76 protein-coding genes, 2 tRNA genes and 1 pseudogene (1 of these 79 running past the window's edge) are annotated in these 115343 nt (G+C 68.2%); 28 read left to right on the top strand and 51 right to left on the bottom strand.

Translation table 11 applies throughout. The features are described 5' to 3' along the window. Nucleotides 1-1051, bottom strand: partial view of a bacterial Ig-like domain-containing protein gene (locus AC1AYX_RS05755; protein WP_476502602.1) — the start only. Its footprint begins 3038 nt before the window's first position; 1051 of the gene's 4089 nt are visible here — the first part of the coding sequence; it begins with the start codon at nt 1049-1051; the stop codon falls past the left edge of the window. Nucleotides 1052-1428: 377 nt separating this feature from the next. Between AC1AYX_RS05755 and AC1AYX_RS05750 the strand changes: the two genes are divergently transcribed. The 5 genes from AC1AYX_RS05750 (at nt 1429) to AC1AYX_RS05730 (ending at nt 7372) form a co-directional block, all read left to right on the top strand. Continuing rightward, nucleotides 1429-2268, top strand: coding sequence for an ABC transporter permease (locus AC1AYX_RS05750; protein ID WP_476502601.1), 840 nt, complete (start codon nt 1429-1431; stop codon nt 2266-2268). 84 nt (nt 2269-2352) lie between these two features. Then, on the top strand, nt 2353-3954 hold the full coding sequence (locus tag AC1AYX_RS05745; RefSeq protein WP_476502600.1) for an Eco57I restriction-modification methylase domain-containing protein: 1602 nt from the start codon (nt 2353-2355) through the stop codon (nt 3952-3954). Further along, entirely contained in the window at nt 3951-4661 is a 711-nt protein-coding gene (locus AC1AYX_RS05740; RefSeq protein WP_476502599.1) for a PaeR7I family type II restriction endonuclease, read from the top strand. Before AC1AYX_RS05745 ends, AC1AYX_RS05740 begins: the two co-directional genes overlap by 4 nt. Before the next feature lie 277 nt (nt 4662-4938). Next, nucleotides 4939-5997 (top strand): ABC transporter substrate-binding protein, encoded by a 1059-nt coding sequence (locus AC1AYX_RS05735; protein ID WP_476502598.1) that lies wholly within the window; start codon nt 4939-4941, stop codon nt 5995-5997. A 187-nt stretch (nt 5998-6184) separates the two neighbouring features. Beyond that, on the top strand, nt 6185-7372 hold the full coding sequence (locus AC1AYX_RS05730) for a nucleoside hydrolase (protein ID WP_476502597.1): 1188 nt from the start codon (nt 6185-6187) through the stop codon (nt 7370-7372). 10 nt (nt 7373-7382) lie between these two features. Here AC1AYX_RS05730 and AC1AYX_RS05725 read toward each other — a convergent pair whose 3' ends face one another. The 6 genes from AC1AYX_RS05725 to AC1AYX_RS05700 form a co-directional block, all read right to left on the bottom strand. After that, nucleotides 7383-8174, bottom strand: coding sequence for an isoprenyl transferase (locus tag AC1AYX_RS05725; RefSeq protein WP_476502596.1), 792 nt, complete (start codon nt 8172-8174; stop codon nt 7383-7385). A gap of 5 nt (nt 8175-8179) precedes the next feature. Next, nucleotides 8180-8995, bottom strand: a complete 816-nt coding sequence (recO, locus tag AC1AYX_RS05720) for a DNA repair protein RecO (protein ID WP_476502595.1) — start codon at nt 8993-8995, stop codon at nt 8180-8182. A gap of 113 nt (nt 8996-9108) precedes the next feature. Next, the gene (locus tag AC1AYX_RS05715; protein ID WP_476502629.1) at nt 9109-10857 is read right to left on the bottom strand and encodes an alpha/beta hydrolase family protein; all 1749 of its coding nucleotides are present in this window, start codon (nt 10855-10857) and stop codon (nt 9109-9111) included. Nucleotides 10858-10925: 68 nt separating this feature from the next. After that, a complete protein-coding gene (gene ispG, locus AC1AYX_RS05710; protein WP_476502594.1) occupies nt 10926-12146 on the bottom strand; it encodes a flavodoxin-dependent (E)-4-hydroxy-3-methylbut-2-enyl-diphosphate synthase in 1221 nt (406 codons plus the stop codon). Next, nucleotides 12146-13327: a 1-deoxy-D-xylulose-5-phosphate reductoisomerase gene (gene dxr, locus AC1AYX_RS05705; RefSeq protein WP_476502628.1), complete on the bottom strand. Its 1182-nt coding sequence runs from the start codon at nt 13325-13327 to the stop codon at nt 12146-12148. Before dxr ends, ispG begins: the two co-directional genes overlap by 1 nt. Next, nucleotides 13327-15174, bottom strand: coding sequence for a DivIVA domain-containing protein (locus tag AC1AYX_RS05700; RefSeq protein ID WP_476502593.1), 1848 nt, complete (start codon nt 15172-15174; stop codon nt 13327-13329). Before AC1AYX_RS05700 ends, dxr begins: the two co-directional genes overlap by 1 nt. A 139-nt stretch (nt 15175-15313) precedes the next feature. On the opposite strand from AC1AYX_RS05700, the gene AC1AYX_RS05695 reads away from it, so the two are divergent. After that, nucleotides 15314-15387, top strand: a tRNA-Val gene (locus AC1AYX_RS05695). A 60-nt stretch (nt 15388-15447) separates the two neighbouring features. Here the strand turns inward: AC1AYX_RS05695 and AC1AYX_RS05690 are convergent. Both AC1AYX_RS05690 and AC1AYX_RS05685 read right to left on the bottom strand, forming a co-directional pair. Then, a complete protein-coding gene (locus AC1AYX_RS05690; protein WP_476502592.1) occupies nt 15448-15864 on the bottom strand; it encodes a DUF3052 domain-containing protein in 417 nt (138 codons plus the stop codon). A 124-nt stretch (nt 15865-15988) separates the two neighbouring features. Further along, the gene (locus tag AC1AYX_RS05685; RefSeq protein WP_476502627.1) at nt 15989-16876 is read right to left on the bottom strand and encodes a YlbL family protein; all 888 of its coding nucleotides are present in this window, start codon (nt 16874-16876) and stop codon (nt 15989-15991) included. A gap of 110 nt (nt 16877-16986) precedes the next feature. Between AC1AYX_RS05685 and AC1AYX_RS05680 the strand changes: the two genes are divergently transcribed. After that, nucleotides 16987-18657 (top strand): zinc-dependent metalloprotease, encoded by a 1671-nt coding sequence (locus AC1AYX_RS05680; RefSeq protein ID WP_476502591.1) that lies wholly within the window; start codon nt 16987-16989, stop codon nt 18655-18657. Here AC1AYX_RS05680 and AC1AYX_RS05675 read toward each other — a convergent pair whose 3' ends face one another. Next, nucleotides 18658-20181: an ATP-dependent helicase gene (locus AC1AYX_RS05675; protein ID WP_476502590.1), complete on the bottom strand. Its 1524-nt coding sequence runs from the start codon at nt 20179-20181 to the stop codon at nt 18658-18660. It lies immediately after the preceding gene. 87 nt (nt 20182-20268) lie between these two features. Here AC1AYX_RS05675 and AC1AYX_RS05670 point away from each other — a divergent pair, with 87 nt between their 5' ends. Both AC1AYX_RS05670 and AC1AYX_RS05665 read left to right on the top strand, forming a co-directional pair. Beyond that, entirely contained in the window at nt 20269-22278 is a 2010-nt protein-coding gene (locus tag AC1AYX_RS05670; RefSeq protein WP_476502626.1) for a phosphotransferase, read from the top strand. 101 nt (nt 22279-22379) lie between these two features. After that, nucleotides 22380-22604: a DUF3107 domain-containing protein gene (locus tag AC1AYX_RS05665; protein ID WP_034530082.1), complete on the top strand. Its 225-nt coding sequence runs from the start codon at nt 22380-22382 to the stop codon at nt 22602-22604. A gap of 26 nt (nt 22605-22630) precedes the next feature. On the opposite strand, the gene AC1AYX_RS05660 is transcribed toward AC1AYX_RS05665, so the two are convergent. Then, the gene (locus AC1AYX_RS05660; protein ID WP_476502589.1) at nt 22631-23515 is read right to left on the bottom strand and encodes a PHP domain-containing protein; all 885 of its coding nucleotides are present in this window, start codon (nt 23513-23515) and stop codon (nt 22631-22633) included. 128 nt (nt 23516-23643) lie between these two features. On the opposite strand from AC1AYX_RS05660, the gene AC1AYX_RS05655 reads away from it, so the two are divergent. Together AC1AYX_RS05655 and AC1AYX_RS05650 are read left to right on the top strand one after the other, a co-directional pair. Beyond that, the gene (locus AC1AYX_RS05655; RefSeq protein WP_476502588.1) at nt 23644-24555 is read left to right on the top strand and encodes an SPFH domain-containing protein; all 912 of its coding nucleotides are present in this window, start codon (nt 23644-23646) and stop codon (nt 24553-24555) included. Between the two features lie 36 nt (nt 24556-24591). Then, the gene (locus AC1AYX_RS05650) at nt 24592-25578 is read left to right on the top strand and encodes a D-2-hydroxyacid dehydrogenase (protein ID WP_476502587.1); all 987 of its coding nucleotides are present in this window, start codon (nt 24592-24594) and stop codon (nt 25576-25578) included. A gap of 55 nt (nt 25579-25633) precedes the next feature. Here AC1AYX_RS05650 and AC1AYX_RS05645 read toward each other — a convergent pair whose 3' ends face one another. Further along, nucleotides 25634-26485, bottom strand: coding sequence for a patatin-like phospholipase family protein (locus tag AC1AYX_RS05645; protein ID WP_476502586.1), 852 nt, complete (start codon nt 26483-26485; stop codon nt 25634-25636). Between the two features lie 140 nt (nt 26486-26625). Then, the gene (gene murI / locus AC1AYX_RS05640) at nt 26626-27420 is read right to left on the bottom strand and encodes a glutamate racemase (protein WP_476502585.1); all 795 of its coding nucleotides are present in this window, start codon (nt 27418-27420) and stop codon (nt 26626-26628) included. A 165-nt stretch (nt 27421-27585) separates the two neighbouring features. Here murI and dapF point away from each other — a divergent pair, with 165 nt between their 5' ends. Both dapF and AC1AYX_RS05630 read left to right on the top strand, forming a co-directional pair. Then, nucleotides 27586-28482, top strand: a complete 897-nt coding sequence (gene dapF, locus AC1AYX_RS05635) for a diaminopimelate epimerase (RefSeq protein ID WP_476502584.1) — start codon at nt 27586-27588, stop codon at nt 28480-28482. Nucleotides 28483-28612: 130 nt separating this feature from the next. Continuing rightward, complete coding sequence (locus AC1AYX_RS05630; RefSeq protein ID WP_476502625.1) at nt 28613-29329, top strand: vitamin K epoxide reductase family protein; 717 nt, start codon at nt 28613-28615, stop codon at nt 29327-29329. A gap of 302 nt (nt 29330-29631) precedes the next feature. Here the strand turns inward: AC1AYX_RS05630 and AC1AYX_RS05625 are convergent, their stop codons facing one another. From AC1AYX_RS05625 to AC1AYX_RS05610, 4 genes are all read right to left on the bottom strand, one after another. Beyond that, nucleotides 29632-31647: an ABC transporter ATP-binding protein gene (locus AC1AYX_RS05625; protein ID WP_476502583.1), complete on the bottom strand. Its 2016-nt coding sequence runs from the start codon at nt 31645-31647 to the stop codon at nt 29632-29634. Beyond that, nucleotides 31644-33509, bottom strand: a complete 1866-nt coding sequence (locus AC1AYX_RS05620; RefSeq protein ID WP_476502624.1) for an ABC transporter ATP-binding protein — start codon at nt 33507-33509, stop codon at nt 31644-31646. Before AC1AYX_RS05620 ends, AC1AYX_RS05625 begins: the two co-directional genes overlap by 4 nt. Before the next feature lie 59 nt (nt 33510-33568). Beyond that, nucleotides 33569-34153 (bottom strand): MarR family winged helix-turn-helix transcriptional regulator, encoded by a 585-nt coding sequence (locus AC1AYX_RS05615; RefSeq protein ID WP_476502582.1) that lies wholly within the window; start codon nt 34151-34153, stop codon nt 33569-33571. A gap of 367 nt (nt 34154-34520) precedes the next feature. Next, nucleotides 34521-36767: an exo-alpha-(1->6)-L-arabinopyranosidase gene (locus tag AC1AYX_RS05610; RefSeq protein WP_476502581.1), complete on the bottom strand. Its 2247-nt coding sequence runs from the start codon at nt 36765-36767 to the stop codon at nt 34521-34523. Nucleotides 36768-36972: 205 nt separating this feature from the next. Here AC1AYX_RS05610 and AC1AYX_RS05605 point away from each other — a divergent pair, with 205 nt between their 5' ends. Continuing rightward, a complete protein-coding gene (locus AC1AYX_RS05605; protein WP_476502580.1) occupies nt 36973-37563 on the top strand; it encodes a TetR/AcrR family transcriptional regulator in 591 nt (196 codons plus the stop codon). Between the two features lie 53 nt (nt 37564-37616). Here AC1AYX_RS05605 and AC1AYX_RS05600 read toward each other — a convergent pair whose 3' ends face one another. The 8 genes from AC1AYX_RS05600 to AC1AYX_RS05565 form a co-directional block, all read right to left on the bottom strand. Then, nucleotides 37617-38852, bottom strand: coding sequence for a glycoside hydrolase family 5 protein (locus AC1AYX_RS05600; protein WP_476502579.1), 1236 nt, complete (start codon nt 38850-38852; stop codon nt 37617-37619). A 103-nt stretch (nt 38853-38955) separates the two neighbouring features. Then, entirely contained in the window at nt 38956-40233 is a 1278-nt protein-coding gene (locus AC1AYX_RS05595) for a glutamate-cysteine ligase family protein (RefSeq protein ID WP_476502578.1), read from the bottom strand. A 129-nt stretch (nt 40234-40362) separates the two neighbouring features. Continuing rightward, a complete protein-coding gene (locus AC1AYX_RS05590; RefSeq protein ID WP_476502577.1) occupies nt 40363-45360 on the bottom strand; it encodes an acyl-CoA dehydratase activase-related protein in 4998 nt (1665 codons plus the stop codon). A gap of 348 nt (nt 45361-45708) precedes the next feature. Then, nucleotides 45709-46440 carry an anaerobic ribonucleoside-triphosphate reductase activating protein gene (gene nrdG / locus AC1AYX_RS05585; RefSeq protein WP_476502576.1) on the bottom strand — a complete coding sequence of 244 codons (732 nt, stop codon included), beginning with the start codon at nt 46438-46440 and terminating at the stop codon, nt 45709-45711. Further along, the gene (nrdD, locus tag AC1AYX_RS05580) at nt 46440-48839 is read right to left on the bottom strand and encodes an anaerobic ribonucleoside-triphosphate reductase (protein WP_476502575.1); all 2400 of its coding nucleotides are present in this window, start codon (nt 48837-48839) and stop codon (nt 46440-46442) included. Before nrdD ends, nrdG begins: the two co-directional genes overlap by 1 nt. A 428-nt stretch (nt 48840-49267) precedes the next feature. Then, nucleotides 49268-49639 (bottom strand): exodeoxyribonuclease VII small subunit, encoded by a 372-nt coding sequence (locus tag AC1AYX_RS05575; protein ID WP_476502574.1) that lies wholly within the window; start codon nt 49637-49639, stop codon nt 49268-49270. A gap of 115 nt (nt 49640-49754) precedes the next feature. Beyond that, nucleotides 49755-51113 (bottom strand): exodeoxyribonuclease VII large subunit, encoded by a 1359-nt coding sequence (gene xseA, locus AC1AYX_RS05570; protein ID WP_476502573.1) that lies wholly within the window; start codon nt 51111-51113, stop codon nt 49755-49757. A gap of 49 nt (nt 51114-51162) precedes the next feature. Beyond that, complete coding sequence (locus tag AC1AYX_RS05565; RefSeq protein WP_476502623.1) at nt 51163-52152, bottom strand: endonuclease/exonuclease/phosphatase family protein; 990 nt, start codon at nt 52150-52152, stop codon at nt 51163-51165. A gap of 579 nt (nt 52153-52731) precedes the next feature. Here AC1AYX_RS05565 and AC1AYX_RS05560 point away from each other — a divergent pair. Beyond that, a tRNA-Arg gene (locus AC1AYX_RS05560) sits at nt 52732-52804 on the top strand. Nucleotides 52805-52880: 76 nt separating this feature from the next. On the opposite strand, the gene AC1AYX_RS05555 is transcribed toward AC1AYX_RS05560, so the two are convergent. Further along, a complete protein-coding gene (locus AC1AYX_RS05555; protein WP_476502572.1) occupies nt 52881-53051 on the bottom strand; it encodes a hypothetical protein in 171 nt (56 codons plus the stop codon). Nucleotides 53052-53272: 221 nt separating this feature from the next. On the opposite strand from AC1AYX_RS05555, the gene AC1AYX_RS05550 reads away from it, so the two are divergent. Continuing rightward, nucleotides 53273-54070: a DUF4391 domain-containing protein gene (locus AC1AYX_RS05550; protein WP_476502571.1), complete on the top strand. Its 798-nt coding sequence runs from the start codon at nt 53273-53275 to the stop codon at nt 54068-54070. Nucleotides 54071-54187: 117 nt separating this feature from the next. On the opposite strand, the gene AC1AYX_RS05545 is transcribed toward AC1AYX_RS05550, so the two are convergent. The 6 genes from AC1AYX_RS05545 to AC1AYX_RS05520 form a co-directional block, all read right to left on the bottom strand. Continuing rightward, on the bottom strand, nt 54188-55156 hold the full coding sequence (locus AC1AYX_RS05545) for a Ppx/GppA phosphatase family protein (RefSeq protein WP_476502570.1): 969 nt from the start codon (nt 55154-55156) through the stop codon (nt 54188-54190). Between the two features lie 100 nt (nt 55157-55256). Further along, complete coding sequence (locus tag AC1AYX_RS05540) at nt 55257-56486, bottom strand: aminotransferase class I/II-fold pyridoxal phosphate-dependent enzyme (RefSeq protein ID WP_476502569.1); 1230 nt, start codon at nt 56484-56486, stop codon at nt 55257-55259. A gap of 70 nt (nt 56487-56556) precedes the next feature. After that, the gene (locus tag AC1AYX_RS05535; RefSeq protein ID WP_476502622.1) at nt 56557-57792 is read right to left on the bottom strand and encodes an MFS transporter; all 1236 of its coding nucleotides are present in this window, start codon (nt 57790-57792) and stop codon (nt 56557-56559) included. A 107-nt stretch (nt 57793-57899) separates the two neighbouring features. After that, the gene (locus AC1AYX_RS05530) at nt 57900-58628 is read right to left on the bottom strand and encodes a GNAT family N-acetyltransferase (RefSeq protein WP_476502568.1); all 729 of its coding nucleotides are present in this window, start codon (nt 58626-58628) and stop codon (nt 57900-57902) included. A 201-nt stretch (nt 58629-58829) separates the two neighbouring features. Next, nucleotides 58830-62972 carry an ATP-dependent DNA helicase gene (locus AC1AYX_RS05525; protein WP_476502567.1) on the bottom strand — a complete coding sequence of 1381 codons (4143 nt, stop codon included), beginning with the start codon at nt 62970-62972 and terminating at the stop codon, nt 58830-58832. Beyond that, the gene (locus AC1AYX_RS05520; RefSeq protein ID WP_476502621.1) at nt 62969-67207 is read right to left on the bottom strand and encodes a PD-(D/E)XK nuclease family protein; all 4239 of its coding nucleotides are present in this window, start codon (nt 67205-67207) and stop codon (nt 62969-62971) included. Before AC1AYX_RS05520 ends, AC1AYX_RS05525 begins: the two co-directional genes overlap by 4 nt. A gap of 233 nt (nt 67208-67440) precedes the next feature. Here AC1AYX_RS05520 and AC1AYX_RS05515 point away from each other — a divergent pair, with 233 nt between their 5' ends. The 8 genes from AC1AYX_RS05515 (at nt 67441) to AC1AYX_RS05480 (ending at nt 81822) form a co-directional block, all read left to right on the top strand. Next, nucleotides 67441-68862: a serine/threonine-protein kinase gene (locus AC1AYX_RS05515; RefSeq protein ID WP_476502566.1), complete on the top strand. Its 1422-nt coding sequence runs from the start codon at nt 67441-67443 to the stop codon at nt 68860-68862. Nucleotides 68863-68981: 119 nt separating this feature from the next. Continuing rightward, nucleotides 68982-74915 carry an Ig-like domain-containing protein gene (locus tag AC1AYX_RS05510; RefSeq protein ID WP_476502565.1) on the top strand — a complete coding sequence of 1978 codons (5934 nt, stop codon included), beginning with the start codon at nt 68982-68984 and terminating at the stop codon, nt 74913-74915. Continuing rightward, a complete protein-coding gene (locus AC1AYX_RS05505) occupies nt 74912-76054 on the top strand; it encodes an AAA family ATPase (RefSeq protein WP_476502564.1) in 1143 nt (380 codons plus the stop codon). The genes AC1AYX_RS05510 and AC1AYX_RS05505 overlap by 4 nt, the downstream gene beginning before the upstream one ends. A gap of 82 nt (nt 76055-76136) precedes the next feature. Then, entirely contained in the window at nt 76137-77348 is a 1212-nt protein-coding gene (locus AC1AYX_RS05500; protein WP_476502563.1) for a DUF58 domain-containing protein, read from the top strand. After that, a complete protein-coding gene (locus AC1AYX_RS05495) occupies nt 77345-79786 on the top strand; it encodes a transglutaminase TgpA family protein (RefSeq protein WP_476502562.1) in 2442 nt (813 codons plus the stop codon). Before AC1AYX_RS05500 ends, AC1AYX_RS05495 begins: the two co-directional genes overlap by 4 nt. Further along, nucleotides 79783-80709, top strand: coding sequence for a PP2C family protein-serine/threonine phosphatase (locus tag AC1AYX_RS05490; protein WP_476502630.1), 927 nt, complete (start codon nt 79783-79785; stop codon nt 80707-80709). The genes AC1AYX_RS05495 and AC1AYX_RS05490 overlap by 4 nt, the downstream gene beginning before the upstream one ends. Next, nucleotides 80702-81280, top strand: a complete 579-nt coding sequence (locus AC1AYX_RS05485; protein ID WP_476502620.1) for a variant leucine-rich repeat-containing protein — start codon at nt 80702-80704, stop codon at nt 81278-81280. Before AC1AYX_RS05490 ends, AC1AYX_RS05485 begins: the two co-directional genes overlap by 8 nt. 14 nt (nt 81281-81294) lie before the next feature. Then, nucleotides 81295-81822 (top strand): FHA domain-containing protein, encoded by a 528-nt coding sequence (locus tag AC1AYX_RS05480; RefSeq protein ID WP_476502561.1) that lies wholly within the window; start codon nt 81295-81297, stop codon nt 81820-81822. Nucleotides 81823-81973: 151 nt separating this feature from the next. Here AC1AYX_RS05480 and AC1AYX_RS05475 read toward each other — a convergent pair whose 3' ends face one another. The 7 genes from AC1AYX_RS05475 to AC1AYX_RS05445 all read right to left on the bottom strand — a co-directional run bounded on the left by AC1AYX_RS05475 (nt 81974) and on the right by AC1AYX_RS05445 (nt 90896). After that, the gene (locus AC1AYX_RS05475; protein ID WP_476502560.1) at nt 81974-84511 is read right to left on the bottom strand and encodes a S9 family peptidase; all 2538 of its coding nucleotides are present in this window, start codon (nt 84509-84511) and stop codon (nt 81974-81976) included. A gap of 92 nt (nt 84512-84603) precedes the next feature. Next, nucleotides 84604-85854 carry an App1 family protein gene (locus AC1AYX_RS05470; RefSeq protein ID WP_476502619.1) on the bottom strand — a complete coding sequence of 417 codons (1251 nt, stop codon included), beginning with the start codon at nt 85852-85854 and terminating at the stop codon, nt 84604-84606. A 68-nt stretch (nt 85855-85922) separates the two neighbouring features. Beyond that, nucleotides 85923-86327 carry a glycine cleavage system protein GcvH gene (gcvH, locus tag AC1AYX_RS05465; RefSeq protein WP_476502559.1) on the bottom strand — a complete coding sequence of 135 codons (405 nt, stop codon included), beginning with the start codon at nt 86325-86327 and terminating at the stop codon, nt 85923-85925. 116 nt (nt 86328-86443) lie between these two features. Further along, on the bottom strand, nt 86444-88081 hold the full coding sequence (locus AC1AYX_RS05460) for a L,D-transpeptidase (protein ID WP_476502558.1): 1638 nt from the start codon (nt 88079-88081) through the stop codon (nt 86444-86446). A 198-nt stretch (nt 88082-88279) separates the two neighbouring features. After that, a complete protein-coding gene (nudC, locus tag AC1AYX_RS05455) occupies nt 88280-89410 on the bottom strand; it encodes an NAD(+) diphosphatase (protein ID WP_476502557.1) in 1131 nt (376 codons plus the stop codon). Continuing rightward, entirely contained in the window at nt 89407-90252 is an 846-nt protein-coding gene (locus tag AC1AYX_RS05450; RefSeq protein ID WP_476502556.1) for an alpha/beta fold hydrolase, read from the bottom strand. The genes nudC and AC1AYX_RS05450 overlap by 4 nt, the downstream gene beginning before the upstream one ends. Before the next feature lie 17 nt (nt 90253-90269). Next, the gene (locus tag AC1AYX_RS05445; RefSeq protein WP_476502555.1) at nt 90270-90896 is read right to left on the bottom strand and encodes an NUDIX hydrolase family protein; all 627 of its coding nucleotides are present in this window, start codon (nt 90894-90896) and stop codon (nt 90270-90272) included. Between the two features lie 220 nt (nt 90897-91116). Here AC1AYX_RS05445 and trxA point away from each other — a divergent pair, with 220 nt between their 5' ends. After that, on the top strand, nt 91117-91479 hold the full coding sequence (trxA, locus tag AC1AYX_RS05440; protein WP_476502554.1) for a thioredoxin: 363 nt from the start codon (nt 91117-91119) through the stop codon (nt 91477-91479). Between the two features lie 135 nt (nt 91480-91614). Continuing rightward, entirely contained in the window at nt 91615-93156 is a 1542-nt protein-coding gene (locus AC1AYX_RS05435; RefSeq protein ID WP_476502553.1) for a hypothetical protein, read from the top strand. Between the two features lie 111 nt (nt 93157-93267). Here the strand turns inward: AC1AYX_RS05435 and AC1AYX_RS05430 are convergent, their stop codons facing one another. The 8 genes from AC1AYX_RS05430 to AC1AYX_RS05395 form a co-directional block, all read right to left on the bottom strand. Next, nucleotides 93268-93921 (bottom strand): peptide deformylase, encoded by a 654-nt coding sequence (locus AC1AYX_RS05430; RefSeq protein ID WP_476502552.1) that lies wholly within the window; start codon nt 93919-93921, stop codon nt 93268-93270. A 43-nt stretch (nt 93922-93964) separates the two neighbouring features. Continuing rightward, entirely contained in the window at nt 93965-95353 is a 1389-nt protein-coding gene (gene glmM, locus AC1AYX_RS05425) for a phosphoglucosamine mutase (RefSeq protein WP_476502551.1), read from the bottom strand. A 251-nt stretch (nt 95354-95604) separates the two neighbouring features. Next, a complete protein-coding gene (locus AC1AYX_RS05420) occupies nt 95605-96474 on the bottom strand; it encodes a sulfite exporter TauE/SafE family protein (RefSeq protein ID WP_476502618.1) in 870 nt (289 codons plus the stop codon). Between the two features lie 109 nt (nt 96475-96583). Beyond that, entirely contained in the window at nt 96584-99193 is a 2610-nt protein-coding gene (gene pepN, locus AC1AYX_RS05415) for an aminopeptidase N (protein WP_476502550.1), read from the bottom strand. A gap of 100 nt (nt 99194-99293) precedes the next feature. Beyond that, complete coding sequence (locus AC1AYX_RS05410) at nt 99294-101159, bottom strand: ribonuclease J (RefSeq protein ID WP_476502549.1); 1866 nt, start codon at nt 101157-101159, stop codon at nt 99294-99296. Nucleotides 101160-101352: 193 nt separating this feature from the next. Then, nucleotides 101353-102258: a 4-hydroxy-tetrahydrodipicolinate synthase gene (gene dapA, locus AC1AYX_RS05405; protein ID WP_476502548.1), complete on the bottom strand. Its 906-nt coding sequence runs from the start codon at nt 102256-102258 to the stop codon at nt 101353-101355. Nucleotides 102259-102316: 58 nt separating this feature from the next. Then, the gene (gene dapB / locus AC1AYX_RS05400) at nt 102317-103072 is read right to left on the bottom strand and encodes a 4-hydroxy-tetrahydrodipicolinate reductase (RefSeq protein WP_476502547.1); all 756 of its coding nucleotides are present in this window, start codon (nt 103070-103072) and stop codon (nt 102317-102319) included. Nucleotides 103073-103207: 135 nt separating this feature from the next. Further along, entirely contained in the window at nt 103208-107104 is a 3897-nt protein-coding gene (locus AC1AYX_RS05395; RefSeq protein WP_476502546.1) for an SNF2-related protein, read from the bottom strand. Between the two features lie 168 nt (nt 107105-107272). Here AC1AYX_RS05395 and AC1AYX_RS05390 point away from each other — a divergent pair, with 168 nt between their 5' ends. Both AC1AYX_RS05390 and AC1AYX_RS05385 read left to right on the top strand, forming a co-directional pair. Further along, a complete protein-coding gene (locus AC1AYX_RS05390) occupies nt 107273-108658 on the top strand; it encodes a bifunctional phosphopantothenoylcysteine decarboxylase/phosphopantothenate synthase (RefSeq protein ID WP_476502545.1) in 1386 nt (461 codons plus the stop codon). A 68-nt stretch (nt 108659-108726) separates the two neighbouring features. After that, nucleotides 108727-109491, top strand: a complete 765-nt coding sequence (locus AC1AYX_RS05385) for a type III pantothenate kinase (protein WP_476502544.1) — start codon at nt 108727-108729, stop codon at nt 109489-109491. 55 nt (nt 109492-109546) lie between these two features. On the opposite strand, the gene AC1AYX_RS05380 is transcribed toward AC1AYX_RS05385, so the two are convergent. The 4 genes and pseudogenes from AC1AYX_RS05380 to AC1AYX_RS05365 all read right to left on the bottom strand — a co-directional run. Continuing rightward, nucleotides 109547-110974, bottom strand: a complete 1428-nt coding sequence (locus tag AC1AYX_RS05380) for an ABC transporter substrate-binding protein (RefSeq protein WP_476502543.1) — start codon at nt 110972-110974, stop codon at nt 109547-109549. Nucleotides 110975-111105: 131 nt separating this feature from the next. Further along, nucleotides 111106-112446: an ABC transporter substrate-binding protein gene (locus tag AC1AYX_RS05375; protein ID WP_476502542.1), complete on the bottom strand. Its 1341-nt coding sequence runs from the start codon at nt 112444-112446 to the stop codon at nt 111106-111108. 276 nt (nt 112447-112722) lie between these two features. After that, nucleotides 112723-114801: a beta-galactosidase gene (locus tag AC1AYX_RS05370; RefSeq protein WP_476502541.1), complete on the bottom strand. Its 2079-nt coding sequence runs from the start codon at nt 114799-114801 to the stop codon at nt 112723-112725. Nucleotides 114802-115216: 415 nt separating this feature from the next. Beyond that, nucleotides 115217-115343 (bottom strand): annotated as a pseudogene (locus AC1AYX_RS05365) (carbohydrate ABC transporter permease); the annotation flags it as partial.

The raw sequence follows: 115343 nt of genomic DNA, 5'->3' as shown, positions 1-115343 counted from the left end.
AGATGATCGTGTCCGCGTTGCCCTTGAGCGCCTTGGACAGGGCCTTGATGGTGGCCTGCTGCTCGGCGTTGTTGACGTGCATGCCCTCCTGCGGCTTCTTCAGCGCGTTGGAGTACGGCGTGACGGTCTTGTCCTTGTCGGAGTAGTACTTGCTCCAGTAGTTGTTGATGAGGTTCTCGTTGGAGTCGCCCTTGCCGTCGTAGTCGGAGGCCTTCTGGGACGGGGTGCCCCAGTAGCTGGTCTCGGACTCGTTGAACGGCTCGACGGTGTCGACGTTCACGTTCGCGCCGAGGCTTTCCAGATGCTCGACGTTCTTGGCCATGTACTGGGCGAACTTCTCCGGGTCCTTGAGGTTGTTCGAGCCGGAGTTGTATCCGCCGGTCGCGTAGCCGCTGTTGGTGAGGAACCACGGGGCGGAGTTGGCGAACGCCTCGATGTCGGTGATGTCGGCCTTGCCGTTCGTGCCTTCGGCGCCGCGCTTGATCCACCAGTCCTGGGCCGCGGACTTGCTGAAATCGTACTGGCTGTCGTCGGTCGGGTCGAACGCGGCGGCGAGCTTGTCCTTGTCGGCCTGCTTGGTGGTGACGCCGCCGTAGACGTTCTTGGAGCCGTCGGCGTCGTCCTTCCACGTGCCGGGCACGGCGGCGCCCTGGCGCATGAACGGGTAGCCGTACGCCACGTCGGAGGCGTTGCCGCCGCCCACGTTGTAGCGGGCCATGTTGAGGTCGAGGCCGTCCGAGCCGAAGATGGACTGGTAGAACTGCTCGCGCAGCTGCTTGCCGTATGCGACGGCCTTCTGCTTGGACGCCTCGTCGCCGAGGTTGGTGGTGATGGACGATTCCTCGCCGAGGCTGCCGGTCGCGTTCGCGAACCATGCGAGCGAGGTCCCCCAGCCGTCGAACTCGTTGGCGTACCACGGGTTCGGCGTCACGGTGACGGCCGTGGCGCCGGCGTCGGCGGCGTTCGCCGTGCCGACGGCCGCGAACGCGCCGCCCGTCGTGAGCGTCGCCGCGGCTACCAGCGCCGCGAGCGACCTTCCCAGTGATTTCATTGATTCTCCTTGCCTTGTCGTTCCGCCGTCGCCATCGATGCGGCACCGCGTCTTCGCATGTGGGCCGTTCCACCGGTTCCGGCGTCCGCGTCGGCTCCTTCACCCGACGCCCGGAATGTTTGCGCAAACATCCCGATTGCGTCCCATCATACCACAAGAGCGTCGCCGAGGCGCCGTCGAGGCCGTCGCCACCCCGCGCGCGGCGGCGCGGCGGCGACGGTCCGCGGACGGCCCCGTCACGGCCTATACTGTGTGCGGCAGACGCGCGCCGGCCGGGAACGGCGGCGCGCGAACGACACGATGCGACCGGACGACGCGCAGGCTCCTCACCTTACTGTCCCACGTCCCGGCCGCGAGAAGGAAGCAAGGTGACCCTCATGACAGGAACGACGCACACGACCCCGCACGCGGGACCGACGGAACCATCCGCGTGGACGCGCGTCATCGCGGCGGTCTCGCGCCGCATCCCCACCATCATCGCCGTGGTCGCGCTGTTCGGCGTCTGGGAGGCGTGGGTGCGCATCGGCCACGTGCCCTCCACGATGATTCCCGCGCCGAGCGAGATCCTCCAGGCGACGATCGAGGTATGGCCGACGCTCGGACCGGCGGCGGCCGTGACCACGTACGAGGGCGTCGTCGGATTCCTGTTCGCCGTGCTGCTGGGCGTGCTCGTCGGCATCGGACTGTACTGCTCGCGCGTGTTCAACGCCGCGTTCTACCCGCTGCTCGCCGCCGCGCAGACCATGCCGCTCATCTCCATCGCGCCGCTGTTCCTCATCTGGTTCGGCTTCGAGACGTCCGGCAAGATCGTCATCACCGCCGTGTTCGGCCTGTTCCCGGTGGCCGTGCAGACCGTGCGCGGGCTCGAGGCGGTGCCCGAATTCTATTCGGACGTGGCCCTGACCTGCGGGGCGACCCGCTGGTGGACCCTGTGGCACGTGAAGCTCCGCGTCGCGGCCCGCCAGATCTACGGCGGCATCCGCGTGACCGCCGCGTACATCTTCGCCACCGCCTCCACCGCCGAATACCTGGGCGCACGCAAGGGCCTCGGCATCTGGCTGCAGGCCGCGTACAACTCGTTCCGCACGCCGCTCATCTTCTCCGCCACGTTCACGATCATCGCGATGACCTGCCTGCTGCTCATCGCCGTGAACCTGAGCGAGCGCCTGCTGCTCGGCCCGGTCGGCGACGACGCCGATCCCGACGCGGACCAGTGAGCGTGGTGTCATGAATGTCATTCGTGACACCACGCAGGTTCATCCGCCACCCCTCATGACGACCAAGGTAATACACTGGGGAGGATGAATCAGGAAACAGCGGGAGTCGTATATACCAAACCTTGGGTGGTGCAGCTCATGCTCGACATGGCTGGATACGTCGCAAATCGCGGAAAGGCACTATCGGAGCGTCTCGTGGTCGAACCCAGTTGCGGCGACGGCGCTTTTCTCGGAGAAATCGTACATCGGCTCCTTGCCGATTCCACCCCCACCTCCGATGAAGAATGGAAACAGCTGGGTGATGCAGTACGCGCGTACGATATCGATGAGCAGGCGGTGAATCGTTGCCGGGAATCCGCCGCGGGGATTCTGCATCAATATGGTTGCCCCGAAAGCATCGCGAAGGCTTTGACCGTCCGATGGATCACCAAAGACGATTTCCTCCTATCCGGAATTCCCGAAGCAGATTGGGTCATCGGCAATCCTCCCTACATCCGTGCCACAGATATGGATACCGTCACACGCGAACGGTACATGGCGGTCAGCAATTCGATGACAGCAGGAACCGACATTTACGTCGGATTCTTTGACCACGGCATCGACTCGCTTAAGCCAGGCGGCAAACTTTGCTTCATCTGCTCCGATCGATGGCTGCAGAATCAATACGGCACTCGCCTACGCGAAAAGATCGCTACCGAGGCGAATCTCGACACATTGGTCCGCATGCACGGCGTAGATGCGTTTGCAGAAGAGGTAGATGCTTATCCGGCAATCACCCTCATTACAAAATCCCGTCCATCTGAATCATTGAAATACATAGACTGCGCGTCGAATTTTACCGATTCGGACGCATCCTCGGTGCTCGCATGGATAAGCACCCCATCCGAGGTATCCGGATTGCGATTTTCCGCAGCAATCGCCCGAAAACCGCAATGCCCATCAGATATGTTTCCGCTGGGAACCCCCGATGATATGCGATTCGTGCTGCGGGCTCAGGAGCGGCTACCCAAATTGGAGTCAACGGGCGTGAACCTTGGTATCGGAGTAGCTACGGGCTGTGATGCGGTCTTCGTGACGGATAATCCCGATCTCGTAGAAAAGGATCGGATGCTGCCATTGTTCTATATGCGCGATCATCGACGTCATATCAACAAGCAACGCTGGCTGGTCAATCCATGGAATCCGGATGGTTCTTTGGTGAATCTCAATGATTATCCGATTATGGAGGCCTATTTCAACGACAATCGCACCAAACTCGTCAAGCGACATGTAGCCAAGAAACACACTTCGGCGTGGTACCGAACAATCGACAAACTCAACCCATCCCTCATGCACCGCGACCTGTTGCTTATGCCCGATATGGCCGCGACACCGGACCCCATTCTCAGTCGAGGAAAATACCCGCACCACAATTGCTACTGGATTGCCAGCGATGTGTGGGATCTACCAGTACTCGGCGGATTGCTGATGAGCGATCAGACCAAGACGTTCATCGATTGTCTCGGAGTGAAAATGCGCGGGAGGACACTCCGTTTTCAAGCCCAGTATCTGCGGCTACTCCACGTTCCCCAATACAGTGATATCGCTCGCCCGACGCGCGAGGCTCTGGCTCAGGCGTTTCACAACGGAGACAGGGAACTAGCCACCATTTCGACACGACAGGCGTATAAGGAGGCCTTGTCATGAGAAACGACGTCAAAGCGGCGATTCTGCAAATGTACCGCATGCTTGAGGAAGCCGCCCAACGGCAACGTACCGCCGGCGACATCGATCGTGGACGCAGAGCCGAAGCCACGTCAGGACGGCATCTCGACCCACTCGCCGATTTGATTCGCGAGGACCTCATTGCCGGAGGATTCTCCCCCGACGACATTTTTGACGGCACGGCGTATCAACTCCGTCTTCCCGGCTGGTATCGGCGCTCGAAGAACTGGGACATAGTCGCTCTTAACGGCGATGACGATTTGGTGGCGGCGATTGAACTGAAATCCATCACCAGTTCGTTCGGGAACAACGCGAACAACAGAGCCGAGGAGGCCCTGGGAAGTGCAGCCGACGCTCACGCAGCGTTCTCCGAACACCTTTATGGCGCCGACGCCATGCCTCCGGCGCTCGGCTATGTCATGATTGTCAAGAATTGTAAACAAAGCCGAGATGCCGGGCGAACCACACAGCAAACGCTTTTCGACACGGATTCCGTATTCGAGAATGCCTCGTACTTGGACAGATTCCGAATTTTGTGCGAAAGACTGAGAGCATCAAACCTGTATCAGGCAGTATGGCTGGTATATGCCGATCCAGACACAGGAATGGTTACGGAGCCCAGTCCGACGTTGACCTATGAGAAGTTCATAGCTACCATTACCGCGACCCTTTCGATTCATCGAGCGTAAACGATTCAGCCTTCCACCCACAGAGTCGATTGTAGATATCGATGGATACGAAAAAAAGAGAAATGAGATAAGCCTCCTCTACCCTCCCCTCTATAATGGCAAGCGCTTGTCCGGCGTGTGGCAAACGGCCCCCTCTCCCCTTTTTTCGCTTCGCATGGGAGGGCGGCCGGGGCGCCGGTCGGGCGGACTGTCAGGCCCTCCATGCCGTTCTCTGCCGATCGTCCGTCCGGAGCGACACCCAGAGAACGGTTGAGAGACAACGAACTAGGGATTCATCATGAAGCACAGCCTTGTGACCAAGGCCATCGCCCTCGTGGGCGCGATCGCCATGACGATCGGCGTCGCCGCGTGCGGCCAGAGCAACGACTCCTCCTCCACCGACGGCCTCAAGAAGGTCACGTTCATGCTGTCCTGGGCGCCGGACACGAACCACATCGGCGTCTACGTGGCCAAGAACAAGGGTTGGTTCAAGGACCAGGGCCTCGACGTGGACATCGTGGCCGTCGCGCAGGCCGGCGCCGAGCAGGCCGTGAACAACGGCAACGCCGACTTCGCGCTGTCCAACCTCACCAACGTGGGCATGTACAACCTCAAGGGCGCGCACCTGAAGCAGGTGCTGCAGGTCCAGCAGAAGCCGAGCGCCATCTGGTGCGCGCTCGCCTCGAACACCGCCATCAAGTCCCCGAAGGACCTGGACGGCAAGACGTTCGCCACGTTCGGCTCCAACGAGTCCGACGCGGTGGTGCGCCGCATGATCCAGACCGACGGCGGCAAGGGCGAGTTCGACAAGGTGACCGTCGGCACCTCCACGTTCAAGACGCTCGAATCCGGCAAGGCCGACTTCGGCGGCTTCTACGCCACCTGGGAGGGCGTGCAGGCCGACATGTACGGCCCGAAGCTCAACTGCTTCACCGAGCCCGACTACGGCGTGCCCGGCAACGCGGACGCGATCGGCGTGATCACCAGCGACAAGACCATCAAGGAGAACCCGGACCTCGTGAGGAAGTTCACGCAGGCCACCCAGAAGGGCTACGAGTACGCGTACTCCCACCCGGACGACGCGGCGGACATCCTCGTCAAGGAGGCGCCGGACGCGAACCTCGAGAAGAAGTTCGTGCGCAAGAGCATGCAGACCGTCGTCGACGGCCAGTACTGGGGCGATCCGGCCAAGATCAAGGACGGCTCCTTCGTGCTCGGCACCAACGACTTCGTCGAGCCGCAGAAGTACTTCGACTTCCTCGCCCAGGAGGACGCCTACACGGATTCCCACGACAAGGTGATCCACAAGGCCCCGAACACGAAGGACTTCGCCACCAACGAGTTCCTCGGCAAGTAACGCCGACTTGAAACGGCTCCCCTTGTCAGGGGAGCTGGCCCGCGAAGCGGGACTGAGGGGTAGTCGACCGCGGATATACGACGGCGTGCTCTCCCCCAGTCTACCGAACGACAAAGCCCCCTCTGACGAGGGGGCTTTGTCGTTCGGTAGACTGGTCGGCATAGCCATCATGGGAGGGGACGATCATATGGACATCGACCATACGGCCTGCAGGACCCGCGTCGTCGCGTGCGTGGATACGGGCGTCGACGACGCGATGGCGCTCGCGTACCTGCTCGCCTCGGCGGGCGAATGCGAACTGCTCGGCGTGCTCGCCGGCTACGGGAACGTGGACGCGGCCACGGCCGAACGGAACACGCGGATCGTGCTCGACCTGTTCGGCGGGCACGACGTCCCCGTGTTCCGTTCCTCGACGCATCCCTCATGGGCGGACGCGTTCATCCCCGACGCGGGATGCGCGCAGTTCCATGGGGCCGATGGGCTGGGCGGGACCGTCGGCGCGGCGGCGGCCGACCCGTCCGAACCGTCGGTACCGAAAGGCGCGATCGTGTCCGTGGGCGGCTACCGGACGGACGACCCGCATGCGAATCCGGCGGCTCCGGCCTCGCCGGCAGCCTCCCGTCCCGTCGCCAGATTATCGTACGGCCGCCCCCACCGGCCCACGTCCACGGCCTACGCCGGCCTGGACGCGGACGGGGACGGCATCGACTTCCTCATCGACGCGGTGCGCATGTTCGGCCGCCGCGTGACGGTGCTCTCCACCGGGCCGCTCACCGACGTGGACGCGGCGATCCGACGCGCGCCGGACATCGCCCCGAGGCTCAGGCTCGTGATGATGGGCGGCACGCTCACCCAGCCGGGCAACTGCTGGGACGCGGTGGCCGAAACGAACATCATCCAGGATCCGGAGGCCGCGGACCGCGTGTTCCATTCCGGCGCGGACGTGACGATGGTCGGCCTCGACGTGACGCACCAGTGCCTGCTGCCGCGGCGCGCGGTCGCCCGATGGCTCGACGCCGGAACCGACCGCGGCCGGTTCCTCGCGCGGATCGCCGGATTCTCCATCGCCGCGAACCGCAACGCCGATCCGAAGCTCTTCGCGGCCGGCATGCCGTTGCACGACCCGCTGGCCGCGGCGGTCGCCCTCGACCCGACGTTGGTCTCCACGTTCGACGTCGCCCTGCGCGCCGAGACGGCGACCGGCGACTTCACCGGCGTGCGCGGACGCACCACCGGCGACCCCGTGGGGCTCGTCACGCCGGACGTGCCGCGCGTCCACGTCGCCCTCGGCGTGGACGCGGATCGTTTCGTCGGCGAGTTCACCGACCGTCTCGCCATGATGTGCGACGCCCGGCCGTTGCTGAGGTACCTCTGACGCCCCTAGTTCACTTCTTCACGCCACCGAACCTGCGGTCGCGGTGGATGTAGTGGTCGATGGAGCGCCACAGGACCTCGCGGCCACAGTCGGGGAACAGCTCGGGCACGAAGTCGAGCTCGGCGTAGGCGGCCTGCCAGGGCAGGAAGTTCGAGGTGCGCTGCTCGCCGGAGGTGCGGATCACCAGATCGCAGTCGGGCACGTCGGGCAGGTAGAGGTGGTCGGCGATCATCTTCTCGGTGACGCGGTCGCCGCTGATCTTCCCGTCGCGCACGTCCTTCGCGATGGCGGCGCAGGCGTCGGCGATCTCGGCGCGGCCGCCGTAGTTGATGCAGAACACCACGTCGATGACCTTGTTGTGCTTCGTGCGCTCCTGCGCGACCTCGAGCTCGTCGATGACGGACTTCCACAGCTTCGGACGGCGGCCGGACCAGCGCACACGCACGCCCCACTCGTCCATCTGCGCGACGCGGCGGTGGATGATCTCACGCGAGAAGCCCATGAGGAAGCGCACCTCCTGCGGGCTGCGCTTCCAGTTCTCGGTGGAGAACGTGTACAGCGACAGGTAGCGCACGCCCGCCTCGATCGCGCCGGCGATCGTGTCGAACACGACCGGTTCGGCGGCCTGGTGGCCGTTGGTGCGGATCATGCCGCGCTCCTTGGCCCAACGCCCGTTGCCGTCCATGATGACGCCCACGTGGCGGGGCACCTTGCCCTTGGGAAAGTCGGGGATGCGGGAGGGGTCGGAGAAGGGGGCCGCCGGGATGTTCAGCGACGTGTAGTCCACGTTTTCGAAAGCCATGTCTGTCAATCTAGCAGTCGCATGGAACGTAGCGGGCGCTCGAGATAGTACTCGGCCCAATCCTCCACGAGACGCGCGGTCTCGGGCAGGAGCCCGCGGCCGTCGAGCTCCGTCCAGTCGCCGTCGGTCAGCGCCTCGAGCTGGGCGAGCGCGAGCGGCGTGATGCACTTCGCCTCGGGCGTGTGGTCCTTCGCGCACATGAGGCCGCCGGCGGGGATGGACAGGTACACGCCGGCGGAAAGGCCGCCCGTGAAACCGTCCGTGAAACGTTGCGGCTGCTGGGTTTCCGCCGTGCCGCCTTCCGTGGAACCGCCTGTGAAACCATCCGTGAAACGCCGTTGCCCGCAGACGACGCACGCGTGCAGGCGCGGCGACCAGCCGGCGAGCGCGAGCGCGCGCATCACGTAGGAGGCGGAGATCTGGTCGGAGGCGTGCGCGTGCTTGGCGAGCGCGTTCAGCGCGCCGATGAGCAGCCGGTATTGGCCGGCCACGCGCTCCTCCTCCGCGCCGACGATCTTGTCGGCGGTCTCGACGATCACGTTGGCGGCCGTGTACGCGTCGTAGTCGGCGCAGATCGGTTCGGCGTAGGCGGCGACGGATTCGGCCTGGGAGACGACGTCGAGCGAACGTCCCTGCGCGATGAGCAGGTCGGCGCGCATGAACGGTTCGAGGCGTGCGCCGAAGCGTGATTTGACGCGGCGCACGCCTTTGGCGACGGCGCGGATCTTCCCGTGGTTGCGGGTGAGCAGGGTGATGATCCGGTCGGCCTCGCCGAGTTTCGCGGTGCGCAGCACCACCCCTTCGTCTCGATACAGCGGCATGGTTCCCCATTATGGTGCGACGTGTGACCGGCGACGTGCGGCCGGTCCCGGGACACCCCCTCAGTCGGCTTCACCGACAGCTCCCCCTCAAGGGGGCGCCGGAGAACAACGAATCAGTAGACGAAGAGGCCCCAGAAGGCGAAGAAGAAGAGGACGTGGAGCATGGCAGCGGCGGTGAGCCAGAACAGGACGCGTCCGAAGCGCGTGTCGGCGAGCACCGGTTCGCGTCCGGTCACGATGCCGTGGATGGCGTCGCGCCGGGGCGGCCAGCGCAGCACGCCGCGCCGGGAGGCGACTTCGATGAGCCGGGCGAACACGCGCGACCACGCCCAGACGACGAGCGTGCACACGATCTCGATGACCGGCCAGCTCCACCAGATCATGCCCGGCTCCTCGTCGGGCGCGGCACCCCAGGCGAGTCTGACCACGGCCATGACCACCTGGCCGAGGCCGGCGGCGAACAGGAGGAGCGTCGCCATCGTGGTGACGGTGAGCGTGACGAGCGCGTTGCCGAATCCGTGCCGGAATCCGAGCCCCGGGTAACGCACGCCCCGATTGCGCCGCCGCAGCCGAAACGCGATGCGCCGGCCCAGCGCGATAAGCCAGGCGACGAGCGTCGCCAGCAGCAGCACGAGCATGCCCGCGTGCAGCACCGTGCCGTAGATGGTGAGCGAGCGTCGCGGCGTGAGGTCGTCGGGCACGGCGATCGACTGGTAGATCGTGTCGCCGGCGACGCGCTCCGATGTCTGGCGAAGTCCCGCGGCGGTGCCGGACGCCCAGGCGATCACGTCGTCCACGTAAGCATCGGCGAATTTGGTGCCGGTCTCCGCCTCGTCGCCGAGCCGCAGCACGTGGTTGGCGACCGGGTAGCTGCGTACGGTCACGTCCTTGTTGCCGGCCGCGTGGGCGAGGGCGAGCATATGCGTGACGCCGTCGACCTGCGCGGTCATCACGTCCTTCGACCCGTAGGCGATGAGCGTGGGTATCGCATAGGCGGACGTCTCGGGCAGGTCGAGGTCGAAGTTGTGCAGGCCGAACAGCGCCGTGTCCGCGTTGAACACGCGGCGCACGATCGACTGGTAGCCGTCGTTCGCGCCGACGAGCGCGAAGTCCTGGGAGACGAAGAAGCCGAGCGAGCGGCGCGGCGTGAACACCATCGGCGACAGGAGAATCTGGAACGCGACGTCCGGATCGTCGGCGAGCAGGTATTGCGAAATCCACGTCGATTCGCTGGTCGCGTAGATGCCGACCTTGGCCGCGTCCACGTCGCTCCGCGCGCGCAGCAGGCCGATCGCGGCGTCGTAGACGCGCGCGGAGGCCGGATAGTCGCGCGTGATGTCCGTGGTGGACCAGACGGGCTTGTCGATGACGGCGGTGACGAAACCGGCCGAGGCGAGCGCCGTGGCCATGTCGCCGAACGAGTTGTAGGCGGTGCCGAAGCCGGCGCCGTGCATGAACACGATGCCGGGGCGTTTGCCGGCCGCGCCGGCCGGTCGGCGGATGAGCACGGTCACGTCCTGCGTCTCGCTGTCGCCGTCGCCGTGCACGCGCCACGTCGAGTCCGCGGCGGCGTCGACCTTCACCCGGCGTGCGCCGCCGACCTGCGTGCCGTCGCGGCGCACGGTGATGGAGACCGCGGATTCCTTCACGTCGTACGCGCCTTCGCCGGCGGCCGTCGCGGTGCCGCCCGACGCGCCGTCGAACGTGACGGACGTGTCGTCGGTGAGCGTCGCGACGGTGCGTCCGGTCGGTTCGTTGTCCCACGGCACGGTGGTGAGGTTCGACACGGAGACGAGCAGGCCGATCAGGATGATGAAGATCGGCAGGCTGACGGACAGCCTGCGCCATCGCGACCACGGCATCTCCCGTGTCGCGTCAGTGCTGTCCGATGCATGCTCGTCGCGCGTCACACCGCTCCCCCGCGTCCGGCTCAGTGGCCGGGATGCTGGATCGGCACGACGACCGGGCCGGTGGAGCCGTCGGGCACCTGGCCCGCGGCCTCCATCTTCGCGGCCATGTCGTTGGCGATCTCGAGCAGCGTCTCGACGATCTGGTCCTCGGGCACGGTCTTGATGACCTTGCCCTTGATGAAGATCTGGCCCTTGCCGTTGCCGGAGGCGACGCCGAGGTCGGCCTCGCGCGCCTCGCCCGGGCCGTTGACGATGCAGCCCATGACGGCCACGCGAATCGGCGCGGTAACGTTCTTGAGGCCGTCGGTCACGGCGGAGGCGAGCTGGATGACGTCCACTTGGGCGCGGCCGCAGCTCGGGCAGGAGATGATGTCGAACTTGCGCGGGCGCAGGCCCATGTATTCGAGCAGCTTGCAGCCGACCTTCACCTCTTCGACGGGCGGGGCGGAGAGGGAGACGCGGATCGTGTCGCCGATGCCTTCGGCGAGCAGGGCGCCGAACGCGAGGCACGACTTGATGGTGCCCTGCCACTGCGGACCGGCCTCGGTGACTCCGAGGTGCAGCGGCCAGTCGCCCTTGGAGGCGAGCAGGCGGTAGGTCTGGACCATCGTGATCACGTCGTGGTGCTTGACGGAGATCTTGAAGTCGTGGAAGCCGACGTCCTCGAACATGTGGGCCTCCTTCAACGCGGAGGCGACGAGCGCTTCGGGGGTCGGCCCGCCGTACTTGGCGTACAGCTCCTTGTCGAGCGAGCCGGCGTTCACGCCGATGCGCAGGCTGATGCCCGCGTCGGTCGCGGCCTTGCAGATGTCAGGGCCGACCTGGTCGAACTTGCGGATGTTGCCCGGGTTGACACGCACGGCCGCACAGCCGGCGTCGATCGCCTGGAACACGTACTTCGATTGGAAGTGGATGTCGGCGATGACCGGGATCGGCGACTTGCGGCAGATCTCGGGCAACGCGTCAGCGTCGTCCTGGCTCGGGACGGCGACGCGCACGATGTCGCAGCCGGCGGCCGTGAGCTCGGCGATCTGCTGGAGTGTGGCGGGCACGTCCGCGGTGAGCGTGTTGGTCATCGACTGCACGGAGATGGGTGCGCCGCCACCGACCGGCACCGGGCCGACCATGATGCGGCGGGATTTGCGGCGCGGGTGGAGCGGCGACTCGCTGGTCAGCTCGACCGGGTCGCCGGTCTTGCGGAACGGTTTGTTGACGGGGTTCACGGTATTCAACGTATTCATCACTGCTTGTCTATCAGCTCGTCGGCCTTGGCGCGGGCCTCGCGTTCGAGCTGTTCCATTTCCTCCACGTCACGGAACAGCGGGTCGCCGCGCAGCTCGGCGTCCATCAGGTCGAGCACGGCCCTGACCGTGTCGACGATGCCGAGGTAGGGCAGGCGATGCTCGAGGAACGCGTGCACGGCCTGCTCGTTGGCGGCGTTGAGGACCGCCGTGTGCTTCTCGGAGGCGTTGAGGCAGTGGCGCGCGAGGGAGACGGCGGGGAACGCCTCGTCGTCGAGCGGCTCGAACGTCCACGAGGCGGCCTTCGTCCAGTCGCACGCGGCGGCCACGTTCGGCATGCGCGCCGGCGCGGACAGGCCGAGCGCGATCGGCAGGCGCATGTCCGGCGGGGAGGCCTGGCAGATGGTCGCGCCGTCGACGAATTCGACCATCGAATGGACGATGGACTGCGGGTGCACGGTCACGGCGACGCGTTCGGGCGGGATGTCGAACAGTCGGGACGCCTCGATGACCTCGAGGCCCTTGTTCATCAGCGTGGACGAGTTGATGGTGACGACCGGGCCCATGTTCCACGTCGGGTGGTTGAGCGCCTGCTCGGGCGTGATATCGGTCATCTGGTCGCGTTTCATGCCGCGGAACGGGCCGCCGGAGGCGGTGACGACGAGGCGCGCCACTTCGGCGTGCGTGCCGGAGCGCAGCGACTGCCAGATCGCGGAATGTTCGGAATCGACCGGGTTGATCTGGTCCTCGCGCGTCTGCGCGCCGAACAACAGGTGGCCGCCGGCGACGACGGACTCCTTGTTGGCGAGGGCGAGCTGCGAGCCGGCCCTCAGCGCGGCGATCGACGGTTCGAGGCCGATCGAGCCGGTGATGCCGTTGAGCACGACGTTCGCGCCGGAGCCGGCCATCGCGATGACCGCGTCCGGTCCGGCCTGCACCTGCGTGTGCTTCGCGCCGGCCTGCTCGAGTGCCTCGCGCAGCGCGGCCGCCTTCGTCTCGTCGAAGACGGCGACCTGCGGCACGTGGAACTCGGCGGCCTGCCGCGCGAGCAGGTCGATGTGCGCGCCGCCGGCGGCGAGGCCGACGACGGTGAAACGTTCGGGGTGGCGGGAGATGACGTCCAGTCCCTGGGTGCCGATGGAGCCGGTGGAGCCCAGGATGACGACGGTGTTGCTGTGGATCACTGCTGCTTCTTTTCGTCGTTGCCGAGACCCGGGAACGACAGGTTGGGGATTTCGAGGTTGCCGTCATCGGTGGACAGCAACGAGAACGGATTGGCCTGGACCGCGGGGGCCGGGGCCGGATTGGCCTGGACCGGCGCGGCGTGGGCCGCATGCGCCGCGTGCGACGCGCGGGTGGGCGCCGGCGCGGGGGCCGCGACCGGAGCCTGCGAGGACGTCACGGACGGGATGTCGAGGCGCGGCATCTGCGGCGTGAACGACGGCGCGTCGATGGCCGGGAACTCCTGCGAGACCGCGGCCATATGGGCCAGGGCGGCCAAAGAGCCGGTGGTGGGCTCAGGTTCGGAGGCCGCGGCGGGGGCAGGGACGGTCGTCTCGTGGGTCGCGGGAGCCGCGGCCACGGGAGCGGGCTGCGCGACCGGCTGCGCGGTAGCCGCGACGCTGATCGGCTGGGTCGGGTACGTCGACGGCGCCGGCTGCACCGGCTGCGCGGAGACCTCGATGGGCGCGGCTGCGGGAGCCGCGGCGGTCTGGGCGGGCGCGAAGGACGGTGCGGCCTGCACCGGAACAGTCTGCACCGGAGCGGGCGTCACGACCGGAGCCGGAGTCACCGGTTGCGCCGCATGCACCGACTGCACGGACGGCGTGAAGGAGACAGGCTGGGCGACGGGGGCCGCCGGCTCGACCGGAGCCGTCTGCACCGGCATCGTCTGTACGGGAACCGTCTGGACCGGGACCGTGGCCTGCGCGGCGGCCACCGGCTGCACCGGAACCGTCTGTACGGGAGCCGTGGCCGGAGCAGGCGTCACGACCGGCGTGACCGCGGGGGCGACCGCCGGCGTAGACGCGGCCGGGGCGACCGGCGTGGACGCGACGGACGCCGCGGCGGCGTTGCCGGCGAGCACGACGGACGGCGAGGCGACCGGCGGCTCGGGCGACGGGGTGAACAGGCTCTGCTCGGCCTGGCTCAACGCGTCGAAGCTCTCGGCGCGGGCCGCGGCGTCTCGAGCCGGCACGACGGGCGCGGACGCGGCCTGTGCCGGGGCCGCGGCGACGGGCGGGGCGGGCGCGACGGCCGGCGGCGCGTAGCTCTGCGGCGCATCGGAGACGTCGGCCTGCGGCGCGGCCGGACGCTGGTACTGGGCGTCCGGGGAGAACAGCGGGGCGACGCCGTCGACCGGCGCGGACACGGAAGCGGAGGCGTCATCGTCGCCGGTGGTGATGTAGTCGGCGATGCGGGCGAAGGATTCGAGACGGCTCAGCAGCTGCGCGCACGTGTTGAGGAAGTAGTCGACCTGGCGCTCGTCGTAGCCCTTCTTGCCCTTGCGCTGCGTGAACACGGAGTTGGAGACGAAGTCCGCGGTGATCTTGTCGAGGTCGCCCACGTCCTTCTTGGATACGCCGTCGAGCCCGAGCTCGGAGGCCGCCTTGTCGGCGATCTGGTCGGAGAGCCTGTCGACCTGCTTGCGGTCGTAGGAGGGGGTGCGCGGCTTGCCGGAGCCGAAGCGTTCGCCTTCGGCGCGGTCGAGATGCTTGACGATCTCGCGGTACAGCTCCTCCGTCTTCGCCTTCCACGCGATGCGCCCGTGCTGGGAGATCTCCCACGTGGTCTGCTTGTCGACCACGGCGCGTTCGAGGCGGGCGAGCGCCGCGTCCACCTGGGCGACCTCATAGCCGCCGCGGGTCAGATCGAAGGACACGTTCTGGATGTCCCGCTGCGTCAGCTGGGCGCCGTCGCTGTCGTACAACGCGTGCGCCCGCTCCAGAAACGCGTCCACCTGGGCGGGGTCGTAGCCCCACTTGCGCTTGCCTGCCCTGGGGATTCCGGCTTCGGATTGCTGCGCCATGGGCTATCAACCTCCTAGAGGAACGAACGGTACTGTCAGTCACCTTACGTGATTGTTGGGACGCGGCCGGGCGCCCGGACCCCCGCGTGCGGCCGTCTTCGCGTGTTTCGCCGGGGGTTACGCTATGGTGTTGCGGTGCGGGCGATTAGCTCAGTCGGCTAGAGCGCCACCTTTACACGGTGGATGTCGGGGGTTCGAGCCCCTCATCGCCCACAATCGACCGAAGAGGCTTGGAATCATGCGGATTCCAAGCCTCTTCGTCGTATCAGGCCGTCAGCGGCCCTTGCCGTAGGCGCGCAGATGGATGCCGTTCCAGTCGGGGCTCACGGTGATCGGCGTGGCCGCGTTCATGCCCGCGGTCTTCGCGGCGGACTGCACGGTGCTGGAGCTCGCGGCGCCGTCGCGTCCGGGCTTCGGGGTGAGCACCCACAGCGGACCGTCGTCGCCGAGCACGGCGTACGCGTCGACGATCGTGTCGGACAGCTCGTCCTCGTCGTCGCCGTCCCGCCACCACAGAATCACGCCGTCCACGGCGGAGTCGTAGTCCTCGTCGACGAGATCCTGCCCGGTCAGATTCTCGATCTTCTCACGGATCGTATCGTCCACGTCGTCATCCCACAGCCATTCCTGCACGATGTCGCCGGGTTTAAACCCAAATTCCTCAGCGTTCTGTGATGCGGTTTGATTCACGCAGACCACAATACCAACACACGGCGAACAGGAGCGTTAACAAACGGGGAAAAATGAGACGGACGCGCGGCGAGACGCGCATGGCGGCGGTCGGCGCGACGCCGCGCGCGCCCGCCCCGCCGCCTCACTTCGCCACGCAGTGCGGCAGGGACTCCCCCTTGCCCTCGCCGATGGCGACAAGCGCCGCGTACGCCTCGTCGAGCGTGGACACGCTCACGTCGCGCAGCCCGTCCGGCACGTGGCCGACGACCTCGTTGCAGTTGGACTTCGGCGCGAGGAACCAGGTGGCGCCGTCGCGTTTCGCGCCGATCATCTTGAGCCGGATGCCGCCGATGCGCCCGACCTTCCCCTTCGCGTCGATGGTGCCGGTGCCGGCGATCGTCCTGCCGCCGGTCTCGTTTTCCGGGGTGACCTTGTCGATGAGGCCGAGCGTGTACATCATGCCGGCGGACGGGCCGCCGATGTCGTCGACGTGCATCGCGACCTTCATGCCGGACACGTCGACGCCCTTCTTCTTCAGGAAGCGCTTCGCCGCCTTCACGGCGTCATCCTGCGAGGAGGTCATCTCCTTGCTCGTCTCCTTGCGGTACTCGTCGGTGGTCTGGCCGGCCGGCACGACCGCCTCGCGCGGCGTGACGACGCGCTGCGGGTCGAGCCACGACCAGATCACTTCGGCGTTGGTCAGCGGATAGCCGGGCACGCCGTTCGCGGAGATCGTGACGAGCAGGAGGCGGCCGGAATCCTTGTGCGTGGCGATGCCGGTCACGCCGATCACCTGGGAGGCGTCGCCCTTCCCGGACGGGACGGCGCCGAGCACGTCGCGGGTGGGTCCGGGCCATTCGGTCGCATACGCGCTCGGCAGGCACAGCGTCACCGCGCACAGGATGACGGCCGCCGCGCCGGCGAACCACCGGGGCGAGCGGGAGCGGACGTAGCGGACGAGGCGCGCGGGCGCGGCGCGCAGGGAGCCGGCACGCGGGGAACCGGCGTTCGGGGAATCGGGGAAAGGCATGGGCATACCGCGCATCATACCAGCGCACGCTTTGCGCGAAACATGCCCGGGACACCCTAATATGGACGGCAGGAAACGCAACCCGACGGCGACAGACAAGAGGATCCGATATGGACGAGAACGCAATCCACGAGTGGCTGATCAAATGCTTCGGCCCGGTGCAGGGCGAGATGGCGTGGCAGCAGATCTCCCAGCTGCCCGATTCGATCCGCGAACAGCTGATGAGCCAGGATCCGAGCACCCTGCCGAACCCGGCGGAGGTGCAGCAGATGATGGCCGCGTTCACCGCGGGCGGCCTCAACACGATGGGCGACATGAACCAGGTGGTCGAGGAGGGGCCGATCAACGTGAAGCTCGCCCGATCGCTCGCCCTCCAGCAGGCGAACGCGGACGGCTCGCGCACGAGCGTCACCGCCGCCGAGGGCGCGGCGGTGCGCCGTGCGATGAGCGAGGCGAACCTGTGGCTGGACACGGCGTGCGAGTTCGATCCGGCACCCGGCGAGCCGCAGGCGCTCACCCGCGCCGGCTGGGTGGAGGACACGCTCGACGCGTGGGCGAAGTTCGCCGCGCCGGTCGCCTCCTCGATGGGCGAGGCGCTCGCCTCGGTGATCTCCGAACGTCTCGGCGGCGCGTTCGACGGCGAGATCGCCGGCATGTTCGCCGGCCCGGTGCCGATTCCGATTCCAGACGGCATGAAGGACCCGAAGCAGCTGGTCAAGCTGCTCGGCAACACGTCGTTCGCGATGCAGCTGGGGCATGCGGCCGGCTCGCTGAGCCGCGAGGTGCACGGCGGCTTCGACCAGGGCATCGCGCTGCTGTCGAACCCGGCGGGCGCGCTGGTCGCGCAGAACGTCGAGGAGTACACGAAGCAGCTCAACGGCGGTTCCGGCGCCGCCGATGCCGGAACCGCGGACGGCAACAGCACCGGCGCGGGAGCCGCGTCCAACCCGATCGGCTTCACGTCGGCGAAGCCCGCCGACCATCCGGCCTCCGACCCCGAGACCGAGGCCCTGTTCGACGACATCGTGCGCCCCGACCCGATTCCCGCCGAGGAGGTCATGGCGTTCCTCGCCCTGCGCGAGGTGGCGCATGCGCGCCTCTATTCGGCGGTGCCGTGGCTGATGCCACGCTTCGAGGCGCTGATCGGCAAGTACGCGCGCGGCATCTCCATCGACCTGGACGCGATGGAGGAGCAGCTGCGCGACGCGGGCGCGCTCGACCCGGATTCGATCTCCGGCGCGGTGAACCTCACCAAGGTCGGCATCCCGGACACGCCGGAGCAGCGGGAGGCGCTGGCCGCGCTCGAATCCCTGCTCGCGATGGTCGAGGGCTGGGTGGACTGCGTGGTGTGGCGCGCCGGCATGGCGCACATCCCGCATATCGAGCAGCTGCGCGAGATGATGCGCCGCGAACGCGCGACCGGTGGCCCGGCCGAGCGTACGTTCGAAAGCCTGCTGGGCCTGGAGCTGCGCCCGAAGCGCATGCGCGAGGCGGCCGGCATGTGGGAGATGATCACCTCCGCGGAGGGCGTCGAGGCGCGTGACGCGAAATGGTCGCACCCGGATCTGCTGCCCGTGCTCGCCGGCGACCACGGCACGGCCGCGCAACCGGGGGCCACGGGGACCACGGGCGACGCGGATTCCGGCAAGGACGGCGACGGCAAGGGTGGTCCCGACGGCAAGGGCGAATCCGGCTCCACCGGCACCGACTGGGATGCGGAGCTCTCGAAGCTGCTCGGCGAGGAAGGCGACGGCCCCTCGGACGTTTCCTCGGCCGAATGATCAGCTGAGGAAACGGCTCAAGCGACGGTACTGGGAGCCCATGCCGTCCTTGGACCGGGCGTAGGAGACGTGGAGCGTGTCCTCGGCGCGCGTGATCGCCACGTACATGAGGCGGCGCTCCTCCTCCAGTTCATCCCCCGGCTGGGGCGAGCCGTAGGGCATGAGGCCCTCCGAACAGCCGATCACGAACACGTGTTTGAACTCGAGGCCCTTCGAGGCGTGCACGGTGGACACGGTCACGCGCCCCAGCTTCGCCGCGAGCCGGCGGGCGTCCTGGGCCTCGTCGTGCTCGCGCAGCGTCTCCGCCATCGCGAGCCGCGCGGCCATGTCCATGTCCGCCACCGGCGAGGCGGACGCCCAGCCGTTGTCGCGCTTCACCCGGTAGCCGATCCCCGCATGCCGCAGCGCCGCGCAGCATACGGCCTGCTGCGCGTTGATGCGCGTGAGGATCGCGCAGTCGGCCGGGTCCTCCCCCTGGTCGATGAGCCGGCGGATGCGCATGACCACGCCGCGCGCCTCCTCATCGTCCGTCTCGTACACGGTGCGTTCGATGCGCCGGCCGCCCTCGCGCGCCGAGATCAATTTCAGATACTCGTGCCTCACCGGCGAGGCAGCGAGCACCCGGTTCGCGTAGGAGACGATCTGCGGCGTGGAACGGTAGTCCGTGTTGAGGGAGATGTCGGCCGAAAGCGGTTTGAACTCGTCGGCGAAGGCGAGCAGGTCGTAGCTGGACGCGCCGGCGAACGAGTAGATCGTCTGCGCCGGATCGCCCACCACGCACACGTTGCGGTTGTCGCCCAGCCACAATCGCATCAGACGGTGCTGCAGCGGCGAGACGTCCTGGTACTCGTCGACGGTGAGCCATCCGACCGAGCGTCGAATCGCGGCGGCCGCCTCGTCGAAATCCTCGATCACGTGGCACGCCATCAGCAGGATGTCGTCGAAATCCATCTCGCCGCGCGACGTCTTCTCCCGCTCATACGCGTCGTACACGTCGGCGAACCGGTCCGGTTCGAGGCCGGCGGGGCGGCAGCGGCCGGTGACGGCGGCGACGCGCGTCGCCTGGTCCGGCGCGACGAGCGAGATCTTCGCCCAGTTGATCTCGTCGCGCACCGCGCGCACCGTCGTGTCGTCCTCGTCCACGCCCGCGTCGACGCGGCGCAGGGCGCGCGCCGTGATGTCGCGGGCGTCCTCGACGAGCCGCGGGAACGGCGCGTCGCACACGTCGGTCCACACGCGGCGCAGCTGGCGCAGCGCCGTCGCGTGGAACGTGGACGCCGTGACCTGCTCGCCCACGCCGAGCGACGCGAGACGCACGCGCATCTCGGCGGCCGCCTTGACCGAGAACGTGACGGCGAGCGTGCGCGACGGGTCCCACGCGCCGGTCGCGCACGCGTGCGCGATGCGGCGCGTCACCGTGCGCGTCTTGCCCGCGCCGGCGCCCGCGACGATCCGCACCGGACCGTCCAGCGCGGTCGCCGCCGCCGTCTGCGCCTCATCCAACCCGTCGAGCAGCCTGTCCATGCCCTCATTGTGGCACACCGCGCGGCGGGCGGGCGCGACGCGGTCGGCGTGTACTAATGTGGGAGTGTGACAGAACGTAATGAACTGATGCTGGCGGCCCTCACCTCCGCCGCCCTGCCGTCCGTCGTCGTGGCCGGCGTCTTCCCGGGGATGACGCATGCGGACGGCGTCGACCAGGCGCAGGTGCGTGACGTGACCGGCAAGACGTACGACGTCTACGCCTCCAACACCGAGGAGGGGCGGCGGAAGCTCGCGGCGAGGGTCAAGGCGGCGAGGACGCTGGCCGAGGCCCGCGATCCGGGCGGGCTGGGCTTCGCGCTCGACCGCGTGCTCGGCTTCGCGCCCGGCACGGACCCGCAGGGCGCCACCGGCGACACGGCCGTCATGGTGGCGATGCATCAGGACGGCGTCGAACGCGACCTCAACTTCCTCACCTTGGACGACTGCGCCGCGATGGGCACGGCGATCGGCGCGATCCACCGGCTCAACCCGTCGTTCCTCGGCCCCGCCGGGTACCCGGCGTATGCCACCGGGCAGATCCGCGCGCAGCTGACCGCGTGGATCGCACGCCTGAAGAACGCGGGCCATGTGCCGCCGGAGATCACCTCCAGCTGGTCGAAGATCATGGAGACCGAGGGCCTGTGGTCGTTCAACACGTGCATGGTGCACGGCGGCTTCGAGGACGGCGACGTGCGCTTCAGCGGGTCGACGATCACCGCGATCAACAACTGGCAGAACATGCAGGTGAACGATCCGGCGCGCGACCTGGCGTGGATCTTCTCCAAGCTCGACGAGGCCCACCGCAACGCGGTGCTCACCGCGTACGGCCGCATGATGGGCAACCGTCTCGACGGGCTCATCATGCTGCGCGCGAACCTGTGGGTGCAGATGGAGCAGGTCGGCGACTTCATCCAGGCGGTCAAACGCGCCGACTCGCAGCAGATCATCCGGTTCAAGGCGCAGGTGGACCGTCTCGCGCACCAGCTGTCGCTCGCCGCGCGCGCCGCCGAGCCGAAGCCGGCGTCGTACCGTCCGGGCGCCCGCCGCGCCGGCGCGCCGGCGGTGGACGAGGGACGGGAGAAGCCGCCGTCGACGATCACCGTGGGCACGCTGCTCGAGGCCGGCGAGCGCCGCCGAGCCGCCGCCGAGACGGCCGCGGCCGCGACGCGCGCCACGGCGGGCGAGACGGACAGCACTGGTTCGGCCGATATCGTCGCCGCCGGCGAATACGCGCCGGGCGGCGCGGACGCGGACGACACGTCGCGCACGCCGATCAGGTCGGCGGGGGCGTATGCGCCGGCCGGCGCGGACGGCTCCGACTCGTCGGCCACGATCGCGCTGCGGCAGGGGCCTCAGGGTCCCGTGAGCGGAAACGCGGACGCGAGCGCGAATGTGACGGATGCGGACTCCACGGCGACCGAGACCTCGAACGACGGACGCCGCACCGTGGGCGGCATGCAGATGCCCCCCACGATCGCGCCGATCAATCCGCTCTCCCGCACGGCGACGCCGGGGGCGGCCGCCGTGCACGTGGACGGGCCCCACGACGAGGCTCACGCTGACGGGGCGTATGAGCCGCCGGCGGACACGTCCGCGACCGTCGTGATCCCGCTGCTCGAACGTGAGGAGCGTGCGCTGCGCGACGCTCGCGCGGGACTCGAGCTCGAGGATGCGACCTCCGACGACGCGCCGCAGGCGGACGGCGAATACGTCCCGCCCGCGGCCGACGGGACGCCGCGGATCGTGGCGGAGCCGGAGGAGACGGACGACGCCGGCCTTGGTTCCGGCACCGGCGACGGCGAGGACGCCGACGAGGCGATCGACGACACGCCGTCGGTGACGCCGATGGTCGTGGCTGCGCCGTCGGTCGCGATGGTCGCCTCCACCGGCATGGTGGCCGCCGGCGAGGCGCGGGACGCCGAGCCGACGGGCGAAACGGATGAAGCCGAACCGGGCAACGGCGAAACGAATGAAGCCGAGACGTCCGAAGCCGAATCATCCGAGGCCGCCGGCGAACCGGATGACGAACCCGACGACGACACCGGCGAGGCCGTCACCGTGCCCGACGAGGCGCGGGACGCCACGCCGACGGCGTAATCACGCCCGTCCGCCGCGTCATGCCGCGGCGGACGGGCACAATGGAACATCGACGACCACAATCGCACACGAATCACACGAATCACACACAAAGGAGCAACATGGACATCGAACTGGGCATCCGCAACGTGGCGCGCACCGTCACCTTCAGCACCGAGGATTCCGCCGACCAGGTGAACGAGACCATCGCCAAGGCGCTGGACGCGCACCAGCCTGTCGTCCTCACCGACGACAAGGGCCGCCGCATCATCGTGCCGGCCGACGCGCTCGGCTATGCGATCGTCGGCTCGGAGACCAAGCACGCCGTCGGTTTCGGCGCGCTGTGACCGTGTGACCGGACGCGGCGCGGTCCTTACCGCCACAGGGGGATCGCGCCGCGTTCGACGATGCGGCGCACCGTCGCCTCGTCGGTGAGGTTCTCCCCCAGCAGGTTCGGTTTGCCGGCGCCATGCCAGTCCGAACCGCCCGTGACGAGCAGCCCGTGCGCGTTCGCGATGGCGAGCAGGCGTGCGCGCTGTTCGGGCGGGTTGCCGCGATGCCACACCTCGAGCCCGTCGAGTCCCTCTCCGATGAGCCGTTCGATCTGCTCGTCGGAGAGCAGCCGACGGTTGCGGCTCAGATCGCCCGCATGCGCGATGACGACCACGCCGCCCGCCTCGTTCACCGCACGCACCACCTCGTGCGTGGTCGGCGAAGGCGTGGGGATGTAGTACTTCGAATCGGCGCTCACCGCGTCGGCGAACGCCTCCGAACGGTTCGCGTACACGCCGGCCGCCACCAGCGCGTCGGCGATGTGCGGGCGGCCCACCGTCGTCCGGCCGCCCTCCTTGACCTGCGCCATCACCGACTCCCAGCTGATCGGATAGTCCTCGGCGAGACGCGCGACCATGCGTTCGGTGCGCTTGAGCCGGGCCTCGCGCGTCGCCGCGAACAGGCGCGTGATGTGCAGGTTGCGCGGATCGTACTGGTAGGCGAGCATGTGCACCGACACGTCCTCGTCGCACGCGGTGATCTCGCTGCCGCGCAGCAGCGGCAGCCCCTGCGCCTTCGCCGCCTTCTGGGCGCTCTCCCAGCCCGCCGTCGTGTCGTGATCGGTGATGGCGACGCCGACAAGCCCCCGCTCCCCCGCCTCGGCGAGCATCTCGGCGGGCGTGCGCGTGCCGTCGGAGAACACGGTGTGGCAGTGAAGATCCCATCCCTGCTTCGGTGGTTCGGTGGGCGCAACGTATCCAGTCATACGTTCTATCGTAACCCGGGCCCGGAGGCCTCCCGCACATCGACGTGCCCGCGCCGCGCTGGTAGAATCGACGGTACTGGGCCATGTGACTAACGAAGGTCACGGCACAACGGAAAGGAAAACAGAAAATGATAGGCGCGGTATTGGGAGGCGTGATCATCCCCATCGTGGTGGTCGTACTCGTCCTCGTGTTCTCGTCCATCTTCATCGTCCCGCAGCAGCAGGCGTACATCATCGAACGGTTCGGCAAATTCCAGTCGGTGCAGTTCGCCGGCATCCACATCCGCATCCCGTTCGTCGACCGCATCGCGATGAAGACGAACATGCGCGTCAACCAGCTCAACGTGCAGCTGGAGACCAAGACGCTCGACAACGTGTTCGTCACCGTCGTCGCATCCACGCAGTTCCGCGTCAACGCGCAGAACGTGGCCACCGCCTACTACGAGCTGCGCGACCCGGCCGGCCAGCTGCGCTCCTACATGGAGGACGCGCTGCGTTCCGCCATCCCCGCGTTGACCCTCGACGACGCGTTCGCCCGCAAGGACGACGTCGCGTTCGACGTGCAGAAGACCGTCGGCAACGAGATGAGCCGCTTCGGCTTCACCGTCGTCAAGACGCTCATCACCGCCATCGACCCCTCGCCGCAGGTGAAGAACGCGATGGATTCGATCAACGCCGCCCAGCGCGAGAAGGAGGCGACGCGCCAGCGCGCCGAGGCGCAGCGCATCCAGATCGAGACGCAGGCCGCCGCCGAAGCCGAGAAGACGCGCCTGCAGGGCGAAGGCCAGGCGAACTACCGCCGCGAGATCGCCAACGGCATCGTCGACCAGATCAAGAGCCTGCAGGCCGTGGGCATGAACATCAACGACGTGAACAACGTGGTTCTGTTCAACCAGTACCTCGACGTGATGCGCTCGCTCTCCGAATCCAGCAACGCGAAGACCGTGGTGCTGCCCGCCTCCACGCCCGGCGGCTACCAGGACCTCTACGAGCAGGTCACCAAGGCCATGCTCACCGCCTCCGAGACGCAAGGCAAGTAGGAAAGCCGACGGACCTGCGATGCCTACAATGACGGTATGAGCGAAAGCACCGAATCCGCGAAGACCATCATCAACTGCCTGCCGCTCAGCGACGCCGAACGGCAGGCTTTCATATCCGCCGCGCCCGGCGTGCGCCAGGAGTTCGTCGGCAATCCGATCGAACGCGGCACGATGACGTGGAAGGCGCGCGTCCCCGCCGGACTGCGCCACGCCGCCACCGCCGTCATCGGCAACATCCCGCCCGCCGAGGCCCGCGACTATCCGCGGCTCGAATGGCTCCAGACATGGAGCGCCGGCGTCGACAAATACGTCGCGCCCGGCGTCCTCGCCGACGGCGTCACCGTCACCAACGCGACCGGCGCCTACGGGCAGACCGTCGGCGAACACCTGTTCGCGATGATGTGGGCGCTCATGCGCAACATCCCCGCCTACGCGCGCCAGCAGGACGAGCGTCGCTGGCACGACCTCGGCCGCGCGCTCACCCCGGCCGGCGCGACCGTCCTCGTCGTCGGCACCGGCGACATCGGCTCGCATTTCGCGCGGCTCGCCAAGGCGGTCGGCGCGCGCACGGTCGGCATCCGGCGCAACCCCGCGAAACCCGCGGACGGCATCGACGAGATGCACGGCTTCGACGAACTCGACGCGCTGCTGCCCGACGCGGACGTGGTCGCGCTCGCCGTGCCCGCCTCGCCGGACACGGACCATCTCATCGATGCACGCCGGCTCCACCTGCTCAAATCCACATGCGTGCTGCTCAACGCGGGACGCGGCAACGCCGTCGACCCGCGCGCGCTCGCCGCCGCGCTCTCCGAGGACCAGTTGCACGGCGCCGGACTCGACGTGACCGAGCCCGAACCGCTGCCGGCCTCGAGTCCGCTGTGGGACGAGCCGCACTGCCTCATCACCCCGCACGTGGCCGGCGGCAACCATCTGGAGGTCACCGAGCGGCGCATCATCGCCATCGCGTTGGAGAACGTGCGGCGCTACGCGGCCGGCGAACCGCTCGCCAACGTGCGGCGGTAGGCGACGGTAGGCGACGGAGGAGCGGTAGGCGTGAAGGCGTTCCTCGCGACCGCGTTCAGCTCGCGAGGAACGCCTTCACCGACGATTCCGCCGCCGCATACCCCTTGCGGTACATCATCTCCAGGCCCTCGAAGCTCTTCCTCAGGGTGTTGAGGCCATACAGGTCCTCCGGCGCGAGGATGAGCACGCGGCCCTCCGCCTCGTAGCGCTTCGCCAGCTCGATCTCGTCGTTGTACGTCTTGTAGCGCATGCGCAGACGCTCGGCCGCCTCCGGATACGTGCGCTCGAGGATACGCGCCGGCGCGAGGTCCTTGCGCTGCTGGCGCACCTCGTCGCGCAGACGCGACAGGATGAGGATCACGCGGTCGTAGCCGTCGTCCAGCGCCTTCTGGACCGGCACCGGATCGGCGATGCCGCCGTCGTAGTACGGCACGCCGTCCACCACGTACGGCTCGCACGCCACCGGCACCGCGGACGATGCCTTCACCGCGTCGAAATCGTCGAAGCGGATGCGCGACTTGTCGAAGTACTTGGTCGAACCGTCCTGAGCGTTGCAGGCGACCACGGTGAAGCCGGTCGGATTCGCCTCGAACGCGTCGAAGTCCACCGGATACTCGCCGTCGTGGTTGCTCAGCGTGCCGTAGATGTAGTCGAGGTTCGCGAAATTATGGTTCTTGAAGAAGCTCTCCGCGCTCGCATACTCCTTGCGGAACGCGAACTTCGTATAGAACGTGTGGTTGCGGCCGTGCTGGCGCGCGATGAACGAGGTCATGTTCGCAGCGCCCGCGGAGACGCCGTAGCACATATCCACGTCGATGCCCTCCTCGAGCATGTAGTCCATCACGCCGCATCCGAAGATCGCGCGGAAGCCGCCGCCCACGTCGATCATCGCCGTCCTGTTCGCCATGTCATTTCCCCCTTGCGTTCCGTGATCCGTCAGGCCGACACTACGCCACAAGCCGGGACATCCCCGTGGTTATTGGACAGGCGGAGCGGAACCGTCGCAACGCGGGATGGTTCCGCTCCGTCTCACGTGATTCACGCGATTCACGCGTGCAGCAGCTCGCGCGACAGCGCGGCGATGCGCTCCGACGGGTCGGAGTTCGCGAGCTCCACGCCGCCCTCCGCCGATTCCGGCGCGAGATGGCCGAGCGATTCGAGCACGACGCCCAAGTGCCGCACCGTGCCCTCGTTGCCGTCGATGACGGCCGCACGCTCGGGCAGAAGCTCGCGGAAGTAGTCGCGGTAGAACACGAAATGCGTGCAGCCGAGCACCACCGAGTCGATGCGGTCGAGGTCGTACTGGTCGAAGTAGCCGTGCAGCGTGCGCATCACCAGATCATGGTCGCCGAGCCGCCCCGATTCGACGATCTCCACCAGATCGGGGCACGGCTCCTTATAGATCTCGTTGTCCGAGTCGAAACGCTCCATCAGCTTCGCGAACTTGCGCTCGCGCAGCGTCAGCGGCGTGGCCGCCACGATCACGCGCTGCGGGATGTGATGCGGGTCGGAGGGCACGTCGCCGCGGTCGCAGGCGATCTTCAACGCCGGCTCCATGCCGATGATCGGGATGTCGTACGCCTCACGCAGATCGTTCACCGCCGCGGACGTGGCCGTGTTGCACGCGATCACCACCGCCTTGATGCCTTGTTTCACGAAGCGTTCCACGATCGCGAAGCTCAACGCCTTCACCTGTTCCGGCGATTTCACGCCGTACGGCGCGTTCGCGGAGTCGCCGAAGTAGAGGACCCGCTCGCGCGGCATGTCGCGCACGAGCTGGCGCACCACCGAGATGCCGCCCAATCCGGAATCGAACACGCCGATCGGCGCCGTCGAACTCATCGCCATCCTCCTTGCCGTTCCCATGGTTCCCGTAAGGCGTTCCGCGGTCGTTCCCGCCGGTCGTTTCCCGTCGGCGTCCGCGACGCGTCCACTGCCGTCCCAGCGTACTCGCGCATGGCGAACAGCGCGGGGCCCGGGGCCGGCGCGACGGGTATGCTGGCGTGCATGAGCATTCCGCAGCATGTCACCAAAGCGCACGCCACCGGCAACGATTTCGTCGTCTACCTCGACCGCGAGGGGCGGTTCGAACCCACCGAGGAGGAGGTGCGCTTCCTCACGGACCGTCATTTCGGCATCGGCGGCGACGGTCTCATCCGTCTCGCCCATCCGCGCGACGTGTCCGATCTGAGCGGCGAGCAGATCGCCGACTGCGAGGCGCACGGCGCTGAATGGTTCATGGACTACCGCAACGCCGACGGCTCGCTGGCGGAGATGTGCGGCAACGGCACGCGCGCCATCACCCTGTTCGCGCAGCGCGAGGGCCTGTTCGACGGCGACGTGTTCCGTCTCGGCACGCGCGCCGGCGTCAAGACCCTCACCTCGCTCGGGAAGGTCGAAGGCCTCGGCGAACACGTGTTCCGCGTCGACATGGGCGCGTGGCGGCGCGGCGAGACCGACGCGTACGAGGTCACGATTCCCGGCACGCCGGGCGCGGCCCGCGGCACGTTCGTCGACATGGGCAATCCGCACGTCGTCGCCGTCATCGAAGACGCGTTCTCCACGCTGCCGACCGTCGAGGCGCTCGACCTCGTCACGAAGCCGGTCGTCGCGCCCGTGATCGAATCCGACCAGAACGTCGAATTCGTGCGTATCGACGACATCGACGACGACGCGGACGACCTCGGCGAGGCGACGATGCGCGTCAACGAGCGTGGCTGCGGCGAGACGCTGTCGTGCGGCACCGGACTGTGCGCGACGGCGATCACGCTGCGCGCGAAGACCGGCGTCGACCATTGGCTCATCACCGTGCGCGGCGGCACGTTGCGCGTCGACGTGAGCGACACGGACGTGACGCTCACCGGCGACGCGACGATCGTCGGCGACGTGACGTTGGCGCGGTGAGTCGCGCCACGCACGACGCGATACGCACGACGATACGATACGTTCGATAAGGCATTTGATAGTCGACGACGGAAGGGGACGATGACGGATGACGGATGACACGACGACGGACGAGAGCGTGGAGGACGATATGACGACCGAGGAGGTGCGGGCGCTTGGCACCCGCGACCTGAGGCCGCACGGATGGCGGCATGGCGCGACCTGGACGTATCTGGTCGTGCTGCTCGCCTCGGCGGCGGCGCTGATCGTCTCGTTCGTGCTGAGCGCGGAGACGCTCCAGCTGGCGAGGCACCCCAAGGAGCAGCTCGGCTGCGACGTGAACGCGGTGCTCTCCTGCTCGACGGTCGCGCAATCCTGGCAGTCGGAGATTGTGAAGTTCGCCGGACTGAGCTTCCCGAACGCGTTCTTCGGCATCGCCGCGGAATCCGTGTTCGTGACGATCGCAGTGATCGGACTGGTGAGGGTTCGCGTGCCGCGCTGGTTCGCCGCGTGCACGTGGCTCGGCGGGCTGGCGGCGTTGCTGTACTCGTACTGGCTGACTTCGCAGTCGCTGTTCGTGATCAACGCGCTGTGCCCGTGGTGCCTGGCGCTCATGTTCTCCACGACGATCCAGTTCATGGCGCTGAGCCATACGACCGCCGTCGTGCAGGGGCTGCCCGGTGGCGTGCGGGCCGATGACGCCGGTGCCGTCGCTGCCGACGAGTCCGACAAGTCCGGCGCGATGTCGAAGCCGCGCGGCCTCGACACGTACTACCGGCTCAACTACGATCTCATGGTCGATTTCGTGTGGATTCTCGCGATCGTCGTCCTGATCGTCGTCAAGGACGGCGCCGCCCTGTTCATGTGACGGCGCTTTCTCCCCTCGGGAGGGGTACACCTTTCAAAGCCCGGACATCCATCTGCATTCCAAGGGGTGCCTGACGAGTGTCATCCCGGATATCGTCGCCGATATGATGCCGTCCGTACCCGGTGTAACGAGGATTGAATACCCCTCGGAAGCTGGTTACAGCTGGTCAACGACGTGGAAGTACCCCTTCCAAGCGAGAAATCCCGCCGAATCTCGGTCAAACGGAGATGAATATGCCGATGCCCGGGTGCTGGGATGAGCATGCGGTCTCATCCCAGCACCCGGGCATCGGCATATATAACTTACTCGAGTTCCACGGCTCCGGTGTAGAGCTGGTAGTACTCGCCCTTTTGGGCGATGAGCTCGTCGTGGGAGCCGCGTTCGATGATGTTGCCGTGGTCGAGCACCATGATCACGTCGGAGTTGCGCACGGTGGAGAGGCGGTGGGCGATCACGAAGACCGTGCGTCCCTTCATCAGCGCGTCCATGCCGGCCTGCACGACCTCCTCGGTGCGCGTGTCGATCGACGAGGTGGCCTCGTCGAGGATCAGCGCCGGGGAGTCGGCCACGGCGGCGCGCGCGATGGAGATGAGCTGGCGCTGGCCCTGCGACAGGCCGGAGCCGTCGCCTTCGAGCACGGTCTGGTAGCCCTGCGGCAGCATGCGGATGAAGCCATCCGCGTTCACGAGCTTCGCGGCCTCGATGCACTCCTCGTCGGTGGCGTCGAGACGGCCGTAGCGGATGTTGTCCATCACGGTGCCGGTGAACAGGTTGACGTCCTGCAGCACGATGCCAAGGGAGCGGCGCAGGTCCGGCTTCCTGATGTTCTTCACATCGATGCCGTCGTAGAGGATCTGGCCTTCCTGGATGTCGTAGAAGCGGTTGATGAGGTTGGTCACCGTGGTCTTGCCGGCGCCGGTCGCGCCGACGAGCGCCATCTTCTGGCCCGGCTTGGCGAACCAGGTGATGTCGTGCAGGACCGGCTTGGCCGGATCGTAGCCGAAGGTCACGTTGGTGAAGCGCACGTCGCCTCTGAGCAGCGTGTAGCGCCCGTCGGGCGAGGTTACGGCCTGCTCCTTGGCCTTGAGCGCGACCTCGCGGGCGGCGCCGTGCAGCTTCTCCGCGGCCTTGAGCGAGCGGGTGCCGTCGTCGCCCTCCTCGCGCTTCCACGCCCAGTGGCCGGTCTCGTGGTCGACTTCGCGCATCGTGCGGCCGTCCTCGCCGAGTTCGACGTTGACGAGCGTGACAGTGCCGGAGTCGGCCTCGACCGGCTCGTCCATCAGCTGGAAGATGCGGGAGGCGCCGGCGAGCGCCATCATCACCATGTTGAGCTGCATGGACACCTGGCCGAGCGGGTTGATGAACGAGCGGGACAGGGTGAGCAGGGAGATGAGCGTGCCGAGCGTGAGCGGACCGGCGCCGGCGAGGCCGAAGTTGCCGACTCCGGCGAGCGCCATGGCGCCGCCGACGATGGCGAGGAGGATGTAGAGCATGTAGCCCATGTTGCCGACGACGGGCATGGTGACATTGCCCCACGTGTTCGCCTCGGCGGACGCTTCGAACAGCTCCTCGTTCTTCTCGTCGAAGGTCTTCTGGGTGTCGGGCTCGTGGTTGAAGACCTTGATGACCTTCTGGCCGTTGACGGATTCCTCGACGAACGCGTTGACGTCGCCGATCCAGTACTGCTGCTTGACGAAGTAGCGGCCTGCGCGGCCGACGATCTTGCGCACGACGAAGTAGAGTCCGACGGTGAACAGCAGCACGAACGCGGTGATCGGCACGCTCAGCCACAGCATGGAGACGATCGCGGCGAGCGCGGAGATGCCGGCGGCGAACATCTGCGGGAACGACTGGCTGATGGCCTGGCGCAGCGTGTCGGTATCGTTCGTGTAGTGGCTCATGATGTCGCCGTGCTCGTTGGTGTCGAAGTAGCGGATCGGCAGCCACTGCTGGTGGGCGAACATATCGTCGCGGATCTTCTTGAGCACGCCTTGCTCGACGGTGACGATGAGCCACTGCCACAGCCAGCTGGCGACGATGCCGGCCACGTACAGGCATCCCATGAGGGTGATGGCGCGGATCAGCGGTCCCCAGTCGGGGTCGGTCGCGCCGACCATCGGCAGGATGTACGTGTCGATGAGGGACTGGAGGAAGAGGGCGGAGCCGGCCTGGGCGGCGGCGCCGACGAGGATGCAGGCGACGATGGCGATGACGCGCCACCGGTAGGCCATGATGTAGCCGAAGATGCGCTTGGTGGTGCCGGGGGCGGGCTTGCGCATCGCGGGCTTGCGGTTCTGCGCGGTCTGCTTGTCGCTCATCGGTTCTCTCCTTCCTGTTCGGCCTGCTGCATGTGCTCGGCGCGTTGGGCCGCCTCGCGTTCGAGCTCGGCCTGGCCGGCGGCGGTGTTGCGGGTCTGCGATTCGTAGATGGACCGGTATTCGTCGCAGGTTTCGAGCAGTTCGTCGTGCGTGCCCTTGGCCATGATGCGACCGTTGTCCATGACGAGGATCACGTCGGATTCCTGCACGGAGGCGATGCGCTGGGCGATGATGATCTTCGTGGTGTCGGGGATCTCGTGGTGGAACGCCTCGCGGATCAGCTTGTCGGTCTTCGTGTCGACGGCGCTGGTGGAGTCGTCGAGGATGAGGATCTTCGGCTTCTTGAGCAACGCGCGGGCGATGCACAGGCGCTGCCTCTGGCCGCCGGACACGTTGGTGCCGCCCTGTTCGATGTGCGTGTCGTATTTGTCGGGGAATTCCTGGATGAAGCCGTCGGCCTGCGCGAGCTTGCAGGCGTGGCGGATCTGGTCGTCGGTGGCGTCGGGGTCGCCCCAGCGCAGGTTCTCGGCGATGGTGCCGGAGAACAGCACGTTCTTCTGAAGCACCATGGCGACCTGGTCGCGCAGGGTGACGAGGTCGTAGTCGCGCACGTCGCGGCCGCCGACCTTGAGCGAGCCCTGGCTCACGTCGTAGAGGCGGGGCACGAGCTGCACGAGGCTTGACTTGGCGGAGCCGGTGCCGCCGACGATGCCGACGGTCATGCCGGAGGCGATCTTCAGGTCGATGTCGTCGAGCACGGGCTTCTCGGAGGACGCGGAGTAGCGGAAGGTGACGTGGTCGAATTCGATGGAGCCGTCCTTGACGTCCATGACCGGATGCTCCGGGTCGGTGACGGTGCTCTCCTCCTGCAGCACCTGGCAGATGCGTTCGGCGGAGGCCTGGGAGATGATGCACATGACGAAGATCATGGAGAGCATCATCATGGCCATGAGGATCTGCATCGCGTAGGTGACGAGGGCGGTGAGGTCGCCGGTGGTGAGTCCCAGCGCCGCGTTGTTGCCGGAGGCGACGATCTGCTGCGCGCCCATCCAGGAGATCATGATCATCGAGGCGTAGATGCAGAACATCATGATCGGGCTGTTGAAGCTCATGATGCGCTCGGCCTTGGTGAAGTCCTTGAAGATGCGCTGGGAGATGCGGCCGAACTTGCCGATCTCGTAGGATTCGCGGTCGTACGACTTGACGACGCGGATGCCCTGCAGGTTCTCGTCGACGACGTTGTTGAGCGCGTCGTACGTGTGGAACACGCGCTCGAACACCGGGTGGACGAGCACCGCGAGGCCGCACAGGCCGATCGCGAGGATCGGCACGCAGGCGAGGAACACGAGCGAGATGGACGGTGAGATGCGGAACGAGAAGATCCACGCGACGACGACCATGATCGGGGCGCGCACGCCCATGCGGACCATCATGCCGTAGGCCATCTGCAGGTTGGTCACGTCGGTGGTCAGGCGCGTGATGATCGAGCCGGTGGAGAACCGGTCGATGTTGGTGAAGCTGAACGCCTGCACCTTCTCGAACTGGTCGCGGCGCAGGTTCTTCGCGAATCCGGCGGCGGCGATGGCCGCGTACTTGCCGGCGAGGAAGCCGCAGGCGAGCGACACCAGCGAGCACAGCAGCAGGATGAGGCCGAACTTGACGATGGCGTTCATGTTCCCGCCGGTGATGCCCTGGTCGATCAGGGAGGCCATGACGGTGGGGATGACGATCTCCAGGATGGCTTCGATGAACACGAATAGCGGTGCCAGCCAGCTTTCCTTCGTGTATTCGCGCATCGATCCGGCCAGCGTGTGGATGATGTGTTTCGGCCGGTCGGGTTCGACGGTCTTGCGCGATGCCATGATGGCCGCCTCGGTGGCGGTCAGGCCGTCCGCGTCGCGTGTCGCGGTCGTGTTGTCGCTCATGCGTTCTCCTCCTTCGTATCGTCCGTGTCGTTCGCGTCACCGGTCCCCTCGACCGGGACGTCATCGGGGTCGCCGGGGTCGCCGGCGAGGTCCCCGCATGGCTCACCGACCGGGGCGCCGGCGGCCGACCGTTCCTCGAACTCGCGTTGCGCCGCGTCCACGTTCGCGCGCATGCGCAGCACGTAGTCCATGAGGGCGGCCCGCTCCTCGTCGGTGAATCCCTCCACCAGTCGGTGTTCCATCCTTTCGCCGTTCGCCGAGAGGCAGGCGACGATGGAGTCGGCCTTGGCGGTGAGCACGATCTTCTTGAGTCGTGCGTCATGCGCCACCGACTCGCGGGCGATGAGGCCCTTCTTCTCCATCAGCGCGAGCACGCGCGAGGCGGTGGACCGCGTGATGCAGAACTTGCGTTCGATGGTGTGCTGGTAGATGTCCTTGTCGCGGTTGCGGGCGAGGAACATGATGATGCGGGCGTTGCCGCCCGTGGCGATGCGCGCCGATTCGGGCATCGTCTCGCCGAGATGGCGGTTGATCGCCTTGACCAGCGCCCTCAGCTCGAAGCTGAGGATGTGACTGTCCATAACTCATCCACCTTCGTTTCCGGACATGGTCGGACATGCGTTTTGTTGCATATGCAACCATCTTGCATGGTGCGATAGTAATACGTCCCGCATACAACAGTTGCAGATGCAACAATCGGCGTGTCGTATGTCACATGATGGCGAAAGCCCCCTTGGTCGTAAGGTCGTGGGGGCTTTCGGACGGCAGTCGACTCGAGGTGAGCACGGAAGGGTGGGCTTCACATATCTCCCCAGTCGGGATGACCGCGCTTCACTGGTCTCTCCCCCAGTCGGCTTCGCCGACAGCCCCCTCGTCAGAGGGGGGCCATGAACAGGCCGGCGACTCCGTGCCGGAGGGGCCACGGAGAGGCCACGGAGAGGCCGACGGCTACTTCGTGAGCTTGGCGTATTCGGCGAGCATGAAGGCGGTGATGCGCCTACCACCGTCGCTCATCAGCATCGGCATCGAGTTGATGGGCATGGACTTGAGGAAGATGCGCATCATGGCATTGTCGGGCAGCTTCGGCAGCGTACCCGATTCACCGGCGGCCTCGACCGCCGCGACGACCTTCGCGCCGACCGGGTCCGCCTCCCATTCGCCGTAGGTGGACCATTCGTCGAGCGGCAGTGACTTGCCGTCGCCCTCCAGGTCGACCGCGACAGTGGCGGCGATGTCGCGGCTGGACGTACCGACCTCGATGCCGTATGCGCCGGCTTCGATGTGCCAGTCGCCGTATTTCTCGGACCAGTAGGCGAAGGCGCGCTCGTCGAGGTCGAACGTCACGGTCTTCGACTCGCCCGCCTTGAGGAACACCTTGGCGAAGCCCTTGAGTTCGTGGGCTGGGCGGGCCACGTCGGCCTTGCCGGGGGCAACGTACACCTGCACGGTCTCGGCGCCGTCCACGTCGGAGACGTTGGCGACGGCGGCGGTGACGGACGCGGTGTTGGCGCCGGTCTTCTCCGCGTGGACGTCGGAGATCTCGAATTTGGCGTAGCTCAGGCCGTAGCCGAACGGGTAGTCGACGGCGACATCGTAGGTGTCGTAGTAGCGGTAGCCGACGAACACGCCCTCGCCGTAGTCGACGTGGCCTTCCTCGCCCGGCCAGTTGAGCATGCTCGGGTCGTCGTTGATATCCAGCGGAATGGATTGGGCGAGCTTGCCGGAGGGGCTCGTCTCGCCGAAGATCACGTCGGCGAGCGCGGGACCGCCGGCCTGGCCGAGCAGCCAGGATTCGAGGATGCCCTTGGCATGGCCGGCCCACGGGGCGACGGAGACGACGGATCCGTTGGACAACACGACGGCCACGTTCGGGTTGACGGCGGCGATTTTGGCGAGCAGTTCGGTCTGCTTGGCGGGCAGGTCGAGGGTCTCGCGGTCGAAGCCTTCGGACTCGGCGGCCTCGGGCAGACCCAGGAACAGGAGCGCCACGTCGGCGTCACGGGCGGTTTCGACGGCCTCGAGTTCGAGCGCGGAGTCGGCGGGTTCGAGGTCGAGCGTGAAGCCGGGGGCGAAGTCGGCTTCGATGCCGCGTGCGGCGAGCGTGTCGAGGAACGAGGTCATCTTCGTGGGGGTGATGTGGGAGGAGCCGCCGCCCTGATAGCGCGGGGTGCGGGCGAATTCGCCGATGACGGCGATCTTCGCGCGCCTGTCCAGCGGCAGGATCGCATCCTCGTTCCTGAGCAGGACCATCGATTCGACGGCGGCCTGGTGGGCCACCTCGTCGTGGGCGTCGACGTCGAAGCGGTAGCCGTCGGCGCTCATGGCCGCGCGGGCTTTGTCGGTCAGGTCGATCATGCCCTGGGCCATGCGGTCGAGCTGGGCGGAGTCGATGCGGCCGTCGCGGGCCGCGTAGACGATCTCGTCGTCGGTGCCGCTCGGCGGCATTTCGAGGTTGAGGCCGGCGTTGAGGGAGGCGACGCGGTCGTGGTCGGCGCCCCAGTCGGACATGACGATGCCCTTGAATCCCCATTCGTCGCGCAGCACGTCGGTGAGCAGCCAGCCATTCTGGGCGGAGTGGACGCCGTTGACGCGGTTGTAGGAGCACATGATGGTCCACGGCTGGGCGGTCTTGACGATGTGCTCGAAGGCCGGCAGGTAGATTTCGCGCAGGGCGCGCTGGGAGACGCGCGCGTCGACGCGCAACCGGTCGGTCTCCTGGTTGTTGACGGCGAAGTGCTTGAGCGATGTGCCCACGCCCTTGGATTGCACGCCTTCGACGATGCCGACGGCCTCATGGCCGGCGAGGTACGGGTCTTCGCTCCAGTATTCGAAGCAGCGGCCGCCGAGCGGGTTGCGCTTGATGTTGACGCCGGGTCCGAGGATCACGGCGACCTTCTCCTGGATGCACTCCTCGCCCATGGCCTCGCCGACCTTGCGCACAAGCGAGGGGTTCCACGAGCTGGACAGGCCGGCGGCCGGCGGGAAGCAGGTGGCGGGCACGGAGTCGTCGAGATCGGTCTCGCCGGTGCTGGTGGCGAGGGATTTGCGCAATCCGTGCGGACCGTCGGTGATCATGTAGCCGGGGATGCCCTTGGCCTCGACGCCCTGCAGATGCCAGGCGTCGCCGCCGGAGGTGAGGGAGGCCCTCTCCTCCAGCGTCAGATCCTTGACGGACGGGTGGGTGTGCTCGCTCATGACGTGTGCCTCTTTCCTTGAGTTCCTTTGCGTGTTCCGTTGAGTCATGCGGCCGGCCCGTTCCGGTGCGGTCCCCCGGCCCTCATCCATGAACCCCAGGCAAACCACTCACAACCAACCGGTTGGTAGGTAGATTATCAAAACACCGCCCACAACACGCCGGAATCATTTGAAATACCAACCAACCGACCGTATGGTACATACCATGACCACCAACGACCTCACCGACGACACCGACCGCCGTCATTCCATCCTCGAAGCGACCACGCTGTCCTTCGGGCGCTTCGGCTACTACGGCACGTCGATTCAGCGCATCGCCACCGCCGTCGGACTCACCAAGGCCGGCGTGCTGCACTACGTGGGCAGCAAGGAGGGACTGCTCCATCTCGCGCTCACCGACGAGTACGACCGTGCGGGAGACCTGATCATGGCCGACATGATCGCCATGGACCGCCCGCTCATCGCCGAGATGTGGCGGCGTATCGTCGCGCTCAACAGCACCCGCCCCGATCAGGTGCACATGTTCTCCACGCTGAGCGCCGAGGCCCTCGATCCGAAGCATCCGGCGCACGATTATTTCGCCGACCGCGAGCGCCGCACCGTGGCGAACGCGCTCAACATCCGCTGGTCGGTGCCGGACGGCGTGGACGTCGCGCATGTGCTCGAAGCCGGCTTCGCGATGATGGACGGCGTCCAGCTGCGTTGGCTGCGCTCCCCCGACCGCGACCTCAACGCGATGTGGGCCGACTGCGAGGACGCCCTGCTCCCCTCGCCCCTCTGGGACGGTTACCGCTGAGCCGGCCCACCATCACCCGCCATCACCCGCCATCACCACAGCATCATCGCGCGTCACTCCATCCATCCCGCGTGCCACACGTGCGTCAGGTCCCACGGGTCGAGACGCGAGTCGTCCGTCACCGTGCCGTCGCCGCCGACCGGCGCGAGACGATCAAGCCGGCCGGTCGCGTCGCGGCCGCCGCGCAGACGATAACTCCAGTAGACCTGACCGGCGGAGACGTTCCATGCGTCACGCTGCATCGCGGCGACCGCGCGGTAGACGTCGCGGCGCCGCGCGGCGGGCGACGAAACGCCGTCGTCCACGCGCGAAACGCCGCCACCGGACGCGCCGCACCTCCCCCGCTCCCCCACGCGCGCCGCGAGCCGGTTAGCGACGCACCATTCGCCGACCATGACCGGCGTGAACCGCGCGGCGCGGCGGATGCGGCGCTCGTGCCACGCCGTGAACAGCCGGTACCAGCGTATGAGCCACGCGGCCGGCAACCTGCGGAACAGCGCCTCGGGCCGTTCCGACATGACGAGATAGACGTGCGTGTCGAGGCAGACGCCCCGCATGCCCTCACGCGCGAACCAGCCGCGCCACCGGCCGAGCCGGAACCCGTCGTGGAACACGATGACGGGACCGTCGCCGAGTATCGGGCGCAGACGCCGGTACGCCGCACGATAGAACCGTTTGAGGAAGCGCATCGGGATGTGCCCGCTTCCCCGCGCCTCACGCGGGTCCTTCGCGCGTGAGCTCGACGGCGACGTGAGGTAGGTGAGCCAATCGACCGGCTCGTTGAGCACTTCGATGCCGTACAGCGCGGGACGGTCGCGGTAACGGCGCGCGAGACGCGCGAGCACGTCCAGCGCGAACGCGACCTGCCGCGCGCTCCTGTGCCAGCGGACGACGCCGGTCAGGCCGCCGTTGTCGAATCCGTTCTGCGAGCCGGGTACGGTGTGCAGGTCGATGAGCACCTTAAGCCCGATCGTCTCCGCCCAGTCGAACGCGCGGTCGAGATAGTCGATGCAGCCGGGATGACCGGGCACGTCGCCGAAGATGAAATACGGCACGGGGATGCGCACGAGGTTCAGGCCATGCGAGGCGATGGCGTGGAAATCGGCTTCGGTGACGTACGTGTCGCGATGACGGCGCAGCAGACGCTCCAGTTCGGACCGATCGGCCGTCCGATGCAGCCAGATCTCGTCCTCCTCGCCGCTCGAGCGGAACAGGCCGGGCGTCATCCACCGCTCCAGCACCAGCCAGCCGCCGAGGTTCACGCCGTCGATGCGCCCGATACGTGTCATCCCGTCACCGTTGCGCGTTCTCCCATCCCGTCCCGCCGAATCCGCCGAAAACGCCGCCGCCCGCCCCGGCATGGGCCGGAACGGGCGGAAAACGGCGAATGGATCAGCGCTGGAAGACATCCGGATGCTTCGGGTCGCCGGGGATGTCCTCGAGCAGGCCTTCGAGGCCGAGGAACTCGCGCCAGAAGTCGAGCGGCTGGCCGTACGGTGCGGATTCGCGGCCGTGCGCCTGGATGTTGGCCTTGGCCTCGAACACGTCCTCCTCGGTGAGCCCGTCGAAGTAGCTTTCGATGCGGATGCGGTTGGCCGGCACGTAGTACAGGGAGGCGATGATCTCCGTGAGGCGTTCGGCGCGCTCGATCGGCAGCGAATCCCAATGGCGGAACTCGATGAAGTTCTTGAGGCGCACGTCGTTGAAGTGCGTGGAGATGATGTGGTTGATCTCGTACGCGTTGAGCTCGCGGTCCGGGTACACGTCGCCCGCGTTCTCGCGGAAGGCGGCGCGGTGCAGCTCCTTGCGGCTCAGACCGGATTCGACCGCCTCGGGCGTGTGCGTCAGATCGGCGAACATGAGCGGCGTGGACAGCACGTCCACCGCGTAGTCCTCCCACGTGAACCGGCGGTCATACAGGCCGGGGATCACGTTGGTGCGCTGGAAGTCGAGGTAGTCCCACATGCGCTGGCGCAGCAGCGGGTACGGGTTGACGCGGCCCTCGAAGTACGGGGTGTTGCGGAAGAACCAAGCGAGGATCGGACCGATGGCGGTGCCGACGCGCATCTTGTCGATGGCGTCCTGCTCGTCGACGAAGTCGATGCTCACCTGCGTGGAGGCGGAGCAGCGCATCATGCACGGGCCGAACTGGCCGACGCGGCCGAGATAGTCGGTCATCGCGTCGTAGCGGTCCTTCGGGTTGACGGGGACGTCCGCATAGCTCGACTTCGGCTGGTAGCCGTAGTTGACGAGGCGGAAGCCCAGCTCGTCGAGGATCGGATCGGCCTCGCGGCGGAACTGGCCGTACAGCTGGTTGAGGTCGGCGGGCTCCTTGAGGATGCCGATCGAGGTCTCGACCTGGCCGCCCGGTTCAAGCGAGACGGAGACGCCCTTGCGGCCGAGCCCCACCAGATGCCCGTTCTCCCAGTACTCCTTGCTTTCGTCGTAGTACGGGGCGAGACGTTTGAGCAGCGCCTCGATGCCGTTCTCCTCGTAGTAGGTCACGGCGGTGTCGTCGGAATTATGCACCGGCAGGTGCTCGATCTCGACGCCGAAACCACCGGTGCCTCGCTTGGAGCATCCGGCCTCGAAGAACTTCAGGAGGCTCTCGACATGCTTCGGATTGGGCTTGGCGAGCAGATGCGCATAGCTGATTCTGGGAGTAACCATAAGGGGTATCGTAGGCGAGCCGCCCTACACGCGCCGCCGCGCGCCCGTGATTCGGCTATATGAAAAACCGATAGCGGGCGCGCTGCGTGGGCGGACGGCGGCCGAACCGACCGTCGGCCCCGGCCGCCGTCAGTCGGCGGTGACGAAGCCCTGCGGCTCGTCGTCGCCGAACTTCGCCTTGTGCGCCTTCTTGGCGGCGGCGATCATCAGCTTGATGCGGTTGAGCTGGTTCGCCTCGGAAGCGCCCGGATCGTAGTCGATGGAGACGATGTTGGCCTCCGGGTGCAGGCGGCGGATCTTGCCGAACATGCCGCGTCCGGTCACGTGGTTCGGCAGGCAGGCGAACGGCTGCGCGCAGATCACGTTCGGGCATCCCTGTTCGATGAGCTCCAGGATCTCCGCGGTGAGCAGCCAGCCTTCGCCGGCCTGCACGCCGATCGACGTGACCTCGGCGGCCTTCTCGACGAGTTCGGGCATCGGGTCGTCCTGCTTGAACTTGCCGTGCGAGGAGGCGATCGCCGCCTTGATCGGCGCGTTGTAGCGGTCGAGGCCCCAGCGCATGAGCGCGTACAGGGTCTTGTTGCCGCCGGTGCCGAGATGCTTCTCGTTCCAGTCGGTGATGTACGGACGGGTCGTCATGAACTCCATGATGCCGGGCACCACGGCCTCGCAGTCCTGCGATTCGATGACGTCGACCACGTGGTTGTTCGCGTCCGGCTGGTACTTGACGAGGATCTCGCCGACCACGCCGACGCGCACCTTGCGCGGCTCGTCCTTCAACGGCAGCGCGTCGAACGACTTGACGATCTCCTTGGCGAGGCGGCCGTACGGCAGGTAGCCCTTCCTCAGCCACGGGGTCTTCGCGGCCGTCTTCGAGTAGCCGTGGTGTTCGATCGTCTCGCGCACGATCGTGTCCCACTGCTCGTAGAGGCGGTTCGCCGAGCCCTTCTCGACCTCGTACGGGCGCACGCGGTACAGGCACTTCATGAGCAGGTCGCCGAGAATCAGGGCCTTGACGGCGCGGTGCAGCAGCGTCGGCGTCGCCTTGAAGCCCGGATTGTCCTCCAGGCCCTGCGTCGAGATCGCGATGACCGGGATCTGCGGGTAGCCGGCGTCGACCAGCGCCTTGCGGATCAGGCCGAAGTAGTTGGTCGCGCGGCACATGCCGCCGGTCTGCGTAATCGCGAGCGCCACGTGGTCCGGATCGTACTTGCCTTCGATGATCGCGTCGATGAGCTGGCCGATGACCATGATCGCCGGATAGCAGGCGTCGTTGTTCACGTATTTGAGGCCGGTCTCCACGTCGCCGCGGGAGGCGTGCTTCAGGATGTCGAACTTGTAGCCGCCGGAGCGGATGACCGCCTCGACGAGGGACATGTGGATCGGGCTCATCTGCGGGGCGACGATCGTGTAGTCCTTCTTCATGTCCTTGACGAACTTCTCGCGCTTCGCGTAGCGGGACATCGTCGCGTTGTTGTGTCCGGACTTCTTCGCGGCCTTGGCGTTCGCGCCGGTCGCGTTCGCCGTGGTGCCGTCGCCGAGCGCGGCGAGACGCGCGTTCTCGACGTCGCGCTTCGCGGCGCGCTTCGACGCCTTGCGCATCGCCTCGGTGAGCTTCGGGTTGGCGGCCATCGTCGTGTCGAGCAGGATCTGGCGGCCCGCGGTCGGCGCCTTCGTGCCGGTCCTGCGGAATCCGGTGGACTTCGGCGCGTCCGCCGGGACGTCGCCGCCCGCGCCGGTCGCCTTCACCTTCGCCTCGGCGGCGTCGACGGCGGCCTGCGCCGCGGCGAGCGCCGCCTTCGCGGCCGCGAGATCGGCTTCCGCCTGTTCCTGCGCCTTGCGGGAGGCCTCGTCGGTGACGTCCACGACCTGGTCGTGCTTGTCGACGGCGCCGGACGCGACCGACGCGCCGGCGGCGGTCGACGCGGCCGCGGCGAGACGCGCCTTGTTCGCCTCACGCTCCTCGACGGCGGCCTTGAGCGAGCGCAGACGGATCTTCGCCGCGCCCAGGTTGGAGACCTCGTCGATCTTGAGCAGCGTGTAGACGTCGGCCTTGTCGGCGAGGATCTCGGCGACCTGGTCGGTGGTGATGGCGTCGAGGCCGCAGCCGAACGAGTTGAGCTGGACGAGTTCAAGGCCCGGATAGGAGGCGACGAAGTGGGCGGCCGCGTACAGGCGGGAATGGTAGGCCCACTGGTTGGTGACGCGCAGCGGCATGCGCTTGACGGTGAGCTTGCGGTCGCCGACGTGGCGGAAGCCGTTCGCGTTCTTCTTGCGCGGGTCCTCCTCACCCTTGGCGAGGAATTCGGTGAGGTTGAGCCTCTCCCCCGGCTGCAGTTCGCAGATCGAATCCTCGGAGAGCACGACCATGCCGAGCGAGCAGATCGTCTCGGGAATACCGTGGTTGATCTCCGGATCGATGTGGTAGGGGCGGCCGGCGAGCACGATGCCACGGCAACCGTGCTCCTTCATATAGGCGAGCGCCTTGAGACCCTCCTGCTGCACGTCGTGCTTGAAGACCTTGTCCTCCGCGTAGGCGGCCTTGACGGCGGTCTCGGCCTCCTCGCGCGTCACGTTCGCCCACGCGAACTCCTCGACGATGCGGTCGACCATGAGCTCGTGGTTGGCGAGGTTGAAGTACGGGTGCATGTAGCGGATGCCGGGCCCACGCAGTTCGGGCATGTTCGCGCCGACGACGAGCGGGTAGTTGGCGACGACCGGGCAGTTGTAGTGGTTGTCCGTGTTGGGCACGAGATTGTCCTCGTAGCTCACGCACGGGTAGAAAATCGTCTTGACGCCTTTGTTGAGCAGCCACTTGATGTGGCCGTGCACGAGCTTGGCCGGGTAGCAGATGTTCTCGGAGGCGATCGATTCGATGCCGGTCTCGAACAGTTCGTGGGAGCTGCGGCCGGAGATCATCACCTTGAAGCCGAGCGAGGTAAGCAGCGTGAACCAGAACGGGTAGTTCTCGTACATGTTGAGCGCGCGCGGGATGCCGATCTCGCCGCGCGTGGCCTTCTTGTCGGTCAGGCGGCGGTAGGCGAAGCAGCGCTTGTACTTGTAGTCGTACAGGTTCGGACGGTCGGAGCGCTTCTTCTTCGCATCGCCGCCGCGCTCGCAGCGGTTGCCGGTCACGAAGCGGGAGCCGTCGGAGAACGTGGTGATGGTGAGCTTGCAGTGGTTCTGGCACAGCTTGCACACGTCGCGTTCGGTGGTCATCGACATGTCGTCGAGCGCGTCGCCGGTGAGGATCGACGAGCGCGTGTGCTCGACCGTGCCGGTGTCGTCGCCGTCCGCGGCGTCCTCGTAGTGCATGCGGGCGGTGAGGGCGGCGCCGAACGCGCCCATGAGGCCGGCGATGTTCGGGCGCGTCACCTCGCGCTCGGTGAGCAGTTCGAACGCGCGCAGCACGGCGTCGTTGAGGAACGTGCCGCCCTGCACGACGACCGTGTCGCCGAGTTCGCCGGAGTCGCGCAGCTTGATGACCTTGTACAGGGCGTTGCGCACGACCGAATAGCACAGGCCGGCGGCGATGTCCTCGATGGACGCGCCCTCCTTCTGCGCCTGCTTGACGGACGAGTTCATGAACACGGTGCAGCGCGAGCCGAGGTCCACCGGGTGCGTGGAGGCGAGCGCCTTCTGCGTGAACTCCTGGATCGTCAGTCCCATCGACATGGCGAAGGTCTGGAGGAACGAGCCGCAGCCGGACGAGCAGGCCTCGTTGACGGCGATCGAGTCGATGACGCCGTCGGTGATGGCCAGGTACTTCATATCCTGGCCGCCGATGTCGATGACGGCGGTGACGCCGGGGCTGACCATCTCGGCGCCGCGGTAGTGGGCCATCGTCTCGACGACGCCCTCGTCGAGGTGCAGGCCGGTGGTGATGAGGCCCTCGCCGTAGCCGGTGGCGCAGGAGCGGGCGATCCACGCTTCGGGCGGCAGTTCGGACTGGATTTTCTTGACGATGTTGATGGCGGCGGTCAGCGGGCTGCCTTCGTTGTTCGCGTAGCTCGACCACACGATCTCGCGGTCGTCGTTGACGAGCGTCGCCTTGATGGTGGTGGAGCCCGCGTCGATGCCGAGGAAGTGCGGGCCGTGCGCGCCCTCCAGCGTGCCGATGTGCACGTGCTCGCGGTGGTGGCGCTTGTTGAATGCCTCGCGGTCCGCCTCGGTGGGGAACAGCGGCGGCATGGTGGGCGTGTTGCTGGGCAGGTTCTTGAGCTCGTCGAGACGCTTGAGGATCTCGTCGCAGGTGTGCGCCTCGAAATGGTGGCCTTCGTCGTCGACGTCCATGTCCGCCTGGAGCGCGGAACCGTAGGCGACGTACAGGTGGGCGTCGGTGGGGACGATGAACTCGTCGACCTTGCCGTCGAGCGCGCGCTGGAACGCGGCGCGAAGCTCGCTCATGAAGAACAGCGGGCCGCCGAGGAAGATGACGGTGCCGTGAATCGGGCGGCCGGAGGCGAGTCCGGCGATGGTCTGCGTGGCCACGGCGGTGAAGATGGAGGCGGCGAGGTCCGGCTTGGCGGCGCCGTCGTTGATGAGCGGCTGGAGATCGGTCTTGGCGAACACGCCGCATCGGGACGCGATCGGGTACAGGTTCTCGTAGCTTTTCGCCATCTCGTTGAGGCCGGCCGCGTCGGTGTCGAGCAGGGTGGCCATCTGGTCGATGAACGCGCCGGTGCCGCCCGCGCACGAGCCGTTCATGCGCTGTTCCGGCGTGGGCTTCAGGTACGTGATCTTGGCGTCCTCGCCGCCGAGCTCGATGATGACGTCCGCCTGCGGGTATTCCTTGTCGATCGCCTCGGTCTCGGCGATGACCTCCTGGACGAACGGCACGTGCAGGTTGTCGGCGAGCGCGAGGCCGCCGGAACCGGTGATGGCGAGTCGGATCGGCTCGTCGCCGCGGCCGAGCTTCTCGAGCTCCGCGTGGATGTCGACGAGCAGGCCGGCGACGGTGGCGCGCACGTTGGCGTGATGGCGGCGGTAGTCGGAGAACAGCGTGTCTTTCAGGGAGTCGGACTGGTCGAGCACCACCGCCTTGACGGTGGTGGAGCCGATGTCCAAACCCACGCGCAACGGCTTCGTATCGTGGTTCGACGCCACGGTATGTGCTTCGTTCACCATGTAAACCTCTTCAACCGATTTCCGGGACGCGTCTTGCGAGTCGCAAGCAAATCGCGTATGGCCCGGCCACTCAAATCCCATACTCTAGTCCGAAGCCCTGCCCAAGGAAGGCAGGTCACGCGGGGCGCGGGCGTGATTCATCTAACAGGAAAAGCCGTAAACGCAACGCCTTCGCGTGTCCTGTCGGAATACCGCGGGAATCCCCTCCCTATTACCCCGCCAACTCCCATGGTGCGGCAACACACTTCCTCCACAACCCCGGAATCAAGCCGTTTTGGCCGACCGCACCATGGGAGATTCACCGCACCATGGGAGAGAAAGGAGGGGGGGAAGGAGGGGAGTGGCGTGTCACGAGGCCTGCTGGGCTTCGCCGGCGACGCGGTCCTTGAGATAGATCTCGGGGATGTCGCGTTCCTGGTCGTGGAGCTTGCCCCAGATGACGGGGCGGCCTTGCGCGAGGGAGGCGGGCACGTCGAGGATGCGCTGGTTCTTGGAGCCGCGGAACTGCAGGAGCGAGTCCTTCTGGGTCTTCAAGTACCGCCCGTCGACGAGCACGTCGATGAGTCCGAGGAGTTCGCGCTTGTCCGGGGTCTCGCCGGGGCGTGCGAGCTCCTCCCACGTGTAGCCGGTCCAACACCAGATGTCCTTGGAATCGCCGAATTCGGCGCGGATGCGGTGCGCGAGCGGCAACAGGACGGGGGTGTTGAGCAGCGGTTCGCCGCCGAGGAACGTGATGCCCTGCACCCACGGGGCGTTCAGGTCCTCGATGATTTTGTCTTCGAGCCGCTGCGTGTACTCGTGGCCGGCCTGGAAATCCCAGATGGACGAGTTGAAGCAGTCGACGCAGTGGAACGGGCAGCCGGAGACGTACAGGGAGTTGCGCACGCCCTCGCCGTCGGTGACGACGAAGGTCTTGTAGTCGGCGATCATGCGATGGGACATGCGCCGGCCGTCCCATTGCCCGGCCCGCGGATCGTTGGCGAGTCCGCCGGATGGTACGGAAGGGCCGCGCCCGGTCTCCCCCGCCGCGAAGTCGCGGCGCTTGGGCTCCCGGAGCGCGGCCTGCTGGAATCCGCTCACTACTTGGCCTCTTCGAACCATTCGCGGGTGGAGCCGTCGCCGAGGGTGACGTGGCCGGTCTCGCCGCTCATGTGCTTGACGCGGTGGGAGATCTCCTCGTGGCGGCCGTGCACCATCGGGCGCTGCACCGGGTTGCCGAGGTAGCCGCAGGTACGCTTGGTCACGTTGCACTTGTCAGGATCGGAGTTGCCGCACTCGGGGCACTTGAAGCCCTCGTCGGTGGGCTCGAAGTCGCCCTGGAAACCGCACACGAAGCAGTGGTCGATCGGCGTGTTGGTGCCGAGGTAGCCGATGCCCACGTTGTACGCGTAGTCCCACACGGCCTCGAGCGCCTTCGGGTTGTCCTGCAGGCACGGGTACTCGCAGTAGTTGATGAAGCCGCCGGACGCGTAGTACGGGAAGTCCTTCTCGTAATTGAGCTTCTCCATCGGGGTGGGCTGGAGCCACACCGGGTAGTGGAAGGAGTTGGTGTAGAAGTCGTGGTCGGTCACGCCGTCGACGCGGCCGAACTTCTCGCGGTCCATGCGGTTGAAGCGGTCGGTGAGGGATTCGGCCGGCGTGGAGTACACGGAATAGTGGTAGCCCTCCGCCTTGCTCCACTGCTTGCACAGCTCGCTCATGCGCTTGACGATGGACAGCGCGAACTCCTTGCCTTCCGGATCCCAGCCGTGGTCGCGGATCCAGTTCTTGCCGTAGAACACGGCGGTGGTCTCCGCGAGGCCGATGTAGCCGAGGGAGACGGTGGCGCGCTCGTTCTTGAACAGGGCGTCGACGCTGTCGTTCGCGCCGAGGCGGCCGAAAGCGCCGAAGCGGAACAGGGTGGGCGCGTTCACCGGGGTGGCCTGCTTGCAGCGCATGATGCGGAACTGCAGGGCCTGGTGGGCGATCTCCATGCGCTCCTCGAACAGCTTCCAGAAGCGTTCCTTGTCGCCGTGGGATTCGAGGGCGATGCGCGGCACGTTCACGGAGACGACGCCGAGGTTCATGCGGCCGTCCTCCTCGTCCTTGCCGGTGGCGGGGTTGATCCAGCCCTGCAGGAAGGAGCGGCAGCCCATCGGCGCCTTGAAGGAGCCGGTGATCTTGACGATGTTGTCGTAGAAGACGACGTCCGGGTACATGCGCTTGGTGGCGGATTCGAGGGCCAGCTGCTTGAGGTCGTAGTTCGGGTCGCCCGGGTCGGCGTTCACGCCGTGCTTGACGGTGAACACGAGCTTCGGGAAGATCGCGGTGTGGTGCTCGCGGCCGAGGCCACGGATGCGGTTGAGCAGGATGGCGCGCTGGATCTCGCGGGCGAACCAGTCGACGCCGAGACCGAAGCCGACGGTGACGAACGGGGTCTGGCCGTTGGACACGCGGTTGGAGTTGATCTGGTACTCCATGGTCTGCATGGCGTCGTAGATGGCCTTGCGGGTGCGGATCTTCGCGAGGATCTCGCGCTCCTGCTCGAGCTCGTCGACGTCCGTGTGGAACGGGGTGTCCATCGGCAGCGGCTCGCGGCCCTTCTCGAAGTGGAGCTTGGCCGGCTCGTTGGCCTTCGCGTTGGCGACCTGGCGTCGCGCGAACTCGATCGGCATGTCGTCCGGGATCATCTCGCGCGCCTCTTCGAGGAACTTGTCGTAGTCGAGCTTCGCGTAGCGGGCGAGATGCTCGTCGGCGCGGTTGGCGGTCTGGCCGCCGTACTGGCTGGAGGCCACGTCCTTCATGATCTGGGTGATCTGCGTGGCGGCGATGGCGATGGACTTCGGGGAGGCCATCGGCGCGTTGCCGAGGGTGAAGCCGTTGGCGAGCATGTCCCAGAAGTTGGGCAGCGAGCAGTTGGACTGCGCGGTGAACGGCGAGTAGTCGGCGTCGTGGAAGTGGATGTCGCCCTTCATGTGTGCGTTGGACACGGCCGGCGGCAGCATGTTGAACGCGGCGGCCTTGGAGACGGCGCCGGCCAGCAGGTCGCGCTGGGTGGCGTAGACGTTGGCGTCCTTGTTGGCGTTCTCGTGGATGAGGGTCGGGTCCTGGTTGATGAAGCGGGACACGGCCTCGTTCACGTCGGTGGCCTTCGCGCGCTCGATGTCCTTGTCGAGGCGGTAGGTGGTGTAGGCGCGGGCCACGTCGTACAGGTGCGCATCGATGAGCGCGTGCTCGACGAGGTTCTGGATGTCCTCGATCTTGGCGGGACCGGCGTAGCGTTCCTTGATCTCGCCCTCGACCTGGTCGGCGAAACCGCGGATGAGCTTCTCCTCCTCCGGGCCGACCTGCTTGTCGAGGTCGCCGAACGCGGCCTTGACGGCGGAGATGATGTTGATCGGATCGAAGTCGACGACGCGGCCGTCACGCTTCTCGACCTGCACCGGACGGCCGGCGGCCCTGACGGTGGTGGTCGTCGGACTGATGACTGCTGTCTCCATCTCACATCTCCATCCCGGCCCTTCCGGGCCTAGTCGTACATCTTCTTTCCGGGGTTCCGCGGGCGGTCCAGCACCCTGCGTTTTCCGGAGCCTCAGATACTGTACGGCATCCCCACCCCTATATCTAGTTGCGGCACGCCGCCAAAACACTAGCGGTAGTGGTTTTCGGCGGAATCTCGCGGAATCACATCTGTGTGATTAACGTAACAATCCCCCGGCTCCGCGTGTCGTGCACCGGCCATGGCAGGCACGCGCGGGCCATGTCCGAGGGCGGGCCGGAAAGCATGTTGCCAACCCGCCCGGACAATGGCACGGAGGGCGTTTCCACCCCGGCGGCGCGATCGGATCGGATCGGATCGGGCTTCGCGCCCCCGGTCCGCCGAGGCGGACGGCCCCTCGTCCGGGGCCGGAATGCGCCGCGGGGTGGCTTAGTCCAGATTGGATTGCGTGCCGGCGGTATCGGCCGTGGCGGCCTGGGCGTTCTGCGCGGCGTCGAGACGGGCGCGCACGTCGTTCAGCAGGCTCTGCGCCCGCTGGGCGAGCGCCTCGCCGATCTCCCACTGGCGCATCGACTGGTCGAGGTCGAGCCCGCCGGCCTCCAGCGCCTGCACGGCCTGGATGAGCTTGTCGCGCGCCTCCTCGTAGGGCATCCGCGCGATGGCGGCGCGTTCCTTGTCGGTGAGCGTCGAGGCGGGCGCGGCGCCTTCCGCCCCGGCCTGCGCGGTTCCGGCATGCGTGGCACCGGCCTCCACGGTCTCGTCCGCGGCCTGTTCCGTCGTGTTCGTGTTCTTGTCGGTCATGTTCATTCCTTTTCGTTTGTTCGTCGGATCGTTCGTATCGGTTCGTTCGCGCCGGCGCCGTCCATGCCGGCACCCAGCAGGCGCCGCAGCCGGCGCCGTCACGCCCGCGCGCCGATCAGTCCGCCTTGGCGGTGACGACGCCCCTGCGCAGCGTCAGGGTGAGCTCGTCGCCGGAGGAGACCTTCGCGGCGTCGTCGAGCACATGCCCGTCGGCGGTCTGCACGACGGCGTATCCGCGGTTCAGCGTGGATTGTGGGCTCAGCGCGGTGAGCGAGGCGTGCGCCTTCTCGATGGTGAGCGAGGCGTCGTCGACGAGACGCCGCAGGCCGATGTCGAGCCGGCCGCGCGCGTCGTCGAGGAACCGCTGGTGCGGTTCGAGCATCGTGAGCGGCCGAGTGAGGCTCGGCCGGTTCGCATAGCCTTCGACGAGCCGGATCTCGTTGTCCACGCGCGAGGAGATGCGCATGCGCATCCGTCCCACCGCGTTGTCGATCAACTGCCATTGCTCGCGCACGTCCGGCACGACCTTCTTCGCCGCGTCGGTGGGCGTGGAGGCGCGCAGGTCGGCGGCCAGGTCGATGAGCGTCCAGTCGTCCTCATGGCCGATGGCGGAGACGATCGGCGTCCTGCACGCGGCGGTCGCGCGCACCACGCCCTCGTCGGAGAATCCGATGAGATCCTCGAACGCGCCGCCGCCGCGCGCCACGATGATCACGTCCACCTCCGGATCGGCGTCGAGCCGCCGGATCGCCTCGATGATGTCGGGCGGGCACTGCGCGCCCTGCACGTGCGCGTGCACGATCTTGAACCGCACGACCGGCCACCTCAGGTTCACGTTGGTGACCACGTCGCCTTCGGCGCGCGCCTGCGGGGCGCAGATCAGGCCGATGCACTTGGGGAACTCGGGCAGCGGCACCTTGTTCTCCGCGTCGAACAGCCCCTCGCCCTTGAGTTTCTTGCGCAGCTCGTCAATCTGTTCCTTGAGGCCGCCGGCGCCGATCTTGCGGATCTCGTCGCCGATGAAGCTCAATCGGGTCTGCTTGACCCAGATGTCGGCACGGCCGTGGATGACGACCCGGTCGCCCTGGCGGAACTGCGCGGCGGCGGCCGCGAACGCGCGCCAGCCGGAGACGGAGATCGCGATGTCCTCGAAATCGTCGCGCACCGTGAGATAGGCGGATCCGGCGCGCCGCGTGTTGATCTCGGTGATCTGCCCGCAGATCCACGCGGCCGGCCATTTCGCGACGGCGTTGTGGAACTTCTGGCTCAGCACGCTCACCGGCCAGGGGTTCTCGGCGGTGGTGTCGGCGGCCATACGCGGCAGCTGGTCGAGCGGGCGCGGCCGGCTCAGGTCCGGCGCCGCCGACGCGCCGGTGCCCGCGGCGGCACCCGCGCGCGCGCCGAAGCCCGCACCGGCGCCGTACCCGGTTCCGGGGGCCGTTCCCCGCATGTTGGCGTTCATGTCGTAACTCATGCCCTCACTATAACGCCGGGTTCCACGGCCGGTGCATATGCACCGTCGTTCATCCGACCGCCAGCGTGGCGAGCAGCGCGGCATGGTCCGAACCGTCGATCGGCACCACCTTCATCCGCCCGGCCACGATCCCCCTGTCGACGACCACATGGTCGATGCCGGCGAACCGCGGCGGCAGCAGCCCCCGGTCCGCCGGCCACGTGAACGTGAACCCGCGTCCCGCCATCCGCGCCCCGTCGCGGAACCGGTCGCCCAGGAAGTCACGGAACGGCGCATGATCGTAGGTCGCGTTGAAATCCCCCATGAACACGTATCGCGTGTCCGTATGCGCCTTCATCGCGCCCAGCTCGTCGAGCGCCCGCCTCCACTGCCCCCAATAGCCGGGCACGGGGGCGGTCGTGTGCACGGACACGAACCGTACCTTGACGCCGCCGGCGAACGCGACCGTGCCGCCGGGCATGAACGAGGCGCTCGAGTTCACGTCGTCGTTCGCCGGACTGATGAGCGGCGAGGCCGACCACAGTCCGTTGCCGTACACGCCGTCGGAGCTCGCGACCTTGCTGTACGGCAGATAGTCGCCAATCCCCGCCTCCTCGAGCGCGGCGACGAACGCGTCCGTCGTCTCCTGCAACGCCAGCACCTCGACCCGCTCGTCGCGCACCGTATCGACGATCTGCCGCGCGTCGGCGCGCCCCTTGTACACGTTGCAGGTCATCACGCGCGCATAGGCGTCGCCGACGACCGCGTGCGCCTGTCCGGTCGCGGCGTCGGCGGCACGCGTCAACGGCTCGGTCGTGTGGAGGAACGGATACTGCCACCACACGTTCACGGCGAACGTGGCGACCGCGACGAGCGCGACGACGAACCGGCGCGACGCGAGCGCGAACATCAGCGCGACGACGGACAGGATCGCGAACCACGGCGTGGCGGAGACGACGATTGGCACGAACGGGAGCGCCTGGAGCCCGGCCGGCAGCGCGCGGGCGGCGACGGCGCATGCCGCGAGCGCCGCGCATACGACCGCGAGCGCGCCGAACACGCGACGGTGGGGCGGGAGCGCCGCGGCGACGCCGGCGCGACCACGCCCGCCGCCGGACGCGCCTCCGCGTGACGGCGCACGGCCGCGGGACACGCCGGAACGTGCCGCCGGCCGCGTGCGCGCGGACACGCCGGGACGACGGCCGCCGCGCTTCCCGCCACGGGTTCCGGCCGTACCCGCGCGAGACGATGGTGTGGAGGATTTCGACGGGGATTTCGTTTTCGATGATGTGCGTGGATGCGGGGATTTCGACGACGACTTCGCGGATTTCGACGATTGCGACGACTTCTTCGACGACTTCGACGATGATGACGCGCTGGACTTCCCCGCCGCGCGTTTGCGTCCGCCGTCCTGCGGCGTCGCCGCGCGCCTCAGCAGTTCGCGCCGGGCGTCGGCCTTCGCCTCCTCGGGGGTGAGATAGCCGTCCCGCGTCCGTTTCGCCACTTCAGACCTCCCTTCGTCCCACAACACTGTACCGTGCGCGCGGCATGCGCGGCCAGCCGGAGAAAAGACGTGGAGCCGGGCCGCAACACGTCATGCGCGCCGCCGGCCGGGAACCGTGTACAATGAATTGCCGTCGCCTCGGTAGCTCAGGGGATAGAGCACCGCTCTCCTAAAGCGGGTGTCGTCAGTTCGAATCTGATCCGGGGCACAAGTCACCCCTTGGAATCGCAGTGATTCCAAGGGGTTTCGTTTTCGCCCAGCCGCAATGCCGGGCGCAGGACCGATCACAGCACGAACTTGTAGAGCACCAGGCAGAGGATCGCATTGGATACGAACGGCCACGTCTCCCCCGGCGGCGGATTCCCCGTCACCATTTGATAGACGACGTTGCAGAAAACCAGCAGCAACGACAGCGCCACGACCGCCAACAGCAACCGTTTGAGAATCGCCCTCATGGCCATCTCCTCCTTCGGGGGAGGGACCAAGACCACGACACCTCGTTGTGACGCGCGCCCCGTCCGTTCGCAACCTATCTTCAGGATACCAGCATCTCCCCAGCCATGCATGGCCCCGCGCGGTCATGCTCCGCCATCGCGCCGGCATCTGGTGTAGTGTCGTAGCAATATCCGCGGGCGTCGCGGCGTATATGCGCGGCGCGAAGGAAGGGAGGCCGACGATGGCCGATGGGACGGGTGCCGGCAAGGCGACGCGAGGAGTGGCGAGCTGCGGCACGGTGACCGCGCTGGAACTGGGATTGCCGGACAGGTCGGCGATACCGGCGGCGAAGGGGACGCTGCCCAAAGCATTGTTCGCCGGGAAGGGGCCGATCTCCAACACGTTGAAGCAGCATCTCGTGCACGCGGTCGCCTCGATCCACATGCTCGCGCTACTGCGCCCCGCCAATGCGGGCGTCGCCGAGGGAACGCGGGTGAGGGAAATCCTCGTGCTCGGGCTGCGGCTCAACGGCGTGGACACCGCGGTTCCCGCCGACGTGGTCGAGCATATCGCGGCGCAGCGGCCGGGCAGCGGCGTGCTGTTCGTCTGCGTGCGCGACGGGCACGCGGCGACGGCTGGCGGCGCCGGCGGCACGGACGGCACGGACGCGGATACGGACGTGACCGTCGAGCAGTGCGCGCTCGCCGTGCGGCGCAAGGTGCCGGGACGCCCCGGCCATACGGCGCAATACGCCGTGCACGTCTCCGACTGGGCGGACCCGCGCGACCTGCTGTTGGAGATCACAGGGGCTTCGATGGATGACGCGTGGGAGTCGCTGTGTTCGCAGGCGATCCTCGGCACCGCCGACCACACGGATCTGGACGCACGCCTGTTGCGCCGCGACCGCGTCGTCGCGCTGCGGGCGCAGGAGGCGAAGCTCGTGCGCGACCACGGCCGCGCGAAGAACCCCGCACAGCGCAACGAGGCGTTCGCGAAACTCGCCAAGGTGCGCGCGGAGCTCAAGCAGTTGGAGGGGTGACGGTTCGCTCCTCCCCCGTCACGGTTCGCTCCTCCCCCGTCACGGTTCGCTCCACGTTCCTCAACGTTTTTCCATGGCAAATCACGGAGCGAACCACGACAAGACGGCGAAACCGGCTCAGAAGCCGAGGCGGGTGCGGCCGAACTGGTCGAGCCAGCGCAGGATCGCGCCCTCGCGCAGCGCCCACGGGCAGATCTCGATCTCCTGGATGTCGAGCGCCTTCATGATCTCGTCCGCCACGATGCCGCCGCCCACGATCTGCAGCGTGCGCTCCGGCGTGATGCCCGGCAGGGCGACGCGCTGGTCCGGTTCGATGGCGGCGAGGCGCGGGATCCAATCCTCCAGCTGCTCGCGCGTCATGATCATCGTGTCCTCGCGGCCCGGCTGGCGCAATACCGCGCCGGCGAGGCGGGCGAGCGAGCGGAACGTCTTCGACGTGCCGACCGCGTGATTCGGATGCTTCGACTTGGGGAACGCCTCGATCATCGGTTCGAGGATCCGACGCACCTGCTTGCGCGCCTCATCCAGCTCGTCGGGCGTGGCGACGCCTTCCGGCAGGAACTCCTTGGTGACGCGGCCGGCACCAGCCGGCACGGACAGCGCGACCGTCGGCTCCTCGTCGGAGCCCATCGCGACCTCCAACGAACCGCCGCCGATGTCGAGCATGAGCAGTCGGCCCGCGTCCCAGCCGTACCAGCGGCGGGCGGCGAGGAACGTGAGCCGCGCCTCGTCGGTTCCGGACAGGACCGTCACGCCCTGGCCGATGCGCTCCTCGATCTTGCGCAGCACCTTGTTGCCGTTCGGCGCCTCGCGGATGGCGCTGGTGGCCATGGCGAGCAACTGCGTAATCTCATATTCCTCGGCGAGCTTCATGCCCTCGTCGACCGCTTCGAGGATCGCCTCGATGCCGGCCTTTTTGATCGAACCGTCGTCCTTCAGGTATTGCATGAGGCGCACGGTGGTCTTCGTGCTGGCCTCCGGGTCGGGGCGGGCGCCGGGTGCGGCGTCGACGATGAGCATGTGGATCGTGTTCGAGCCGATGTCGAGCACGCCGAGTCGGGTGGTGTGCGAGCGCAGGTTGACCATGTGCGGTGTCGTTCCTTTATATATCGATGGTTGTCGATGTGTCGTTTCGTATCGTGTTCTGCCGTGTCGTCGTCACGTGTGTGCCGTCACGTGTGTGCCGTCACGCGTGTAGCGTGGGCAGCCAGCGGCCGAGCCGATCAAGTCCTTCGGCGAGCGCCTCGCGCGACGCCGCGTAGCTGAGGCGCACATGCGTGTCCGCCGTGGCGGCGCCGAAGTCGCGTCCCGGCGTGAGCGCGACGTGGGCCTCGTCGAGGGCGCGTTCGCAGAACGTCCACGCGTCGAGCCCGGTGGACGTGATATTGAAGTACGCGTAGAACGCGCCGTTCGGTTCGACTTCGACGGGCAGGCCGATGCGCTTGAGCCCGTCGATGACGATGCGGCGGCGTGCGAGCAGCTCCTGGCGGCGGCGTTCGCATTCGGCGAGGCTGCTTTCGGTGAAGCAGGCGAGCGCCGCGTGCTGGGTGGGCGTGTGCGCGCACAGGTAATAGTTCGTGGCGAGGTCGTCGACGGCCTTGAGGATGGCGTCGTCGTCGGGGATGACGGCCCAGCCGAGTCGCCAGCCGGTCATGCCGAAGAACTTGGAGAAGCTGTTGCACACGATCGCGTCGTCGTCGCAGGCGAGCACGGAGCGGATCTCGGTGCCGTCGGGTTCGCGGTCGGCGAGGTCGATGTACGTCTCGTCGACGATGCGCCACGCGCCGTGGTCGCGCGCATAGTCGCATACGTCCCTCAGCACGTCGAAGTCGATGGTCGTGCCGGTCGGGTTGGACGGCGAGGTGATCATCACGGCCTTCGTGCGGTCGGTCCAGTGGACGGCGACGAGGTCGCGGTTGAGGTGGAAGCGCGTGGCCGCGGAGGTGGGCACGTCGATGACGTTGCCTTCGAAGCTGTTGATGAGTTCGCGGTTGCACGGATAGGAGGGGTCGGCGACGATCACGTCGTCGCCCGGGTCGACGGTGAGCGCGGTGGCGAGCAGAAGCGCCGCCGAGCCGCCGGAGGTGATGATGATGCGCCTCGGGTCGATGTCGAGGTCGTGGCGTTCCCGGTAGAAGCGGGCGATGGCCTCGCGCAGTTCGGGCAGGCCCATGGCGGCCGTGTACGGCAGGGCGCGGCCGTCGTACTGTTCGCGCATCGCGTCGCGCACGGCGGGCGGCGCACCGAAGTCGGGCTCGCCGAGGGAGAGTTTGATCACGCTCACGCCGTTGGCGATCATGCGGTCGGCCTTCTCGCCGAACACCATGGCGCGGAACGGCTGCGCCTCGCGGGCGCGGCGGGACATCACGGGGGATGCGGGGGTCGTCTGTTCGGGCTGCTTTGCTTCTCCAGTCATACCGCCCGTTGTATCGGCAAGACGCGACACGCGCGCCCCGCGTCCCGAGTGGTGGGACGCGGGGCGTCGGTCAGCGGCGGCGCGCCAGCGCCCAGCCGAGCAGGGCGAGCGGCACGGCGCATGCGGTGAACAGCGCGGGTAGGAGCATGCCGATGTGCGGACTGGACGCGTCGAGCACGACGCCGGCGACCGACGATCCGAACGACGTTCCGACCGTGCCGGCGGTGGTCACCCAGCTCAGGCCCTCGGTGAGGCTTTCCGCCGGCACCAGGTCCTTGACGATGAGGTTGCCGGTGGTGAACAGCGGCGAGACGACGAGTCCGGACACGATCTCGATGGCACCGAGGAGGATGAGGTTGTCCATCGCGAGGCGGAAGCCCACGTAGCCGACGACGAGCAGACTCAGGAAGACGACCATATGCGCCCAATGCGAGCCGCGGAACGTGCGTGAGCCGAACACGATCGCGCCGATGCACGAGCCGACGGCGAACATGGCGAGCTGGAGGCCGAGGAACCGTTCGAGCCCCATTCCCTTCATGGTGGCGGTGACCGACACGTCGAACGAGGTGAAGCTCATGTTGAACACGAGGAACACGACGAGCAGCGGCAGCACGCCGCCGTAGAGGAGCGCGCTCTTCGGCTTGGCGCCCTGACGGCGCAGCCGGTCGAGGGACAGGCTGTCGGCAGTCGGGGCGGTGGCGTCGGTGGCGGCCTCGGAAGCGTCGGGAGCGCCGCCCGCGACGTGCGGGACCGCATCGGACGCCATGACCTCGATGGTCTCGACGATGGCGGGCGGCTGCGTGGATTTCAGTGAGAAGAAGACCGCGCCGCCCACGCCGCAGGCGATGGTGGGCACGAACAGTTGGCTGACCGGATGCACGCTGGTGGCGAGCCATGCGGCGAGAATCGGGCCCAGGATGAACACGACCTCGTCGATGGCCGCCTCCATCGCGTACGCGGTGTTGAGCAGCGTCTCGCCGTCGTCGCGACCGCGCAGCGTGTACGCCCAACGGGTGCGTACGAGCGCGCCGAACGAGAACTGGGTGAGGCCCATCACGACGGCGAGCGCGAACAGCAGCGGGATCGGCACGCGGAACAGGGCGGCGAACGCGAACGCGAGCATCGCCGTGACCTGCACGGCGAGCGCGACGCGGCCGACGCGACGCTGCCCGAACCGGTCGAACAGGCGCGCGTAGAACGGGGTGACGCAGGAGAGCGCGAACACGTAGGTGGCGCTCATCGTGCCGGCGACCGTCCAATTGTCGTACAGGTGGTTCAGGGCGAGCACGATGCCGAGGCTCATCATGGAGATCGGCAGTCGCGCCACCGCGCCGGAGACGCAGAACGCCTTCGTGCCGGGGATGGAGAAGAGGCGCGCGTATGGGGAACGCGGCTTCGCGGCCGCGACCCCGCTCACGCGGTCACCTCGCCCTCGTAGATATAGATGTCCTCCCCGTCTCCCACGTGTTCGTCGGGGTGGTCTTTGGCGTAGCGTTCGGCGACGCGGGCGAGGCCCTTGTGCTCGTAGAAGCCGACGTCGCAGCTGGAGTCGGTGTGCAGGTAGTAGCGGGAGGCGCCGGCTTCGGCGAACGAGGCGAGCAGGTTGCGCCACAGAGTGCCGCCGACGCCGTGGCCGCGTGAGGCGGGGGCGACGACGAACAGCTCGAGTTCGGCGGGGGCGCGGTCGTTGATGGCGATGTCGTCCTCCATGCGTTCCTCGAGCGCATGCCAGGCCTCGGTGCGGGCGAGCGCGTCCGCTCCGGCGGGAGTGGCGTCGAGTTCCGCGTTGACGCGGGCGAGTTCGCCGGTCACCTGGGGGAAGAGCACGGGTCTGCCGGCCACGCGCGACAGGGTGACGCCGAGGAACGTGCCGTCCGCGGTTTCGGCGAGTTCGCCGCGCGTTGCGGGTTCGAGGTAGTGGAGGACGAAGTGGCGTGAGGTGAGCCGGGCGATGTGGGGGTCGCCGGGCTCGTCCACGCCCCACGTGTCATAGAACGCGTCGACGATGGCGTCGAGGTCGTCCCAGGTGACGGCGCGGTAGGTGATGGCGGTGCCGGGGGCGACGGCGGCGCGGCGTGCGGTGTCTGCGCCCGTGGTGCCGTGTGTTGCGGTGCTGGTGGTTGCGTTGCTGGTCGCAGCCATGGGTGGTTCACTCCTTCATGTCGGTGGTGTCGTGGAGCACGTGCGCCCGCCCACACATGCCTGCACGAGGGTAGCGGTCTCCCGCCGGCGAGACATTCACGGCGCGTTCCAGCCGCGGGACCCGCTGTCGCCGGGTGCCGTGCGTGGCGTCTGCGCGCCGCACGGCACCGTCCGCGGTCGTGCCGCGGATCGGCGATGGGTCTAATCGTCGTCGGTGTGCTCGGGGATTCCGGAGCTCAACTCGGCAATGATCTCTTGTTCGGTTTTCTCTTCGGCGCGCAGCTCGCGGAGCTTCGCGTCGGGTTCACTCACATAGTAGAGAGCGGCGTCGATGCTGTCCAACGGCACGCCTTCCATCGCCGAAAGCAGAAGCCGGTACAGGTCGAGCTGCACGAGCTTGTCGGCCACGTCCTTCGGCTTGCGGGGACGATGGCCGGTCTTCCAGTCGATGACGGTGTACCGTTTTGTCGCGTCGACCGGGTCGAGGCCGCCGAGGAACACGGCGTCGAGTTTGCCGTTGGCGATGATGCCGTCGAGTTCGGGCAGGGCGACGACGAGCTGCCGCTCCGCCCAGACCGGCGTGCGCCGTGCCCATGGCGATTCGGCGAGACGCCGCTGCCAGGCGACGAGCTCCGCTTCGACACGGGTGTTCCGGCGTGCGGCGCGTCGACCGCCGCCGTCCGCGCCGGATGCATCGTCCATACCGGCGGTGCCGTCGGCGATGGCCTTCTCCCGGCGTTCCAGATCGGCGAGTATCGCGTGGCGGTCCATGACCGTGACGGCACCCGATTCGGCACTCGTGCCGTCTCCCGCGTCGAGTCCCGCGTCGATGAAACGCTCCGCCCACGCGTGGAACCTGGTGCCGGCGGAGGCCGCGGGCGAGGCGATGGACGGGATGGGGCGCACGATGCCGCGCCAGTAGCGTCGTTCCTCGCGCTCCCCCATGTCCGTCGCGCGGGCCTGCAGACGGGTGACGCTCTGACGCGATCCGGCGAGGATGCGCTGCGCCTGCTCCTTGGTCCGCTCGTCGAGGGCCGCCCCGTCGAGCGTTCCCGACATGAGGTCGTCGTCGGCGATGAGCAGCCGGGCCTTGTCGAGCAGCGTGCCACGTGCCGGGGCGACCGGCGAGGACTCACTTGGCACCGCGGAATCATCCACCCCATCCACCTCATTCGCACCATTCGCCTCGGTTCGGGCGCGCATCGCGGCTCGGACGGCCCGCGCCGCCCCGACGAGCGAGGACGCCGTCGTTGCTCCCAACGCGGACGGCCAAGGCAGGGTGTCTTCCGCCCGTTCCTCAAGAGGCGTGTCCCATGCCTCGTCGATGACGGCGTGCACGTATCCGGCGGCGTGATCGCCGGTGAAGAACCCGTCGGGTCGGGGCGCGCCCGTCGTCGCCGGCGTGCGGTGCTGTTCCCCGGCATCGGCCGCCGTATCGGACGACCCGGTGGACCCGGTGGAGCCGGACACCCCGGTGGAGCCGGACACCCCGGTGGAGCCGGACGACCCGGCCATGACGGTCCCGTCGTGCGAGTGCAGGGCGTCGTGGACCTCCGACCAGAAGTTGGAGGGTTTCGCCATGCGGGGCTTCGCACCGAGCACCGACGGGTCGCGGCCCGTTTCGCCGTTGCGGCTGTAGGTGAGCAGCACGTCGCACCGGGCGCGGGTCAGGGCCACGTACATGAGCCGGCGTTCGTCGGCGTGCAGTCGCCTGCCGTATTCCTCCTCCTGGGTGAGGTACCAGCCGTCCGGATCGACGTCGTTCACGCCGTCGCCGACGGCGCGCAGCGACCCGTAGACCTCGTCGTCGATGAGTTCCACGTCGTCCAACGCCCGCAACGCGTCCAGCGGGTCCGCACCGACTGGCGCGTCATGCGGGAAACGCGGCAGGATGCCCGCGTCGGCGCGCACCGGCACCGGCACGGCGGTCGGATCGTCCAGCCATGTGGAGGCGCGCTCGCGGTATTCGGGTGCCGTCCAGACGCCGTTCTCGACACCGCCCGGGTGGGCGTCGTCGAGTGTGACGGAGAGGTGATCGCCCTGGCTGCTGGGGAACACGCCTTCGGCGAGGCCCACCACGGCGACCGCATCCCATTCGAGTCCCTTGGACTGGTGGACGGTCATCAGCTCCACGTCGACGTGCCGTTCGGAGTCCAATGCGGCGGTCTCGTCCTCGATGCTGCGCAACGCGTCCACCCATGCCATGAATCCGCGCAATGTGGGCGTGGCATCGGCCGCGATCTCGCTGGCGTACGTGTCGACCAGATCGATGACCGTCTCCATGGGGATGCGGGCCACCGTCGGGTCGGGCGCGTTCCCGCGAGCACGCATGGCCTGCGCCACGATGGTGTCGATGTCGAGGTCGAGCGCCTGCACGGCCGCACGCACCACATCGGGCAGGGGTCTGCCGACCGTGCCGCGCACCATGCGCAGCATGCGGGAGGCATGCAGGATCTCTCTCGTAGAGGCCTCGTCGAACCGGTCATCGCGTTCGAGCAGGCCGGGCAGATCGGGATCCTCCAGCAGGTCGGGCAGGAACACGGCGTTGGCGACGCCGTCACGGTGCTCCCGGACGATGCCGGCACAGTCCTGGCGCGGTGCGTCGGCCGGCGCCAGACCGGCGGCGACGAGCGCCTGGTACCGCACCTCGGTGTTGGCCGCGTCGGCGAGCGCGGCGAGCGCGGCGAGCGTCAACGCGTCGAGTCCGAACCGTGGCGTGGCGAGCAGCCGCATGAGCGAACCGGAGTCGGTGTGGTCGGAGGCGACGTGCAGCAGGGCGAGTATGTCACGGATCTCGGGGCGGTCGAGCATCGCCGAATAGCCGACGACGAGCGTGCTCAATCCGGCCTGCTCCAACGCCTGCTGGTATTCGGCCATGTGCTTCTTCGACCGGAACAGCACCGCCGCGGTGGGGGGATGCTTCGGATTGCCGTGGTCGTTGACGGCGAGGGCATGCCGGCAGAATCGTACGATGCCGTCGATCTCCTGGCCGAGCGTGTCGTACCCGAGCACGCCGACCGTGCCAGCGGCGGCTTCGGGCAGGGCGTCGAGCGGCGCGACGTCGACCTCCCGCATCGTCGAGCTGCCTGCACGGCGGGGAGTCCCGCGCAGCGGCAGGGTCAGGTCGTTGGCGGCCTCCAGCACGAGTCGTGAGTTGCGGCGGGTGACGCTCAGCTCGTAGGGACGATCGTTCTCCCGCATGCCGAAGTCCTGCTGGAACAGGCGGAACGCGCCTGGGCTGGCGCCTCGCCATGCGTAGATCGACTGGAACGGGTCGCCGACGGCGTTGACGGCCGTGTCGCCTCCGTGGAACAGGGTGGCGAGCAGCGCCGCCTGCGTGGTGGATGTGTCCTGGTACTCGTCGAGCAGCACGTGGCTGAACCGTTGCCGGTAGCGTTCGCCGATGGAGGGGAACCGGGTGACCAGCTGGTAGGCGGCGATGGTGAAATCGCCGAATTCGGCCAGGTTGAGCCGTCGTTTCTCCTGGGCGTACGCCTCGACCAGGTCGAGCAGCGCGTCACGTTGCCCGGCGGTGTCGACGAGTCTGGCGCAGTGGAACACGCAGGCCGTGCGCAGACGTTCATGGTATTCGTCGAGTTTCGCCGTCCATGCGGCGTCGCTGTCCTTCTTGAACCGTCGCGGCTTGGTGAGCTTGGGTTCATCGTCGGGAATCGGCTCGGAGCCGATGGCGTCGCGTACCTGCGCGGCGAAGGCGTCGTCCCATGCGCGCACGCGGGCGATGGCGGTCTCCATGTCGGTCACGCCGTGGCCGATCATCGCGCTGCCGATCGCGCCGGAGAGCGCGAGGACCTTCGAGGCGAGCGTGCGGAACGCGCCGAGGTCGCGCCCGCGCAGCCGGTCCATGTTCCGGTCGATGACGTTCGCGGCGAGCTGGAGCGCGCCCGCCTCGCTCAACGGCTGCGTGTTCTGGTCGAATCCGACGAGCAGACCGTACTGGCGCACGATGGATTGGAAGAACGCGTCGTACGTGTAGACGACGGGCTTGAGGAACATGCGGTCCCCCGCTGCGCGGATCGCCTCGGCGTGCCCGCCCACCCCTTCCGGGGATGCCGGCATGTCGTCCCGTCCCGTCCCGCGCGTCCCGTCCTCGGCCACGGCCTGGGACACGCGTGACAGCAGCTCGCCGGCAGCCTTGCGCGTGAACGTGAGGCCGAGGATCCGTTCGGGGGCGACGCCCCGGCGGATGAGTTCGATGATGCGGCGCGTCATCGTGTAGGTCTTGCCCGAGCCGGCGCCGGCGACGACGAGCACGTCGTCCGCCACGGGCGCGTTGATGACGGCGGCCTGTTCCGGGCTGTCGGTGGGTTTCGGTGTGCTGCTCATGCCTGCCTCGTTTCGAATACGGTGTCGACCCGGCCGGCGCAGGCCGGGCATACGGTGCGCATGCGACAGTATGCGAGATGCTGCGCGGTGGGATGGGCGATCAGACGCTCCGAACGGCTCGCCGCCGCCGCATAGAACACCCGCGCGATCATGGCGAGCGCCCACATCGCCTGCGTGCCCTGCAGCGCGGCGAACCGCTCCCATGCGCGCGGGTCGACGTCCTGCGGCGGTTCGGCGGGAACGCCGGGGATATCCATGAGCTTCGCCGGGTCACGGTAGTGGGATCGTGGCGTGAACGGTTCCGCGTTCAGCGAGCCTCCGGTGAACAGGGGCGGCTGGAACAGGCCTTCGGGGGCGTAGCTCTGCGCCGGCGCCTCGTGGGCTTCGACATGGAACAACGCGCTCTGCACGATGGGCGGCGCGTCGACGGGGCGCCGGCCGCCGCGCGCGGCGCTTCCATCGGCCGTCTCGGGGAAGGCGAGTCCCAGCTGGTAGCACACGAGCTGCAGGTCGTTGAACCGCTGCGGGGTGGTGGGCACCTGGCCGGTCTTGTAGTCAATGAGCCGTATGGCGCGGCTCCCATCGGCCATGATACGGGTCTCCTTACGGTCGATGCGGCCGGAGAGCCTGATGGTCAGGTTCTCGTCCATGCCCTCCGGCCAGCCTCCGACGAGCGTACCCATCATCGCCATGAGATCGCGCCGTCCGACCGGACCGGCACCGGGCACGGCGTCGTATGCGGCGAGGATGTCGTCGAGCCCGAACCGCGCGGCGAACTCCTCCTCGCATGAGGCGTGTTCGAGCACGCCCACGTCGAATTTGCCCGTGTTCTCCCCAAGATAGCCGGACGTGTTGGAGGCCACGAAGTACGAGGCGAGATTGGCGAGCGTGGCGCCCGCCTGCTCGTCCTTGCGAATCGCCGCATAGCGCGCCGACGGATCGTCGATGTCGGCGGGGTCGGGCTTCATCCCGTCGTAGAGTTCGACGAGCCGACGCGTCACGGCCGTCAGACGTTCCTCGTCGCCGGCTCCGGGCATGAAGCCGGGCAGGTCCAGGCCTTCCCCGCTGCCCTGCTGGGCGACCGCATGGATCAGCGTGCCGAAGCCCGTCGCCGCACTGCCGGGGCGTGGCCCGGCGAATCGGTTCTCCAGCATCCAGCACACCGGGCATTCCCACAGGCGGTCCACCGCCGATGGGGACAACGTCACCACGCACGGTTCGGCGTCCTGCGCCCGCGCGCTCGACGTATCCGTCGCGCTCGGCGTATCCGATGCGTCCGCCGTCCCATGGCCGCCACGTTCCGCCGTATGCAGGTACGCCCATTCGTCCGGATCGGCGGCGGCGACGCCGTTCCCGGCAAGCAGGGCGAGCGCGGCGGCCGCATCCCGCGCCTGCGGGTCGTCGGACGGGTGCCGTGCCAGGATGAGGCGCGCTGCGGCCACGAGTCCGCGGGGATCGCAGTCCAGGCCGGCGAGCGAGATCTCCTCCACGTCCGACGAGGCGCGTTCCGCCGTCTGACCGTTCCCGTACGGCTCCCCCACCTCGACGAACCTCGCCTCGGCTCCGCGGCCGAAGCATTCTGGCAGATACCCGTAGAGGAAATCGGACGGGGTCAGGTCGTCGTCGCTCACAGCGCTGATCGTCACCGTGCCCGTTCCCCGCGCATCCGATTCGGCGCGGGTGAGCGCATACAGGAAGCTCTTCTTCTCTCCGGAGAGCACCTCGCCCAGTCGTGCGCCGTAGGAGGGGGCGGCGGCCCAGACGGCATGCGCCTCCGGGCCACGCAGGATGATATCCGCTAGGTCCTCGCCGCCGAACATGGTGTTGCGCTCGGCGAGGTTGGGCCATACGTCCTGCTGCACGGCGGGCAGCCACACATGACGCCAGTGGCGGCCGGCCGCGCCCGCCGGGGTGGTGAGGGTGACGGCCTGCTCCATCGGCTTCACACGGGCGAGTGAATCGGCTTCAATCCGCATGGAGCGCACCTGGGCGATGAACGTGACGATGTCATGCCCGGCGGCACCGCCCTCCGCATATTGGAACAGCCGCATGGCGGCATCCAGCCGGTCGTTGGCCGCCCTGCCCTCGGACGTGTTGTCGAGCGCGCGCCGCTGCCATGCCGACGCCACGCCCGCGGCGTCCCATGCGGCGGCGAGCGCGAACTGCGGCTCGTCGGATTCCAGACGGCCCAAGGCGGCGGCGACCTTGCCGACGAGCGTCCAGAGACGGATGAAGGCCCGGGCCTGCGGGTCTCCTCCCAGTACCTGGTTGATCACGGCGAGCACGTGCGATGCGGGAGCCCGGGGATCGTCCAGCGCGAGCATCACGTACTGGGCGTCCGTTCCGAACGGCGGGATCCGGTCCCCGCCGTCGGACGGGACGGGCCGCCCGGTCTCCGACGTCGCATCGTCTCGCCCGCGCAGCAGGGAATCATCGATCCGGACGTCGCCGCCCGCGGGCCAGGCCTCGCCCAACGTACGCCACGCCCTCATCAATCCGCCCAACGCGCCATCCACGTCGTCCGCATCACCCGCATCGTCCACGTCATCCGCAGCGACCGCCTGTCCGACGATCCCCGCGAGGGATTCCAGCGAACGCATCGCGGCCTCGACCGGTTCCACGCGTCCCGGCGCGCCTTCGCCCGGCATGGAGCCGACGGTGATCAGCGGGCCGGCCATCAGCGTGACGACGCGGGAACGCACATAGGCCGCCAGCGCACGCGGATCCGACTCCGCTCCCGCGATGCCGCGCCCACGCAGACGCGCCAGTTCGATCAGGGCGAACAGACCGCGCACGAACGGCTCCTCCCCGAGGGGACGGGTGACGGACGAATAGCGCACGGGCACGCCGTCCCGGCGCAGCCGTTCGCCGAACAGGCGCACGGTGCCGTTATCGTGCGCGATGACCGCCATGTCGTTCCACTGGGTGTGCCCGTCGAGCCGCTCGTGCTTGATGCGCCACACCACATCGTCAAGCTCCTCCCGGGGACTGCGGTAGAGCGCGCAGCGAAGGGAACCGTCCGCAGGCAACGGGGACGCGCCGTCGAGCCGGCGGATCGGCCACGCGCCCTCATGCCGGGGCAGCTTCCACGGGCGATCGGGCAGCGGCGTGGAATCCTCCAGCGGCGAGGGAATCGACAGGGAGATCCTCGCCACCACGACGTCGCGATACGTGGGGGCCGTCTCGGACTCCCGGCCGCCCCGCGGCCGTGCGTCCAGGACGCAGCGACGGGCGGCGATGGGCCCGTCCGCGGCCCTGGCGAACAGATATTCGGGGTAGGACCCACGGAAGGTCTGCACCGCCTCGTCCGGGTCCCCCACGAGTACGAGCCGCGTGCCCCGCCGTACGATCTCCTCCAGGAACCTCATGGCGGCGAGAGTGGAATCCTGGAAATCATCGACGACCAGCAGCGCGGGGACCGTTCCTCCGCCGCCCCGCAGCACGGTGGCCGCCTCCACCAGCAGACGTGAGGAATCGAGACGGTATTCGCCCGGATACGCCGCCTCGACGGCCGCGGCATACTCACGACGCAGCGCGAACGCCAGCCGCCACTGCACGCGCAGCCGTTCCACGCGCACGTCCCGTCCGTCGCGGGCGGATTCCTCCAACACGCCGAGCAGCTTCTCCTCACCGTCGGGGGAAACTCCCAGTTCGTCCATGCGCGCCAGCATGTCGCGTAGCTGGGCGACGAATTCCGCCGACACGCCACGTTCGAGCAATGCGGCCGTGGCGGCACGACCGTCCCGCCCGTCCTCCGAACCGTCGTCGGGGAACACCCCCATGGACGACGACCACTCCTCGGTCGCGAAATAGTCGCGGAGCATCATGCATACGTCGCACACATCACCGGCTTCGGAGTGCCCGACATGCCCGGCGAGCACCCCGCGCAGCAACGCGTCCTGCTCGGCGCCGTTGAGCAGCCTCGGTGCGGGAGCACCGGAGGCGAACCGCTCGTCGGCGATGACGCGAAACGCCAATGCGGCGAGCGTGGTGACCGGACGCACCTGCGCGGACGCGCCGATGCGGCGGATGACTTCGTCGCCGAGACCGTCGGCGACGACGCGGTTCGCCACGGCCATCACCGCGCGGGTGTCGCCGTACGCGTCCAGGCCGCGCAGGAGCGCGTCATAGGCGAATCGCGTCTTGCCGGTCTGCGGCGCGCCGGCGACCAGCAGCGCGCTCCCGCCGTCTCCGCCGCCGCGGATCAGTTCGTCCAACGCCTCGTGGGCATCCATGTATCCAGTCATGGCTCCAGCCTAAACCGTGACGACCACGCCGGTGCATATCTACCGGAACTTCCCCTTTTCTCGCGTGTTCCAATGGTTCCGGCACCCGCCACGGGCGGCACGCCGCCGTTCACGCGCCCATATCGGATGGGCGGGTGAGGCGCCGCCGTCCGTGGCGGTACCATTGTGCCGAGGGGACGGCGCAAGTCCCCAGGGGGACGCCTTCGGGGGAAGGGGGCATCATGCGCACCACGATCACAGCGCCGCCGGAGCTGCCCGGGTATTCGTTCGTCCGGACGCTCGGCTCGGGTTCCACGGCCGACGTGTACCTGTACCGGCAACGTGTCCCGGACCGGGATGTGGCGGTGAAGGTGTCCAGGACGCCGCTCGACCCGCGGGCCGCGGCGAGGTTCGCACGGGAGGCCGATATGATGGCCCGTCTGTCGAGCCACCCGTACATCATGCAGGTCCACGGCGCGGGCGTGACGCCGGACGGATTGGCCTACATCGTGTTCGAATACGCGCCGAACGGCACCTATAAGGAGATCGCACGGCGCCGGCCGCTCACCTGCGACCAGATGCTCGATCTCGGGATCAGGCTGGCCGGCGCCCTGTCCGCCGCGCACCGGGCCGGCGTCATCCACCACGACATCAAGACGAGCAACGTGCTCGTCGACGCCCAGGGGCTGCCGGTCCTCGCCGACTTCGGCATCTCGACGAACATCTACGACAGGACGTTCACCGGCTATTCGCTGCCGTGGGCGCCTCCCGAAGTGCTGAACGGCCGTTCCGGTGCCGAGGAGGCCGACATCTATTCGCTGGCGGCGACGCTGTATGCGACGTTGGCGGGCGGTTCGCCGTTCGAATGCGGCTACCGGCCGGACACGGCCGCGCGGCTGAAGGAGCTCATCCTCACCAAGCCGCTGCCTCCGATCGACCGCCCGGACGTGCCGGAGGACGTGGAACGGGTGCTGCGCAGGGCGATGTCGAAGGACCCGGAGGACCGTCAGCATTCCGCGTTGCGGTTCGCACGTGACCTGCAGCATGTCCAGCAGGAGCATTTCGGTCATATGACCGCCGTGGTCGCCGAAGGCCGGGATCCGTATCCGCCGAATCGTCGCGCGGCGCGCCGCCGCTTCGGCACGCCGCAGACCGGAGCCCCGGCCAGGGCGGCGACGCCGGCAGTCGCCGGTCAAGCCGTCGCCGGTCTGGCCGTCGCCGTCTTTGTCATCGCCGTGGCGCTCGTATTCGCGATCGCCGTCATGCCGAATCTCGATTCCGGCGCCGTCGCCGACCGCGCATCCGTCGGAGACGCGACGACGCGTCGTGGGACGGAGGCCGGGCGGGATGCGGATGTCACACCGGACGGCGTCGTCGGCGACGATGTCCCCTCCCCGACGGACCTGCACGGGGAATACGGCGACGACGGCACGGTGACGTTCACGTGGAGCAACCCCGATCCGAAGAGTGGTGACGCGTACGCGTGGAGGCCGATCGACGGCCAGGACCCGCAGGACGAGGGGAACACGTCGATCGTGAGGGGTGAACGGGTGACATTCGACGTCTCCAAGGACACGGCCCGGACATGCATCGCGGTGTCGGTCGTGAGGGCGGACCGACGCATGTCGCCCCGGCCCGCGGTCGTCTGCGCGACGCGGCGCTGATCCGCACGCGACACGCCGTCTCCCCGATCTCCGGTGCATCCGAGGCGGTACCCAGCGACGGGGTCTACATTTGGCGTACCGGCCGACCGGCCGGGCTCGGAACTACGACGGGAGCCGGCATGGCGAAGAGATCTTCCCCGGCATACGGGCGGATACGCGGAACCGACGCGCCGACGCGCCGTCCGGCGCCGTCGGACAGGCGTGGATGGGCCGTCCCGGCCGTCGCCCTGATGCTGCTGCTCGGCGTGGTCGCCGGCGCGATCGTCATCAGCTCCGTCACACAGCGTCATGTGCGGTTCGACGACGGATCCGTATGGGTCACCTCGTTGAAGGACCGTAAGGCGGCCCGGTTCAACGTGCGCGTCGGGCAGGCGGATGCGGCCGTCGCGTCGTCCGCGCCGCGCTTCGACGTCCTCCAGCATGACGCCGACACCGTGCTCGACGAAGGCGGCCGGGCGTCGTCGATCAAGGCGTCGACGGTAGAAGTGGATTCCAGCGCCGAGACGGGGGACGGGACCATATCGGCGGCAGGCGGCGGCACCATCGCGTTCCTCGATGAGGGGACCGGCGACGTCTGGACGGGATACGCCGACGATGTCGGCTCGGCGTCCCCCATGCACGAGGATCCCCGGCTGAGGCTCGGTGCGGGAGGCAGGATCGTGGTCGACGCCGACGGCGCGGTATGGGGATACCGTCCTTCCGACGGCATGGTGTTCAGACTCGACTCGCCGCAAAGCCGTTCGCCTTCGTCGGTCGGATCGATCACCGACGGGGTGAGGACGGACGCCTCCTCGTTCACGGTGATCGACGGGGTCCCGGTCATCACGGCCGGGAACCGGGTGCTCTTCAGAGGAGGAGGCGCCGCTTCCGGCATGGATGGAAGGCTGAGCCTGCAGTCGCCGCCGGTGGATGGGCTCCAATCCGGTTGGGTCGTCGTGGCCGGCCGGGACGGCTTGGACCTCATATCCCTCTCATCGCCGGATCCGGAACCTGTGCCGCTGCGTTCCGGCGGGCACGGGGAGCCGGCTCGCCCGGTCTCCTCGGGCGGCTGCGTGTTCGCCGCGTGGAGCCAGCGGGCCGACAACTACGTCTCCGTATGCTCCGCGGAGGACGGAGGGGCGACGTTCCGTTCCCTCGGTTCGGTGGATGTCACCTCCGAACTGGTGTTTCGCGCGAACCACCGGCAGGTGGTGCTCAACGACGTGGTCGATGGCAACGTGTGGGACCCGCGTGCATCGACCGACGTCATCAGACTCCAATGGAACACGATCCGGACCGAGCGTTCCGAGGAGAACCGGCGCGAGGGGGACGAGACGGCGAACAACCGGCGCGAGTTCGACAAGACCTGTTCGCACGGCTCGGACGGGATCCAGGCGGAGAACGACGAGTTCGGGGCGCGGGCCGGCGGCGAACGGATCCTCGACGTGCTGCGCAACGACCGGCAGACCGACTGCTCGGTGCTGCGGATCACGCGCGCGAACGCCCCCGACGGGGCCGTGATCGAGGTCTTCCCGGTCTACGACGGTCGCTACCTCCAACTCGACGCCACGAAGGCGGGCCCCGGCGCGGTGGGCTTCTCCTACGAGATATCCGACGGGCACGGCCAGACGTCCTCCGCCACGGTGAGGCTGACGCTCACCGGTTCCGGGAACGCCGCCCCCGCCCAGACCGATACGCCGCAGGAGCTGGAGGTCGAGCAGGGCGCTTCCTACGAGTTCAACGCGCTGGGTGGTTTCACCGACCCGGACGGCGATCCGATGACGCTCGTCTCCGCGGCGCCGCAGGGCTCCGATCAGGTGACGGCCTCCACGCGCGCGGACGGTCTGCTCACGTTCGACGCCGGTTCGATGGCCTCCGGACGAGTCGGCATCGAGCTCGCGGTCTCCGACGGCGAGCGCACCGGCACCGGCATGGTGTACTTCTCCGTCAAGCCCTCAGGCACCCTGCCCGCCGACATCGACCCCGTGGCCGAATCCGTCTCGCCGGCCACGGACGCGTCCATCGACCTGAAGCCGTACGTCCACGCCACCGGCGCGAGCCCGGCGCGTCTGTCCGCGGCGGACGCGCCCGATGGAGCCTCCGTGACGATGAACGCCGCCGATCTCACCCTCCGGTTCAGGGCGGACGCCCCGGGCACCTACTACGTGTCGTACACGATCACGCAGGGGACCGTGCCCGCGACCGGGCTGGTCCGGGTGGAGGTGCAGCCCGTATCCGGCCAAGCCGCCAAACCGGTGGCCGCGAACGACGTGGCGATGCTCGGCGCGGGGAACACGGCCATCGTGGAACCGCTGTCCAACGACGTCGACCCGATGGGCGGCGTGCTGTCCGTCACTTCGGTCACGGCCGATCCGGCCTCCGGCATCAAGACCGGTCTCGTAGGCCACAGGCGGGTCTATCTGACGGCGCGGCGGATACCGACCGAACCGGTCGACGTCACCTACACGGTGGCGAACGCGGCCGGCACGTCGACGGGCACGATCGTGCTGCATCCGCCGACGTCGTCGAACGCCGACTCGGCTCCGAAGGCGCCGGACATGGCCGCCCAGGTACGCACCGGCGGCATCGTATCCATCGATGTGCTCGACCGTGCCGGCCAACCGGACGGCACGACGGTCAGACTGCGGAACGAGCTGAGGACCGATGCATCCACGTTCAAGGGGGTCGCGTTCGTCTCCGGCGACACCGTACGGTATCAGGCGTCGGACGAGACCGGCACGTTCCCCATCGTCTACACCGTGGAGAACGGTCTCGGCGCCTCGGTGTCGGGGACGATCACCATCGCCGTGCATCGGAGCGACGCGGGGGACAAGCCCGCGCCCACGCCGCACGACACGGAGGCGCAGGTGGCCGCGGGCCGGAAGGTGCGCATCCCGATCGCGCTCACCGGCATCGACGTGGACGGCGACGACGACCAGCTGCTCGGCCTGGGCAACACGACGCCGCAGCTGGGCCGCGTCACCGAGGTGGGCGCGAACCACCTCGTCTACGAGGCCTACGCCGACTCCTCCGGCACCGACGTCTTCTCCTACGCGGTGGAGGACTGGACCGGCCAGCGGGCTCAGGCGCGAATCCGCGTGGGCGTGTTCCGGGGAGCCTCCGATTCCGGCGTATACGCGCGCGACGACGAGGTCACGCTCCGTCCGGGCACCCCCGCCACCGTGCCGGTCACCCGGAACGACGTCTCCGGCGACGACGCCGACCTGACGCTTGACGGAAGACTCGACGCCCCCGCCATACCCGATGCGAAGGCGAGCGCCGGCGCGATCGGCTTCACCACGCCCCGTCAGGCGGGGACGAGCTACGTCGTCTACACGGTGAAGGACAAGGCGGGACTGTCGGATACGGCCGTATTGACCGTGAACGTCGACCCGGACGCGCCGATCGAACCGCCGGACGCCTACGACTACCGCGTGCCCGCGTCGGCCACCATCGACAGGAAGAGCGTCGACGTGGACGTGGGCCGATGGATCGCGAACCCCTCCGGCCCGGATTCGGATCTCAGGGTCGACGTGCACGGATCGGCACACGCCCATGCACGCGTCAAAGGCGATGACGGCTCGACCGTCATCAGCGTGGATCTGACGCGGAACGCCCGGGCCGTCCCCTACACGGTGACCAACACGAGATACGGCGTGACCTCCACGGCGTTCATCCAGGTACCCGCATACGGCGTCTTCCCGCCGACCGTGCGGCCGAAGGCGCCCGCGCTCAGGGTGAACGCGAATGAGACCATCAGGATCGACGTCGCCGACCACGTGCGCGTGGGCGCCGGCAAGGAGGCGTATGTGGGCGGCGAGGATTCGGTGAGCGCCACGAAGGCCGCCGACGGACGGCTGTACGTGAACGACAGGACGCTCAGGTTCACCGCCCCCGGCGACTACGCCGGACCGGCTTCGATCACGTTCACCGCGGTGGACGGCAGAAGAGAATCCGGCAGGACGAGAATCATCAACTCGGCGGTGATCACCTTGCCGATCACGGTGGTCGGACGCGGCGTGAGGCCGCCCACGTTCTCCTCGTCCACGATCGACGTGGCGGCGGGCGACGGGACGACGACCATCGATCTGAAGGCGCTCACGCACGCGCCGGAAGGCCCCAGTGGGGACGAAGAGCGATACACGTATTCCGGCGGTTCGGACACCGGCAAGGTGACCGCCTCCGTCTCGGGTTCCGGCCGTCTGGAGGTGAAGGCGGACAAGACGGCCGTGCCGGGGACGACGATCGGCGTCCCCGTGCGGATCGGATACGACGGTGGCACGGTGGACGCCGGCATGACCGTCCGCGTCGTCCCCTCGACACGTCCGCTGGCGCGCGTGCCCGATAGGACGCTCAAGCTCGAAGCGGGAGGAGACGGGACGGTGGACGCGCTCGCCGACGCCTACAATCCGTTCCCGTCATCCCCTCTCACCCTGATCCGGTGCGCGGCGGACGACCCATCCGGGGTCGCCGTCCGATGCGATGTCTCGGGGTCCGTCGACGTCGCCGCCGCCCCGGGCGCCGGAGGCGGCACGAACCGTGTGCTCGTCACCGTCGAGGACGGCACGGGAATGGCCGAGCGCAGGGTCACGGGCACGATCACCGTCGCCGTGGTCGACAGGCCCGAAGCCCCGCTGCTCTCCCCCGTCGACGCGAAGCCACAGGACGGCGCGGTGGATCTGACATGGACGCCCGGCTCGGCGAACGGCAGCCCGATCACCGACTATGAGGTGCGCTGGAGCGACGGGGACCGTGTCTCCTCGAAGTCGTGCGGCGCCGCGACGGTCTGCCGGATCGCGGGGTTGGAGAACGGCAGACCGTACTCGTTCCGTGTGCGCGCGAGGAACGAAATCGGATGGTCGGAGGACTCCGGCACGGTGACCGGCATGCCCGACACAGTGCCGCCGGCCCCGTCGAGGGTCTCGGTGGAGGGCGGCAGGCAGGTCGTGACCGTCTCGTGGTCGATGCCCGTCTACGCGGGGTCGCCGGCCGACTACTACACCGTGACCCTGAGCAACGGCATGCGAGCCGTCGTCGAGGGGGCCTCGTCCGTCGACTTCGGCTTCAGATCGTCGGACATCACGGACGGGTTCGCCGTGACCGCCACCGTCGTGCCTCACAACCGGGCGGGCGACGGCGCGGCGGCCGCATCGGCGGAGTCCGCCAGGCCGTACGGCGTGCCGGACGCTCCGATCGTCTCCACGTCGCAGTCGGACGATGGCGACGAGGTGACGGTGTCCGCCGAGATCGGCGACATGCGCAACAACGCGTGCGCCTCCGTCGTCGTCACGCTCGGCGATCACACCGGGAACGTCGCGTGCGGGCAGACGTCGCACACCTTCGACATCGCGGATTCCGATTTCGGCGACGCCCTCACGCCCGGGTACGCCATCGTCACGGTGCATGGCGACGAGGTGCGAGGCGAAGGCATCCCCGTCGTCCCGGTCCACCGTCCGGCCGCGCCGTCCGGTCTCTCCATCCGGGCGGAGGACGGCCGCTGCGTGGTCTCGTGGACGGACGGCGACGGCAAGGAGGGCCGGTTCGAGTACACGGCCGGGAACGGCTCGTTCGGATCCACCACGCGGACCTCGTTCTCCTATGAGCCCGGCGGCTGGCGTGTCTGCGGCTCGGTGAGCGTGCGCAAGACGTTCCGCGGCGCCGCCAGCGCCGACGTCACCGCCTCCAGCCAGGACATGCCGGACAGGCCGAAGGCCGGCATCGGCGACTACGCACTGGAGTGGAGCGGCCGCGACACGCTCCGCATCGCTGGCGATGTGGAGACCTACGGTCAGGGCGCCACGGTCATCCTGACCCTCACCGACGGGGATGGCACCGCATGGCGGCGCGAATGGGCGGTCGGCGGACAGCCGCGGACCCTCGATATGAGGGGTTCCGGGCTCGACGGCGACGTGACGTGGCGCATCACGTTGGCCGACGGGCCGGACGAGCTCGTCGAAGGCGTGGAGAAAACCGGGACGGTACGGGAATCTCGCCCGACGGCCGACGGCGCATCGGTGGCGTTGCCGGGAAGGATCTCCCGGCAACGGGACGACACGATCAAGGAGCGATCATGAACGAGAACGCCAACGGGTCCGTCGACGACCGGACCCTGCTGTCCAGGGACGCGGGAGCCAGCAGGGCCGGCACGCGGCGGCGGACGCCCGCGCACCGCGCCACCGCCACCGCTCCCGCCACGACGGGCACCCCCATCCCCGACACCGGCACAGTCCCCGCCACCGGCACCATCCCCGGTGCCGCCACGCCCGAAATCGAACGGTTCCGGGACATGTTCGACCTGCTCGTGAAGAACGTCTCCCAGGCGGTGGTAGGCAAGACCCGCCCGGTCCGCGAGGTGCTCACCGCGCTCATGGTCGGCGGCCATGTGCTGCTCGAGGACAATCCGGGCACCGGCAAGACGCAGTTGGCGCGCGCCCTCGCCAACTCGGTCGACGCCGGCTTCAAACGCATCCAGTTCACCCCCGACCTGCTGCCCTCGGACGTGGTGGGACTCACCTTCTACGACCGGAAGACCGGCGATTTCACGTTCCGCGAGGGACCGGTCTTCGCGTCCATCGTGCTCGCCGACGAGATCAACCGCGCCTCGCCGAAGACCCAGTCCGCGCTGCTCGAGGTCATGGAGGAGCGGAAGGTCACCGTGGACGGCGTCACGCATGACGTGCCGCGGCCGTTCATCGTGATCGCCACGCAGAACCCGGTGGAGCAGCTCGGCACGTACCGGCTGCCCGAGGCGCAGATGGACCGGTTCCTCATCAGGACGTCCCTCGGATACCCGGGCCACGACGTGTCCGTGGAACTGTTGCGCCAGCTCGACGTCACCGACCGCGCCGGCGGCGTCGTCCCCGTGCTGGCCGGCGGCGACGTCATCGCGATGGGGCGTGTCGCGCACACGGTCCACGTCGACGAGTCGATCCTCGAATACATCGTCAGACTCGTCGAACGCACACGCCATGACGACGGCGTCCGGGTCGGCTCCTCGACGCGAGGCGCCCTCGCCCTGGCGCGCTGCGCACGCATCTGGGCCGCGGCGGACGGACGCGGCTACGTCGTCCCCGATGATGTGAAGGACCTCGCCACACCGGTGCTCGCCCACCGGCTGAGTCTCACCGCCGAAGCCGCGTTCGCCGGAGAGACGCCGCAGGCCGTCGTCACGCGCATCCTCGAGGACGTGCCCGCGCCGGCACTCGGCGGCTGACGCGCCCATCGCCAAGCCGCTCCCCACGCCCCCCCCCCACGAACCGCCCCGAACCAAACCCACGAACCGAAGGACCGACATCATGCCCCGTCCCATACGCGCCGCACGGACGCCGCGCCGGATACGCCGGCCGCTCGCGCCCTTCGTCTCCCCGCTCGCGTCCTCCGTCTCCCCGCTGGGGTGGGCTGTGACCGGCTCGGGCGCGGCGGCGCTCGTCGCCCTCGTCCTCCTCGGATGGCACGAGCTGCTGGCATACGGCGTGGCGGCCCTGTCGATGATGCTCGTCTCCGTCATCATGTCGCTCGGCAACATCTCGTTCCGGGCGACGATCGGTCTGCGGCGACGCCGCGTCACCGCGGGGGATACGGCGAGCATCCGCGTCGATATCGGGAATCCGGGGAGGACTCCCACCACGGCCGCGCGCGGCGACCTGCCGATCGGCTCCAGGCGCGAACGGTTCACCATTCCCCCGCTCGCCCCGGGAGGGTCCCGACGAACCGACATCGAGTTCCACACGCCGCGGCGGACCGTGATCGCCGTCGGCCCGCTGCGCATCCGCAACGGCGACCCGTTCGGTCTGATCCGGCGCGAGCGGCGGCTCACCGATGGAATCGACCTGTTCGTCCACCCCGTCATCGTGCCGTTGGAGGCGCCCGACGCGGGATCGGTCCGCGATCTCGAGGGGAGTCCGAGCGACGACACCGTCGACGACGACCTCGACTTCCACGGGCTGCGCGAATACGCGCCGGGCGACGACGTGCGCAACGTGCACTGGCCGAGCACCGCGAAGACGGGCGCGTTGATGATCCGCCGATACGAGGCGACACGGCGCACGGACACGGCGCTCACCATGTCCGTCAACCCGGACGAGTACGCGGGCCCCGGCGAGTTCGAGCTCGCCGTGGCCGTCCACGCGTCGATCGGCGCGCGATGCCTCGCGCGGCGTCGGCCGCTGTCCACGCATGCGGGCGCCGCGCACGCCGCGCCGCGCCGCGCGACGGACTTCCTCGACTCGTGCAGCAGGATAGTCCCGGACCGCTCCGACGATCCGAACCTCGCGCGCGGCACGCTCGCGCACGCCCCGGACGCCTCCTTCTACGTCCTCACCGTCGGCTCGCTGCGCGACGCGGACGACATCGGACGCATGGCGTCCGCGCTGCCGGAGTCCGCGTCCACGCTCGTGCTGCAGGTCGCGGAGGGCATGCCCCGGGCGATCCGCCGGTTCCCCGGCTTCACGCTCGCCACGGTCGGCGGACTCGACGACCTGCCGATCATCATGGGGGTGCTCGCATGACCAGCCGACGGCACGACGACGGGCGGAACGACACCATTTCAGCTTCCCTCTCCGCCCGCGGCCCATGGGGGCGGCGCTTGGGCGGTCTCGCCGTGGCCGCGGCGCTCACGCTGCTCGCCGCGTCGAATCTCATCGATGTCTACGGCGGCGCGGCCGCATGGGCTTCGGCCGCCGCGCCCGCCGCGCTGCTCGGCTGTCTCATCGCCCTGGCCGGAGTGACGCGCCGGCTGCGCCTGTGGTGGCAGCTCGTGTCCCTCGTGTTCGCCCAATCCGTCGTCGGACCGATCGTCGCCCTGAACGGCACGACGATCGGCCATGTGATCCCGACGGCCGCCACCCTGTCGCAGGGATGGTGGGACATGTTCGGCTCGTTCAAATACCTGATCGCCATCACGCCGCCCGTGGGCACGGCGTCGGGTTCGCTGATGGCCGTCTGGACGCTGACGCTGTGGACGGCGTTCCTCGCCGGCCTGCCGGCGCTCGCCGACGACGCGCGCCTGGCCGCGGCGTCCGGCCTGCCCGCGGCCGCCGCGTTCGCCGCCGCCGCGCTGCTCGGCACGTCCGTCGGCTGGTGGCGTGCCGCCGCCGGCCTCGCCGCCATGCTCACGTTCGTCGTCTGGTTGTCCGTCCGATGGGGTCTGTTGGAGATCGGACGCCTGCCGGGCGCGCTCGCCGTCATCGCCGTCGCCGCCGGTCTCGCCGCAGGCGTATGCCTCGCCACGCCCCAACATCGTCTGATCCTGCGCGACCGCTACGAGCCGCCGCTGACCCCGTACGACTATACGAGCCCGCTGTCCGGCATGCGCGCGTACATCAAGGACCATAAGGACGATACGGTGCTCACCGTGCGTGGTCTTCCCGCGGGCGCATCGGTGCGTCTCGCGGTGATGGACCGTTTCGATGGCAACGTGTGGAACCTGTCCGATTCGTCGGCGATCTCCGGCTCGTCGAGCTACCGGCGTGTGGGCACGACGATCGCCGACGACGCCGAGGGGACCCGCTTCACGGCCACGTTCACCGTGGGCGAGGGACTCACGGACCGATGGCTGCCGTTGGCCGGTTCGGCCACCGAAATCACTGTCGAGGATTCAGCCGACGGGCGAGGCGACCTCTACTACAACACGGACACCGATTCGGCGATCTACCCGGACGGCATGGCGGAGGGACTGACCTACACGGAGAGCGGCGTCATCCCCCGCACGCCCTCCGACAGTCAGATCGACGACGCCGAGGCGGCGAAGACCCTCCAGCCCGAGACGGTGGACTCCCCCGACGCCGCCGGCCGGCTCGCCACCGCCATGGCGGGAGGCGAGGCCACGGGTGGCGCCGCGGCGCGCAGGATCGCCGAAGGGCTGCAGGATTCCGGCTGGTTCTCGCACGGCCTGTCGGGCGACTATCCGTCGCCGCCCGGCCACGGCAACTACCGCATCGGGAGACTGCTCGACGGCACGCGGATGGTGGGCGATTCGGAGCAGTACGCCTCCGCGATGGCGCTCATGGCCCGCGAACTCGGCCTGCCCAGCCGCGTGGTGCTCGGCTTCGTCCCGAAGAACGACGACGGCTCGATCGGCACGGCGCGCCCCGAACGGCGTGGCTCCCACACCGTCACCAGGTTCACGGGCGATGACGTCGAGGCCTGGGTGGAAATCAAGCTCGACGGATACGGCTGGACCGCGTTCCATCCGACCCCGGAGGAGACGAAGGTCCCGGACCCAGAGGAGGAGCCCACTCCGCCGAACCCGCGGAAGCTGGTGCGCCAGCCTCCGGTGCCGCTGCAGGACCCGCTGCGCGACGAACGGCAGATGCGGGGTCGTTCCACGCTCGGCGGCGAGGAGGCGGACGCGGCCGGCGCGGACCCGTTGAGGACGGCGCTCGGCCGCGCCGTTCGGAACGTCGCGGTCTACGGCAGCCCGGTATGGGCGATGGCGGCCGTCTGCGGAATCATCCTGCTCGTGAAGGCGCTTCTGCTGCGTCATGCGCGACGGTCCGGCAGTCCCCGCATGCGGATCGCCGCCGGATGGCGGGCCGTCACGGCGCTCGCCCTGCAGAGCGGCGTCGACGTGCACGGCACCCGGCGTGAGGAGGGGCGGGCGATGGGCGGACGGATGGATGTCGACGCTTCGACGCTCGCGATGTTGGCACGCGAAGCCGACTACGCCGCGTTCTCCGGCGAACGCATCGACGACGATCGGGCCCGCCGGTACTGGGCGGACGTGGACGCCATGCGTGCGGCCATGCTCGCGTCGTTACCCCGTCCGCGCCGCTGGCGTGCACGGCTCAGCCTCGCCGGAGTGTTCACACGCCGAGGAAGACCCCGGCGCGCCCACCGTGCAGCAGGTATAGTGGCGAGTATGTGTGCCTGGGCCGCCGAACGCGGCATGGGCGAGACGACCGCCGCCGGGGAACCGGGCGCACGGACAGAGGGGAAGCGTTCATGACCATCGGACATCTCGCGGCGGGATTCGCCACCGATGTGGGGCTCAAGCGCAGGAACAACCAGGATGCGGGCTACGCCGGCCACGGCGTGTACGTGGTGTGCGACGGCATGGGCGGCGGCATGGGCGGCGAGCATGCGAGCGCCCGTGCGGCCGATCATCTGCGCGCGCTCGCCGCATTGCCCGTGCGCAACCGCGCGGACATCGAGACGGTGCTCGCCGACGCGCAGGCCGACGTGCTCGCGCTCGGCCACGAGCTCGGCGGCGTGGCCGGCACGACGGTGACCGGCCTCATCCTCGTGCACGGCGACGCCCCCGACATCGACGACGGCTCCCAGACCGGCGAACGGACGTCCGCGACGCCGTTCAGCACGGAGAACCTCGCCTACGTGGTCAACGTCGGCGACTCGCGTACCTATCATATGGACGCCGCGCGGGACGGCGCGGGCTGGGATCCCTCGACGCTCGTGCGCATCACGCGCGACCATTCCCAGCGACAGGAGGCGATCGACACGGGCGAGCTGTTGCCCGACATGGCCGAATCGCTCATCCCGCGCAACATCATCACCCAGTGCGTCGGCGATCCGGACGGCATCAGGCCGGACCTGTTCCTCACCGACGCGACCGGCCGCTTCATCATCTGCTCGGACGGCCTGTACGCCGAGGTGTCGGGCGACGACGAGATCGCCGCGATCTCCGCGCGCCACGACAATCCGCAGGAGGCGGCGGATGCCCTGCTGCGCGCCGCGCTCGACGCCGGCGGCGGCGACAACGTCACCGTCATCGTCGCGGACATGCCCGTGCTCGCGCCGCCCCGGCACGCATGGTCGGTGACTAAGCTGGGCGATGAGGAGGATATCGGCAACATCGCCGATGTGACTTTGCAGACTTTGCGGACCATAGCACCTAGGAGGCATGATGGTTGATTACGATGCCGCGGTCGCGGCGGTTCAGGATCGGGACGCGGATCCGATCCTTCTCGCGAAGATCGCCTATGAGAATCCGGAGTTCGGCGCGAACGTGGCGGTGAATCCGCGCGCCTACCCCGGTCTGCTGCGCTGGCTCGCCGAATTCGGCGACGACCGCGCCCGCGAGACCGTGCGCCAGATGGGCTACGCCGTCTCCGACAATGCGGCCGGCGCCGGGCAGTCCGACGAGACCGTGGCCGTGCGGCAGCACTCCTCCGCGGCGACGGCCGCCTCCACGGCCGCGACCATACAGCCCACGCGGACCGCACAGGCGCAGGCACTGCAGACGACGACGCAGGAGCCCCGGACCGCCGCGTCCGAACCGCAGGCCCCGGTGAACCCGCATGGCTTCACCGCACAGATCGCGCGCACCACCACCGACCAGATGCAGATGGCCGAGATCGCGCAGAAGGCGCCGGAACTGTACGCCGCCCTCGCGCAGAACCCGAACCTGTACCCGGCGCTTGTCGACTGGCTGTCCCGACTGGGAGACCCGGCCGTCGACGCGGCGCTCGCCGGCCGCCGCTGAAAGGGGCGAGACGGATGAGCAACGCGATTCCATTCCCACCGGCACCGGAACCCGGCTGGTACGCCGACGATCCAGTGGACATCCAGCCAGCAGCACAGCCGGCACAGCCAACACAGCCCACCGTCCAGCCCGCCGCACAACCGAACGACGGCAGTCTGGACGACACGGTCCTCTCCGACGCGAACGCCGCCGGCCAGGCCCCCGACCGCAAGACCTACACGCTGCACAACGAGGCGACCGGTCAGACGATCGTCCTCGACAGGAGCGTCCTGCTCGGCCGTCGTCCGTCCGAGGCGATTCCGGAAGGTTCGAAGGCCGTGCGGATCGAGGATCCCACACGCACCATCTCCCGCAACCATGCGGCGATCAGCATCGACCAGGACGGTCGGTTGTGGATCGAGGACTACGGCTCGTTGAACGGCACGTTCATCATCCGCGACGGCGAGGAGCGCCAGGTCGTCGAAGGCACGCCCGTGCCGCTGGAGGCCCCGGCCACCCTGCGCGTCGGCGACCAGTTCCTCACCCTCGAAGAGCAGCGGTAGGAAAAGCCGCGGCGGGAGAAGACCACGGCGGGAACGTAACGCACCGTAGGTCTCTCCCTCCGTCCGCCTGCGGCGGCCACCTCCCTCGTCAGAGGGAGGCAACCCTATGACCGAGCCCCTTGACCTTCACGGCCAAAGGGCTCAATCCGTTTCAGTATTTGAGGTTCATCACATCCAGGCACCAGGCGTTCTCGTAGGAGACCTCCTCCCACTGCTTGTAGCGCCCGGAGGTGCCGCCGTGGCCGGCCTCCACCTCGATCTTGGCGATCGCGTCGAATCCGCGCGACTGCATGGCGGCCACCCATTTGAGCGGCTCGACGTACAGCACGCGCGTGTCGTTCATCGACGTGGTGACGAACACGCGCGGAAACGCACGGCCGGCGTCCGAATCCGCGGCGGGCAGGTTCTCGTACGGCGTGTACGACTTCATGTACCGGTACACGTCCTCGTCGTGCAGCGGGTCGCCCCACTCGTCCCACTCGGTGACGGTGAGCGGCAGCGACGGGTCGAGGATCGAGGTCAACGCGTCGACGAACGGCACATCCGCCTCGACGCCCGCGTACAGTTCCGGCGCGAGGTTCGCGACCGCGCCCATCAGCAGGCCGCCCGCCGAGCCGCCGTTGGCGACGGTGCGGCGCGGGTCGGCCAGATGCGCGTGCTGGAGCGCGGCCGTCGCGTCGACGAAGTCCTCGAACGAATGCTTCTTGTTCAACCGGCGCCCCTGCTCGTACCAGGCGCGTCCGAGCTCGCCGCCGCCGCGGATGTGCGGCACCGCGTACAGCACGCCGCGGTCGAGCATGCTGAGCCTCGCGACGGAGAAGTTCGGGTCGGAGGAGATCTCGTATGCGCCGTAGCCGGTGATGAACATCGGCGAATCCTGCGCGGGGAAGTCGCGCCGCCACACGAGCGAGACGGGGATGCGCTCGCCGTCGCGGGCGCGGATCCACACGCGGCGTTCCATGTAGTCGCGCGGGTCGAAGCCGCCGAGCACGGTGGCGCGTTTGAGCAGCCGGTCCTCGCCGGTCACCGGGTCGATTTCGTGGAGTTCGCCGGGACGCGTGTAGCTGGTGAACGAGTAGCGCATGCGCGGCGCGTCGTAGGACGGGTTGCCGCCGGTGCCGATCGAGTAGAGGCGTCGCGTCTCGCCGGGCAGGTGGTCGTCGCTCGCGCCGTCCGACGACGACGTGCGGTCGGTCACGCCAACGGCCCCGGCCGCTCCAGCACCAGCACCAGCACCAGCACCAGCACCAGCACCAGCGTGCCCCGCGTCCCAGTCCTCCGCCCACAGCGTCTCGCCGTGGTCGCCGGTCTCGTCGCGGTCGTCGGCCACCGTATCCCAATCGTCCTCGAGCGCGGGCGGCAGCAGTTCGACGAACCGCCACGGCCGCCCGGCGAGGAAGTCCTCGACGGCGGCGCGCTTCGGCATCATCGCGACGTGCGGCAGGCCGTCGGCGCGGTAGGCGAGCGTGACGAAGTGGCGGTGGATGGCGATGCCTTCGATGCCGAGGCCGTGCAGTCCCTGCAGGATGGCCGGGTTGTGCGCGTTGAAGTACGGCGCGGTGATCGCCTTCGCGCGGTCCTCGGCCGATGCGGCGTGCTCGCAGCCGTACGGCGAGCCTTCGGCGACGCACACGCCTTCGCCGAGCGTGTACGGCGGCTCGTGCCGACGCATGTCGATCACGTCGATCTCGAAGTTCGGGTTCTTCGCATTGTGGTAGACGACGGCGAGCGGGATGTCTTCGCCGTCCTCCCCCGCGTTCTCGAAGCAGGCGAAGCTCACGTCGTATTCGACGTCGGTCTTGCGCGGGATGAACGCCCGGAATTCGCCTTCCGGGTCGGTCACGGGCAGCATGAGCACTTCGGTGGTGGTCTTGGACCCGGTGCCGAGCACGAGGTTGCGCTCGTCGAAGCTCAGGCCGATGCCCACCCAGAAGCGTTCGTCCTCCTCGCGGTACACGCATACGTCCGTTTCGACCGGGGTGCCGACCTTGTGCCGCCAGACCGCGCACGGGCGCCACGCGTCGTCGAGTTCCACCCAGAACACGTAGCGCGCGTCGGGCGTGAAGCAGGCGCCGCCGACGCCGTGGAACAGTTCGGGCAGCTCCTCGCCGGTCCGGAGATCGCGGATCCGGTAGTCGTAGCGTTCGTCGCCGGCCGTGTCGACGCCGTAGAGCATCCATCGGCCGTCGCGGCTCAGGTCCATGCCGCCGAGCCGGAAGAAGTCGTGTCCTTCCGCCTCCGCGTTCGCGTCGAACACGATCGATTCGCCGGGCAGTGAACCGGGCGCGCCGAACGGGTCGATCTCGGGCGGGTTCCAGTCGTCGGCGCCGCGCACGCGCATGCGGCACTGCACCGCGTATTGGCGGCCCTCCTGCGTGCGCGCGTAGTACCAGTAGTCGTTGATGCGCACGGGCACGGACATGTCGGTCTCCTGCACATGCGACTTGAGTTCGTCGAACAGGGTATGCCGCAGTCCGTCGAGATGCGCGTTGCGCGCCTCGCACAGGCGGTTCTGCGCGGCCACGTAGTCGCGCGTGCGCGGCGAGTCCTTGTCGCGCATCCATTCGTACGGGTCGACGAACACGTCGCCATGGTGTTCGCGTCGGGTCGGCTCACGGTGCGCGACGGGGACTTCGGGACAGATACAGGTGCCGTCGTCGCTGCCGGCCAGTTGCTTCTCTTCGGTCATACGGGTGATTATACGCACGCTCGAACCGGTTTCGTACGCGCATATCCCACCCGCGGAACCGTCGCCCCGCGGAACCGAATCCCGCGAAGCCCCTACCCCAGATGCGCCTTCAGGTACGGCAGCATCGTCTTCATGATGTTCGCGCCGGTCGTGCCGGTGAACACGGGCACGTCGGTGTCGGGCATCGGCTGCGTGGCGGTCATGCCGGCCGGGTTCCTGAGGCCGAACGGCATGAGCTCGCGCGGACTCAGCTGGCGGATCGCGATGGCGAGCACACGGCCGGGGTACCGCCTGACGATGGTCGCGTAGGTGGTGGGGTCCTTCTGGCCGTCGTCGCCGACGAGGATGAACTTCATGTCGGGGAAGTCGGCCATGAGCTGTTCGGCGAATTCGAGCTTGTGCTGCGGCCCGGAGGGGATGAACGTCTTGGGCCGCGGGTCGAGGTCGCGCAGCAGCAGCGGGCCTTCCGGGAACCCGTGGTTCTCGAGGAAGTGGCGGATCGCGCCCTCCACGTTCCACGGCGAGGTGGACAGGTAGAAGAACGGCGCGTCCGGGAACAGGTCGGCGAGCTTGGTGAACAGCACGCTCATGCCGGGCACGGAGGCCTTCTTGTCCGGGTTGAGGAACAGCAGGTTCCACGCGGCCTTCCACAATATGGGCGCCTGCGTGATCATGACGGTGTCGTCCACGTCGGAGATGATGCCGACCTTCGCGCCCTTCGGGATCGTGAACAGCTTCGCGTGCACGGGTTTGCGCCCGTTGACCCGGTAGGAGACGTCGTGCACGCCCGGCTCGAGCCGCTGTTCGGCGACGAGGTCGAGGTAGCCGGACGTGTCGGAGATCGCGTATTCGCTGTCGAGCTCCGGCCGCGCGTCCACCGCGTCGTAGCGCTCGGAATCGCCGATCTGCACCGTTTCGAGCGGAACGTCGTCGATGCGGATCTTCACCTGCGTGTGCGGCGAGGGGATCGCGAGCATGCCGCGGATGCCGCGCGTGGCGCGCCCGTACTCGCTGCCCTCCCCCGCGTACACGGTGCGGCAGATGAGTCGCGAGTAGTCGCCGGTGCCGTACCCGACGTACGGGTCGACGCGCGGGAACCAGTCGAGCCGTTTCGCCGTGCGCGTCGCCGCCGTCACCCACGCGTTGAACCCGTGCGTGACGACGCGGCGGAGGATGCGTTCCGGCAGCGGCTGCGCCTCGAAGCGTTCGCGCCGCGACGCGGCGTCGAACGTGGTGACGGCGCGTCGCGCGGGAATCGGCACGGTGGGCATGTCGTCGCCGCTCGCGGCGGACGCGGCGGTCCCGCGCGCGGTGCGCGCGTCGCCGCCGTCGCCGTCGCGCATGCGGCGCATGTCGCCGAGCGCGCGCGCCGTGCCGCGTCCGTCGCATTCCACCGGTCGCACGATGCGTGTCATCGTATGACCTTCAGGTACTGTTCGGCGGTCAGCAGGTCCGGTTCGTCGTCTTCCAGCTCGATCTTGAGGATCCAGCCTTCGCCGTAGGGATCCGAGTCGATGACGCTGGGATCGTCGGCGACGGCCTGGTTCACATAGCGGATCGTGCCGGAGACGGGGGCGATCAGCGGTTCGACCGCCTTCGCCGATTCGAGTTCGAGGACTTCGTCGCCCGCCTCGACGCGCACGCCGACTTCGGGCAGGTCCACGTAGACGAGTTCGCCGAGCTTGCCGGCGGCGTACTCGGTGATGCCGACCACGGCCGGGTCGAGGGTGGTGTCCACCCACACGTGGTCGTCGGAGTATTCGAGGTGCTCGGGCACGTCGAGGTTCAGCGGCTGGTCGTCAGGTTCTTCGCTCATAGCCACCAGCCTACCAACCTGTTGCGAACACGCCCGGATACGGGAGGACCCCGTCTTGCGGATGACGCAAGGCGGGGTCCTCGAATGATCGGAACGGTCGTGCCGCGGAGCGGGGCTCAGCGGACCGGACCGGTCGGCTGGGTGCCGACGACCTGGACGAGCGTGCCGTTCGGGCAGTTCTCGTAGACCCACTCGGCGTCCTGCTCGTACATGTTCACGCAACCGTGGGAGCCGTGGTTGGCGGCGTCGCCGCGGGCGATGCCGTTGTAGTTCCACGTGGCGGTGTGGAAGCCCTCGCCGCCGTTGAAGTAGCTGACCCACTTCACACCCTTGGACAGGTAGCGGCTGCCGTCGTCGTTCAGGCCGGTCATGTCCTGCACGCGGTACTTGAGGTAGATGTACCAGTTGCCGCTGTCGGTCTCGTTGCCGCCGGGGCCGCCGGTGCACACGAGGAAGCTCTTGACCTGCTGGCCGTTGTGGTAGACGACGGCGGTCTGCGAGCTCTTGTCGATGACGATGCGCCATTCGCTCTGCTTCTGCTTGACGTCGAACTTCTTGACGTCGGAGGCGACCTGCACGGTACCGCCGTTGCCGGCCTTGAGCGCGTCGAGGACCTGGTCGGCGGCCTGGTCGGTGTCCTTGACGGTGACGCCGTCCACGCCCTTGACCTGCGCGGCGACGAGCACCGTGCCGTTGGCGTCGACGATGTCCTCCTGGGAGACCATGTCCTGGTTGAGCTGTCCGGGCAGCTGCTCGGACATGAACTTCTTGACGGCGGTCTCGTCGTAGGAGATGGTGATGGCGCCCTGGTCGAGGTGGGTCTCGGTCTTGATCCACGAGGCCACGGTGTCGACCGGCAGCTCGAACTGCTTCGCGTCGCCGTTGGTCATGACGATCGGGTTGGCGAGGCGCTGGTTCGCGGCGTCGGCGGCCTTCTGGGCGGCGTCGAGCGCGATCGGGGCGTCGATGGTCTCGTCGGTGACGCTCACCGTCGCGGCCGAGCCGGGCGTGGCGATGGCCTGCTTGACGGCCTTGACGACGGCGCCGAGCTTCGGGGCCTTGCCCGGGCGGCCTTCGGAGGCGACGAACGCGTGCGCGTTCCCGTCGTAGGTCACGGCGGACGGCACCGCGCGCTCGGCATCGGTGACGAGCTTGGCGGACAGGTATTCGTCGAGCGTCGCGTTGTCCGGGGTGGCGGAGAGCGCCACGTCATGATGGGCGAACGGGTTGACGCGCAGGATGTCCTCGCCGATGTTGGAGGAGGACTTGGCGTCCATGATGTCGTCGACGGTCTGGTCGACGTCGATGTCCACGCCCAGATCGGTGAGGGAGGCGGTGGCGCTGGTGTTGCCGTCCGTGTCCTTCACGGTGATCGAGGTGTCCTTGACCGCCTGCTCGACGGTGGCCTTCACCTCGTCGCGGGTCTGGCCGGCGAGGCTGACCGAGCCGAACCGCACGCCGGGCGCAACCTTGTCCTGGTAGTACGCGCGGGCGCCGAAGAACGCCGCGACGAGCGCCACCAGCAGGACGGCCACGACGGCGAGGGTGATGATGAGCGGCTTGCGCGACCTGCGCTTGGCCGCGACGGTGCCGATGTTCAGGTCCTCCGGACGCGCGGCGGAGTCCATCACGCCGGCGAGCGGGGCGGGCGCGGCGCCGGGCAGCGACGGCATGGCCTGCGTGGCCTCGAAATCCTCACGCATAGCGCCGTATTCCGGGCGTTCCGCCGGCTGCTGATTGCGTTGGTCGGTCATTCGCGATCCTTAGTCTGTTGCTACGCTTTCATGTCCGCATTGCCTCGCGGACTGCGTCCGACTGTACATCAACACCACCCCAGCGCACGGCCCGGAACCGTGCGCGACACCCCGTTTGGGCCGTCGGCGCAACGGTTTGTGGCATATATCACTATTCGAGATATGTCGTTTCGTCAGGCTTCCGTGGCACCGCCCACGTCACAGCTCGCGGCCGAGCCACTCCTCGATCATGTAGCGTGCGATCGTCGCCTTGCCGGGCGCGCTCATGCGCCCGGAGACCAGCGCCGCCGTGTACTCGTCCGGCGTGACCCATTTCGCCTCGACGGTCTCGACGCCGTCCACGTGGACGTCGGTGGTCAGGGCGTGCGCCTTGAACGCCATCATCAGGGAGGCGGGGAACGGCCACGGCTGGGAGCCGAGGTACTTGACCTCGCCGAGCCGGATGCCGACCTCCTCAAGCGCCTCGCGGCGGGCCGCATGCTCGAGGTTCTCGCCGGCCTCCACGAATCCGGCGGACACCGAATACAGCGTGGGGTTGCGCCATGCCGCGTTGTGCTGCAGGAGCGCACGCCCCTCGGAATCCACGATGATGGTGATCACGGCGGGTTCGACGCGCGGGAACAGCAGGCGGCGGCCGTCCGCGTCGTTCGTGCAGCGCTGCGCCCAGCCGCCGTTCGCGGCCTCGACGGGAGCGCCGCAGGTCGGGCAGTGGCGCTGGCGGTTGTGCCAGATGCTCAGCGTGATCGCGCTGGTCGCCTGCCCCGCCTCGCGTGCGGAGGCGTGCGGCGCGAAACCGCGCAGGTCCACCCAGTCGAAGCGGTCGACGGCCTGTTCGAGCAGACTCGCGTGCGCGCCGCGGCCGGCGCCGGCGCCGAAGCCGAACGCACCGCCCGCCGCGACCACGCCGCCGTTCGTGCCGTCCTCCGGCTCGTCGAACGCGTCGTCGGCGCCGCGTTCGCCGCCGTCGGCGATGCGGGCCACGCGCGTGACGTCCACGGCGACGACGTGCTCGTCGCGCCGGCCGCCGTAGCTGCCGAGGAACATGGCGACGGCCTGCGGATGCGTCTCGAGTTCGCGCGACACGTATGCGCCGGGGATGGTGGCGAGGCGCATCTTCACGTTCTCGTAGTCGGCGAGTTCGCCCTGGCCGCGCGGCACGGCGATTTTGCCGTCGCGCGTGAGGATCACCTTGGTCGCCGGCTCGGCGAGCGTGTCCGAGATGAGATGCGGTTCGACGCGGCGCTCGGTCTGATAGTCGATGTCGCCCTGCGCGAGCGGCAGGAACGGCAGCGTCCGCGTCAACGCCAGCGGACTGAACGACACGCTCATGCGATCACCCGCTTCATCAGGTCGACGAGCGCGGCGGCCACCGTGTCGGGGTGCTCGACGGCGCTGAAATGGCCGCAATCGGGGATCGCGGTGAACGTGGCGTTCGCGCCGATGCGTTCGGCGAGCGGGCGCATCACGCCCGGATTCGACGTGGGGTCGAGTTCGCCGGAGACGACGGCGACCGGCACGTCCATCGTCTCGGGCACGCCGGCGAGTTCCGGCCTGCCGTAGGTCATGCGCTGGCGCCAGGCGAGTCCGGCGGGCTTCTGGTCGCGGATCCACGCGGTCATCGTCGCGATGAATTCCGGTGACTTCTTGATCGTGGAGTCGCCGTCCGCGGGCTGGGCGAAATGCATGACCGGCTCGACGGAGTCGGTCCGCTCGCACGCGTCGGAGGTCTCGAGACGCGGCTCGCCGCCGACGCCGTCGGACGAGGCCATCGTGTCGCACAGGGCGACGCCGGCCACGGACTCCGGGTGGAGGCGGTACAGGTCGGTCACAAGGTAGCCGCCCATCGACAGGCCCACCCACACGGCCTTCTCGAAGCCGTTCCGGTAGAGCAGGTCCACGTAGGATTCGGCCATGCGGTCGAGCGCGTCCGGGTAGGAGCCGTTCGCGGCGCGGCGTCCCGACGCCTTGTCGTCTGGCGTGGGCGATTGGCCGGAACCGGGCATGTCGGGTGCCCAGATCGGGAAGGCGGGAAGACCCGCCTCGTCGGCGAGCTCGGCGATGCGGGCGGCGCATGTCTCCCACATGCGTCCGTCGACCGGATACGCGTTGGCGAGCACGAGCGGGGTCCCCTCCCCCTCGCGCAGCACCCGGTTATGGATTTCAAACGTCATGGCAATACTTCCTTTTTCTATGCGCCGCAGTATTCCAGCGCCTTGCGCACGATGCGGGCGTGTCCGTTGGGCATCTGGTCGAGGAACGTGTCGAGCAGGTCCGAATGTGGGTCCACCCATTCCACGTCGAGCGTCTCGTCCTGCGGATGGCAGTCGCCGGCGATCGGCACCACGTAGCACAGCGCGATCGCGTGCTGGCGCGGATCGTAGTATTCGCTCAGGCCCGGCGTCGGAAAGAACTCGGCGACGGTGAACGGCTGCAGGTTGACGGGCAGCATGGGCAGGGCGATGTCGCCCAGGTCCTTGGCCACGTTGCGGGCGATCGCCTCGCGCAACGTCTCGTGGAAGAGCACGCGGCCGGAGATCAGCGCGCGTTCGACCGAACCGTCGTCGGTGACGCGCAGCAGCGAGCCGACCTGCGCGACGCGGCCGAACTCGTCGGTGCGCACCGGCACGATCTCCACGTATGCGATGGGCATCTGGCCTCGGGCGCGGTTGATGTCCGCGGGGTCGAGCCATCCGGGGGGATTGCCGTGGCCGGAGCCGCGGATGAAGTCCTCCGGGGTGACGTGGTCGAATTCACCGCGCGGACGGTCGGCGTCGAAGTCGCCCTCGTCCGGCACCTCATCATTCATCACTGGCATGCTCCCCATTATCACGCGCCGAACTGACATGCGCCCCTGCATGCCCATATTCGTCCTTGCTCCGCGCCCCCTTCAGGGGGAGCTGCCCGCGCGGCGGGCTGAGGGGGTGCCCGCACGCGCCCCGCCCTATCCCCTCAGCCTTCAGCCCAATCCCCTTCCCGTTGTTCCCCCGTGACGGTTTACTGGGTACCGGTAGCGACACATATAAGAAGGAGTCATCATGGCCACCACGCAGATCACCTCGGCGGAGTTCGAGAAGACCATCACCGGCAACGAGATCGTATTCGTCGATTTCTGGGCGACGTGGTGCGGACCGTGCCGCGCGTTCGGCCCGATCTACGAGGAGGCGAGCGACAAGCCGGAGAACAAGGACATCGTGTTCGCGAAGGTCGACATCGACCAGAACCAGGATCTGGCGGCGGCCGCCGGCATCCAGGCGGTGCCGACGCTGATGATCGTCAAGGACGGCTCGGTCGTGTTCCAGCAGGCCGGCGCGCTGCGCGCCGAGGACCTCGACGACCTCATCGCCCAGGCGAAGAAGCTGGATGTGGCCGCCGCGAAGGCGGAGTCCGGCCAGGCCTGATTCCGGTGGCCGGTCGCGGACCTGGTTCCGCACGTTCGGCGGCGTGCATGCGTGCCGGGCGACCCCTCGTCGCGGGTCGCCCGGCACGCTATGATGTTGGGCAGCGATAGGCATGGGGGTTGAGGAGTTGAGGATATGGTGAACAAGCATACTGACGGAACCGTGGACGAGCCGGACTTCGGCTCGCCGAAGGCGCTGCTCGACGCGCAGGACGACGGCGATTGGGACATCCCGTCGCTCACGTTCCCGTCCGTGGACGAGACGGGAATCCACAAGGCGGGGAAGCCCTCCCTGTCGTTCCCGCAGGTCGACGGCGAGACGACGGTGGCGGCCGGCCATACGGCCATGCCCGCCGTCCCGCTGCCGCAGGCCACGTCGACCAGCGAGACCACCGTGCTGCCGCCGGTGGGCGACGGTCCGACGGCCCCCGCGGCCCACGACGCGGCCGAATCCGAGGCGACCACCGTGCTCACGCCCGGCGGTATCGACGCCGTGGCGGATCCGGCGCGTCCGGAGGCCACCGGCCTGCGCGGCATCATCGAAGGCACCGACGGTCACGGCGAACCGGACGCTGGTGCCGCCGTCGTCCCGCCCGTCGCCTCCGGCGCGGCGGGAGGCGGTGCGACGGCGCGCAGGTCCGCCCCGTCGCGCAGGAAGCTGTTCATCGGCATCGGCGTGGTCGCCGTCGTCGCCATCGCGGCCGGAGTCGCCGCGTTCCACTACGTCCAGCAATCCGGCGAGCAGGCGCGGTTCGACACCGCCCTCGCCGCGTGCAAGACCTCGGCGAACGACGCGACGAAGGCGAACGACGCGCTGGCCGCCGCCCTGAAGAAGGCGAAGGACGCGCAGAACATCACCGCCGATAAGCTCGCCGACGCGCAGACGCTCACGAAGCTCTCCAACGCGATCGACGACGTGCAGTCCACGGACGCGACGCACGCCTGCTCGGCCACGCTCACCACCGCCGAACTGAACGCGCACGCCGAACAGAACACGAAGCTCGCGAGCACTCTCGCCGCTTCCACGAAGTCGCTGAATTCGGCGGTGAAGGCCGTGACCGACAGCCAGGACAAGAAATCCGAGGCCGAGGCCGAGACGATCAAGCAGAACCTCCAGCAGGCGGTGACCGATGCGCAGACCCTGCTGACGGACAGCGAGGGCGCGGTCGCCGATGATTCGACCCGTCAGACCCTCCAGTCCGCCGTCGACAAGGCGAACAGCCTCCTCAAGGAGAAGAAGCCGAAGGCCGCCGACCTCCAGCAGGCGCTCACCGACATCCAGAACGCCACCGCCGCGGTCAACGAGTCGATGAGCTCGCGGTACACCACCAGCGGCTCCACGAGCGGCTCCACCGGCACGGGCAACAGCTACAACTACGGCAACAGCGGCTACGACAACAACAGCTACAACAACGGCAACAACGGGTACGGCTACTCGAACTACGGCTACGGCAGCTACAACTACGGCAATGGGTACGACAGCGGCACCACCGGCGGCACGGACCAGAGCCAGAGCGGCACGCAGAACGGCGGGACCGGTACGGGAACGGGCACCGGCACCGGCACCGGGACCGGGACCGGCAGCAACAGCTCCGGAAGCACCAGCGGCTCGGGTTCCAACAGCGGAACCGGATCGGGCACGGGAACGGGCACCGGGACCGGCAGCACCGAGGAGTAGCCAGGCATAACCAGGCGTAGATACAGGAACCGGCAACGACGGCGAACGCCCCTGCGACCACATCGGCCGCAGGGGCGTTCGTCATATCGGCGGCCGGGCCGCCGCGCCACGTCACAGCTCGAAGCCGAGCTCCTCGGCGGCCGCGGTGGGCACCGGATCCTCGCACCAGAAGTCCTCGAGGTTCTCCGTGGTCGTCAGGGACCGGATCTCCGCCTGGTCGATGTACAGCTCGCCGCTCAGATGGTCGGTCTCATGCTGGAAGATGCGCGCCGGCCAGCCGTGCAGCCGCTCCTTGTGGTGGACGCCGTCCTCGTCGTCCCATTCGGCCTCGATGTCGAGCCAACGGCGGCGCACCGCCTGGTAGCCTTCGAAACTCAAGCAGCCCTCGTAGAAGCTGGCGGTCTTCTCCCCCACCGGCGTGTACTTCGGGTTGATGATCACGTGGAACGGGAATTCGGCGATCTCGCGCGGATCGTCCTCGTCGTCGCGCACATGGTCCTCGACGACGGCGAGCGCGAGGCCGAGCCCGATCTGCGGGCCGGCGAGGCCCACGCCGGGCGCGTCGAGCATCGTCGCGCGCATCACGTCGATGAGCTTGGCGAGCGTGCGCTTGGACAGCTGGCCGTCGTAGGCGGCGCACTGGATGCGCAGCACCGGTTCGCCGGCCTCGACGATCGGCAGGATGCCCTCCTTGCCGCCGGATTTGATGAGTTTCTCGACGTCGCGGTTGAGCGCGAGGTCGACCTTCGTGTTCTTGCCGAACATGCGTGACTCCTTATAGGGGTGGGCGGGGTGACCGGGACGTGGCCTACAGGGCGAGTTCCTCGGCGACGACCTTGGCGAGGCGGTCGCACACCTCGTCGGCCTGCTCCTGCGTGGCGGCCTCGGCCATGACGCGCACGAGCGGCTCGGTGCCGGAGGGGCGCAGCAGCACGCGGCCGGTCTCGCCGAGCAGCTTCTCCTCGCGTTCGACGGCGGCCTGCACCTTGGCGTTGGTCGTGGCGGCCATCTTGTCGACGTTCGGGACGTTGACAAGCGTCTGCGGCAGCTGCGGGAAGTCGGCGGCCAGCTCCTTGAGGCTCTTGCCGGAGCGGACGACCTCGTTGCACAGGGTGAGGGCGGTCAGCGTGCCGTCGCCGGTGGTCGCGAACTCGCGGTTGATGACGTGGCCGGACTGCTCGCCGCCCAGCGTGTAGCCGCCGCGCAGCATCTCCTCGAGCACGTAGCGGTCGCCGACGGCGGTCTGCACGGTCTTGATGCCCATGTCCTTCAGGGCGAGCTTCAGGCCCAGGTTGCTCATCACGGTGACGACGAGCGTGTTGTCGGCGAGCTTGCCCGCCTCCTTCTTGGCGCGCGCGAGGATGCCCATGATCTGATCGCCGTTGACCATGTTGCCGTCCTCGTCCACGGCGAGGCAGCGGTCGGCGTCGCCGTCGAACGCGACGCCCATGACCGCGTCGGTGGCCTTGACCATGGCCTGCAGCTGCTCCGGGTGGGTGGAGCCGGCGTGCTTGTTGATGTTGTAGCCGTCCGGGGAGGCGTTGATGACGATCACGTCGGCGCCGGCGCGGCGCAGCGCCTCGGGGGCGACGACGGAGGTGGCGCCGTTCGCGCAGTCGGCGACGATCTTGAGGCCGCGCAACGGCTTCGGCTGCGTCTTGTCCGGGTTGAGCGGGGCGATCGACGAGACGAGATGGTCGATGTACAGGTTGGTGGCGGTCACCGTGTCGTGGCTGACGCGGCCCACGCCGGCGCCGGTCGGACGCTCCCAGTCCTGGCCGAGCACCGCCTCGATCTCGTCCTCCTTCGCGTCGGGCAGCTTGTAGCCGCCACGCGCGAAGAACTTGATGCCGTTGTCGGGCATCGGGTTGTGGGAGGCGGAGATCACGGCGCCCATCTCCACGTTGAGCACGGAGGTGAGGAACGCGACGCCCGGCGTCGGGATGATGCCGGCGTCGATCACGTCGAAGCCGCCGGCGGCCATGCCCGCGGACAGCGCGGAGGCGAGGAAGTCGCCGGACACGCGCGTGTCGCGGCCGACGAGCGCGCGACGGCGGCCCTCGGGCTGCGTCTCGTCCTTCTGTCCGGCCTTGCCCAGCACGCGCACGGCGGCGTCGCCCAGGTCGAGCGCGAGACGCGCGGTCAGATCACGGTTCGCCAATCCGCGGACACCATCGGTTCCAAACATCTTCGGCATTGTTCTGCATCCTTCATTCGAATATCCGGACATCGTCGGGGAGCCGCGCGCCGCGCGCCGCATGGCGCACGCCGGCGCGTCCCCGTTACCTTGCCCCATGGTAATCGGCGTGGGCCGGCAAATCACCCGGCTCGCCCGATTGCCGCCCAAATCGGCCACAATCGTGCGTCGCGCCCGCGGCGACGCACGCACGGTGACGCACGATGCGGGAGTCCGTGCCGACTTCCGCGGCGGCGTTCGGTAGGCGGCGTTCAGTAGGTCTTCAGCGCGAGGTCGATGGTGAGGACGACGCCGGCGATCACGGCGGCGGCGCGCATGACGTTCGCGGGAATGCGGCGGGTGATGGGCGGGGCGATGTAGCCGCCGATGAAGCATCCGATGCACAGCATGATCGCGGCCGGCCAGTCGACCGCGCCGCGCACGATGAACACGACGGACGCGGTGATGTTCGCGCCCGTGCCGATCAGCGTCTTCAACGCGTTGATCTTGTGGAACGGGCCGATCTTCGCCGCGTCGAGCACGGCGAGCGCGAGCGTGCCCGCGCCGGCGCCGAAGTACCCGGAGTAGACGGCGACCGCGACGACGCCGATCCACACCCACCAGGAATCCTGCTTGAGCGGCTGCACGGGCCGTTCGAGGGAATCCGCGCCGGATGCGCCGGCCACGCCGGTAGCACCGGATGCACCGTCCTGCATGCGCGCGAGCTGCGCGTGCGCGTCGGCGGCCGCCTGCTTGGCCTGCATGCGCCCGCGCGGGTTGACGGCGATGATGAGCGACGAGAACAGGATCAGCGCGGGCGCGGCGAATTCGAACACCTTCGGGTCGAGTTCGAGCAGCAGGTACGCGCCGGCCACGCCGCCCACCGCGCCGATGGACACGTAGACGGCGACACGCAGCGCCTGCCCCTTGAGCTCGCGGTGCGCGCCCATCACGCCGCCGATGCCGGTGCCGACCACGCCCACCGTGTTCGACGCGTTCGCAAGCACCGGCGGGATGCCGCAGGCGAGCAGCGCCGGATACGACACGAGCGACGACGCGCCCACCGCGTACCCGACGAATCCCGCACCCACCCCGGCAAGCAGGATCAACAGCAGCGTGACGACGGAAAAACCCGCGACCATCCCTTCGGCTCCTCTCATGCAAGGCTCCATGGGCGAAGGCCCATGACCTTGTAGGGAGAATACGCCGTTGGGGAACGGGCGCGGGTTTTCTCTTGCTATGCGGACTGCGTCACAGGCTCTCGTTGTACCGGCGGACGGCGAGGGTGCGGCGCGAGGAGGCGACGTTCTCGACGACGAGACGCTTCAGGGCGTCGTCGGCGTCGGCGTGGGCGGCGAGCCAGGCGTCGCCGAGCGAGACCAGCGTGGCCGGATCGGCGTAGCCCGGGTAGAGGCCGTTGAGCAGCGCCTCGGCCATGTGGTAGGTCTTGTTCGACCAGATCCAGTCGATCGTCTCGAAGTACTTCGCGGCGTACGGCTCGGCCAGGTCGGGGCGCGGCGTGGCGGCGAACCCGCGGGCCACGGCCTCCAGCTGGCTGTTGGTGAGCTCCGTGTTGTGGAGCGCTTGGTCCCACGCCCAGGCCTTCGCCTCGGCGGTGCCCTTGACCGCGTGCGCGCCGTAGGCGAACTCGCGGTTCTCGGTGGTCTCCTTGCGCTTGAGCTGCGCGTCGATGTCGTCGTCGGAGTACTCGTTCACGGAGGCGAGCGCGTTCACGATCGTCCACGTGAAGTTGTTGTCGATTTCAAGACCGTCGAACTTCACATCGCCGGAAAGCAGGCCGCGGGCGTTCGCGGCGAACGCGGCGTCGCCCTCCTCGCCGTAGCCGAGGTAGGCGGTGGCGAGCTGGAACTGCGCGTCGGAGCCGGGTTCGGCGGCGCGCACGAGCTCGAACAGTTCGGCGGCCACGTGCTTCAGCACCTCGTCGCGGCGCGAGGCGGCCACGTAGTGGTGCGCGGTGGTGCTCATGCAGGCGAGCGCGTAGCGGAACGTGGTGGATTCGGTCTCGTGCGCGAGCAGGCGCAGCGTCATGTCGACGAAGCGCTCGGCCGGGAACTCGCCGTCGCGGGTCATGTCCCAGAAGGCGAGCCAGATGACGGCGCGGGCGAGCGCGTCGTCCACGTCCTGCAGGTGCTCCTCGGCGAAGGCGAGCGAGGCGGCGTCGAAGCGGATCTTCGTGTAGGTGAGGTCCTCGTCGTTGACGAGCAGCAGCGCGGGACGGCGCTTGCCGGCGGCCGCCTCGACGATCGTGGTCTCGCCGTCCACGTCGAGTTCGACGCGGTCGGTGCGCACGACCTTGCCGGTGGCCTCGTCGAGATCGTAGAAGCCGACGGCGAGACGGTGCGGGCGGAGCACGGCGTGTTCGGCCGGGGCGGTCTGCGTGAGCGTGAGCTTCGCGATCGCGCCGTCCTTGCCCTCCTCGATGGCGGGGAGGATCGTGTTGATGCCGGATTCCTCCAGCCACTTCGCGCTCCACGCCTTGAGGTCGCGGCCGGAGGTCGCCTCCAGCTCGCCGAGCAGGTCGGCGAGTGTCGCGTTCGCGTACGCGTGCTTGTCGAGGTAGTTGTGGATGCCCTGGAAGAACTTCGTGCGGCCCACGTAGAACACGAGCTGCTTCAACACGGAGGCGCCCTTCGCGTAGGTGATGCCGTCGAAGTTCACGTACGTGTCGTTGAGGTCGTTGATCGGCGCGACGATCGGATGCGTGGTGGGCAGCTGGTCCTGGCGCAGCGCCCAGCTCTTCTCGCCGGAGCAGAACGTGGCCCAGGCGTCGTGCCATTCGGTGGCCTCGGCGGTGGCGAGCGTGGAGGTGAACTCGGCGAAGGACTCGTTGAGCCACAGGTCGTTCCACCACTTCATCGTCACGTAGTCGCCGAACCACATGTGGGCGAGCTCGTGCAGCACGGTGACGACGCGGCGCTCGGCGAGCGCGTCGGTCACCTTGGATTCGAACACGTAGGAGTCGCGGATGGTGACCATGCCGATGTTCTCCATCGCGCCCGCGTTGTATTCCGGCACGTAGATCTGGTCGTACTTGGCGTACGGGTAGGGCACGCCCCAGGTCTTCGCGTAGAAGGCGAAGCCCTTCTTGGTGATGTCGAACAGGTAGTCGACGTCCTTGGCGAACGCCTCGGCGAGCGACTGGCGGCAGTACTGCGCCATCGGCACGATGCGGCCGTCCTCGTTCGCGTATTCGGTGTGCCATTCGGCGTACGGGCCGGCGCAGATGGCGGTCAGGTAGGAGCTCATCACCGGGGTCGGCTCGAAGCTCCACAGCTTCGTCGTCTCGTTCGGCTTCGCCTCGAGCGTGCCGTCGGCGGTCTCGCGCGCGAAGTCCTCGACGGTCCTGACCGGCATGTTGGAGGTGACGATCCAGCTCTTCGGGGCGAGCACCTTGAAGTCGAAGGTGGCCTTGAGGTCGGGCTGGTCGAACACGGCGTACACGCGGCGGGCGTCCGGCACCTCGAACTGGGAGTACAGGTACACGTTGCCGTCGGACGGGTCGACGGAGCGGTGCAGGCCCTCGCCGGTGTTGGAGTAGCGGCACTTGGCCTCGACGACGACCTCGTTCTTCTCCTCGAGGCCGGCGAGCTCGATGCGGTCGTCGGCGAACGCCTCGGCCGGGTCGAGCGCGCGGCCGTTGAGCGTGATCGCGCTCACCTCGTCGGCGATGAGGTCGAGGAAGGTGGACGAGCCGGGCTTCGCGTTGAAGCAGATCAGGGTGTGGGAGCCGAAGGTCTTGGCGCCGACGGTCAGGTCGAGGTCCACGTGGTAGTGGATGGGCGCCTCGACGATGGACTTGCGTTCCTCGGCCTCGATGCGGGTCAGGTTCGATCCGGGCATGGTGTTCCTACTGTTCCTTTCCTATGAACATGCTCCCCCTGGAACCAGGGGGAGCTGGCCGGCCGTCGGGCCGGACTGAGGGGGGGTGCCGGGGTTCCGGTCAGTGCTGTTCGGTGACGTCGGTGGCGATGTCGGCCACGACGGGCACGATCATCGGCTTGCGGCGCAGCTGGCGGGCGATCCAGCCGCCGAGCGTGCGGCGCATGATCTGCTGCAGCTTGTACGTGTCGGTGGTGCCGGCCATGAGCGCGTCGTTCAGCTGCTCGACGATCTGGTGGCGCACCTTGTCGAACTCGCTTTCGTCCTCGGCCACGGCGTTCAGGTAGATCTTCGGGCCGGAGACGACCTCGCGGGCCTCGGAGTCGACCACGACGAACGCGGAGACGAAGCCCTCGGTGCCGAGGATGCGGCGCTTCTCCAGCTCCTCGTCGGTGAGCTCGCCGACCGAGTCGCCGTCGACGTACACGTAGCCGCACGGCACGGAGCCGACGACCGCGGCCTTGCCGTGGTACAGATCGACGACGTCGCCGTCCTCGGCGAGCACGACGTTCTGCGGGTCGACGCCGGTCTTCACGGCGATCAGGCCGTTGGCGACGAGGTGGCGGTTCTCGCCGTGGATCGGCATCGCGCACTTCGGCTTGACGATGTTGTACATGTACAGCAGCTCGCCCTCGTTGCAGTGGCCGGAGACGTGCACGGCCGCGTTGTCGCGGTTGACGACCTTCGCGCCGAGCTGGACGAGCTTGTTGATGACCTTGTACACGCCGTGCTCGTTGCCCGGGATGAGCGAGCTGGCGAGGATCACGGTGTCGAACTCGTTGATGTGGATGTCGCGGTGGTTGCCGTCGGCGATGCGGCCGAGGGCGGCCATCGGCTCGCCCTGGGAGCCGGTGCACATGTAGACGAGCTTGTCGTCCTGGATGTCGTTGGCCTGCTTGAGGTCCACGACGGTGCCTTCGGGGATGTGCAGGTAGCCGAGGTCGGCGGCGATGGACATGTTGCGCACCATCGAACGGCCGACGAACACGACCTTGCGGCCGTACTTGTGGGCGGTGTCGACGACCTGCTGCACGCGGTGCACGTGCGAGGAGAAGCTCGCGACGATGATCTTGCGGGTGGCCTGCGCGAACGCCTGGTCGAGCGCCGGGCCGATGGAGGTCTCCGGCTTGACGAAGCCCGGCACCTCGGCGTTCGTGGAGTCCATCATGAGCAGGTCCACGCCCTTCTCGCCGATCTTGCCGAACTCGACGAGGTCGGTGATCTTGTGGTCGAGCGGCAGCTGGTCGAGCTTGATGTCGCCGGTGTCGATCAGGGAGCCGGCCGGGGTCTTCACGTGCACGGCGAGCGCGTCCGGGATGGAGTGGGTCACGGTGATGAACTCGAGGTCGAACGGGCCGACCTTGAGCTTGTCGCGGCCTTCGACCTCCACCTTGGTGGGGTTGATGTGGTGCTCCTTGCACTTCGCGTCGACGAAGGCGAGGGTGAGCTTGGAGCCGATCAGCGGGATGTCCTCGCGCAGCTTGAGCAGGTAGGGCACGCCGCCGATGTGGTCCTCGTGGCCGTGGGTGAGCACGAGCGCCTCGACCTTGTCGAGACGGTCCTTGATGTAGTGGAAGTCGGGCAGGATGAGGTCGACGCCCGGCTGCTCCTCCTCGGGGAAGAGCACGCCGCAGTCGATGAGCAGCAGGTGGCCGTTGTATTCGATGACGTTCATGTTGCGTCCGATCTCGCCGAGGCCGCCGAGCGGCGTGATGCGCATCGAGCCCTTGCGGTACTTCGGCGGGGCGATGAGCACGGCGTCCTGCTGGGGCGCGGTGGCCTGCGTGCCGACGTTCTGGTGGCGGGCGCGGGAGGCTCCGCCGCGGCCGCGGCCGGTGCCCTTGCCGCGGGTCGAGGAGCCGCGGCGGCGCGATGCGCCCGAGTTCTTGGAGGAGTTCTTGGTGTTCTTGTCTTTGTCTTGTGCCATTGCTTTCTTGTGTTTCCTGTAATTCTTGCCTTCGTGCTCTCACGAAGGCGACAGATGTGTCGGCTCGCGGCCGGCCCATGCACGCGGGAACCCACGTATGCGCGTATGCGTGTGAACGCGAACGGCCCCGGCTCCTCCGCGCGTCGGCGTCGTCATGACGCGCGCGCCGGGGGCGCCGGGGCCTCGTCGCCCGTTACAGCAGGCCTGCGGCCCGCATGCCCATCTCGGCCTTCTCGAGCTGGGTGGCGTCCGGGCCGACGTTCGGCAGACGCATGAACGTGGAGTCGAGCACGCCGCGGACCTTCAGTGCGGCCTTGGCCATGACGGCCTGGTAGCCGTCGCCGTTGAGCGCATGGACGAGCGGTGCGAGCTGGTTGGCGAGGTGCTGCGCCTCGTGGATGTCGCCGCGGTCGAAGGCCTCGACGAGCTGGCGCATGGGGTTCGCGGCCGCATGCGCGATGACGGAGATGATGCCGACGGCGCCGATGGAGAGGAACGGCAGGAACAGGCCGTCGTCGCCCGAATACCAGGCGAGGCCGGTGCGCTGCTGCTTCTCGACGGCGGCGGCGAGGTCGCCGGTGGCGTCCTTGACGGCCACGACGTGCTCGAGTTCGGCGAGACGGTCGTAGGTGTCGACCGTCACCTTGAGGCCGGTGCGGCCGGGCACGTCGTAGACGATGATCGGCTTGTCGGTGCTTTCGTCGACGGCCTTGTAGTGGCCGAAGACGCCGTCCTGGGACGGGCGGGAGTAGTAGGGCATGACGACGAGCACCGCGTCGGCGCCCGCCTCCTGGGTCTGTTCGACCATGCGCACGGTGTGCGCGGTGTCGTTGGAGCCGGCACCGGAGATGACCGGCACGTCGACGACCTCCTTGACCGCACGGACGAGGTCGACCTTCTCGTCCATGTGGGTGACGGGCGATTCGCCGGTGGTGCCGTTGACGACGAGGCCGTCGGCGCCGTCGGCGACGAGCTGCTTGGCGAGCTTCTGCGCCGCCGCGTAATCGACGTCGCCGTTGGACTTCATCGGGGTGACCATCGCGGGCAGGATACGCCCGAACGGGGCAGGATTCAGCAGATGCATAGCGCTCTCAGTCATAGTGTTCACCGTACTTCGCGTTGTGGACTCTTCTGTAACGTGCGATCACGGGGCGCGATCACAGGTCGAGGAACTTGTCGAGGCCGACGGTGAGTCCCGCGGGGGCGTCGCCGGCGAGCTTGCGCACGGCGAGCAGGACGCCGGGCATGAACGAGCCGCGGTCGAAGCTGTCGGCGCGGATGACGAGCTGCTCGCCGGCGTTGCCGAAGAGCACCTCCTCATGCGCGTTGAGGCCGCGCAGGCGCACGGCGTGCACGTGGACGCCGTCGACGACCTGGCCGCGCGAGCCGCCGTCGGTCTGGGTGTTGTCCGGCACGGGGCCGAGTCCGGCGGCCTTGCGCGCGGCGGCGATGCCGGCCGCGGTGTGGATGGCGGTGCCGGAGGGGGCGTCCACCTTGTCCGGGTGGTGCAGTTCGATGACCTCCACCGATTCGAAGTACTTGGCGGCCTGCGTGGAGAAGTGGTCGGCGAGCACGGCGGAGATCGCGAAGTTCGGCGCGATGAACACCTTCTGCGTGTCCGGGCGCGGGCCGGCGGCGATGGCCTCGCGCACCTCGGCGAGCTTCTCCTCGGTCCAGCCGGTGGTGCCGACGACCACGTCGACGCCCTGCGCGACGAGCGCGAGCACGTTCGTCAGGCTCACGGCGGGCACGGTGAACTCGACGACGACGTCCGTGTTGTCCGGCGTGATGGCGGTGAGGTCGTCGCCCGCGTCGAGCGCGAGCGCGAGCTGCGTGTCGGCCGCGCCGTTCACCGCGTCGACGACGTGCGATCCCATGCGTCCCTTGGCGCCGACCACCGAAACCCTGATCATGTTGTGCTCCTTGTCTTTCTATATCCCTTGCGGGGCGTATCCGTCACGAGACTATCACCGCCGTCGCGCCGGCCGCCGTTTCGCCCACCTGTCAGACACCACCTGTCAGACAGCCGTTTCCGGCGGTCCCGGCGGCTATTCCAGCAGACCCAGCAGGTCGTCGCGGGTGAGCGAGGCGATGGACGCGGGCGCGGCCCCGGCGAGCGCGGACGCGTCGGTGAATTGCCGTGCGAGCGCGCTTTTCGCGTGCTGCAGTTCGAGGATGCGCTCCTCGATCGTGTCCTTGGCGACGATCCGGTACACGTCCACGTCATGGCGTTGGCCGATGCGGTGCGCGCGGTCGGTGGCCTGGTCCTGCGCGGCCGCGTTCCACCACGGGTCGGCGTGGATGACGACGCTCGCGCCCACGAGGTTCAGGCCCGTGTTGCCGGCCTTGAGCGAGATGAGGAACACGGGGGTCGCATCGGCGTTGAACCGGTCGACGAGTTCGAGGCGGCGTTTCTTCGGCGTGGAGCCGTCGATCCGGTACCAGGCGACGCCCTGCGCGTCGAGCCGTTCGCCGATCAGGTCGAGGAATCCGGTGAACTGCGAGAAGACGAGCGCCTTCTTGCCTTCGGACATGCAGCTGGAGACGAGTTCGGCGATGGCGGCGAGTTTCGCGGACCGGTCCTTCGCGTTCGCGTAGAGGAGCCGCGGGTCGCAGCAGATCTGGCGCAGTCCGGTCAGTTCGGCGAGGATGCGGATCTTCGACGTGTTGAAGTCGTCGTCCTCCTCGTGTTCGAGCTGTTTGCGCAGGCGCTGCTCGTGCGCCGCGTACAGCTTGCGCTGTTCGCCCTCCAATTGCACGGTGACGGTGGTCTCGATCTTGTCGGGCAGGTCGGTGAGCACCTGCGACTTGAGCCGTCGTTTGATGAACACGCCGACGAGCGCCTGGAGACGCCGTGCCACGCGTAGCCCTTCCGGGTTGACCTGCGCGGCGGCGCGCCCTTCGGGGCTCGACGCGTCGGCGGCGCGCGCGTTGGAGATCGGCAGTTCGTAGCGCTCGTGGAACCGCTTGTACGAGCCGAGCAGCCCCGGCATGAGGAAGTCGAAGATGCTCCACAGTTCGCTCAGCCGGTTCTCGATCGGCGTGCCGGTCAGCGCGAACCGGTGCGCGGCGTCCACGGTCTTGACGGCTTTGGCGATCTTCGTCGTGTGGTTCTTGATGACCTGCGCCTCGTCGAGCGCCATCACGTCGAACCGCACGCCGCGGTAGTCGTCCACGTCGCGGCGCAGCAGGTCGTAGGAGGTGATGAGCACGGTGGCCGCGGCGTCGCCGGCCGCGACCGACGCATCATCGTCGCCGCCGTCCTCGCCGTCCGTCGCGCCGCCCGCGCACCGCGCGATGGCGGCGCGGCGTTCCGCCTTCGTCCCGGCGACCGTGACGGCGCGCACGCCGGGCGCGAATTTCGCGAACTCGGCGGCCCAGTTGTAGACGAGCGACGCCGGGCAGACGATGAGCGACGGCAGGGCGCGTTCCGGCGGCGTTCCGGCGTTCCGGCGCGCCTCGGCGAGCGCGACGAGCAGGGTGATGAGCTGCACGGATTTGCCGAGTCCCATCTCGTCGGCGAGGATGCCGCCGAATCCCTTGTCGCATAGCGTGCGCAGCCACCGGTAGCCGTCCACCTGATACGGCCTGAGCACCCGGGCGAGCGACGCCGGCACCTGGTAGCGCGCGGGGTCGATGGTCTTGAGCTCGTCCACGTACGCCATGAACGAGGGCTCCTTGACGACGTCACCGCCGGCGAGTTCGCCGTCGAGCAGGAACGCCTGCATACCGGGCAGCGTGACCGGCCCCGCGTCGAGTTCGCTCTCGGACAGGTCGAAGTCGCCGGCGAACCGGTCGAGCGCATCCAGGTCGGCGCCGCGCAGGTCGACGAACGTACCGTCCTTGAGCCGGTGGAAGCGTTGGCGGCGGCGGTAGGCGGCGAGCAGCGAGCCGACCTCGTCGGGCGGCACCTCGTCGGCGATCGGCGAGATCTCCACGAGATTCGACGTGACGGACAGGCCGACCTTCACGCTCGGCGGCTTCGGCGCGAGCATGCGGTCGAACGCGGGCGTGGTGAACACCTTGCCCTGCGAGCGCAGCGCGTCGAGGCCCTCGTCGAACAGGGCGACGATGCGCGTCGTCTCGTCGCGGCCGATGCGCGCCGGCCGCGCGGGGTCGTCCACCGAGAAATACGTGCGCACGAGGTCGAGCATGGCCCTCTCGGCGCCGAAGTCACGTCCCGCGCCGACCTCAGGCGTGAGTCCCGGCGCGAAATCGCCGCCACGCTGCGGCACGACCGTCATCACGCGTGAACCATACCGGGCCTTCGCCTCGCAGGTGACGCCCTTCTCATCGCGGTCGAGGTAGAACTCGGGTTCGCACTCGACGGGCCGCATCAGCGCGATCTCCTTCGGCACGTTGCCCGCGGGCATGAGGCCGCTGTCGAGCAGACGCGGCAGCAGCGTGCGCGCGAACAGGGGCGCGTCGTCGAAGGCGATGCGCTCGCCCTCCGGAACGCCCGCGCCGCCGGCGTGCCCCACACCCGCCAACGCATCCCGCGCGTCCGGCGCGGCGCACACGACGGGCAGCAGGTCGGCGACCGGCTCCAACGCCTTCGGACAGCGCACGAACCGGTATCCGGCGGCGCTCACGTGCAGCGTCTCGCGCCCGCGTCGGGAGAGCGCCGTGCCGCCGGGGCGCACCGCGCGTCCGTTCCCGTCCGCGGGCGGCAGCATCAGCCACATGTCCCGCTCCCCCGCGATCACGGCCGCGACCGGGGGCGTGCCGGCGAGCGCGTACCCGTCGACGCCGCCATCGCCGCTGATGCGCGTCATCGTCACGATCGGCGTAAACGCGGCCGGCCCGCCGTCCGTTCCGCCGGAGCCGCCGGGCATCCCCTCCACGCGCACGGTGGATGGCGACGACTCGTACCATGAATCGAGCACGAGCCCGATCTCGCTCCCCGCGACCAGGTCGAGCAGACGCGCGACCTCCGAGGCGGCGAGCGTGAGATGCCGACCGAGTTCCACGCCGCCGAAACGGCCGTAGCGCACGTCCTGCACGTCGACGGCGCGGCGCACGTCCGCGACGCGGTCGAGGAAGCCGAGCAGCGCGCGCGACCGGTCGTCGAACATGCCGCGCGTGTGCGTGAACGCGAGTTTCTTCCCGTACTCCCGGTACCGGTGGAACCGCACGTCGTCGAGCAGGTCGTCGATCGATTTGAGCACGTAGGAGGCGCCGCTGCGCGCGCCGATGCGGAACTGGACGCTCCACCGGTCGGACAGGCAGGTGAGGGTCGGCGTGAGCTCCACCTCGCCGGGGCGCGGCGTGCGGGGGTCGGCTCCCGCGCCGCGCCGGGCGCCGGACGCGCGACCGCCCATGCCGCCGGTGCCGTCCGATGTGCCGGCGGCGATCATGGCGGCGCGGCGTTTCGCCTGACGCGTCGTCTCCTCCTGCTCGTCGATGCGCTGCATCGCGGCGAGCAGGCCGCGCGACGAACGCACCGCCGACTTCGCGCCGTACCCGGCGAACCCCTCCGGGTCGGCGACGAACGCGAGTACGAGCGCGGCCATGTGCTTGCAGATGTCGTAGCCGCGCGCGTAGGCGGGGCAGGTGCAGCCGCCGCCGGTCACGTCGCCGGTGTCCGTATGGAAGTACACGTTGACCGTATAACGGCTGGCCGGGCTGGAACTGCCGCGAATCCTACCGGAGATCGTCGCGAGTCCGGTGCGCGCGTCCAGTTCGTAGGCGCAGTCGTCAATCATGCGGCTGCGCGCCGCGGCGATCGTATGGGCGCGCATGAGCACCACGGGCGAGGCGTCGTCCGACAGCGAACGGCGCAGGGATCTCAGGGGGACGCCGTCCCCTGCGTCGCCCCGGGCCCCGTCCGCGTCCCATGCGCCGTAGCCGACGCCGCCGAAATCATCGGCGGCGTCGCCGGCACTGTCGTACCCGTCGTCCGCGTACCCGTCATCGTCCACATGGCCGAACACGCTGAACCCCATGCCGCGGCTCCTTTCCTTCCCTGCCATTCTAGGAGACTCCCGCCGCCGGCCGCCGGACGGCCGCTATACTGGTGTGCGGCGTCGACGGGTGGTCCGCGGCGACCGCAGTGCACGGCGGCATCGGCATAGGTTCGACCGGGATTCCCGGCCGGGAGGCTTTTCACAACCATGGCACGTATTCTTCTGGGGGTCACCGGCAGCATCGCCGCGTTCAAGGCCTGCCATCTCGCGTCCGACTGGACGAAGGCGGGGCACACGGTCCGCGTGGTCGAGACGGCGGCGGCGGAGCGGTTCGTCACGCCGCTCACCTTCACCTCGCTGACCGGCGAACCGACGCGCACCGCGATGTTCCCCGACTCCCCCGCCGTCCCCGGCGATGTGGCCGCGAACCCGGCCCCGGCGACCATCAACCATGTGAAGGACGCCGCCTGGGCGGACCTCCTGGTCGTGGCGCCGGCGAGCGCCGACGTGATCGCGCGCATCGCCGCCGGGATGGCCGACGACACGCTCACCTCCACGATCCTCGCCTACGAGGGCCCGAAGCTCCTGTGCCCGGCGATGAACGTACACATGTACGACAATCCGGCCACGCAACGCAACATCGGCGTCTGCCGTGATTTCGGCTGGACGGTGCTCGATCCGGCGTCCGGCACGCTCGCCTGCGGCGACACGGGCCGCGGCCGCATGCCCGAGCCGGATCAGATCGAACGGGCGGCCGCCGCGCTGCTGGCGGGCGGCGACGGGCGCGATGGCGTGGACGCACGCGATGTCGTGGACGCACGCGATGACCGCGATGATGCGGATGCGCGCGTCGACGCGGACGATACGCCGACCGAGCGCATCGATGGGGCGGATTCCCATGGCGCGACCGCATCCCTGCCGCTCAGGGGCCTCAACGTGCTGGTCACGGCGGGACCGACGCAGGAGCCGCTCGACCCGGTGCGATACCTGACGAACCATTCGACCGGCAAGATGGGCTACGCGCTGGCCGCGTCGGCGGCCGAGCTGGGCGCGCACGTCACGCTGGTCTCCGGCCCGGTCTCGCTGGCGGAGCCGGAGGGCGTGGACGTCGTGCACGTGACCACGGCGCGCGACATGTTCGAGGCGGTGTCGGATTCGTTCGCCGCGGCGGACATCACGGTGATGGCGGCGGCGGTCGGCGACTTCCGCGTCGACGACGTCGCCCCCGAGAAGATCAAGAAGGCGGGACGCGAGTCGATCACGCTGACGCTCGTGGCGAATCCGGACATCCTCGCGTGGGCGGGCGGACGCAAGCGCGACGACGGCTCGCAGGTGCTGTGCGGGTTCGCGATGGAGACCGAGCATCTGGTGCGCAACGCGGCCAGGAAGCTCGCCGGCAAGCATTGCGACATGCTCGTGGCGAACGATCTGCGCGAGCCTGGCGCCGGATTCGCGACGGACACGAACGTGGTGACCGTACTCACGCCGGGCGGCAAGGACGAGCAGACCCCGCACATCGAGCACTGGGACCTGATGGACAAGACCGCCCTCGCCAAGCGCCTGCTCCTCCGTCTCGCCGCCCTGCGCAAGTAACCACGGCATCGGCCCCGGGCCGATACCATCCATCACCTCCCTCTGACGAATCAAAGGAGATACGCATCATGCTGATGGCCGTCGATATCGGCAACACGAACATCGTGATCGGTTTTCTGGAGGGCGACCGCATCGTCGGCTCCTACCGCATCACCACGAAGGCGACGCACACGTCGGACGAGTACGGGCTCATGATCACGCAGTACCTCGCGCTGAGCCACTACACGGCCCGCGACGTGGACGACGTGATCGTCTGCTCGGTGGTGCCGAAGGTCATGTACTCGTTCCGTTCGTCGATCATCAAGTTCCTCGGCATGGAGCCGATGATCGTCGGACCGGGCATCAAGACCGGCATGAACATCCGTCTCGACGATCCGAAGACGCTCGGCTCGGACTGCATCGCCGACTGCGCGGGCGCCTACCACACGTACGGCGGCCCGATCCTGGTGGCCGACTTCGGCACGGCGACGACGTTCAACTACGTGGACGGGACCGGCACGATCGTCTCCGGGTTCATCACGACGGGCATCCGCACCGGCGCCGAGGCGCTGTGGGGCCAGACCGCGCAGCTGCCGGAGGTGGAGATCACGCGTCCGAAGTCGATTCTGGCGACGAACACACGCACCGCCATGCAGGCGGGTCTCTACTACACGTTCCTCGGCGGCATCGAACGCACGATCGATCAGTTCCGCAGGGAGATCGACGAGCCGTTCCAGGTGGTGGCGACGGGCGGGTTGAGCCGCATCTTCAAGGACGACACGGACATGATCGACATCTACGATCCGGACCTGATCTTCAAGGGCATGGCGTACATCTACTCGCGCAACGCGTGAGCGGGGCCGGAGCCGGGGCCGGAACCGAAGCCGGGTGGGGGCCGGCTTCGGCCCGTCAGCGGCTGAGCACGTTGAAGCCCTGGTTCACGCCGTATTCGCGTACGTCGGCCTGCCAGGCGGCGATGCCCTTCCTGAGGGTGATCTTCTCGCCCGGGTTCTCGCGCGGCTGCAGCGGGTTGCCGTCCTCGTCGGTCATGCCGAGGCGGATCTCATGGCGGCGTTTGACATACGACTGCCAGGCGCTCGACCACCGGTAGGATTTGCCGACGGTGGCGCGGAAGTCGGATCGCGCGTACACCTCGAACGGCAGGTACTGGTAGCCGACGGACACGTTCTCGGCCGCGTCGGCGAGCACCCGGTTGAACTGCTGTCCGCCGAAGTACGGGATGTCGATGCCGTTGGAGGCGCGCACGGTGGTCTTGGTGAGGAATTCGCGGCTGGACAGCGTGGCGAGGTCGGCGGGGAACGAGCCGCCGGCGACGCGCGCCTCGATGCCCTGCCGGTCGTGCGTGACGAAGTCGACGAAGCGGTAGGCGGCCTCCGGTTTGCGCGTGGATTGGAGGACGGTCATCGCCGATCCGCCGTTCTCCGCGTTGGTGGGCTGCCCGTCGGGCGTGGGCATCGGCGCGACCCGCCACAGTCCGGCGGCGCCGAGCACGTTCGACAGCAGCATCGACGGCATCCACGCGCCGGAGAACACGGAGGCGATGTCGCCGGTGCCGAGCGCGCGCTTCCAGCTGTCCGACCATGTGGTGCGGTGCGTGTCGATGAGTCCTTCGTCGATCATCTTCTGCCAGAACGCGGTGAACCGTTTCGTGCCGTCGTCGCCGGTCAGATTCACGGTGACGGTCTTGCCGTCCGGGCTGGTGTGGAACGGCTGTCCGCCGGCGAGCCAGATCATCGCGTCGTAGAAGCTGGCGTCGCCCGCGTCGGCGGCGATGTACACGCCGATCTGCTTGAGTTTCTTCGCCGCCTCGTAGTAATCGTCCCAGGTCCTGATCTGCGAGGCGTCGACGCCGACCTGGTCGAACACGGATTTGTTGTAGAAGAACGCCATCGGGCCGGAATCCATCGGCAGGCCGTAGACGCGCCCGGCGAGCTGGACGCTCGACCAGGTGCCGGGCGTGTAGAAGTTCACGTAATCGTCGCCCACGTAGTCGGAGATGTCGAGCAGCTGGCCGGACACGGCGTACTGCAGGAGCGCGAAGTATTCGATCTGAGCCACGTCGGGCATGCCGTAGCCGTCCTGGATGGCGGTGTTGAGATTCTCGTAGCCGGAGATGTTCCGCAGTTCGACGACGACGTCCGGATTGTCCTGTTCGAAGCGGTCGACGACCTCCTCCATGCTCGGCTCCCAGCTCCACACGGTGATGTGCGTGCGCGTGTCCGTCGCGGCGCCGCATGCGGCGGTCGCGACGACGGCGAGCGAGGCGCACGCCACGGCGGCGGCGCGTCTGATCCGTGCGACGATTCGTGATGCCATGCCGACCAGTCTACACACCGGGCCTCATGGTTCCGGGCATGGGAAAGCCCCGTCGATCGCGGGGAACGACGGGGCTTGGGATTTCATCGGCTCATCCCGTCAGGGATGCCACCGAATCAAGGCTCGAAGGCTCACTTGACGGTGAAGCCCTGGTCCTTGCCGTAGTCCTGCAGGGCCTTCTGCCAAGCGGCGATGCCGTCGGAGAGCTTCTGGTCGCCGGTGTAGGACTTGCCCATGTAGTCACCGAAGATGGTGCGGGCCTTGACCTCGAAGGGCAGGAACTGGTAGTCGGAGGAGACGTTCTCGGCCGCCTGGGCGAGGACCTCGTTGTACTTCTGGCCGCCGAAGTAGTCGACGTCCTGGCCCTCGGAGTTCTTCACCGTGGTGGCGTTCTTGAAGGAATCGGACTCCATCGACTTCTTGTCGGCCGGGAAGGCGCCGCCGGCCACACGGGTGGCCACGCCGTCGCCGTGGTTCGCGTACTCGATGAACTTGTACGCGGCGTCGGACTTGGTGGAGGACTTCAGCACGGCCAGCGAAGAGCCACCGTTCTCGGAGTTGGTGGCGGAGCCGTCGGCGGTCGGCATCGGGGCGACGCGCCACTTGCCGGCACCCGCGGCCGCGGAGTTGGCCAGGTTGGCCGGCATCCACGCGCCGGTGAGCAGGGAGGCGATGGTGCCGTCGGTCATGCCCTTGAACCAGTCCTCGGACCAGCCGGTGGTCTTGGTGTCGAGCAGGCCCTCGTCGAGCATCTTCTGCCAGAAGTCGTTGAACTCCTTGACCTTCTCGTCGCCGGTGAGGTTGATGGTCACCTCGGAGCCGTCGGAGGAGGTCTTGAACGGGGTGGCGCCCGCCAGCCAGGTCATCGAATCGTAGAAGCCGGCGTCACCGGTGTCGGAGGTGATGTAGTAGTTGTCGCCGAGGGCGTGGATCTTCTTGGCGGCCTGGTAGTAGTCGTCCCAGGTCTTGATCTGGGTGGCGTCGACGCCGGCCTTGTCGAAGACGTCCTTGTTGTAGAAGAACGCCATCGGGCCGGAATCCATCGGCAGGCCGTAGACCTTGCCGGCGAACTGCACGGAGGCCCACGGGCCGGGCGTGTAGAAGTCCTTGTAGCCGGAGGTCTTGTCGGTGATGTCGAGCAGGTTGCCCTTGATGGCGTACTGCGGGATCGCGTAGTACTCGATCTGGGCGACGTCCGGGGCGCCGGAGCCGGCCTCGATCGCGTTGTCGAGCTGCGTGTACTCCTTGGTGTTGGTACCGACGTTCTTGAGGTTGACCTTGATGCCGGTCTTCTTCGTGAAGTCCTTCGCCACCTGGGTCAGCGTGGGCTCCCAGGCCCACACGGTGATCTCCTTGGCGTCCTTCTCCTGAGCCGGCTGCGAGTTGGTATCGGAACCGCAGGCCGCGACGCTGGCGAGCATCGCGATCGCGCCGGTCAGCGCGATGGCCTTCTTCGCATTGGTGAACTTCATCGTCCTTGTGCTCCTTCCCTTCGACCGTCCGTCCGGCCGAAGACCTGTTGTCTACCACTTCCATCGACGACTCCGGGATTCGTACGATCCTGAACTCCCGGCCGTGGGAATCCGTTGTGGTTCCTACCTTCTTCGTCATTGATGGTTGCGATAACATCAATTATACATATAACGCGATATTCCGCCACCCGGTCCGGCGTGTTATCGCAACCACACCGGTCGCGGCCACGACGGACCGGACGGGGCCGCGACCGGGATGGGCGCGGTCCCGTTCCGTCACAGCTTGACGACGAGGACGCCGTTCGGCTGGATGGCGGCCGTATGCTCGCTGTCGTTGACCTGGGCGAGCGAGGCGACGAGCGGCTTGCCCTCCACGTCCACGACGGCCACGTCGTGCGTGCGGTTGAACAGGAACACGAAGTGGTTCTCGTCCGTCACGTCCGCGCGTTCGATGCGCAGCACCTCGCCGCGGTCGTCCTCGGCCGGGATCTCGACGCCGAGCACGTCGAGGATCTCCGGCAGGCTCGTCGCCAGCCCCTCGCGCCCGAGCTTCGCGCCGACGTACACGGCCTTGCCGTCGCCGAAATCGTTGACGGTGATGGCGGGCGCGCCGTCGAAGCCGGTCCACTTGTCGGCCTTGAAGGTCTCGAGCACGCGGGTCGTCTCGGCCACGGAGCCGATCACGTCGGCGATGTCGTGCGCGACGGCGCCGTTCGAGAGGTCCAGATGGTCCATCGTGCCGGGGAAGTCGTCGCCCATCGGCGCGTGCTCCTCGACGCGCACGCCGACGACGTCGCGGATCGAGCCGGGGTAGCCGCCGAGCCAGATGTGGTCGCGTTCGTCGGACAGTCCCGTGTAGTAGGTGACGATGACCTTGCCGCCGTTCGCCACGTACTCGCGCACGCGGCGCGACGTCTCCTCGGAGAGGATGTAGACGGCGGGCAGCACGACGGTGTCGTAGCCGTCCCAGTCGCCGCGCACCGGCACCACGTCGGCGGTGACGCCGACGTCGGCGAGGGCGCGGAACCAGTCGAGCGGCTCGGTCCAGTGGCGCACGTTCTGGGTGGGCGTCGCGGTGTGCTCGGTGGCCCACTGCGACTCGTAGTCGAAGACCACGGCCACCTTGGACTTGACGAGCGTGGTGCCGAGAAGGCCTTCGTCGGCGAGCAGGTTCAGGTCGTCGCCGAGTTCGCACACGTCGCGGAACACCTGCGAGTCGGGGCCCGCGTGGGGAACCATCGCGGAGTGCCACTTCTCGGCGCCTGCCTTGGACTGGCGCCACTGGAAGTAGCAGATCGCGTCCGCGCCCATGGCGAGATGCGCGAGCGAGTCGCGCACGAGCTCACCCGGCTCGTTGCGGTAGTTGATCGGACGCCAGTTCACGGACGACGTGGAGTGCTCCATGAGGAACCACGGATGCTTGCGCGCGATGCCGTCGGTGAGGGACGCCGAGTAGGCGAGCTCGTCGAGATGCGCCTCGCCGGGCGTGAAGTAGTGGTCGTTGGACACGAAGTCGACGTCGTAGCCCCACTTGTCGTAGTCGAGGCCGGTGCCGCCGGCGGAGACCATGAAGTTCGTGGTCTGCGGCTTGGGTGCGATCTCGAGCAGCGTGTCGCGTTCGGCCTTGTAGAAGTCGAGCAGCGCGTCGGAGCTGAAACGCTTCCAGTCGAGCAGCTTGCCCGGGTTCATGAAGTTGCCGTCGCCGATGAAGCGCGGCGGGATGATCTCGGAGAAGTCGTTCATGTGCTGCGCCCAGAACGCGGTGCCCCACGCCTCGTTGACGGCCTCGATCGTGCCGTAGCGCTTCTCGCACCAGTCACGGAAGGCGCGCGCGGCGTCGTCCGAGTAGTCGAAGCGGTTGTGGCAGCCGTACTCGTTGCTCACATGCCAGGCGACCACATACGGGTTGTCCTTGTAGTGCTCGGCCATCTTGCGGCACAGCTTCAGCGCGTAGTCGAGGAAGACCGGGCTGGTGGCGCGCCAATGCTGGCGGGCGCCGGGCTGGCACACGTCGCCGCGGTAGTCGACCCAGAGGATCTCCGGGTGCGCCTGCGTCATCCACATCGGCGGCGAGGCGGTGCCGGAGGCGAGGTCGACGGCGATGCCGGCCTTGCCGAGTTTGTCGATCACGCGGTCGAGCCAGTCGAAATCGTATTCGCCCTCACGCGGTTCGAGCTTCGCCCAACTGAAGATGGCGACGGACACGAGGTTGACGCCGGCCTCCTTCATCAGGGTGATGTCCTCGTCCCACACCTCTTCGGGCCACTGGTCGGGGTTGTAGTCGCCGCCATACCAGATGCGCGGCTTGCCGCCGCCCAACGGCTGCGGCCACTGGAACGTCCTATGTTCACTCATAACAAAATCCTTAGTATCAAGCTTCGGAATCGGCTTCGGAATCGCCGCGGAATCGGGCGTGAGCCCGATTCGGTATTTCTGCGCCCCCTTTAGGGGGAGCTGGCGCGCGAAGCGCGGCTGAGGGGGTGGGCTCCCTCTGACGAGGGAGCTGTCCGCCGCAGGCGGACTGAGGGAGAGACAGCGGCCGCAGGCCGCAGGAAACAGGATCGGCCTTCGGCCGATGCGATCTCCCCGCGGCCTTATGGCCGCTCTCCTTCTCTCCCTCCGCCAGCCCATGGCCGGCACCTCCCTCGTCAGAGGGAGGCAGGAAGCCACATCGGCCGCAAGACCGATACCGTTCCCCGCGGCCTACGGCCGCGGTCTCTCCCCCACCCGGCTCCGCCGGGAGCCCCCTCGTCAGAGGGGGCCGACCGTGTCACTCCTTGACGGCGCCGGCCGCCAGGCCGGACTGCCAGTACTTCTGCAGGCACAGGAACGCGACCACCAACGGGATGATCGTGATCAGCGAACCCGTGATCACCAGGTTCTGGATCGCCTGACCG

Source organism: Bifidobacterium sp. LH_419 (assembly GCF_056356955.1).
The sequence above is the reverse complement of the archived record's forward strand: the minus strand, read 5'-3'. Positions and strand labels throughout refer to the sequence as shown.

Excerpts from the sequence above, each read along its gene's own strand:
- AC1AYX_RS05750 (WP_476502601.1), top strand. The coding sequence starts at position 1,429 with ATGACAGGAACGACGCACACGACCCCGCACGCGGGACCGACGGAACCA.
- AC1AYX_RS05745 (WP_476502600.1), top strand. The coding sequence starts at position 2,353 with ATGAATCAGGAAACAGCGGGAGTCGTATATACCAAACCTTGGGTGGTG.
- AC1AYX_RS05740 (WP_476502599.1), top strand. The coding sequence starts at position 3,951 with ATGAGAAACGACGTCAAAGCGGCGATTCTGCAAATGTACCGCATGCTT.
- AC1AYX_RS05735 (WP_476502598.1), top strand. The coding sequence starts at position 4,939 with ATGAAGCACAGCCTTGTGACCAAGGCCATCGCCCTCGTGGGCGCGATC.
- AC1AYX_RS05730 (WP_476502597.1), top strand. The coding sequence starts at position 6,185 with ATGGACATCGACCATACGGCCTGCAGGACCCGCGTCGTCGCGTGCGTG.
- AC1AYX_RS05725 (WP_476502596.1), bottom strand. The coding sequence starts at position 8,174 with ATGGCTTTCGAAAACGTGGACTACACGTCGCTGAACATCCCGGCGGCC.
- recO (WP_476502595.1), bottom strand. The coding sequence starts at position 8,995 with ATGCCGCTGTATCGAGACGAAGGGGTGGTGCTGCGCACCGCGAAACTC.
- AC1AYX_RS05715 (WP_476502629.1), bottom strand. The coding sequence starts at position 10,857 with ATGCCGTGGTCGCGATGGCGCAGGCTGTCCGTCAGCCTGCCGATCTTC.
- ispG (WP_476502594.1), bottom strand. The coding sequence starts at position 12,146 with ATGAATACGTTGAATACCGTGAACCCCGTCAACAAACCGTTCCGCAAG.
- AC1AYX_RS05700 (WP_476502593.1), bottom strand. The coding sequence starts at position 15,174 with ATGGCGCAGCAATCCGAAGCCGGAATCCCCAGGGCAGGCAAGCGCAAG.
- AC1AYX_RS05685 (WP_476502627.1), bottom strand. The coding sequence starts at position 16,876 with ATGCCTTTCCCCGATTCCCCGAACGCCGGTTCCCCGCGTGCCGGCTCC.
- AC1AYX_RS05680 (WP_476502591.1), top strand. The coding sequence starts at position 16,987 with ATGGACGAGAACGCAATCCACGAGTGGCTGATCAAATGCTTCGGCCCG.
- AC1AYX_RS05675 (WP_476502590.1), bottom strand. The coding sequence starts at position 20,181 with ATGGACAGGCTGCTCGACGGGTTGGATGAGGCGCAGACGGCGGCGGCG.
- AC1AYX_RS05670 (WP_476502626.1), top strand. The coding sequence starts at position 20,269 with ATGCTGGCGGCCCTCACCTCCGCCGCCCTGCCGTCCGTCGTCGTGGCC.
- AC1AYX_RS05665 (WP_034530082.1), top strand. The coding sequence starts at position 22,380 with ATGGACATCGAACTGGGCATCCGCAACGTGGCGCGCACCGTCACCTTC.
- AC1AYX_RS05660 (WP_476502589.1), bottom strand. The coding sequence starts at position 23,515 with ATGACTGGATACGTTGCGCCCACCGAACCACCGAAGCAGGGATGGGAT.
- AC1AYX_RS05655 (WP_476502588.1), top strand. The coding sequence starts at position 23,644 with ATGATAGGCGCGGTATTGGGAGGCGTGATCATCCCCATCGTGGTGGTC.
- AC1AYX_RS05650 (WP_476502587.1), top strand. The coding sequence starts at position 24,592 with ATGAGCGAAAGCACCGAATCCGCGAAGACCATCATCAACTGCCTGCCG.
- AC1AYX_RS05645 (WP_476502586.1), bottom strand. The coding sequence starts at position 26,485 with ATGGCGAACAGGACGGCGATGATCGACGTGGGCGGCGGCTTCCGCGCG.
- murI (WP_476502585.1), bottom strand. The coding sequence starts at position 27,420 with ATGAGTTCGACGGCGCCGATCGGCGTGTTCGATTCCGGATTGGGCGGC.
- dapF (WP_476502584.1), top strand. The coding sequence starts at position 27,586 with ATGAGCATTCCGCAGCATGTCACCAAAGCGCACGCCACCGGCAACGAT.
- AC1AYX_RS05630 (WP_476502625.1), top strand. The coding sequence starts at position 28,613 with ATGACGACCGAGGAGGTGCGGGCGCTTGGCACCCGCGACCTGAGGCCG.
- AC1AYX_RS05625 (WP_476502583.1), bottom strand. The coding sequence starts at position 31,647 with ATGAGCGACAAGCAGACCGCGCAGAACCGCAAGCCCGCGATGCGCAAG.
- AC1AYX_RS05620 (WP_476502624.1), bottom strand. The coding sequence starts at position 33,509 with ATGGCATCGCGCAAGACCGTCGAACCCGACCGGCCGAAACACATCATC.
- AC1AYX_RS05615 (WP_476502582.1), bottom strand. The coding sequence starts at position 34,153 with ATGGACAGTCACATCCTCAGCTTCGAGCTGAGGGCGCTGGTCAAGGCG.
- AC1AYX_RS05610 (WP_476502581.1), bottom strand. The coding sequence starts at position 36,767 with ATGAGCGAGCACACCCACCCGTCCGTCAAGGATCTGACGCTGGAGGAG.
- AC1AYX_RS05605 (WP_476502580.1), top strand. The coding sequence starts at position 36,973 with ATGACCACCAACGACCTCACCGACGACACCGACCGCCGTCATTCCATC.
- AC1AYX_RS05600 (WP_476502579.1), bottom strand. The coding sequence starts at position 38,852 with ATGACACGTATCGGGCGCATCGACGGCGTGAACCTCGGCGGCTGGCTG.
- AC1AYX_RS05595 (WP_476502578.1), bottom strand. The coding sequence starts at position 40,233 with ATGGTTACTCCCAGAATCAGCTATGCGCATCTGCTCGCCAAGCCCAAT.
- AC1AYX_RS05590 (WP_476502577.1), bottom strand. The coding sequence starts at position 45,360 with ATGGTGAACGAAGCACATACCGTGGCGTCGAACCACGATACGAAGCCG.
- nrdD (WP_476502575.1), bottom strand. The coding sequence starts at position 48,839 with ATGGAGACAGCAGTCATCAGTCCGACGACCACCACCGTCAGGGCCGCC.
- AC1AYX_RS05575 (WP_476502574.1), bottom strand. The coding sequence starts at position 49,639 with ATGACCGACAAGAACACGAACACGACGGAACAGGCCGCGGACGAGACC.
- xseA (WP_476502573.1), bottom strand. The coding sequence starts at position 51,113 with ATGAGTTACGACATGAACGCCAACATGCGGGGAACGGCCCCCGGAACC.
- AC1AYX_RS05555 (WP_476502572.1), bottom strand. The coding sequence starts at position 53,051 with ATGAGGGCGATTCTCAAACGGTTGCTGTTGGCGGTCGTGGCGCTGTCG.
- AC1AYX_RS05550 (WP_476502571.1), top strand. The coding sequence starts at position 53,273 with ATGGCCGATGGGACGGGTGCCGGCAAGGCGACGCGAGGAGTGGCGAGC.
- AC1AYX_RS05545 (WP_476502570.1), bottom strand. The coding sequence starts at position 55,156 with ATGGTCAACCTGCGCTCGCACACCACCCGACTCGGCGTGCTCGACATC.
- AC1AYX_RS05540 (WP_476502569.1), bottom strand. The coding sequence starts at position 56,486 with ATGACTGGAGAAGCAAAGCAGCCCGAACAGACGACCCCCGCATCCCCC.
- AC1AYX_RS05535 (WP_476502622.1), bottom strand. The coding sequence starts at position 57,792 with ATGATGAGCCTCGGCATCGTGCTCGCCCTGAACCACCTGTACGACAAT.
- AC1AYX_RS05530 (WP_476502568.1), bottom strand. The coding sequence starts at position 58,628 with ATGGCTGCGACCAGCAACGCAACCACCAGCACCGCAACACACGGCACC.
- AC1AYX_RS05525 (WP_476502567.1), bottom strand. The coding sequence starts at position 62,972 with ATGAGCAGCACACCGAAACCCACCGACAGCCCGGAACAGGCCGCCGTC.
- AC1AYX_RS05520 (WP_476502621.1), bottom strand. The coding sequence starts at position 67,207 with ATGGATGCCCACGAGGCGTTGGACGAACTGATCCGCGGCGGCGGAGAC.
- AC1AYX_RS05515 (WP_476502566.1), top strand. The coding sequence starts at position 67,441 with ATGCGCACCACGATCACAGCGCCGCCGGAGCTGCCCGGGTATTCGTTC.
- AC1AYX_RS05510 (WP_476502565.1), top strand. The coding sequence starts at position 68,982 with ATGGCGAAGAGATCTTCCCCGGCATACGGGCGGATACGCGGAACCGAC.
- AC1AYX_RS05505 (WP_476502564.1), top strand. The coding sequence starts at position 74,912 with ATGAACGAGAACGCCAACGGGTCCGTCGACGACCGGACCCTGCTGTCC.
- AC1AYX_RS05500 (WP_476502563.1), top strand. The coding sequence starts at position 76,137 with ATGCCCCGTCCCATACGCGCCGCACGGACGCCGCGCCGGATACGCCGG.
- AC1AYX_RS05495 (WP_476502562.1), top strand. The coding sequence starts at position 77,345 with ATGACCAGCCGACGGCACGACGACGGGCGGAACGACACCATTTCAGCT.
- AC1AYX_RS05490 (WP_476502630.1), top strand. The coding sequence starts at position 79,783 with ATGACCATCGGACATCTCGCGGCGGGATTCGCCACCGATGTGGGGCTC.
- AC1AYX_RS05485 (WP_476502620.1), top strand. The coding sequence starts at position 80,702 with ATGGTTGATTACGATGCCGCGGTCGCGGCGGTTCAGGATCGGGACGCG.
- AC1AYX_RS05480 (WP_476502561.1), top strand. The coding sequence starts at position 81,295 with ATGAGCAACGCGATTCCATTCCCACCGGCACCGGAACCCGGCTGGTAC.
- AC1AYX_RS05475 (WP_476502560.1), bottom strand. The coding sequence starts at position 84,511 with ATGACCGAAGAGAAGCAACTGGCCGGCAGCGACGACGGCACCTGTATC.
- AC1AYX_RS05470 (WP_476502619.1), bottom strand. The coding sequence starts at position 85,854 with ATGCGCGACGGCGACGGCGGCGACGCGCGCACCGCGCGCGGGACCGCC.
- gcvH (WP_476502559.1), bottom strand. The coding sequence starts at position 86,327 with ATGAGCGAAGAACCTGACGACCAGCCGCTGAACCTCGACGTGCCCGAG.
- AC1AYX_RS05460 (WP_476502558.1), bottom strand. The coding sequence starts at position 88,081 with ATGACCGACCAACGCAATCAGCAGCCGGCGGAACGCCCGGAATACGGC.
- nudC (WP_476502557.1), bottom strand. The coding sequence starts at position 89,410 with ATGAGCGTGTCGTTCAGTCCGCTGGCGTTGACGCGGACGCTGCCGTTC.
- AC1AYX_RS05450 (WP_476502556.1), bottom strand. The coding sequence starts at position 90,252 with ATGACGTTTGAAATCCATAACCGGGTGCTGCGCGAGGGGGAGGGGACC.
- AC1AYX_RS05445 (WP_476502555.1), bottom strand. The coding sequence starts at position 90,896 with ATGCCAGTGATGAATGATGAGGTGCCGGACGAGGGCGACTTCGACGCC.
- trxA (WP_476502554.1), top strand. The coding sequence starts at position 91,117 with ATGGCCACCACGCAGATCACCTCGGCGGAGTTCGAGAAGACCATCACC.
- AC1AYX_RS05435 (WP_476502553.1), top strand. The coding sequence starts at position 91,615 with ATGGTGAACAAGCATACTGACGGAACCGTGGACGAGCCGGACTTCGGC.
- AC1AYX_RS05430 (WP_476502552.1), bottom strand. The coding sequence starts at position 93,921 with ATGTTCGGCAAGAACACGAAGGTCGACCTCGCGCTCAACCGCGACGTC.
- glmM (WP_476502551.1), bottom strand. The coding sequence starts at position 95,353 with ATGCCGAAGATGTTTGGAACCGATGGTGTCCGCGGATTGGCGAACCGT.
- AC1AYX_RS05420 (WP_476502618.1), bottom strand. The coding sequence starts at position 96,474 with ATGGTCGCGGGTTTTTCCGTCGTCACGCTGCTGTTGATCCTGCTTGCC.
- pepN (WP_476502550.1), bottom strand. The coding sequence starts at position 99,193 with ATGCCCGGATCGAACCTGACCCGCATCGAGGCCGAGGAACGCAAGTCC.
- AC1AYX_RS05410 (WP_476502549.1), bottom strand. The coding sequence starts at position 101,159 with ATGGCACAAGACAAAGACAAGAACACCAAGAACTCCTCCAAGAACTCG.
- dapA (WP_476502548.1), bottom strand. The coding sequence starts at position 102,258 with ATGACTGAGAGCGCTATGCATCTGCTGAATCCTGCCCCGTTCGGGCGT.
- dapB (WP_476502547.1), bottom strand. The coding sequence starts at position 103,072 with ATGATCAGGGTTTCGGTGGTCGGCGCCAAGGGACGCATGGGATCGCAC.
- AC1AYX_RS05395 (WP_476502546.1), bottom strand. The coding sequence starts at position 107,104 with ATGGGGTTCAGCGTGTTCGGCCATGTGGACGATGACGGGTACGCGGAC.
- AC1AYX_RS05390 (WP_476502545.1), top strand. The coding sequence starts at position 107,273 with ATGGCACGTATTCTTCTGGGGGTCACCGGCAGCATCGCCGCGTTCAAG.
- AC1AYX_RS05385 (WP_476502544.1), top strand. The coding sequence starts at position 108,727 with ATGCTGATGGCCGTCGATATCGGCAACACGAACATCGTGATCGGTTTT.
- AC1AYX_RS05380 (WP_476502543.1), bottom strand. The coding sequence starts at position 110,974 with ATGGCATCACGAATCGTCGCACGGATCAGACGCGCCGCCGCCGTGGCG.
- AC1AYX_RS05375 (WP_476502542.1), bottom strand. The coding sequence starts at position 112,446 with ATGAAGTTCACCAATGCGAAGAAGGCCATCGCGCTGACCGGCGCGATC.
- AC1AYX_RS05370 (WP_476502541.1), bottom strand. The coding sequence starts at position 114,801 with ATGAGTGAACATAGGACGTTCCAGTGGCCGCAGCCGTTGGGCGGCGGC.